Source organism: Cohnella hongkongensis (assembly GCF_042654645.1).
Taxonomy (GTDB): Bacteria; Bacillota; Bacilli; order Paenibacillales; family Paenibacillaceae; genus Cohnella; species Cohnella hongkongensis.
Map to the genome: position 1 here is coordinate 1 of NZ_JBHSEP010000029.1, position 84137 is coordinate 84137.

The window sequence follows — 84137 nt, forward strand, 5'->3', positions numbered from 1 at the left end:
ATTACTATTACGAATACCGCTTCCGATGCAACAACGCCCACGCTCCCGTTCAGGCGCTCAGCAGCCTTATTCTTGGCGCTTGCACCACGATCTACACCCTGAACGAGTACGGCATGCTCCGGGAGAGGAAAAGACGAGACCATCGGAAAAACGCCCGCGTCTCCGCGAGCGTCCTCATATCGTGAACGATAAACATAAACTAAAAAAGATTAAAACAGATCCATGCTCATGTAGCGCTCGCCCGTATCCGGAGCGATGCAGAGTACGCGTTTGCCCGGACCCAGTCGCCGAGCGACTTGCAGCGCAGCCCATACGGAAGCGCCGGACGAGGGGCCCACGAGCAGGCCCTCAAGGCGAGCCAGGCGTCTGGTCGTCTCTAGAGCGTCGTCGTCCTTCACTTGGATGATCTCGTCATACACGGACGTATTCAGAATTTGCGGAACGAATCCGGGGCTTGTCCCAACGAGCTTATGCGGACCGGGTTGGCCGCCGGACAGGACGGGAGATCCTGCCGGCTCTACAACCGCAACATGAAGGCCGGGAAGCTTCTCCTTTAGAACTTCTCCCGTTCCGGTGATCGTTCCTCCCGTGCCCGAAGTTGCGACGAAGGCGTCCAATCGCCCCTCCGTCTGCTCTAGAATCTCCAAAGCAGTCGTTGTACGATGGACGTCTGGATTGGCGGCGTTTTCGAATTGGTTCGGCATATAGCTGCCGGGGTTCTGCTGAATTAACTCACGCGCCTTCTCGATTGCTCCGGGCATTCTCTCGGCTGCCGGCGTCAGCACGACTTCCGCGCCGTAAGCGCGAAGAAGCGAGATGCGCTCTGCCGTCATATTGTCGGGCATCACCAGAATAAGCCGATAACCTCGGGCAGCGGCGTACATGGCCAGCCCGATTCCCGTGTTGCCGCTCGTCGGCTCCACGATCAGACTTCCCGGGCCGATCAGACCCCGAGCTTCGGCGTCCTTCAGCAGGCCGGAAGCGGCACGATCTTTAACGCTGCCGCTTGGGTTCATTTTCTCCAGTTTGACGAATACTTGAGCGTCTTCCGGCCCGACCAGACGCTGCAGCTCTACAGCAGGGGTATTGCCGATCAGCTCGATGACGGAATTGACAATGCGGGTCATCCTAAGTTCTCCTATCGCTTCTGACTTAGTCGGCGTACCAGCTGTTGGCGTTCAGCTTCGCCAAGGAAAGAGTGCACCGTAAAGCAGGACGGGCACGCATAGGTGATCAACTTGAAGGGCGCCTCCAGCAAAGCCTCTCCTAGAAGAGCTGGCTCACGAGGCGTAAACCCGGAAGCGGCGATCGACTGTTCTCCGACTTCTACCATATATTCGCGGCAAAGCGGACATTCGGGTACGTGCTCCTGCTCATCGTACAGCTCCTCCAACGTTTGTTCGAATTGCTGCAGCTCTTCGCTGGATTCCAAATCCTCATCATCCATCCAGCTTAAATCTTCATCGTCGTCGATGGAGATCGAACGCTCTTCGTCCTCTTCGTCCTCTTCCTCCTCGTCTCCGATGTGGAGCTGCAGAGTGCGGTAGCCGTCGAGCTCGTTCTCGCATACCGGGCATATTTTCTCGGGCTCTTCGCCTTCTTCCTGGACGATCTCGCTTTGACACCACGGGCAGATCAGGACCGACATGTAGGCCTCAGGCCTCCTTCATCAAATAGAATACGCCAACCGCGATAAACAAAATCGCCAAGGCCAGCAAAGTCCCCCACAAATACTTCATAGCTCTTGTTCCCTCCGGGTTAGATGACGGCTGCGCCGATAATGTAGGATAGAGAGACAGACAACACGAGAGATAACAGCCCTACCGCCCGATTATCCTTGCTGATTTCCTCGTCGACCCTGAAAACCGGGGTAAAAAATTCGAACAGGAAATACGCCACAAGCAGCAGCAAAAAACCGACGGCCGACCACAAAATGCTCTGATAAATCGTATCGTTCGCTTCAATCGAAAAACGAAAGATGTTGCATATTCCGAAAATTTTACCCCCGGTCGCCATGGCTGCCGCCAAGTTGCCTCTGCCGATCTCCTTCCATCCATCGTACCTCGTCACCAACTCGAAGCAAGAGAGAAACACGATCAAGGACAAAATTCCTACGGAAAAATAAGCCAAAACCGCAAGAAACGGCTGAGACATAATGGAATCGACAACTTCCTGCATTCGAAAGACCTCCCGTTAATGAAGCTCGGCTACGGATACGCCCGCGCCGCCTTCCCCGAATTGGCCTAACCGGTAGTTTTTGACGTGCTTATGACGCCGCAGAAATTCCTGCACTCCACTGCGCAAGGCGCCGGTGCCTTTGCCGTGAATGATGTAGACCTGCCCCAGGTTGCCGAGGAAAGCTTCGTCCAGGAAACGGTCCACTTCTATAAGCGCCTCGTCCAGCGCCATTCCCCGCAAGTCAAGCTCCGTTCGGACGCTTTCGTCGCGAGAGCGTTTGACAGTCGTCGCTTGCGCCTGAGGCTTGCCGGCTGCCGGCGCGCGAACCGGCTCCAGATCGGCCAGAGCAACCTTCATCTTCAGAATGCCAAGCTGAACGACCGCCTCTCCGCTGCCGCTAAGCTCGACGACGTGCCCTTTCTGTCCGTTCAAGCTGTGAACCTTGACTTCGTCCCCCGGTTCGATCCTCGCCGGCTTCGCTCCCTTCTGGCGGACAGGCTTGGCAACCGGGTCCGGAACGGCCTCCTCCAACCGCCTTTTGGCTTCGATCAGCTTATGCTCCTTGACCGACGCGCCTTCTTCCAAGGCGAGCCGGCGAAGATCGGATATAATCTCCTCGGCTTCGCGCTTGGCTTTGGCCACTTGCTGGCGCGCTTCCTCCCGGGCCGCTTCCATCAGCTTCGCTCTTTGCTCCTGCAGCTTGAAACGCTCTTCCTGTATTTCTATACGCAGCTTCTCGGTCTCCAGTCGCAACATTTCGGCGGTTTGCCTTTCCGACTCGGCTTGCAGGCGATCCCGCTCCAGAGAAGCAATCATCGAATCGACTTTCAACTCGTCCTCGCTGACCTCGCCTCGCGCATGATCGATGATGCTTTTCGGAAGTCCGAGCCGCTCGGCGATCGCGAACGCGTTGCTCCGGCCCGGAACGCCGACGAGCAGCCGGTAAGTCGGCCGCAGCGTAGCTACGTCGAATTCCATACTCGCGTTAATGATGCCGTCCCGATTATATGCGTATGCCTTCAGCTCGCTATAATGCGTCGTGGCGATCAGCCGGCAGCCCAGCTTCTGCAGATGCTCCAAAATCGCAATGGCCAGCGCGGAGCCCTCCGCCGGATCCGTACCGGCGCCAAGCTCGTCAAGCAGAACGAGGCTGCGGTTCGTCACCTGTCCCAGCATCGAAATCAGGTTGGTCATATGGCTGGAGAACGTACTCAGACTCTGTTCGATGCTCTGCTCGTCCCCGATGTCCGCGAAGATGCCGTCGAACACGCATAGCTGACTGCCATCCTCCGCCGGCACGAACAAGCCGGACATCGCCATCAGGCTGAGCAGGCCGATCGTTTTGAGCGAGACGGTTTTGCCGCCGGTGTTCGGACCGGTGACGATGATCGACGAGTAGCTCTCCCCCAGTTCGATATCGATCGGCACGGCAGTCTTCATGTCCAGAAGAGGGTGCCTCGCCCTGCGGAGATGAAGCCTGCCTTCATCGTTCATCGCCGGCAGCGTGGCCGAAAGCGCGTGCGCCAGGGACGCCTTGGCGAAAATAAAATCGATCAGCCCCAATATCTCCGCGTCTCCGGCCAGCAAATCGGCGCGCTCTCCGACTTCGGCCGTCAGCTTGCGCAGGATGCGTTCGATCTCGTTCTGCTCCCTGATCTTCAGCTCCCGCAGCTTGTTATTCATCTGCACGACCGCCTCCGGCTCGATGAAGAGCGTTGCGCCGCTGCCCGATTGATCGTGCACGATGCCTCCGAAATGAGCCCGGTACTCCTGCTTCACCGGAATGACGTAACGGTCGTTGCGCATCGTAATTAACGTTTCCTGAAGCATCTTCTGAACCGTTCCGGAACGGATCAGGCTCTCCAGCTTCTCCCTGGCTCTGCCTTCGTTGGTTCGAATCTCCCTGCGCACGGCGGCCAGCTCAGGGCTTGCCGAGTCGAGCACTTCCCCCTGCTCGTCGACGCATCTGCGAATCTCGTCCTCCAGAGGCTTAAAATCGGTCAGCGGCTCGCACAGATCGGACAGCAGCGGAAGCGCCGTCTCCTCTCCTGCAACGGCAATATAACGGCTCAAGCGGCGCGAGCCCATGATGAACTGCGCGATCTCCATCAGTTCGGGAGGCTGCAGCATCCCCTGTAGCTTGGCGCGCTGAAGAGAGGAACGAATATCGGTAATCCCTCCGAAGGATGGGGCTCCCTTCAGAGTTACCGTTCTGACCGCTTCGTCCGTCGCGGCCAAGCGGCGGTTGACGATCTCCAGCTCCCGGCTTGGCGTCAGCCTTTCCGCCTCTTCCTTGCCCAGCGTAGTGGAAGCCAGTCCCGTCAGCCGGAAAATGATTTTGTCATACTCCAATGTATGTAAAGCCTTCTCGTTCACGGCAAGGTCATCTCCTTCGCCTTTTATTATAGCCGAATCGTTCATCCATGCGAAAGCATAGGGATCGCAACTCGGGACAAACTACATCCAGAGGAGGTCGAAAACATGAATGTAATCGGTACGATCGTTCGCTTTGTCGTCGCAGCCATCGTGTTGATGATCGTCGGCTGGCTCGTCCCTCAGTTTTCCGTGGGCGGATTCTGGAGCGCTCTAATGCTGGCGGTCGTCATCGCCGTGCTGGGGTGGATTATTGAAGGAATCTTCGGCAAAAAAGTGACCCCGTTCGGTCGGGGGATTGTCGGATTCCTAAGCAGCGCTCTTGTCATCTGGTTGGCCCAGTTCGTCGTCGGAAACGTCGAGGTGACCGTTATCGGCGCACTGCTTGCGGCTCTGATTATCGGGATTATCGATTTGTTTATTCCGATCGCGTCCCCATATGAGGCCGGAAGACAAAAGAGCTGACAAAACGAGCGCTTCAAGGCCTCTTTGCTCTCTGCGAAGAGGCCTTGCTCGCGTTTAAGGACGGAGACTCCGCTGCAAAGATGTCATGACTCCGCCATAGATTAAGGATAAGGGACGGCGGCGATTATGGTACAATATCCGGGGGGCGGAATATAGAAAGAGATCAACCGCCTATCCCTATTACGGGTACGGAGGATATTGCCATGCAAAGAAAAATCGGCTACTTATTGACCCTCGCGGCATTAACGCTGGCGTTGTCGGCATGCGGAGGAAACGATACAAAATCCTCAAGCGGTTCACCGGCAAGCGAAGAAGCCTACTCCCAGGAAGTCGTGATCAAAGCGAGCAACTGGGATTTCGATCAAGAGGAATACAGTTTGCCGAAGGACACTCCCGTGAAGCTGACGCTTGAAAACCTGAGCGGAGCGCACGGCATCGAGATTGTCGGACAGGATATTACGATCAGAGGCAACAAGTCCAAAGTCGTCACGCTGCCTGCAGGCACTTACGAAGTCCGCTGCAACATTATTTGCGGACAAGGCCATGCGAATATGATCACGAAGATCGTCGTTAGTTAGAGCCTATAGAACGGGTTCAGGGCGCTTCCTCCGGGCATATCCGGATGAAGCGCCCTTTTTGCGGGTGTCGCAAGCCGTTTATTCCTGCTCCAGCATATCGATCCATTCGTTATATTCGTCCTGAAGCTTTCTGTATTCGTCGGACAGCTTGGCATGTTCGGCGCGAAGCTGCTCGAATTCCGCACGCAGCTTCTCTCCTGACGCGGCCTGCTCTCGAAGCTGCTCCAAGACGGCGGGATCCGCTTCGCTGGAAGGAGCAGCGGCCGCTTCTGCCCTCGCCGCCTCCAGCTCCTGCTCCGCGCGCTCGACAGCCTCGCCCAGCTCGCGACGAGAACGATCCAGCTCTTCCCGCTCCTTCTCGAGCTCCCGAATCCGTTCGTCGGCAGTCTGACGCCCATGCTCGGAGGCGGAAAGACGATCCTGCAGCTGCCGGATCTTTTCTCTCCAGCTCTGCTCCCATTCCTCTCGACCGGACAGCTCCCGGGCCAGCTCCTCCTTCTCCTGTCGAGCTTCCTCCAGCGCCTCCTGTTGAGAGCGCAGCCGCTCGGCTGTCTGAACCTCGACTTCCTGCAGCATCTCCTGCTGCTCGAGCACGGTTTTTCTCTGGTCCTCCGCATCGGCCGCCCATCGCTCGACATCGCTCTCCAACCGCTGGCGCTCTTGCTGCCACTGCTTCTCTTTGGCTAACCATTGCGCTTGCTCGGAAGACAGCGTCTCCAGCTTGCTCTTCGCGGCTTCAAGCTCCTCCGAATAGAGCGTCTCCAGCTCTTGCAGTTCCGCGGCATGCGCCTGAGTCAGCCGAGCTTCCGCTTCCCGCTTTTCCTGGGCAAGCCGTTCCTCAAGTCTTGCCCGCTCAAGCGCGAGCTCCTCCTTCAGCCTCTGCTCCGCCTCGGATGCGGCTTTCGCCAACTCTTCCGCCGCTCTAGCCCTTTCAGCGGCCAACGCCTTCTCAAGTTCGGCTCGTTCGGCCGCCAGCCTGCGCTCCGCTTCCTCCTGGGCAGCCTCGAGCGCGTTCGCCTTCTCCAGCTTCGCCTGCTCCAGCTCGAGCTCCGCCGCCTGCTTTGCTTGCTCCCGTTCGGACGCCGCTTCTCGCTTCGCGGCCTCCAGTTCGGCTTCGGCTTGCTCCTTCGCCTTCCGCAGATCGGCATCCGCTTGACGCCGGGCTGCCGCCAACGCCTCCGCCGCCTGCTTCCGCGCGGCCTCCAGCTCGGAGACCGCCTGCTGCTTCTGCTGCTTCTGCCGCTCCAACTGCTCGGCGAAATCCGCCCTTAAGCCCGCCAACTTCCGCTCCGCCTCCGCCTCCGACTGCGCCAGCTTCTCGGCCGCTTGGGTCCGTGCGGCCTCAAGCTCCGCCTCGGCTTCTCTCTTGGCGGTCTCGAGAGCCGCTTCCGCGCGGGCCAGCTCCGCCTCATAGCTCTCCCTCAGCATCTCCTGCTCGGACGAGCAGCGAGCCTTGATCGCTTCCTGCTCGGCTGCGGCTTGCTCCCGTACCGCTTCCAATTGTTGAGCTGCCCGGTTCTGGACTTCCTCCAGCTCCGCGGCCGCCTGGGCTTTGACCGCCCCCAGCTCTTCGGCCGCCTGCGCCCGGAGCGATTGCAGCTCCGCAGCCGCCTGGCTTTGTGCCGACTCCAGCTCTTCGCCTGCACGTGCCCGTACCGCTTCCAGCTCTTCGGCCGCCTGCGCCCGGAATGATTGCAGCTCCGCAGCCGCCCGGCTTTGTGCCGACTCCAGCTCTTCGCCTGCACGTGCCTGTGCCGCTTCCAGCTCTTCGGCTGCACGTGCCTGTGCCGCTTCCAGCTCCTCGGCCGCACGAGCCTGTACCGCTTCCAGCTCCGCAGCCGCCTGCGTCCTCTCGGCCAGAAGCTCGGCCGAAGCCTGCTCCTTCAACGTCTCGAGCTCGCTGGCCAGCGCCTTCCCGGTTTTGTCCAGTTCGTCGATCCGAAGCTGCTGCTCGTGCTCTGTTTTCAACAGCTGCTCGTTCTCCCTGCGCAAGCGGAGAAGCTCGTCGGCGATGTTCACAGCGGAGAGCACGGCCAGCTTCGGCAGATCGAGCCTGGGCGAACCGACGTTCACCTTGTTCATCTGATCGTTCACCAGAGCGGCGACTCTTTTCATATATTCCGTGCTGGTATGTCCCGTTATCGTATATTGCGTTCCATATATGTCAACGGTGACCCGCGTCTTATCTTGATTGCTCATGGCGTGATCCTCCCATTGCATTCGTATTGATTTATCAAGCATAACGGCTTACGCCGTCCTTGGGACCAGCGGCATAACGTTTATGTCGGAGGTGATTCGGATCTAGATAGCGGATTTATACTTTCTCAATCACGTAACAAAAGCAGCGAACCATCCTCTGCCAACCGGCGTCTAGATGTATTCGCTGCCTCCCTTATCGTTTCCTGCCTATTTCCGAAGTTCCGCCCCGTAAGATTGTTCCAGCTGCGCCAGCACGCGGGCGTGCGCCTCTCCGACTTCCTCGTCCGTCAACGTCCGTTCCGAATGGCGATACACGAGCGCCAACGCCACGCTCTTCTTGTCGCTGCCGATCCGCTCTCCGGTATAGACGTCGAACACCTTCACCGATTCCAGCAGCTCGCCCGCGGACGCGGCAATCGTCTCCGTCAACGCTCCGCCGGCGACGCCGCGATCGACGACGACCGCGATATCGCGCTCGATCGCCGGATACCGCGGAAGGACGCGATATTCGATGCGCGCATCGGCATATTCGTAAACCGGCTGAAGCTCCAACTCCGCCACATACGTGTCGGGCAGATCGAATTCCCGCTGCGTCTCGGGATGCAGCTGGCCGACGTAACCGATCGTCTCGCTGCCGCGCTCCGTGCGGATAACGATCGCTGCGGTACGGCCCGGATGGAAGCCCTCCGGCCGGGCAGCCTCGTAGGAGACGAGGCCGGACAAGCCGAGGCGGTCGAACGCTTTCTCCAGAATGCCCTTGGCGTCGTAGAAATCGACAGACTCCGCGCTCCGGTTCCAGGAGGCTGCGCGGCGGTTGCCGGACAGCAGCAGAGCCGCTCTCGGCTTCTCGTTCGGCAGCCTGGTCAGCTTCTCTTCGTCCGTATGATAGACGTTGCCGATTTCGAACAACGCGATATCGTGATTTTTCCGATTCACGTTATAGACAGCGGCCTCGAGCAGGCTGGGAAGAAGCGTCGTGCGCAGAACGCTGCGCTCTTCGCTCATCGGCATCGCCAGCGCGATTGGCCTGGCGCCTGCAGACAGCTCGGCGAACAGCTCCGTTCTGGGAAGAGACGTCACGGAATAGCTGATCGCCTCGTGCAAGCCCGCTCCAGTCAGAATTTTTCTCAGCTCGCGGCGAATCGCCTGCGGCTTCGTCAGGCTGCCGGCCGTCGTCGGCCCTTCGATCAGCGTCGTCGGAATCGCATCGTAGCCGTGCAGTCGAGCGATCTCTTCGATCAGATCGACGTCCCGCGCAATATCTCCGCGACGGGACGGGACGGCGACCCGCCAAAGGTCGTCTCCGCTTGCTTCCACTTCGAACTGCAGCCTGGAGAGGATCGTCTTGATCTCCAGGGCGGACAGCTCCGTTCCGAGCATGCCGTTCACGCGGGACAGCGACAGGTCGATGACGACAGGCTGAGGCGACGACACCTCCGCCTCCGCAATCCCTTCGACGACATGGCCTTCCGCATAGCGGACCATCAGCCCCGCCGCCCGGTCCAGCGCCGCCCGAACGCGAGCCGGATCGACTTCCTTCTCGAATCGAGCAGACGCTTCCGAGCGCAAGCCGAGCTGGCGCGACGTACGCCGAATCGTGCTGCCGTCGAATTTCGCCGATTCCAGTATGATGTCCGTCGTGCCCTCGGACACCTCCGAGTTGGCGCCGCCCATGACGCCGGCCAAGCCGATCGCCTTCTCCGCATCGGCGATGACGAGCATTCGCGGCTCCAGCTTGCGCTCCTGGTCGTCAAGCGTAACCAGCGTTTCGCCGTTTCGCGCCAGGCGAACGTCAATACGGCCGCCGGCGACTCGGCCCGCGTCGAATGCGTGCAGAGGTTGGCCGTATTCCAGCATCACATAGTTCGTAATATCGACGATGTTGTTGATGGGGCGAACGCCGGCCGCGATCAGACGATTCTGCATCCATTGCGGAGACGGAGCGATTTTCACGCCTTTAATGTAACGGGCGGTATACAGCGAGCAGTGCTCGGGAGCGCTGATCGTCACTCGCACGTAATCCGAGACGACCTCCGCCGACGCATAGATGTCCTTCGACGGATCGGGAAGCTGAAGCGGCCGCCCGGTCAACGCCGCCACCTCGTACGCCACGCCGAGCATGCTCAAACAGTCGGAACGGTTCGGCGTCAGATCGAGCTCGAGGATGTGATCGTCCAGCGCAAGCACGTCGAGAATGTCCCGTCCGATGTCCGTCTCCGGCGGAAGCACGAGAATGCCCTCCTGCTGCTCCTTCGGAAGCAGCTTGTCGTTGATGCCAAGCTCGCGCGCCGAGCAGATCATTCCCTGGGACTCTACGCCGCGCAGCTTCGCGCGCTTGATGTTCAAGCCTCCCGGCAGCTTCGCGCCGACGAGGGCCACCGGCACCTTCATGTCCGCGCCGACGTTCGGCGCTCCGCAGACGATCTGCAAGTCTTCGCCCGTCCCGGCGTCGACCGTGCAGACGCTCAGCTTATCCGCGTCGGGATGCTTTTCTCTCTTCTTGACGTAGCCGACCACCACGCCGCTGACGCCCTCGTTGCGGGAGGGCACAGTATCGATCTCGATGCCTCCCCGAGTCATCATCTCCGCCAGCTCCCGGGCGGAAATGCCGCTCAAATCGATATAGTCCGATAACCACCGATAAGATACGTTCATGGGAAACTCCCCTCATTTTTATTGTGTATGGATGGGCCCTCTCGGCCTGGCCGTTGCGGCGGGCGATTCGTCACATTTTGGCGAACTGGCTCAAGAACTTCGTGTCGTTCGCGTAAAAATGGCGGATGTCGTCGATGCCGTACTTCAGCAGCGCGATCCGTTCCACGCCCATGCCGAACGCGAAGCCGGTCACTTCCTGCGGATCGTAGCCGCCGTATTCGAGCACCTTCGGGTGGACCATGCCGCAGCCGAGAATTTCGATCCAGCCGGTATGCTTGCACATCCGGCAGCCGCTTCCGCCGCATTGGACGCACGTCACGTCGACTTCCGCGCTCGGCTCCGTAAACGGGAAGAAGCTAGGGCGCAGACGAATCTCCATCTGCGAGCCGTACATCTCGCGCACGAACTGCAGCAGCGTTCCCTTCAGGTCGCTCATGCGGAGGTTCGGCCCGATGACGAGTCCTTCGATCTGATGGAACATGAACGAGTGCGTCGCGTCGTCGTCGTCGCGGCGGTACACCTTGCCCGGGCAGATGACCTTGACGGGTGTCTTGCCGTTCATCGCTCTCATCGTGCGGATCTGCACGGGCGACGTATGCGTACGCAGCAAAATCTCGTCCGTAATGTAGAAGGAGTCCTGCATATCGCGGGCCGGGTGGTTTTTCGGCAAGTTCAGCGCTTCGAAATTGAAGAAGTCCGTCTCGACCTCCGGTCCTTCCGCGATCGTGTAACCCATGCCGACGAAAATATCCTCAATTTCCTGCGCCACCTTGTTCAGCGGGTGGACGGCTCCCGCAGCAGCCGCATGACCCGGCAGCGTCACGTCGATCGTCTCCGCCCGGAGCCGGTGCTCGGTGGCGGCGCGGTCGAAGCTGGCCTGCTTCTCCGCGATGACTGCTTCGATCGCCGCGCGCACCTCGTTGCCGACCTGCCCGATCGCCGGGCGCTCTTCGGCGCTGAGCGAGCCCATGCCGCGCAAAATTTCAGTGAGCTGTCCCTTCTTGCCCAAGTAATGTACGCGGAGGTCGTTCAGCGCAGCGGCGTCCGCCACGCCTTGCAGCTTATCCAGCGCTTCGCTCCGCAAAGCTTCCAATCGTTCCTTCATCTCTATTCTCCTTTTGGCGACAAAATAAAAAGGCCTCTTCTCCCGTAAGGGACGAAAAGACCGTGGTACCACCCTTGTTGGAACGTCCTGCCCGCTTCCGAGCCGGCGGCGCCTGACGGCTCGCCTGGGACATTCCCGCTTCGCGCGGCGTAACGGGCCGCAGCCGGTATCTCCTACTGTTATCGGTTCGATCCGACCGTTCAGAGACCTGCTCCGGAGCGAACTTCGGCAGCCTGGTTTCTTAGGAACGCTCGCAATCTTCGGCGTCCCCTCCCTGTAAGAAGGCGCTGCTTACTTTTCTCCATCGTCGCATTTGTGCATGTACTGATTATTATAGGGGATCGAGAAGCCGCAAGCAAGCCGATTATCGCAAATGTCGCCACTTATCCCCCCGCTGGAACGCCGAAGAAGCCCGTGATGAAGCTACACGGGCTTCTCTTCGTCCGGCAAGGCGATCCGATCGAAATCGTCTGCCAGCCGGCGCAAGCTCTCGGACAGCTCCTGTCCTTCCATCGGCCGCCCATGGCCCGTCACGGCCGCCTCGGGCTTAAGCGCCTCCAGCTTCAGAACCGATTGCTTGGCCAGCTTCCAGTCCGATGTGAAGTATTTCGGCGGACCGCTGATCTCCGGCTCCTGCAGCAGCACTTTATACACGGACTCCTGCTTGACGGTGACGAAAGCGTCGCCGGCGATCAGGGCGCGGGAGCTTTCCTGATAGTAGGAAACGTGGCCCTCCGTATGTCCCGGAGTGTGAATCCATCTCCAGTCCGGCATTAAAGGCACCGATCCGTCCGCCGGAAGGCTTTTCACATGACTGCCGAGATCGATCGGCTCATTCGGAAACCAGGGCGACAGCTTGGCTATCCATCCCCGGTCGGCCGTCGGATCCGGGGGCGGGTACGCCTGCCTTCCCGTCAGATAAGGAAGCTCCTCTCGATGGGCGTATACGGGAACCTTCCAATGACGAGCCAATTCGATGATCGCGCCGACATGATCGAAGTGACCGTGCGTAAGCAGAATCGCTCCCGGCGGGCGACCCGATCCGAAGCGTTCCTCTGCGGCCGATACGATCGTATCGGCCGTTCCCGGCATTCCCGCGTCGACCAGCAGCCAATCTCCGTGTCCGGGCCGTCCGACGAACACGACATTCACGATCTGTACCGTCAGCGCGAACAGATCCGGCCGCATTTCTATCCCCGAACCGCTGGTCACGGAAGTGACGGGCAATCGATGATAGTCGCTTCCGTAGCCCCATTCCGTCTCCATCGCGGCAGCTCCCCTTCTTTCGAGTTACGTGCGCACGGCAAAGCTCGGACGAAACAGGTGCCGATGCAAAAACCATTCGGCTATGCCCAGAATCGCCGTAATGACGAGCGCTTCGCCTGCGCTAAGAGGCCAGTTCATCAAATAGGCGATTCCCCACAGCACGACGAACGCGAGAACGGCGTCCGAGAGGGTGGCAATCGTATTATTCGTCGCGCGCAAGATCATCTGGTCGCCCACGAAGTAGGCGATTAAGGTGAGGACGGTGGCCGTAACCGCCGCGCTAAAAAAAGAAACGTCCGCATAATACATCAGCAACGTCACGACGATAACCCCGTTAAGCAACCATTTCAGCACAAATTTCAATTTGCCACCTTCTCCGCTTTTTTTCGTATTATGTTCCCCCCGCTTTCCGTTTATTCCATATCCCGCCTGAATAATTCATTGCGCTTAAGGAAACCTAAATCCGGTTCACCAATCCAAAGGAGGGTTTCGCCTTGAACTATGCCAATCCGCAATGGAGCCAATCCCTGCACCAATGCGAGCAGATCATTCAACAGCTGATCCATCAAACGCAGCAGGCCAGCCAAAATTACCAGATGCTTCTTCAGCAGGAGCAGCAAAACGCGCAGCGTCTGGAAGAGATTGCCCAAAGGGAGCAAAGAGCCGCCCAAACGATTCAAACCGCGCTGCAGGGGCACCAAACCGCGATTCAGCAATTGAATCAGGTATCCAACCTGTGCAGGCAGATCGAGCAAATGGCGCAGACGCAGTTCAACGCTTCCTTCGCCCAGTCGAATGCGTCCCAGCCGGTTAATCAAGCCTTCTCGCAGCAGCAGTATGCCCCCTATTCCTCCTCCGGTTCGAATTCGAACTTCAGGTCGATGCAATAGAGACACCGGCGGAATAGCCGCAGCGCCGATCCCGCGCCGGATCGCGTCCGGCATCAAGGAAAATGGCTTAACCACTACAGAGGCAGCCGGATGGTCCATCCCCTGCCTCTTTAAGGAGTTCAACCGACATGTACTACTACAAGGAAGAATTGATCAACATCATTCAGCCGGACAAGCCCGACCCTGCGGCCGCCAAGGTCTTGCAGGAGACGCTGGGCGGACAATTCGGCGAGATGCGGACGATGATGCAGTATTTTTTTCAAAGCTCAAATTTTCGCGGCCCGGGAAAAGCGTTCCGCGATCTGCTGCGCGGCGTCTTCCTCGAAGAGATCGCGCACGTCGAGCTGGTGCAGAATACCATTAATCAGCTGCTGAACGACTCGGGTCTCTCGGCGCCGGGAAACGCCGGAACCGACGCGGCTCCGCTCGACGAAGCGATCAAGCACGCCAATCCGCATCACTATATTATGGGCGCCAAGAGCAGCCTTCCCGTCGACGCCGCCGGCAATCCCTGGAACGGCTCCTGGGTTTACAGCCACGGCAACCTGGTCGCCGACATGCTGAACAACGTCATTCTGGAGTCGACGGGCGTGCTTCAAAAAACGAGAATATATGAGATGAGCTCTAACCAAACGTTCCGGGAGACGCTCGGGTTCCTGATTGTGCGTGACAACGCGCATCAGAACGCCTTCGCCAAGGCGCTGGAGACGCTTGGCGTAAACTGGGCGAAAATCTTCCCCGTGCCGAATTACGATATTCACAAATACCCGGAGTGCCGGAAGTACGTCGACCTGGGCTACCATAACGCCCAATTTAATTTCCGGCTGGACGAGACGCGCATCGCGGAAATTTTCCAAGGGGAAAGTCCGAGCCGCAGCAGCGGACAGCTGTCGGTCACTCCGCCTCCCAAGGGATTTCCGGTGCCGCAGCTCCCGGAGATGCCGAACGAACATAGCCCGGGACTCAGCGATCTGTCCCGGTAAGACGCCGAAATAGACGCCAAGGGACCCTCGGCGAACGAAGGTCCCTGTTCTCGTTTATTCCTATTATCCCCGTTTGGGCTTGCGGGCGATCGCAACGATTAGCGCCAGCACGCCTGCGGCAAGCCCGGCAATCGCCAGCGTTAACGTCAGCGTGTCGCGGCCGCCGTCATCCTTGGCATCGCTGCCCGAGGCCGCTTCGCTCGGAACGCCGTGTCCGTCGTCATGCCCGTCGCCCGTCGCCGCCGTGACGGTCGTCACCGAAGCCGGCTTGTCGGCGTCCGGAGCGCCGATCCATTCCACGACTTCCCCGTCCGAGTAGGTCTGATAGGCTTTCCAGACCAGCTCCTTCGCGTCTTCCGCGATCTTGCCCTGCATGCGGAACTCGCCGAACTCGATCGCGCCCAGACCGCTTCCCGCCGCCTTCCAGGTGACGCTGACGATTCGGTCCTCAGCGCCCCTCTCGACCTCGTACGTCCAGTCCGGCTTCGGCTCGAACCGGCTTATCGTGACGCCGTCCGGAATGGCCACCTTCACCTCTGTCGTCGAGGCATCCTTCTCGGACGGCACGCGAACGGTGAACACCTGATAGGAGTTCGACGGCGCCTCCTTCGGTTGAACCGTTACGTGGGCGCCGGCCAAGCCGGCGAAGCCGAACGACAAGACGAACGCGAGCAGCAGTGTTACGCTTTTTTTCATCACCAATTTCCAACCTTTCTGATTCCAATAGTTCGAGATACTCCCAGTATAGCTCTTTTCCAAGACGGGCGCATGACCCGAAAGAGTCATATGGACAGAATTCGCGCGGCGAGTCTGCTGCAATGACGGATTCCCTATTCGGGTTCGACGATGCCATGCTCGAACGCATAACGGGTCAGTTGGACGCGGTTATCCAAATGAAGCTTCTGCAGGATGTTTTTCAGATGATTTTTGACCGTATGCTCGGACAGCCCGAGCGACAGGGCGATCTCGCGATTTTTTCGGCCTCGGGCGACCTCCAGCAGAATGTCCCGCTCCCTCGGCGTCAATCCGCCGTCGTCCGAGGAGCGATCCCTCTGTCCGTCGGCGGGCGCGGCGGATTTGCGCTCGGCGAACTCGCGGAGAATGGACATGGCCAGATCGGGATTGAGCGGGGCCTCGTCGAAGGCGACCGCCCGTAAATAATCCCTCCAGGCGGCGGGGTTCAAGTTTTTCAGCAAATAGCCCTGCGCGCCCTTCTTGAGCGCTTCGAACAGATGCGAGGCGTCGTCCGACACCGTCACCATAATGATTTTCACCGCCGGATAAGCCGCCTTGATCGCCTTAACCGCCTCCAGGCCGCCCATCCCCGGCATATGGATGTCCATCAGAATCATATCCGGCGCCAGCTCTCCGGCCATCCGCAGCGCTTCCTCCCCGCTGGCCGCTTCTCCGACGACGACGAATTCCTCGAGCGCGGACACGATGGTCCTCATGCCCTCTCTGGCGTGCCGATGATCGTCGGCCAGCATGATACGAACGATTCCGCTCATTCCTTATCCGCCTTCCTTCCGCTCTTCCTAAGCTCGACTACCGTCCGCTCCCTGCGGCGCTCGGCCAGGAACGACCAGCCCATCGAACGGGCCCGGTCCCGGACCATGCGGAGACCGAAGCGGCCTTGCGCCTGAAGCGGATCGCCTTCGAATCCGACGCCGTCGTCCTCGACCCGGCAGCGGAAGCCGCCCGCGCCGTCCGGCTCCCCGACGACGTATACGCGCGAAGCTTGCGCGTGCTTGCGAACGTTGACGAGCGCCTCCCGGACGCAAGCATGCAGCTCGACCTTCTCCTTGTCGGTCAGACTGTCGTCCGGGATCGTCCAGACGAATTCCGCCCGGGCTCCGGTCAGTTCCGCCGTCTCGCCGAGCATCTCCCGCAGCGGCACGACCCAGGCGGCGGAATCCGGCGTAGGCGGCTGGCGAAGATTGGCGATCGCCTGGCGCACGTCCTCGTGCATGACCCGCACCGTCTCCCGAAGCCCTTCGGCCAGCTCCCGAACCGGCCCTTCCCGGCTCAGCTCGTCCAATTGATCCAGCTTGACGGCCAGCAGAAACATCGACTGCGAGATGCCGTCGTGCAGCTCCCGAGCCAGACTCTCTCGCTCCTCCAGCGCCGCCTTCGCCTCCTTCTCCCGCTGCAGCGCCGTCTGGGACTGCTCCATACGCGCGAACAGGCTGCGGACAAGCGTTAGCGTTACGGCAAGCACGATAAACGGCGCCAGCAGATTGCCCAGTTCCATCGATATGTACGGCAGAAGGAAGGCGTGCCGCACATATTCCCACAGGCCGATCGTCAGCGTCGGAATGAGCAGAATCAACCATTTCAGCCTTCTGTCCTTGCTCCGGTTGTCCAACGGCACGCACGCGCCTTTCCCGTTAATCAGCCGACGGCGATGCCGGCTTCCCATCTAGTACATCCGATAAGTCGTTTCGACGACCCTCTCCGTATCTTCCGAATCGGTCACGCGAACCTGGGCTTTCCATTCCCCGGCGAACGGCAGATAAGGTCCCTTCGCCGTATACGTCGATTTCTTGAAATCCGGGAAGGCGTCCAGCTCTTCGTCCTCGTAAGGCTGGAGCGGAACGTCGATGGGACCTACTCCCTCCTGGCCGAGCGGAAGCAGACGAAGCTGAACGTTCTTCGGTTCGCCTTGGCCGACCCATTCGGGCAGCCATATTTTGACCGTAAACCGGTTGTCGCCCGGAGAATTGGGAGAGATCCGCAGCGTCACGTGCAGATCCGTGCCCATCTTGTGATAATTGAGCGGTTCATTGACCGGCAGCGGCGTCTGATAGGTCAGAACGCCGACGCACAGCACGATGCCGGCCAGCAGTCCGACGTCCGCCTTCAGCAGGCTTCCCCGGGGAAGATCTCCCTTCTTCAGCCGCAGCCGGATCAAGAACGCCGTGACCGCTACGAGCAAAGACAAGCCCGCCTTGGCGATCAGCCATTTGCCCCAGGCGGTATATTGCAAATAGTCCAGAGACGGCAAATATTTCAGCGTCGACAACGTTCCCGTCACCCAGAGCGCGAGGAAGGAGATCAGCGCCCACTTGGAGAAGACGAGCGCGAATCTGCCCGCCTCCGGCCGTTCCTTCAGCCAGACGGCCAGCAGCAGCAGCAATCCGCCGCTCCATAACGCCGCCGCCAGAAGATGCGCGTAGTCCAGACCTACCGTATAGGCGATCGGATCGAACGCCGCAGCGTGTCCCGACCAGGCTTCGACGAACAGAGCGATCGCCGCCCATGCCGCTCGCGGCACGGCACCTAGCGCAGGCAGCAGCGGTGCGGCGAACGCCAGCAGCAGCTCGGCGATGTAGAGTTTGCCGATCGTCGTCTCGGTCAGAATCCGTCCCCATTCCGCCAGCGGCTCTCCTTGAGCCAGATCGCGCAGGCTGAAGAAGACGTAAGCCAGCGTGGCGATCATCGCGAATTTGCCCGCCAGGCCGAGCGCGCGGGAATGGCTGTCCCGGACGACGGCGGACATGCTGCGCAGCAAGCTCCAGAGCGCCAGCCCGGCGGCTGCCATCAGGCCGGCGTAGTACATCATTCTCGCCGCATAGAGCAGGAAGGCGTTCGCTCCCAGCCCCGATCCTCCGTGATCGTGAGCGTGACCGACCTGCTGATGCGGATTCAGCTTGCTGGCGTCGAGCGGAGCCGGATTGCCGACCGTAAACACGTAAGCGCCGGAGACCGGGTGGCCGTCCGCCGAGATGACCGAATAAGATACGGTATAATGCCCTTCCCCGAGGCTCGGCAGGCCGACCCGGATGCCTTTGCCTTCCTCGATCCGCTCGACCTCGCCCTTCGCGACGTTGCGAGAAGACTCGCCGAGCACGAGCAGCTTCGCGCCGCCGCTGTCCAGCCGCTCGTTAAAGATGAGCTCGACCGCCTCAGGGCCGACCTCCATTTTCGAATCCGCCTGCGGACTCGCCTTCTCCAGCGAGGCGTGGGCTTGCGCCCGGCCGGCCATGCCGAGGACGGCGAACAGAACAAGTCCGGCCGCAAGCAGAATAGGCGCGTAAGCGATTCGGGACGATCTCCCTCTGGTTATCCTCTGTAAAAAAGACATCTATGAAACCTCCAATAAATCAGTCAAGTCGCGTCGCCATCAACGAAAAACGGTTCCGTTAGGCACCTCTATCGTACCCGAACCGTTCTGCCGCTTCAACCGGCAAAGCCCCGGAGAACGGATCGTTCGCCGCGATTGTCCCTTATTCGCCATAAAATGGGGGCGGAGGTTTTGGCCGCGATTCAGCAGAGCCCGGATCGGGCCCCCGGCGATCAACCCCGTCACATAGAAGAGAGGCTCTCCCTTGGTCATCGCAGCGCGACCAGGGAGGCCTCTCTCGATATTATTCGATCTTCCGGCGGCGCAGGACGTCCGGCCACTCCTCCGCTTCCGCGAAGGGGAAGCCTCTCGCCTCCGGCCAGATATACCCCCAGCCGGCCAGCGACGGACGATGCGCGTCCGTCAGCCACACCCGCTCGTAATCGTTAAGCTCCTCGATGCCGCGGAAATCCTCCAGCTCGTCCAGCGCCGTCAGCCCTTCCCGGGAGATCTCCAGCCACGCGCCCCGCACGATCCTGTCCGAGCCGTCCGGCAGCAGCGCCGGATAAGGCCCCGCATCGACGAGCCGGCCGCGAACCGCGCCGGGCGCGACCGAATGCAGATAGGGCTTGACGACGTCGTGATGGCATTGGCCCGGAAGCAGCGAGCCGTACACGAACACCCGGACCGTCTTCATTTGCTGCCTCCTTGCTGCGCTCCATGCATTAGCCCGCCGACCGCCTTTTTTCCATATCCAGCTCGTACAGCGCCTGAAACTGCTCGGGCGGCACCGGCTTAGAGAAGTAATAGCCCTGCGCCTCCTGGCATTTCAATCGCTTCAGGAAGGCGGCCTGCCCTTCGCTCTCCACCCCTTCGGCCGTCACCGTCAGCTCCAGATTGCGCGCCATCTCCGAGATGCCGGATACGATCGCCGCGTCATTGCGGTCCGTCAGCACGTCGCCCACGAACGCCCGGTCGATCTTCAGCTTGTCGATCGGGAACCGCTTCAAGTAGTAGAGCGAGCTGTAGCCGGTTCCGAAATCGTCGATGCTGATCCGTACCCCCAGCGACTTGAGCTGCTTCAGCATCTCGGTGGCATAGGCAACGTCGGCCATAATGCTCTCGGTAATCTCAAGCTCCAGCCATTGCGGAGCGAGTCCGGTATCGGCCAGCACCTTCTCGATGCGCGAGCAGAGATCGTGCTGGCGAAATTGACGGATGGACAGATTGACGGAAAGCGCGATCGGCGGCAGTCCCCTGTCGTGCCAGCGCTTCATCTGCTCGCAGGCGCTGCGCAGCACCCATTCTCCCAGCGGCAGGATAAAACCGTTCTCCTCGCAGAGCGGAATGAATTCCGAAGGAGGTATCTCTCCCTTCTGCGGATGCCGCCATCTGAGCAGCGCCTCCACCCCGACGAGATGCTCGCGCTCGAGATCGACGAGCGGCTGGTACGCGAGGTGAAACTGGCCAAGCTCCAGCGCGATGCGCAGATCGTTCTCTAGCAGCAGCCTCTCCTTCGCCTTCAGATTCATCCGGGTTTCGTACCTTCTCCAGCCGTTGCGGGCTTCCTTCGCGCCGTACATCGCCGTGTCGGCATTCTGCAGCAGCAGATCAAGCGTTCTCCCGTCTTCCGGATAGACCGCCACCCCGACGCTTCCTGTAATGTGGAAGGCGGACGGCCCCACGCGAATCGGCGTATCGAACAGATCGACGAGGCGCTGCGCCGCGTCCTCCGCTTCTCCCGCTTCGCGAATATCGCTCAGCAGCACGGTGAATTCGTCTCCGCCGAGCCGGAAGACGTTCTCCGGCTTATCCGCATATTCCGTCAGCCGCTTGGAGATCGCAACGAGCAGCCGGTCGCCGAACGCATGACCCATCGAATCGTTAATCGTCTTAAACCGATCGATATCCAGCCAAAGCAGGGCGAATCGGCCGCCTCCGTGAAGCGCCCTCGACATTTCGGCCTTCACCCGCTCGGAGAACAGTCTCCGGTTGGGCAACGAGGTCAGCTCGTCGTGGAACGCCATGTACTGGATGCGGGCTTCCGTCTTTTTCTGCCGCTTGTAGGGTTCCTCGATCAGGACGAAGTAGATTCCCTTCAGCAGAAAATAGTAGCCGATCAGCTTAAAGCCTTCGCCCAGCAGATCCTGCGGCGAGCCGATTCCGGCTCCCAGCGTTTTCTCCAGCTTGGCGAGCAGCAGCCAGAGGAGCGCCTGGACGATCGTCAGCACCGATTCGGGGCGCTCCAGCCGATGGCGGTAGAGAAGAACGCCGATCGCCGCCGCGTAGCAGAGCAGCGTCAGCGCCTGCTGATACGGCTCGACCGCCGCGATCGTCGAAGCGTTCCAGCTCTCCGCGCGGAATACGAAGATCGAAGCGACCGCCAGCGCCGCCGTCAAAGGAATAATCGCCACCGCCCGGGTGAACGGCTTGACGATCGGATTGCGCAGCGAGAAGATGACGAGCAGGCCAAGCGCTCCCATCCCCTCCGCGATCCATTCCAGCACGATGCTGGGCATATCGCCGACGGCGCCGTCGTACAAGGGCATGCTCGGCGCGCTGACGGCGTGAAGCAGGCCCAGCAGACCGACGGCCGAGAACAGCGCGGCGGTCATCAGCCTATGTCTGCACAAGGTGGGGACGAACACCATCCAGCCGAGAATGAGCAGAGCAAAGCAGATCGCGAAGGCTAGAGACTCCAGAATGAGATGAACGGCATACCGGTCCAGCGATTCGAAGGACGCTTGCAGCCAGCCGTCGCTCCATTGAATGCCGGCGAACGCCGCGACCGCCAGAACAACCGTACACACCGTTTTCATTTCCGTGCGATTAATCGACATACACCGCCTCCGACGAATGGCCAATGGCTCTAACTCCATCCTGCCTTTTATTTTTCCACGCGCTCGCATTTTTTTCCTGCCGCCGGAGCCTTTTTTCGACATGATTTCGACAATTTCGGCCTTCGCGGGGCGCTCAAGAGCTGGGACCAACTTTTATTTGCAACGCTTTCCGATCTCACGGTACAATTACCCTATTGGCAAGGAGGATTGACTGGCTATGGAATCGTACGACCTGGCGGAGCTGGCCGTCTCTCAGCACGCCCATAGATGGAACCTCGTCTTCTCGCGCGCCAGGCTGATGGTCGTGTCCGATCACGGCACCCGCCTCTGGTACGTCGACATCGACGGCATGGCCGACGGGGAACTGCTTCAACGGTTCGCCGATTCGGACTCCATCGAAGTTCAGATGACCGCGACGACTGTCGGCGGCAAGAAGCTGTCCGGCAGCGGCTTCTTCCATCCGAACCCGCGCCGCCTCGCAGCCGCCATACGGGGGGACGGGCCCCTGATCGGCTACGGAGCGCCTTAGGCCGCTGCAGTCGTGTCATGAAGCGAAAAGGCTGATCTTCGTCCTCTGCCGACGGGAATCAGCCTTTCTCGTGCCGCCGCGTGCGGCCGCGCAAGCCGGAACGCGGCCGCTGCAGCCGCTGCCCCAACCTGCCGAAGAAGGAGGAAGATGACGTTGGAAAAGTGGGTCCGAACGATCGCCAAGCTCCGATGGGCCGTGCTGGCGGCCTGGCTTGCGGGCGCGCTGCTTTCCTGGCTGGCGCTGCCGGATCTGCAGACGATATTAAGACATTCCGAGCAGCGCTTCCTTCCGGACGACGCCGACTCCGTGCAGGCTGCGCGCCTGCTGCAGCTGATCGATCCGGATCATCGCTCCCTCTCCAGTGCCGTCCTCGTCTTCTCCAGGGAAGAAGGCCTGCGGCCGTCCGACAACGACTGGATGGATCGGATGCTCCTGGAGCTCGACAGCCGCAAGACCGAGCTCGGCGTCGCCGGCGTCGTGTCTTCCCTCAGCCGGCCCGAGCTCTCCGATCGGCTGATCAGCGCGGACGGAACGACCCGGCTGGCGCTGATCAGCCTGCCGAGCGCCGACTTCGAGGACCGTACGCGGGAGACGCTCGGCCAGCTGAAGCGCATGCTCGGCTCCGCACCGGACGGCGCGCAAGCCGCCTTGACCGGCAGCGCTCCGCTGTCCCAGGACTTTCAAAGCTCGGCCGAGCAAGGACTGCGGCGAACCGAGTGGTTAACGATCGGACTCGTCCTGGCCATACTTCTGCTGCTGTTCCGCTCCCCGGTGACGCCGATTGTTCCGCTTATCACGATCGGCATCAGCTTCGTCGCTGCAGAGGGGCTGCTGGGAGCGTTCGCTCAGTGGGGCATTCCGGTGTCCCATTTCACCGAATCGTTCCTGATCGCGGTGTTATTCGGCGCAGGAACGGACTATTGCATTTTGCTGATTCAGCGCTTTCGGGAGGAGCTGCTTTCCGGGGACGGCGGCCGCGTCGAAGCGCTCGAGCGCGCGATGAGGGGCGTGGCCCCTACGATCGTCTACGCCGCCAGCACCGTATTCGCCGCCTTTCTGCTGATCGGTCTGTCCGAATTCGGCCTGTACCGCTCCGCCGTCGGCGTAGCGCTGGGCATGCTGATCACCGTCGCGGCCGCCTTGTCGCTGGCACCCGCTCTGCTGCTGATCTTCGGCCCGGCGGCGTTCTGGCCTGCTCGCCGCGCTGCTGCCGGCCGTCCGTCCCGGCTCTGGAGCAAGCTGGCCGAGCTTTCCGCCAGACGATCGGCGCTCGTGCTGATCGTCTCGGTCGTCTGCCTCGCGCCGATCGCTCTGCTGTTCCACGGTCAGCGGACGTTCGACGACCTGTCCGAGATCGACCCGAAGCTGGATTCGGTCGCCGGTTTCCGCCAAGCGGAAAAAGCGTTCAGCGCCGGAGAGGTGTTCCCGGTCACGATCGCGGTCACGGCCAAGCAGTCGATGCGGACGACGTCCGGCCTGGCTGCTCTGGAGCAGGTCAGCGCGGAGCTGGCCCGGCTGCCCTACGTAAGCGAAGTGCGCAGCGCCGTTCGTCCGCTCGGGCGGAAGCCGGGGGAGCTGACGGTCGCCGGCCAGCTGCGCGGTCCCGACGTCGGGACCGTCCTCCAGTCGCTGATCGGCGATCAGCAGACGATGATGGCCGGTCTCCGCCAGATCGCGCTTCATTCCGCTCCGCTCAGCCAGGGCATGCTCGGCATTCTGTCCTCCGTTCGTCAGGTGCAGGACGGACTCGGCCAGCTGCTGACGTCCCAGCTCGGAAGCTGGAACCGGCTGACGAAGTCGGCTTCGATCGGGGGAGCCTTCGCGAATAGCGAATCGGCCGAGCTGGCGCTGGATTACTATATCGCGCCGGACGGACGAACGGCGAAGTTCGAGCTGCTGCTCTCGCCGCATCCCTACTCCGACGAAGCGATGGACGCGATTCCCGAGCTCTCCGGATTCGTCCGCGCCAGCATGGACGCGACCTGGCTGGAGGAGCCGCAAGCGTTCGTCACCGGAGTGTCGGCCAAATACGGGGAGCTGCGCGACATCTCCTGGCGGGACTTCGCCCGCACCGGACTGCTCGTGCTTGCCGGGATCGCCGTCGTGCTGGCGCTGCTGCTGCGCTCGGCGCTTCAGCCGCTGTGCATTCTGATCTCTCTGGGCTTGAATTACTTGGCGACGATGGGGATTCTGGAATTTCTGTTCGTGAAGGGGCTCGGCTATGCCGGACTGTCGTGGAACGTATCCTTCTTCGTCTTCGTCATCATCGTGGCGCTGGGCGTCGACTACAGCATCTTCCTGATGGCCAGGTACAAGGAGGAATCCGCACGCGGGAGCTCTGCGGAGGCGATGAGCGCGGCCTTGTCGAAGACCGGAGGCATCATTCGGTCGGCCTCGGCCATTATGGCGGGCACGTTCGGCGCGCTGGCTTTCTCCGGTCTGGATACGCTAGTCCAGATCGGGGCCGGCGCCCTGATCGGCCTGCTGCTGTACGCGACGCTGTTCATGGGCCTGATCGTGCCCGCCATGATTCATCTGCTCTCCTCCAGACCGCGCAGACGGTAATCCGCACGCTCCCGGGCGAGCTTAGTCGTCGCGCAGCGCGCCGAGATGGCCCTCCAGAAAACGCATGACCGCTTCAAGCTCCAGCTGCTGCACGTATTCCAGTCTTTCGCGGGCCTCGTCGTCCCCGATGCGGTACGCTTGCATGGCCGCGGCCGTTACGAATAAATAAGGATTCCAGCTCCCCTGGGTCGCGATCTTCCCTGCAGCTTCGCGCGTCGGGCCGTTCGCGATCGGATGCCGCCCGAGGTACGCCGCCGCCCGCGCCTGCAGCCCATGGTAGGCGGGATGGCTGCCCGTCCGGCGAAACCAGTAGTTGGCGTTGTCGAAATCCCCCTCCCGCCGATGGATGATGCCGTGCAGCAGCATCGCCGTCGGCGTCCCAAGCCGCTCGACCAGATCGTGCGCCCTCGTTAAGCTGTCGTTCCACAGATGCAAGGCGGCCAAATACGCGGCGGCCTCCGGTACGGCGTCCGTCCGGCCTCCGGACAGCCATTCCAGCGACACTCGCCCCAGCTCCTCGTCGATACCGGGGTGCCATGCGCCGCCGTCCGGCATAAGCGCAGGCAGCCGGCTGCGGGTGCCCAGTCTGCGAATGACGTTCGCGAGGCGAATCGTCTGAGCGGACTCGTCCGCTTCCGCCGCATCGCGGCGGTGCTCCGTCGTTCCCATCGTAATCGCCCTCCATCCTTGCCATCTTTTGACAAGACAATAGCGCATTTAACGATTTTTGTCAAAAAAATCCGCATCTCGAGCCTTGGGGGCCCGCGATGCGGAGGATTTGAAAATGCTGTCGAGTTATTTGCCTTGGTACACTTCCGGAGTCGTCATCTTGTCGTAAAACTCCGTGAACAGGTCGCGCTTGTCCGAAGCTCTCCAGCCCATAGCGGATCTCGGGTGCTCGTCCAGCGTGCCGGTAATCATGTCGGGGATCAGGTAGCCCCATTCTTCCTTCTCGCGCAGCTTGATCATATGCTTCTCGATCATGCCGAGCACCGGGCGAAGATTGTACTCCGGACGGGTAAGCTTGGCGAGCAGCAGCTCGGTCGGCGTATTGCCGGCGGCGCGGCCCATGCCGAAGACGGAGGCGTCGAGCAGCTCGACGCCGAGCTGCGCTGCAGTCAGCGTGTTGGCGAACGCCAGCTGCAAATTGTTGTGCGTATGAACGCCCAGACGTTTGTTCTTCAGCGAACGGCTGAACTTCTCCACCAGGTAGCGGATGTCGTCGGGATCCAGGCTGCCGTAGGAATCGACGATGTAGACGACGTCGATCGGGCTGTCGTTGATCATCGCCAGCGACTCGTTTAACTCGTTGTCCATAACGCCGGACAGCGCCATAATGTTGATCGTCGTCTCGTAGCCGCGCTTATGGAAAAGCGTGCCGAGCTCGATCGCCTTCGCGGTGTCTCGGGCGTAGCAGGCGACGCGAATCAGATCGAGCATCGACTCGCTGCGCTCGAGCACGTCGTTCTCGTCCACGCGACCGACGTCGACAAGCGCGGACAGCTTCGTACGTTTCTTCTCTCCGATCACCTTGCGTAGAAAATCGTCGTCCAGAAATCTCCACGGCCCTTCCTTCCCTTCGCTCTTCAGCAGCTTGGGGGAATTTTTGTAGCCGATCTCCATATACTCCACGCCGGCGGCATTTAACGACTCGTACAGATCCTGCACGAACTCCACGCTGAAATCCCAGTTGTTGACCAGCCCTCCGTCGCGGACGGTGCAGTCCACGATCTTGCAGTGATTCGTCTTGCTATGTACCGTCATGATTCTGAATTCTCCTTTTCTCGGCCCGCGGTTACCTGTGTCTAAATATAATGATTATTAGTTTACATCAAACCGCGCGGGTTTGCTACCTTTAATCGATCGGCTTCAGGAGAATTGGAACACGATGTCTTCGCCATGGCAGTCGATGCGCAGGCTTCTGCCCTCCAGAAACCAGACGTCCTTGCTCTCCATGTAGAAGATCACCTTGTCGGCGACCGTCGTCACCGCGGCGTCGATCGGCGTATCTCTCGTGATGCCGAAGGCAAAAGGAAGCTCCCCTCCGCTGACATAACGCACGAACACTCTTACCGTTTCCCCGTCGGCGATTCCCCATTCCCCTTTGAAGCATGACAGCGCGGAAGGCGTAACGATCAGTTCCATATCCAACACCTCATTTTTCCGTTATGGGTACCTTTTCATTCTACATCCAACCGTCCGATAAAGAAATGAGCCGGATCACAGGGGATCCGGCCCACTCCAACAACGATCGTTCAAAACCTTGCCGAATATCCGAGCCGATTGGCGGGTGGGAGGCTTGGGAAGGAAGCTTCGCCGGAAGGGCGTCCGGTTCCGGAGCGAGCGCCCAACGAGCGGGTCAACTCCATGAACCACGGCTCGTCATGAGTCGCCAGCGCCAGATCGATCAGATTGTACAGAGAGCTCTCCTCCTCCAAGGCGTAGGACGGAAGCTCGCGAAGCCAATGCTCCAGCACGGAGGCCGATTTGCCGATCGACTCCTCGTTGTCGGAGCGGACGACGTACACCTTCGCCAACCCTTTTACGTGATCTATCGTTTCGATAAATCCGTGAATGAACTCTCCGTTTCTCGTCTTGGCTTGCACCCAGTCGCCGATTGCGAATTTCATGTTGCTCACCGCCGCTTCTGTAATGGAATATCAAACTGTAATAACATCATTTACACTTCGGAGAAAAAAATCGGCGATCCGCATGCTGCCTGCTCGCCGTCTATTTCGTCATCCGTTGTACTGTAATTATAAGTATTACAGTTAAAAATGTCAATCCGTCGGTCGACGGCTTCGCAGCCGCGCTGCCGACTTCTTTTGTATACTTTATGCATTTCGGCGAACCGAGGTATGGGCATCGGCCCGGCCAGACGCCGATCGGCTTCGGAACACGAACGGAGCGACCGTCAGCGCCAGCGCCATCAAGGCCGAACCGGTGAAGGCGGCGATGCCGTACGTCTGCAGCCATATCGGCCCCCCGGCCGCCTGGTCGTACAGCCAGCCGCCCGCGATCGGCCCGATGAAGCCGGCGATGCCGGTTAGGGCCGAGAAAACGGCGACATACATCGGCCTCTCCGATTTCGGAGAGTCTCCGATCAGAAAATTAAAGACGAGCAGATTGTAGCCGGCCAGACCGAAGCCCAACAGCACATGCACGGCGATCAGAATCAGCAGCGCCGGCAGGAGGACCATGCCCGCCCAGATCGCGCACGAGCCTGCGATGATCGGGAAGGTCCAGAACAGAAGCGCGTTCGTCGAGTACCGGCTGTTCAGCAGCCCCCAATAATAATAGCTGATCATCATAACCAGGTTCTGCAGCATGATGATCAAGGTGACCTGGCTCGCGCTGAGCAGCATCACTTCGAGCATCACGTACGAGAACAGCGGGATGGCGACATTCTGCAGCAAAATGAACAAAGCAATGAACAGCGTCGCCGCCAGAAACCGGCGATCCCTGAACGGACGAACGAACATGCGGAGCGATCTCCCACTCTCCGAAGGCTGAAAGGGCGGATTCGGGTATCGCGTCAGCGCCCAGCCGTTCCAGACGACGCAGGCGGCGCTGATTCCGAACAGCACGACGAATCCCCACGTCCCCGGCAGCCATTCCATAATCTGCCCGCCAAGCAGCAGCGTCATACAGACGACGGCCCAGTGCACCGTGTTGCGAATGCCGAAATATTTGCCTCTGACGCTCGGAGGAACGACGTCCGCCATCAGAGAGGTCCAGATGACGCCCCCGGCCTGGCCGGCAGTCATACAGACGAGCCATATGGCCAGGTAGACGGGTATCCAGCTGTTCTCGGGGAATACGAGCGGAATCAGCCCGGTCGCGACCCACATCGTCCGATGGACGATGCCGAACAGCGCGACGAAAAACCGGCGATTATGCCAGCTCTGCATCGCGAACGCGATCAGCACCTGAATGAGCAGGGCAAAGGGCGGAATGGCCAGAACGAGCCCGATATGAAACGCCGAAAACCCGAGATAGGTCAAATAAACGGTCTGCAGCGGACCGCCGAGCAGGTTGCCCACAATATTCGCGGGTATGCCTTCGATTATCGAAATTCGTAAACCTTTGCGATTCTCGGACTCGCTTCTGCGAATCGCGAACGCTCGCTTCATCCCCCTGAGCCAACCGCTCATCGATGCTCCCCCATGCTGTGCCGAATCTATGCTTTTACTCGCATTCTACTCCTTTTAATCCACGTATGGCAAATAAATAATAAACTCGGTTCCTTCGTGTATTTGGCTGTCGACCTGGATGGTCCCTCCATGGTTCGTAATAATCCGGTAGCTGACCGACAATCCCAGTCCCGTACCCGCTTCCTTCGTCGTGAAGAAGGGATCGAACAGCCGGTTCAGCGTCGCTCTCTCCATCCCCTTGCCGTTGTCCCTGATCGAGATGACGGCGAACGGGCCGTCCGTTCGGGCGGCAATATCGATGCGGCCCTTCCTCTCTCCGATCACGTCCTGAATCGCTTCCATCGCGTTTCTGATCATGTTCAGCAGCACCTGCTTGATCTGCTTGACGTCCACGGAGACCGTCATGGCGGGATCGAAGTTCTCGTAATGGATTTCGCAGTTTTTCATATGGGCTTCGCTCTCCGACAGCAGAATCGTCTCCCGGAGCAGCAGATCCACCAGCACCTTCTGCTTCATCGGAGCGGACGGCTTGGACGAATTCAGAAACTCGTAAATAATATCGTTCGCCCGGTCGATCTCCGACAAAATAATTCTTCCGTACTCCTGCTTGCCGATCTCCTGCAAATAGGGATTCAACAGCTGAATGAAGCCTCTGATGGAGGTCAGCGGATTGCGGATCTCGTGGGCGATCGCCGCCGCGATCTTGCCGAGCATCGCCAGCTTGTCGTTCTGGAAGGCCGCCTGCTCGATCAGCTTATACTCCGACACGTCCTTCACGCTGACCAGGTAATCCCCGTCCAGCTCCTCGGGCTGCGAGAGGCTCACCAGCAGATGACGGCCGCTGGCATCCTGGAACTCGTCGTGGCAGCGGCGATATCTCACCCACCCCCGATAAATTCTGAAAATATGCCTGCGGACGGTCAAGCTCAAATTTCCATGAAAAAAAAGCCGGTGCAGCGTGCTTCCGATCAGCGCTCTCCGGGAAGCCTTCAGCAATCTCGACATCTGCACGTTCACGAACCGAAGATTCCCCGCGGCATCGAATAACGCGATACCGCTGTCCATATGTTGGAGAACGGTTTCAAATTTGTTGGCGTTCGTTTGCTGCATCTGCTCCGAATGAATTTTGCCCGCATCGTATAGAAACTGGTCCGGATCGTACTCCTCCTCGGCGGCGGCCGCCTCCGACATTCGCAAGGAAACGAGCAGTTCGGTAATAAACAAAAGGGACCGGTGGACAATCGTCATCCGGTCCTCAGGCTCCGCGCAAGAGAGCAGAAACTTTACGCTTTCTTCATGATGTCTTAGAATAACGGATGCCGGCAGTCCGCTCAACTTTTCCCTTAGCTCCTCGACTTCCGAAAGAACGACATGTTTGCCGCACTGGACAAACTCAGCAAGAATCGGAAAATAACGCGCTTTCCAGCCGTTCATACGAGAATCCTCCATTGCCAGAGCAGTCTCAGAACCCTACCCGCTTCAAATTAACCAAATCATATCCATTAACGATCGCCGGTGTCAACCGAAGAAGTTGTCGACCTGTGACGAAAACCACAATTCGTCCAATCGCACGATTCTTGTCGAACTCGCTTAAAAAAAGGGGCGGTCCGGCCAAGTTCGTAAAACCTGTTCGGACAGCCCCTGCATTCGTTTCCTGTCATGAGATGGCTCGCATCAGACCGCTCCTCCCGGAGCCCGCTTCAGCTTCAGCTTGTGACGTCTTTGGCTGAGGACGATCAGCCGCTTCTTCAGCTGCTGCTGCCATTCCGCGTCCCCGATCTCCTTGGCGAAGGTGAGCAGATCCAAAGACATGTCGATCTGACTCTGCACGATGGCCATCGGATCTTCCTCTTCGTTATTCACGCAATTCTCGTGGAGCGCTTTGTCCGATTCGTCGACGTAGTCCTGGAAGTCGACTTCAGATGCTCCGTCGCCGTGCGCATATTCGGCCAGAATCTCATATTCGTTCTCTACCATATAATGGACTTCAACCCGATGGCACACGGGACAAAACAGAATCGGTACATTGTGAATTCTAGTCCGGTAATGTTTTAGCGTCCCTTTCGTGCCGATCATGCTGGCTCCGCAGCAAAAGCTCATCGTCTTCCCTCCCTGAATCGCGAAATCGGTTCCTTTATTCTTCTCACTATATTCTCTGCGCATGAACACAATTCCTGCCGGCCGGGCAACTACCCGGCAAAAACGTCTTCGGCTTTCTCCGGGGTACGGAGCCTCAGGCGACACGCCGTCATTGCCGGAGATCGGTATTTAAGGATAGCGAATTTTGCATTTTCTGAATCGTGGACGAAAAACTCCCCGGAGCTTGCTTCCGGGGAGCAGGGTAGGGCATGGCATGCAGGCGATTAACGAGCCAAGGCTGCGACAATCAGATCGCCCATCGCGCTCGTGCCGATCGCCTTGCTCTTGTCGACGGCGATGTCGCCTGTGCGGTGACCGGCGTCAAGCACGTTCTTAACGGCCGTCTCGATCGCGTTCGCCGCGTCTTCGTAGCCGAACGTCAGACGGAACATAAGCGCGACCGACAGAATCGTCGCGATCGGATTCGCGATGCCTTGTCCGGCGATGTCGGGCGCAGAGCCGTGCACCGGCTCGTACAGGCCGAAGCTGCCTTCGCCCAGCGAAGCCGAGGAGAGCATGCCGATCGAGCCGGTCAGCATCGCCGCCTCGTCGCTCAGAATATCTCCGAACATGTTCTCCGTCACGATCACGTCGAAGCTCGACGGACGGCGCAGCAGCTGCATCGCGCAGTTGTCGACGAGCACGTGCTCCAGCTCGACATCCGGATATTCCGGCGCGATGCGGTTCACCGTCTCTCTCCACAGGCGGGACGTCTCCAGCACGTTCGCTTTATCGACGGAGGCGAGACGCTTGCTGCGCTTGCGCGCCACTTCGAAAGCCTGGCGTACGATACGCCCGATCTCCGTCACGTTGTATACGCAAGTGTCGACGGCTTCCTGGCCTTGCGCGCCGTCGCGGCGGAATTTCTCGCCGAAGTAGATGCCGCCGGTCAGCTCGCGAACGACGATCAGGTCGGTGCCTTCCAGCACTTCCGGCTTCAGCGTCGACGCGTCCTTCAGGCAGTCGAACACGACCGCCGGACGAATGTTGGAGAACAGGCCGAGCGCCTTGCGAATGCCGAGCAATCCCGTCTCCGGGCGCAGCTCCTTCGGATTGTTGTCCCACTTCGGACCGCCGACCGCGCCGAGCAGCACGGCGTCGGAATTTTGGCAAATGTCCAGCGTCTCTTGCGGAAGAGGCGTCCCCTTCTCGTCGATCGCGATTCCGCCGAACAGCCCATGCTCGAACTCGAACTTGTAGCCGAACAGCTCTTCCGTCTTCTTCATGACTTTAATCGCTTCCGCAACGACTTCCGGACCAATTCCGTCGCCGGCGATGACGGCGATTTTCTTGACTTCTGACATGTTCCGTATCCACTCCACCTGTAGGTTATAGTTGTCCAATGAGACTTTCTCTCAATTGTAGCCTAGTTTGCTTCTGATTGAAAATATATAATAACTATCGTTTCTATAGGCAACGCCTATGCCCCTTCGCCAACCCCCGTAGAAGCCGCTCCTAGGCATCTTCTTGGCCTTCGCTCTCTCGCCAACGCCCCATCGATGCGCACTGTGGCACCCTATTGGCCTTCGCGCTCAACTGAGCGGACGGGATATCGGGAGAAGAGTTAAACCCAAGCAACAACGCCTTCGGCGTTCTCTAGACGCAGAATCGCGTTTTTGTCGGAGGGATTCAGAAAAGGATAGCGCATTTTATACTTGCTGAATCACGCACAAAGGGTTGAGCAAGGTTACCTCCTTGCTCAACCCCCTCCGTACGCTCTTCGCCGCCCGCCTTATTTCGCCAGAACGCTCAGGCACCGGCACCTTTTCTCACCAGAAAGCCTCATGCACCGTCTGCCTTATTTCACCAGAACGCTCATGCACCGTCTGCCTTTTCTCCCCAGTACGCTCATGCACGGCCTGCCTTATTTCACCAGAACGCTCTCCATCGCCTGGTTCAGACGCTGCATGCCGATGACGGTGCCTTCGGCATCGTTGTGCGTGAAGTTAAGCCGCATCGTGTTGGTGCCCGAGCCGTCCGCGAAGAAGGAAACGCCCGGCACGAACGCCACGCCCAGATCTACGGCCGTCTTCAGCAGCTCGGCGGTGTCCACCGACTCCGGAAGAGTCAGCCAGAAGAACATGCCGCCCTTCGGCTCGTTCCACGTCACGCCCGGCCACATCTGCTGCGACAGCAGCTCGGCCATCTGGCGCATGCGGGCCTCGTATTCCTTCCGTACGAATTCAATGTGCCCCGCCAGATCAAAGTGCTCGATCAGTTGATGGAGCGCCTGCTGATCAAGCGAGCTCGAGTGCAGATCCGCAGCCTGCTTGGCGCGGGCCAGGTGGCGGATCACCTCTGGATCGGCCATGACCCAGCCGGTGCGCAGCGCCGGAGCGACCGTCTTCGAGAACGTGCTCGTATAGACGACGCAGGAGCCTTGCGGATGTTGATCCAGAGAAAATAAAGAAGGATAAGCGACCGATGAGTCGCCGAACTTCAGCTCGCCGTACGGATCGTCCTCCAGGATCAGCGCATCGCTCGCCCGGCACAGCTCCAGCACGCCCTTGCGCCTCTCCAGGCTCCATGCCTTGCCGGTCGGATTGGAGAACGTCGGGATGACGTAGACGAGCTTGGGCCGATGCAGCTTTAGCTTGGCCGCCAGATCGTCCAGCACCATGCCGTCCTCGTCGGCTTCGACGGATACGAGCGTCGCTCCATAGGAGCGGAATACCTGCAGCGCCGACAGATAAGTCGGCTTCTCGACCAGGATGACGTCTCCCGGGTCGATGTAGATGCGCGTCAGCAGATCGATCGCCTGCTGGGAGCCGGTCGTGACGAGCAGATCGTCCGGGGTAATCGTCACGCCTTTAGGGGCCATCCACTTGCAGATGCTCTCGCGAAGCGGAAGGAAGCCCTCTGTCAAGCCGTATTGCAGCGCCTTGTTGCCCGCGGCCAGCACCCGATCGAACGCCTCCCCGATGGCCGCCACCGGAAAGTGCTCCTCCGCAGGCAAACCGCCCGCGAAGGAGATAATCGATTTTCTCTGCGTCAGCTTCAGAATCTCGCGAACCGCCGACGAGGAAAAGGAGTCCAGCCTTTTGGAATACCGATAGTTCATCCGAAGCTCCCCATTTCTGTTAGATCAGAGTGACGTTGTCGCGCTTGTTGCGCGCTGGCGCGTTGCGCTTGTCGACCAGCCGGTTCAGCGCGTCCACGTACGCCCGGGCGCTCGCCTCCAGGATGTCCGTGCTGACCCCTCGGCCTTGCGCCGAATTATCCCCTTGCTTCAGAACGACGTGAACTTCGCCCAGAGCGTCCGCGCCGTCCGTCACCGACTTGATCGTGTAGTCGTCCAGCTCTACTGCCTCGCCAGTCAGCGCGTTGATCGCCTGGTAGATCGCGTCGACGGAACCGTTGCCCTCGGACTCCTTCTTCGCGATGCCCTGCTGCGTCTTCAGCGTAACCACCGCCGTCGGAGTGGCGTGGCTGTCGAACGACACGACCAGCTTCTCCAGGGCGAACACCTCCGGCGTCTCGACCAGCTTCTCCTCCAGCAGCGCGCGAATGTCCTCGTCGCTGACGTTTTTCTTGCGGTCGGCCAGGTCCTTGAACTTGCCGAACGCGGCATTCACTTGATCCTCCGTCAGCTGTTCGTAGCCGAGATCGATCAGCTTCTCGCGGAACGCGTGGCGTCCGGAGTGCTTGCCCAGCACGAGCTTGCTGTCCCGCAGGCCGATCGTCTCCGGGGAGATGATCTCGTACGTCGTCTTCTCCTTCAGCACGCCGTCCTGGTGAATGCCGGATTCGTGCGCGAAGGCGTTCGCGCCAACGATCGCCTTGTTGCCCGGGACGACCATGCCGGTCAGCTTGCTGACGAGACGGCTCGTGCGCGCGATCTCCTTCAGGTTCAGCGTCGTCGTCGCCTGGAAGAACTCCGCCCGCGTCGCCAGCGTCAGCGCCACTTCCTCCAACGCGGTATTGCCGGCGCGTTCGCCGATGCCGTTAATCGTGCCTTCCACCTGGTCGGCTCCGTTCAGAATCGCCGCCAGCGCGTTCGCCGTCGCCATGCCGAGATCGTCATGGCAGTGGGCGGACAGCTGGATGCGCTCGATTCCCGGCACCTTCTCCTTCAGCACCTTAAAAATGTTGCCGAACTCCTGGGGCGTCATGTAGCCGACCGTATCCGGAATGTTCACGACAGTCGCTCCGGCATTGATCGCCATCTCCGTCACCTGGCACAGGTAGTCCAGCTCGGTTCGGCCCGCGTCCTCGGGGGAAAACTCGATTTTGTCGAAATACTGCTTGGCGTAGCGGATCGCCCGGTCCGCCGTCTCCAGCACCTGGTCCTTATCCATCCGCAGCTTGTGCTGGCGATGAATCGGCGAAGTCGCAAGAAACAGATGAATGCCGGGGTCCTCCGCGCCTTTAAGCGCTTCCTTCACCGCGTCGATGTCCTGCTCCCGGGAACGGGCCAGGCCGATGACGGTTGCGTTCTTGACCGCCTTGGCCACGGCGTTAACCGCCGCCAGGTCTCCCGGGGAAGCCGCCGGAAAACCGGCCTCGATGCGGTCCACGCCCAGCTTCTCCAGCTGCAGGGCGATCTCGACCTTCTCCTGGGTGTTCAAGTTAACGCCCGGCGATTGCTCTCCGTCGCGAAGCGTCGTGTCGAAAATATAAATTTTTCTCATGTCGGGGGGTTACCCGCACCTCCTGATGCAAATCTTGGCTATCTTCAAATTATAGCACACCGATTGTCGATGTTTAACAAAAACCCCGGCAGCGCTATGCCGGGGTTTCGTATCCGCGAGTGGCGGCTATTATTTTTGGATCCAGTGCATCAGGCCGCGCAGCTGCGAGCCGACGACTTCGATCGGATGCTCGGCTTCGTTGCGGCGGGTAGCCGTCAGGAACGCGCGTCCGGACTGATTCTCGAGGATGAAGTCGCGAGCGAACTTGCCTTGCTGGATGTCGGCCAGCACGCGCTTCATTTCCTTCTTCGTCTCCTCCGTCACGATGCGAGGGCCGGTAACGTAGTCGCCGTACTCCGCCGTGTTGGAGATCGAGTGGCGCATGGAGGCCAGGCCGCCTTCGTACATCAGGTCGACGATCAGCTTCAGCTCGTGCAGGCACTCGAAGTAAGCCATCTCAGGCGCGTAGCCCGCTTCGACAAGCGTCTCGAAGCCGGCTTTGACGAGCGCGGAAGCGCCGCCGCACAGAACGGCTTGTTCGCCGAACAGATCGGTCTCGGTCTCTTCCTTGAACGTCGTCTCGATGACCCCCGCGCGGGTACAGCCGATGCCCTTGGCATACGCCATGCCGATCTCGAACGCTTTGCCCGTGCCGTTCTGATGAATAGCGATCAGTCCGGGAACGCCGAAGCCTTCGACGTAGGTGCGGCGGACCATGTGGCCCGGCGACTTCGGAGCGACGAGCAGAACGTCGGCGTCCGCCGGAGCGACGATCTGGCCGAAGTGTACGTTAAAGCCGTGGGAGAACATAAGAGCTGCGCCCTTTTTCAAGTTCGGCTCGATTTCGTTCTTATATACGCTTGCTTGCGTTTCGTCCGGCATCAGAATTTGCACGACGTCCGCTTTGCGCGTAGCGTCTGCGACGGACAGAACCTCGAAGCCGTCGTTGCGCGCGCTCTCCGCGGATTTGCCTTCGCGAAGGCCGATAATGACGCTCACGCCGCTGTCGCGCAGGTTTTGCGCTTGCGCGTGGCCTTGGCTTCCGTAACCGATGACTGCGACCGTTTTGCCTTTAAGGGCGCCGAGATCGGCGTCTTTTTCGTGATACAAGTTAACTGCCATTGAACTGTGTTCCTCCTTAAAATAAGTCAATATTTGTCGACCCTCGAAGCGGGCGTTCCAAGAGAGACGGCTCCGGCGGCCCGGTTGCGAGCGCCGGGATTCTCTCCTCGAATACCCGCTCCGCGGGTACGATAAGCTTGTCCGGGCCGAAGGGCTCCTTATCGGGCGCCCCGGTTCATCGCCGTTACGCCCGTCCGCGACAGCTCGCGGATGCCGTACGGCTTCAGCAGCTCGATCATCGCGTCGATCTTGTCGGAATCGCCGACGACCTGAACGATCAGGGTCGACGGGCCGATGTCGACGACCGCCGCGCGGAACGTCTCCACGATGCCGAGAATTTCGGGGCGCATCGACGGCTCGGCGCCGATCTTGATCAGCGCGAGCTCGCGCCCGACCATCGGGTTGCCGCTGACGTCGACGACCTTAATCACGTCGATCAGCTTGTACAATTGCTTCTGAATCTGCTCCAGCGTATGGTCGTCGCCCGTCGTGACGATGACCATGCGGGACAGTCCCGGTTCTTCGGAAGCTCCGACGGTAATGCTTTCGATATTGAAGCCCCGGCGGCCGAACAGGCCGGAAACCCGCTGCAGCACGCCGGGCTGGTCGTTAACGAGTATCGCTATCGTATATTTACGGTTCATTCGGCATCCCCCATGATCATCTGGTCGATCGTACTCCCTTGGGTAACCATCGGATAGACGTTTTCGTTCCTGCGAACGACGAACTCCACGACCGCCGGACCCGGATGCTCGAGCGCTTCCTTCCATACGCGAAGGGCGTCGTCCTTGCTGGCGGCCCGATAGCCTTTCACACCGTACGCTTCGGCCAGCTTGACGAAATCCGGGCTGCCGGCCAGGTCGATATGGCTGAAACGGTTCTCGTGAACCAACTCCTGCCACTGGCGAACCATGCCGAGCACCTGGTTGTTGATAATGACGACCTTGACCGGAATGTTGTTGATCGCGCAGATCGCCAGCTCTTGGGCGCACATCTGCATGCCGCCGTCTCCGTTGATCGAGACGACCGTCCGGTCCGGGTTGCCCATCTGCGCGCCGATCGCGGACGGGAAGCCGAAGCCCATCGTTCCGAGACCGCCCGAGGTCACCCAGGAGCGAGGCTTGTTGAACGGATAATACTGCGCCGCCCACATCTGATGCTGGCCGACGTCCGTCGTGACGATCGCGTCGCCGCGCGTCGTCTCGTGAATCATCGAGATGACCCATTGCGGCTTCAATTCCGTATCGGAATCGACGTAGGAATAAGGCTTCTCCGCCTTCCATTCCTGAATCTGCTTGCGCCATGCGTCCGCCTTAGGCGCGGGTTTGGCAAGGGCGTTCGCCTGCTGCAGCACCGCCTTGACGTCGCCGACGATCGGAATGTCGGTCGGCACGTTCTTGCCGATCTCCGCCGGGTCGATGTCGATGTGGACGATCTTCGCGTTCGGCGCAAAGCCGGAAAGCTTGCCCGTGACGCGGTCGTCGAAGCGGGCGCCGATGTTGATCAGCAGATCCGCCGACTGGATCGCCGTGTTCGCCGTCCAGGTGCCGTGCATGCCCGGCATGCCCATGTGCAGCTCGTTCCCGCTCGGGAAGCCGCCGAGACCGAGCAGCGTCGTCGTCGTCGGAATGCCCGTCTTCGTAACGAACTCGTACAGCTCCTCGTGCGCCCCGGAGTAGACGACTCCGCCGCCCGCAAGAATGACCGGCTTCTCTGCGTTCTCGATCGCTCGAAGCATTTTGTCCAGCTGGTTTTTGTTCGGCTGGACCGTCGGATTGTAGCCGCGAAGCTGAACGCCCGATACCGGCTGGAACAGCGTCTTCTGCGCCGAGACGTCCTTCGGAATGTCGATGAGCACCGGGCCTTTGCGCCCGCTATTAGCGATATGGAAAGCTTCGTGAATGATGCGCGGCAGATCCTCCGCCTTGCGCACCAGATAGCTGTGCTTCGTAATCGGCATCGTGATGCCGACGATATCGGCCTCCTGGAAAGCGTCCGTCCCGATCAGATGCGTCGCGACGTTGCCCGTAATGACGACCAGCGGCACCGAATCCATATAAGCGGTCGCGATTCCCGTGACCAGATTCGTCGCTCCCGGCCCCGAAGTCGCGATGCAGACGCCGACTTTGCCGGTCGAGCGGGCGTAGCCGTCCGCCGCATGAATGGCCCCTTGCTCGTGTCTCGTCAGCAGATGGTGGAAATCGTCAAAGCCGTGCATGGCGTCGTAGATGTAGAGCACCGCGCCGCCCGGATAGCCGAAGACGCACTCCGCACCCTCCAATAACAGACTGCGAAGCAGCATTTCCGAGCCGGAGATCACTTCCGGCTTGCTCCATTTTGCGATCAATTCTTCCTTGGACTTGATGGTAGTTCCCTGTGCGCTCATCTTTTTTCCTCCTTTCAACGAATCAAGCAAAAACCCCTTCGGCGTCCTCTAGACGCGGAATCGCGTTTTTGTCGGAGGTGATTCAGATCAGGATAGCGAATTTGATCCTTTCTGAATCACCAAGCATAAACGGCTCACGTCGTCCTTGGGATCGGCGGGAACCTATTTATGTCAGAGGTGACTCAGATCAGAATACGAACTTTATTCTTCCTGAATCACCAAAAAAGCCCTTCGTCCCGACGTCAATACGACGTCTAGGGACGAAAGGCTAATAGCTTCCGCGGTACCACCCGAGTTTGCCGGTCACCTCGCGATGACGGCCTTATAAAGTACGAGGCAGTCCTGTGCCGCCTGTCATACTTCAAGCGCAATAACGAGCGCCAATCCGATTCTCCCTAATGAGCCTTGCGGCGGTTCAGGGGAACAGCTCCGAGGAGACTTCGCAAACAGGGATTAAGGCACCGGTCTCAGCTAATCCGACGCTCTCTGAGCATAAGAGCCCTATTGCTTTTTCCTCATCACAGCTATTGAATGTCGATTTAGCCTTAATTATATTCTCCGGCTGGACATTCGTCAATACACATTCTTCGCCGTTCCGTTCGGAACGACTTGTTCATACGTTATAAAACCTTGTGCCCGCTGCCCTTGCGTCCATATCGAACTTCGATCGATCGAGGAGGAACCGAAGTGATCCGATGGAGAAGAGCCCGCGACGACAAAACGATCGTCGAGCTCGTCCGCACTCAGCTCGTGCCGATCTCCCCCTGGCAGCACCCCGGAGACGGCAGGCTGCACACCGATATCGTCCGGCGTCTGCGCAGAGGAGCGACGCTGGTCGCCTCCAGCACGCTCAGAAGTCCGCCGCTCGGCTTTCTGCACATGGAGTTCCGGCATCCGAAGCTGTTCATCGATCTGCTGGCCGTCGATTCTCGGCATCAGGGCAGAAGGCTGGGAACGCAGCTGATGCATCGGGCCGAGAACTGCGGACGGAGCCGGGGCTGCACCGAATCCCGCGTATTCGTCGACGTCGGCAATGACCGCGCCCTGCATTTCTATCGCAGATTAGGCTACGATACGCTGGGCGTCATCTCCGCGCTGAAAGCCGTCGAGCTGGTCAAACCGTTGAATTAAGCTTCAGCAGCGGCAGCTTACCACCAGCCGCCCCCGAAGCCGCCGAAGCCTCCGAAGCCTCCCCAGCCGAAGCCGCCGGCCACCGTGCCCAGCGCCAGAACGTCGAACAGAACCAGCGGAAGGATCGCGCTTGTTCTCGCCTTCCGACCTCGAGGCTGCTGCAGAAACAGCTGGTTTCCGGCAACCCGGATCAGCTTGCCCGTCGCGATCGAGCCGTCCCGGCGAACCGCATAAACCTGCTTGCCAACCAGCTTCTGCGCTTGCGAACGGGTAACGTGCGCCATCTCGAATCCTCTCCCTTCTATGCTCGGACGATGGAGCCGCTCGCCGGCGCGCCAAGACGGCGAGAATGCGAGCTGCGGTTGTCCGTCATCCTGCAGCATATGATCGGAAGGCTTGTCGCGCTTGTACCTCTGTCCGCGTCCGGCAAAAACGGGGCTCCCCGCGGCAGAGCCGTCTAGGTTCGCCCGGATCCAAAAGCAAGCGCCGGGAGACGCCTCCACGGAGAGGGCTTGCGGCTCCGCGATCGGTGGCGTGCGATCGGTGGTAGGCATCTGTGGTGTGCATCCTGCTCGGCAACGTCTAACGGTTACAGTGGCGCTTAATCGATCGTTTTCCCGAAAAAGAAAAAGCTAACGGTTGCCACCACGCTTATTTTGAGGTTATCGAGCGAAACGGCGCGTGTTCAGCTGAAATAGCCGCTGCTGCAACCGTTACAATCTCCGTACTGCGAAAATGGCACAATTAGCGGCTCTGGCAACCGTTACGTTAGCGGGTTGGCGTAGGTTAGCGGATTGGCGTAGGTTGGTGGGCTGTCGGGGGGTGGTGGACTGGCGTAGGTTGGTGGATTGAGCGTAGGTTGGTGGGCTGCTAGCGTGGGTTGGTGGGGTGGCGCAAGTTAGCGAGAGTGGGCCTTTGTTCGCGATGACCGTCAGGACTCCGCCCGTATCGCCTATAGCCCCCGCCTCTTGTCTTCGTAAGTCACCGAGCAGATGGTCCCCCCGCATTGCCTTCCCGCCCGGGATCAGGCCGATAGCGTTCCGCGCCGCGCGACATTTCTATCGGCCGAGCAACTTTCAGTTAACCTTCCGTTCACATCCCGATAACATACCGACCGTATACTGAATGTTAAGCAACTCAATTTCACCTGGGAAGGACAAAGCCTATGGGAATTCATACGTATTTTCAGTCGTTGACCGACCTGGAGCGGATCATTCGATGTCCGGGAAAATTCAAGTTTCAGGAGCACAGCGTGTCGGCTCATTCCTGGAAAGTTGTGCAGTATGCGAAAACGCTGGCCGACATCGAGGAAAGCAACGGAGTCGCCATCGATTGGAAAAAGCTGTACGAGATTACGAGCAGTCACGACTACGGCGAAATCTTCATCGGAGACATCAAGACGCCCGTCAAGCATTCCTCGCTCGAGCTGCGGGCTATGCTGCAGCAGGTGGAGGAAGGGATGATCGCCCACTTTATCGACGAGCATATTCCCCCAGAGTTTCGGTCGATCTTTCGACGGCAGCTGCGGGAGGGCAAGGACGATTCGGTGGAGGGGCAGATTCTCGAGGTCGCCGACAAAATGGATCAGATTTACGAGGCGTTCGCGGAGCTGCAGCGAGGCAATACGGAAAAGGAGTTCGTTACGATGTACCGGAACGCCTTGATTAAAATCAAGCAAATCCAGCTGCATTGCGTCGATTATTTTCTGAGAAACATATTGCCCGATCTGGTCAGCGAAGGCTCGCGGTCGCCGATCGACATCGAGCGAATCACGAACGAAGCTTTGGCCTCCTAGCTCTTCCCGCCATTCGCGCATCGCGCCCCTCTCCCTCAATTTGCACTCTCTATCTGCATTCTCCATCTGCACTTTCCATCGCATTCCCCATCGCACTCTCCATCTGCACTCTTCACCGCACTCTCAATCTTCACTCTTCACCGCATTCTCCATCTGCCACTCTCCACCGCACTTTCCATCCGTACGATCCATCTTCACTCTCCACCGCACTTTCTATCCGCCCCCAACCGCACTCTCCATCTACACTCTTCACCCGCCATCTCTATCCGCACCCCAACCGCATTCTCCTCAGCACTCTCTATCCACATTCTCCATCCGCACTTAACCATTTCCGCAGCATACCGCTTTCTCTTTCCTTCGCGCCGTGGGCTTCTTTAAAAATTACAGTAAGTTGTTAAGTTCGCCGGGTAATGCCCGCTTCCGATCCCCGATATAATCAGCCTTAGGAAAGGAGGTTTTTTCGTTTTTCGTGTAAGCGCTTCACCGATTTGCCGCATTCATATTTGAAGGGGGAATGTCATTCATGCCCGGAAAATTCAAGCGAATCGCCTCCCTGGCGCTGGCTTTCGCGCTGCTTGCTCCGTCGCTCGGGGCCGGTCCCGCCGCGGACGCCGCCGAAGCGGAGGAGGCGACGATCTACCGTGAAACGTTCGCAAGCGGGACGGGTCTGGCCGCGCCGTCCGGCGGCGCCAGCCTGACGCAGGTAACAGACAAGGCGTTCGAAGGCAACGAAGACGGCGCGGCTCTCTATGTGAGCAGCAGAGCGAATAACTGGGACGCGGCCGATTTCGGGTTCGGGGCGATCGGCCTCGTGAACGGCCAGACCTATACGGTAACCGTCCGGGGATACGTCGACGAAGACGAAAGCGTGCCCGCCGGCGCTCAAGCCTATCTGCAGACCGTAGACAGCTACGGCTGGCTGGCCGGGGCGGATCTGGTCGCCGGAGAGCCCTTCACGCTAACCGGAGAACTCACTGTGGATACGGACAAGGACAGGGCGCTGCGCGTTCAGTCGAACGATACCGGAGCCGCGGTCCCTTTTTACATCGGAGAGATTTGGATTGCCGGTGAGACGGCCCCTGGCGAGGAGCCAAGGCCGCCCGCTCTGAATTTCGCCCCCATCACCTTCGAAGACCAGACGGCGGGCGGATTTACGGGCCGTGCGGGGACGGAGACGCTGACCGTCACCGACGAAGCCAATCATACCGAGGGCGGCTCTTACGCGCTGAAGGTGGAAAACAGGAGCGCCGCTTGGCACGGCCCGTCGCTGCGCGTGGAGAAGTACGTGGACAAGGGCTACGAGTACAACGTAACGGCTTGGGTCAAGCTGATCGAGCCCGCCAGCTCCCAGATTCAGCTGTCCACACAGGTCGGCGAAGGCAGCAGCGCCAATTACGTGCAGCTGTCGGCCAAGACGATAAGCGCCGACGACGGCTGGGTTCAATTCCAGGGCTCCTACCGTTACAATAACGTCAGCAGCGAATATTTGACGATTTATGTGGAGAGCTCGAGCAACGCCAACGCCTCCCTCTATATCGACGACATCCGCTTCGAGCGGACCGGCTCCGGCCCGGTCGTCATCCAGGAGGATCTCGTGCCGATTAAGGACGCTTACCGGAACGACTTCCTGATCGGCAACGCGATATCCGCGGAGGATCTCGAGGGCGTGCGGCTGAAGCTTCTGAGCCTGCATCACGGCGTCGCCACGGCCGCCATGAAGCCGGACGCTCTGCAGCCCGAGAAAGGCAGCTTCACCTTCGCCGCTGCGGACGCGATGGTCGACCGCGTATTGGCCGAGGGCATGCAGATGCACGGGCATGTGCTCGTCTGGCACCAGCAATCGCCTCCGTGGATGAACACCGCGGACGGCAGTCCCTTGGGGCGAGACGAGGCGCTCGACAATATGCGGACCCATATCCGGACCGTTCTGGAGCATTTCGGAGACAGAGTCATCTCCTGGGACGTCGTTAACGAAGCGATCAACGACAACCCGCCCGATCCGTCCGACTGGCAGGCGTCTCTCCGGCAGACGCCCTGGCATCGCGCCATCGGACCGGACTATGTGGAGCAGGCGTTCCTGGCCGCCAGAGAGGTGCTGGACGAACATCCGGAGTGGGACGTCAAGCTGTATTACAACGATTACAACGAGGACAATCAGAATAAGGCCCAGGCGATCTACCATATGGTGAAGGACATCAACGACCGGTATGCGCTGGCGCACCCCGGGAAGCGGCTGATCGACGGCATCGGCATGCAGGGGCATTACAACGTCAACACGAATCCGGAAAACGTAAAGCTGAGTCTGGAGAAGTTTATTTCGCTGGGCGTAGAGATCAGCATCACCGAGCTGGACATTCAGGCGGGAAGCAACTACGAGCTGCCCGAGCGGCTGGCCAACGCCCAAGGCTACTTGTACGCGCGGCTTTTCGATCTGTTCAGAACCTACGCCGCCCAGATCGAGCGGGTCACGTTCTGGGGTCTGGACGACAACACGAGCTGGCGCGCTTCCTCCAACCCGCTGCTGTTCGACAAGAATCTGCAGGCCAAGCCGGCCTACTACGGCGTCATCGACCCGGACAAATTCATGGCCGAGCATGAGCCCGAAACGACGGAAGCGAACCGGTCGAACGCCATGTTCGGCACGCCCTCGATCGACGGAACGGCGGAAGGAATCTGGAGCCGAACGCCCGCCATGCCGGTCGAACGGTACCAGACCGCCTGGCATGGAGCGGCCGGAACGGCCAAGGCGCTCTGGGACGACCGGAATCTGTACGTTCTGATCCAGGTCAGCGACGAGGAGCTCGACAAATCGAGCCCGAACGCGTGGGAGCAGGATTCCGTCGAAGTGTTCCTGGACGAGGACAACGGCAAAACGACGTTCTATCAGAGCGACGACGGGCAGTTCAGAGTCAATTTCGACAACGAAGCTTCGTTTAATCCGCCGGCGCTTGCCGACGGCTTCGAGTCGGCGGTTCGGGTGAGCGGGACGAACTATACGGTCGAGATGAAAATTCCGTTCCGCGCGATCGCGCCGGCCAACGGCCGGACGATCGGCTTTGACGCCCAGATCAACGACGCCCGAGGCGGCGCCCGTCAAAGCGTGGCCGCATGGAACGACACGACCGGCACCGGATATATGGACCCATCCGTCTTCGGCGTGCTGACGCTTCTCGGCAAGGGCGGCGGCGGGGGAAGCAGCGGAAGCGGAGGAAACGGCGGAAGCAGCGCTGACGACCCGTCCGCAGCCGTCGAGGACGGCGCGATTAAGCCCGGAGTCAAGACGGAAGACGGACGCGCGATCGGAGAGATCTCTAACGACGACTGGACGAAGGCGCTTGAGCAAGCGGCCTCCGATGCGGACGGGCGGAAGCAGATCGTCGTCGAGGTGGCCGCTCAGGAGGAGGTGGACGAATACGAGATTCGGCTGCCTGCCCGAGTGCTGGAAGACACCGAGAGCTTCCGGCTTACGATCATCACGCCTTACGCGACGCTCCGGATTCCCGGCAGCTTGCTGGCCCGATCGGCGGGCGGCGCGGAGCAGCTCTCCGTCCGAATCGTCGCCAGCTCCGGAGAAGCGCTGGACGACGGCGTTCGCGGCCGGATCGGCGACCGTCCGGTTATCGAGCTTCATCTGGAGGCCGACGGCAGCCTCGTCGCATGGAACGCGCCCGATGCGCCCGTCTCGGTATCCATTCCCTATAAGCCGACGGCGGAGGAGCTCCGCCGTCCGGAGCATCTCGTCGTATGGCACATCGGAGAAGACGGCTCCGCGACCCCGATATCGAACAGCCGCTATAACGCGGCCGGCGGTGCGATCGAGTTCGATACGGCTCATTTCAGCGCCTTCGCAGTCGGGTTCGCCCTCTCCACCTTCGAGGATGCGGGGAACGTGCCGTGGGCCAAGCCGGCGATCGACGTCATGGCCTCGCGTGGCGTCCTTCAAGCCGCCGAAGACGGCCGTTTCTCTCCCGGCGCCCCGATCTCCAGAGCGGAATTCGTCGCGCTTCTGGCGAAGGTGCTGGAGCTGCCCGACACGGACGGCTTCGACGACGGGCTGGCGCCGGCTGACGGCGGCCTCTCCCGCCAACAGATGCTGACGCTGACGAGCAGCGCCCTCGCGGCGGCGGGCAAGCCTCTCGAGACGGGCGGGACGCTGGACGCCTTCTCCGATGCCGAGAGCGTTCCAGGCGGCGTCAGAGACAGCGCGGCAGCGCTTGTAAAGGCCGGCATCATTAACGGCAAGAACGGCAAAATCGCCCCGAACGATCCGCTGACGCGGGCCGAAGCGGCCGTCATTCTGTACCGCGTCTGGAAGCTGTCTTAAGGCGAGCTTACACCAAAACAAGCCCCGGGCAGCCGGGGCTTGTTAACGTACGCGCGATTACGCGTTGATTTTCTCTTTGGCAGTGCCGGCCAGCGAGTTGAACGCGTTGATGTCGTTCACGGCCAGATCGGCAAGCATTTTGCGGTTTACTTCGATGCCGGCCAGCTTCAGGCCGTGCATCAGCTTGCTGTAGCTCAGTCCGTTCTGGCGAGCTGCGGCGTTGATGCGCACGATCCACAGTTTGCGGAAGTTCCGCTTCGTCTGGCGACGGTCGCGGTATGCGTACATCAAGGATTTCATGACTTGCTCTTTCGCCTTCTTGAACAGGCGATGTTTCGCGCCCCAGTAACCTTTCGCCAACTTCAACATTTTATTGCGACGACGGCGCGTGACGAATCCGCCTTTGACTCTTGCCATGATTCATTACCTCCCGGAAGTGTTCGATATGAGGGTCAAAAGTCCGATTTTGATCGCGATGCCCGATCCCCGAAGCGGATTCGACGTCGAATCTTGAATTCAGCCCGGCTGAAAACGAACTTTTGATCTTAGATTGAACGAGACCGTCCAATCTTAATATTATTTCAGGTTAGCGATTTGCTGCTGCATACGGCGCACGTCGCCCGGAGCGACCAGCGGCTGATTGGACAGAACGCGCTTCTGGCGTCCCGACTTGTGAGACAGCAAATGGTTTTTGTAAGCTTTGAAGCGTTTGACTTTGCCCGTTCCGGTCACTTTGAAACGGTCTTTCAAGCTGCTGTGCGTTTTCATCTTAGGCATGGATTTATATCCTCCTGTCAGTGGGGTTTCGGCGCCAGAATCATAATCATACTGCGGCCTTCCAGCTTAGGCATGCGTTCTACAACACAGATGTCGGCGACTTCGCTGGCCACTCGCTCCAGGATCTTCTGGCCGAGCCTGGCATGCGTAATTTCGCGACCGCGGAACCGCACGGAACATTTCACCTTGTCGCCGTCTTTCAAAAATTTCACAACGTTGCGAAACTTCGTCTGATAGTCGTGTTCCTCGATGTTCGCACGAAACCAGACTTCTTTGAGGTCGACGATTTTCTGATTCTTCCGAGCTTCCTTTTCCTTCTTCTGCTGCTCGTAACGGAATTTGCCGTAGTCCATAATGCGGCACACCGGCGGCTTCGCCTGCGGCGCCACGTTGACCAGGTCTAAATTCGCGTCAATGGCCATCTGCATCGCTTCACGAAAAGGCTTAATCCCGATCTGCTCGCCCTCGGGGCCGACCAGTCTGACTTCTTTCGCCCGGATTTCCTCATTGATTTGATGATCCTTGCTAATAACGTTCCACCTCCGAAATAGTCTGCCGAACTAAGGGTTGCACAAACAAAAAATGCGAGCCGCATTCGGCCCGCATTCCGATCCTAACGTTAACGGCCGTGGTCGAAAGCCGAAGCCTTCGCTGCACTTCCCGTTCGTCGTCGGCTACGCTGACCCGTCAGCCATAGCCGATCAGGTGAGAAGCGGGCGCTTCTGCTTGCGCGTGCTGATTAGTTTTCGTAAACAGTCACAATGACTACTCTATCACGCCTTGCGCGGAGTGTCAACCCGTAATCGCGCTCCGGCCGAAAGCCGATTCCCGCCGGCCCTTCGCCAGCGGCTCGCTACATCTGCTTGCCTTGCACCTCTTCCAGACGGATGACGCGCGTATGCTTCGTATGGCTCCATGTCTTGTTGTTCTGCGTGAAGAACGCGTAAAACGCGATCGGCCACCAGGACAGGAAAAAGACCGGGAAGAGCAGCAGCTTCAGGTACATTCTCCAGTTGACCTTCTCCATCAGCATGGCGATCGGACATTGCAGATAGCCGTAGAGCACAATTGTCAACGACAGCCCGAGCGGCATTTTCGAGTAGATCGAGGTCAGATTCGGATCTCCCGGAAGCATCATATCGAACCATAGAGCCAGCGTCACGAGAAACCCGATCAAGTAAATAAACGCGTTAAAAATGTAAAGCGCGGCGTCGATCTTGACGATGCTGCCCGTGCGAATGCCCTGCCACAGCAGCGGCAGCATGTAGCGGCGCGACACGTCGAAGTGTCCTTGCATCCAGCGCAGGCGCTGGCGGGCAGACGCCCGGAACGTAATCGGCTTCTCGTCGTACACCCGCGCGTCGTAGTTGAATTTCGGGTAGATGCCCCGCTGGATGCAGCGCACCGTAAACTCCAAGTCTTCGACGAGACTCGTCGCCCCCCAGCCCATCTCTCGCAGCAGCTTCGTCTCGAAGCACATGCCCGTGCCGCCCAGGAAGTTGGACAGCTTCAGGTTAAAGCGAGGCAGCTGCCAGAGCCGGTTGCAGAACCAGTAGGTAATGCCGTTGGCGGCGCTAATCCAGGAATCGTGCGGATTTTTCGTATCCAGGTAGCCCTGGATCACGCGGTGTCCGTTGCACAGATCCTCATTCATATATTGCAGAAAGTTCGTGGCGACCAGATTGTCGGCGTCGAACATGACGATCGCATCGTATTGGCGGGGATTTTTCCACAGCTCCTTCAGCATCCACTCGATGGCGAAGCCTTTGCCCCGTTCGTTCGGATTCGTTCTTTCGCAGGCGTATACGCCTTCGTAGCCGCGAACGATGTCCGCCGTGCCGTCCGTGCAGTTGTCGCAGATGACGAAAATATCGAACAGCTCGCGCGGATAGTCCATTTTCAGCAAATTTTCGATCAGCGCCCCGACGACGGTTTCCTCGTTATGAGCGGCGACGATCAGCGCGAACGTTTTGGTCGGCTTGTGCGTAATCCGCTCCTTCCTCCGGTACCAGCCGAAAAAAGACAGAACAATCTGATACACGCCAATGGCTGCGGCAATCGCCTGAATCACCAGCAGAACGTTGTTGAACATATTCGGTTGTACCCCCTAGATCCCTTTTTTCTTTTTCTCTTTTTTTCTCTTTGTTTGTGTGTGTAGGTTTTCAGTGAACGCTTTGTTGAGCCCGCTCCTCCTGTCCTCCTGATCTTTCCTCCATAGAGGCAATCTTGATTGTCTGGCCTTTGCTTCCTTTTGTCAAAACGGGAAGTCGGCCGTTTTGGCGGACTACGCCCAAGAAGCCGCAATGGCGACGAACGAGCCCCGTCCGCAATAGCATTTGCTTCGCCCCAGCTCCGCTTTTCGCCGGATTGCTCTTCTTTTCTATCCGAAGACCTACTCCTCCGGCATAAAAAGCTAACGATCGGGGAAACGGAAAGGTTGCTGCCAAAATAGAACAATTTTCGACGTCTTGGCGTTTCTCTCCATTGAAAGTTTACCCAACGGGCCCGATTGTAAAACGAAAAAAAGTTAATACTGCCGTGACAATCACATGGTATGATGAAACAGGAGAAGACATTCCGCGCATCGAAGGAGATGGAGTCCATGAGCCGGCTCTACCGCATGCTCCAGGAAGTTGAACGTCCTTTGTTTCTATACGTCAATACACGCTGGAACCGGGCCGCGCTGAACTGGTTGTTCTATACGCTGTCGCTGATCGCGGGCGCCACCTTCAGCCTAAGCTTCTCTCTGCTGGCCGCGCTGTTCGCTCCGGCGCCTTGGAGCGATGCCGGATGGCTCGCACTCGCTTCCGTCACCCTTAGCCATATTCCCGTCGCTATCGCCAAGAGAAGCGCTCCCCGGCTTCGTCCCTACCAGGTGTTTCCCCAAGCGAATACGAACCGGCGGCCGTTGAAGGATCCTTCCTTCCCGTCGGGACATACGACGGCGGCGTTCGCCATGCTGACCCCATGGATGATGGTCCAGCCGATGCTGATTCCGACGCTGCTTCCAATCGGGCTCGGCGTAGCAATTTCCCGCGTATACTTCGGCCTGCATTTCCCGAGCGATACGGCGGCCGGCGCGCTGCTGGGCGCCTCGACCGCCCTGCTCCTGTCCATCTGGATTTAAACATAGAGAAAGTCCCGAGACCGATCGTCTCGGGACTTTTCCTGTTCGTCCGGCTGGCGCTTATTCGCTCGCCGCATCCGGATTCTTCATCGTTCCCCGGCTGAGCTGCTTCTCCAACTCGTCGGCCACGCGTCGGCGATGCTCGTGCCGAACCTGGTCGCCAACGACCGCTTCGAGCCGGTAGATCGGCTTTCCTTGTCCGATGAATTTGGCCTCGTACTCCGTCAGCACCAAGTCTTCCCGGACGCCGCCGCGATGAAGATCAAGAGAAATATGGCGCATCTGCAGCTCGGCGTCCGAGAAGCTGTTCAAGGAAAACTCGAACAGGCTGAGCGAATCCGTCTTGAAGTGAATCTCTCCGACGTCGTTCAGCACGCGCTTGTACTTCATCAGGAAGCGGGGATGAGTCAGCCGACGCTTGCCGTGCTTCGACTTCGGCCACGGATCGCTGAAGTTCAGATAGATTCGCTCCAGCTCTCCTGCCTCGAACATGTCCTCCAGAAACTCGACATTTCCTCTCACGAGCGCCAAATTCGGCACCGTCTCGGAATTTCTTTCGTTTTTCCACAGCGCCCGCGCCTTTTCGCTCGCTCGGCTGAGCAGCTCGTCGTACATGTCCATGCCGATATAGTTAACGTTCGGGTTGTTCACGCTCCACCGGCTGATGAATTGGCCTTTGCCCATCCCGCACTCGATATGGATCGGACGGTCGTTGCCGAAAAACTCGCCCCACCGTCCCTTCAGCTTCTGTGGCTCGAATACGATCAAATCCGTCTGACGCTCCAAATCTTCCCTCATGCTTTTTCTGCCGCGAAGTCTCATCTGATCCGTTTCCTCCTGCGGCCCGCGGCCGCTTAGCGTTCAATGAATTCTATTGTGACCAAACCGCCTCCGGTTGTAAAGGGATCAAACGGGGCATATTAACGAAAAAGGATTCATGAAGGAGGCCAAGCGATTTCAATGAACAAGACCCGACGGTTGATCGCCCTTATCGGGCTTGCGGCTCTATTCGCGCTCGGAGCGTGCGGGGGCAACAACGCCAACAACGGCAATAACGGCAACAACGCCGCCTCTCCGTCCCCGACCGTCAGTCCGACGGCGCCGGCAGAGGGAGGCGGGACCGGCGCAGGAGCCGGAGGGGCCAATGAGGTGACGATTGAGGCCACCAACTGGAAATTCGAGCCGGCGGAAATCCGCGTTAGAGCCGGGGATACGCTTAAGCTCACGCTGCACAACACGCAGGGCGCTCACGGCATCGAAATCAGCGACTTGAACGTAAAGATCAAGAACAACGAAACGAAGGAACTGAAGCTTGACCAGCCCGGCAGCTACGAATTCCACTGCTCGATCCAGTGCGGGCAAGGACACGATGCGATGACCGGCTTCATCATCGTCGAATAGAGAAGAAGGAATGCGCGGCCTCCTCGGCCTGCGCATTCCTTCTTCTATCTCCGCTCCTTGCGGAGCCAGCCGCGGAACAGCTCGATCCCAAGGCCCAGCCAGACCAGGCTGGCCAAGTAGCCGGCCAACACGTCGCTCGGATAATGGACGCCGAGATAGATTCGGCTAAGTCCGATTGACAGGACGAGCACCGCGGCCGCCGCAATCAGCGCCGTTCTCCCCGCCCTGCTTGCGATATGCCTCCACAGCAGGTAAGCCATCGCGCCGTACAGCGCGAACGCGGCCATCGAATGCCCGCTCGGGAAGCTGTATCCGGTCTCCTCCGCCAGGCGATGCAAGGCGGGCCTTTCCCTTTGAAAGGCGTTTTTAAGCAGCGAATTGAGCCCGGCGGCTCCGCCCACCGAGAAGACGAGCAGAAGCAGCTCCTTGCGGTGTCCCAGCCCTGCGGCCAGTCCCGCCCCGAAGACGACGAGCAGGAGGATGACGCCTGCGGTCGAGCCGATCAGGCTGGCGAACTCGGCCGCCCGCGTCCATGCGGGCGTCTCCAGCCCCTGGATGAACCCGATCATGCGGGAGTCGAACGCCGCTGTCCTCTCGCTCGAAACAAGCCAACTGACGACGATAAATAAAATGACGGCCAACGAAGCCCACGAATACGCCCTGCGATAAAACTTCTCTGTCTCTTTTTCCTTCACAAGCATGCCCCTTCTGAAATTAAGCTTCGCGTATGTCGTATGTTATCACAAGTCGGCCCGAAAACGAAGGGGAAGACGAACGGCTCGCATCGTCTGGTCATCAGCAACAGGAACGGGGCCATCCGGACGATGAGTCCGGATGGCCCCGCTTCGGCTAAGTGGTCGCCTTGCGCAGAAGCGCGTAGGATAAAACAACGTAGAGCAAGGTTAGAACGAGCATACCGTTCGCCAGCTCCAGTACGGAAATCCCCTGCGCCCAGCTTAGGAGCGATCCCCACCGATCATAATGGGTGATCGCGTAGAACGCGACGGTAAGCGCCAGTCCCAGCACGATAAATACGGCGAACAAGCCGTTGCGCCCGAATTTGCGATAGACGGCGGCGATCGCGAAGCCAAGGAAGAACAGATGCAGCATCGCATTAAAGAAAATCCAGAACTGCTCGAACTGCTCGGCCAGCGGCCCGTCGGTCACATAGGGAACGTTAAAGAAGCGCAGATCGATCCCCCAGTAGCTCGTCGCCCGTTCCACATACCCGAGCAGCATCAGCACGACCGCCGATGCGGCGCTGATGAGCGAGATCGTCGCGGCCGTCCCGAGGAAGTAGTCTTTTCTGCGGGCCCCGAAGCCGATCAGGAACGGAAACGTCTGACCGAGGCTGACAATGCCCAACACCATCATGTAGATATAAATAGAGGTCAATCCTCCCGTGATGATCACCTCTTCGACCAGACTGCCGATCACCAGGTTGACCGCAAAGCTGAAGCCCAGAATCAACCAAGGCAGCATCGTCCAGGACCATAAGTCGGTCAAGTGAGCCTTTACGATTCCTTTTACTCGGTTCATTGCGCTGCCTCCTCTCTTTTGCCGGAACCGCCGGTCATATGAACGATCATCTGCTGCAGGGAGACCGGCCCGATCTCCAAGCCCTGCTCCGCCGCTTGCTCTCTTTCCTGCGAGGATAGGCGGCCGAGCACCGTGGCGGACAGCAGACCGCCGAACGGGGCGCGATGAATGATCCTCTTGCCGGCAAGGAACGATTCCACCTTCGCCACCGGTCCGACGACGGTCGACGCCTGGCCCCGAAGCGCTTCAGCCTCCTCGTCGAGAAGCAGCTTGCCTCCGTCGATGACCAGCACATGCTCCAGCAGCTGGCTGACTTCGTCGATCAAGTGCGTGGACAGGACAATCGTGCGCGGATGTTCGGCGTAATCCTCCAGAAGCTTCTCATAGAACAGATTTCTCGAGACTGCGTCCAAGCCGAGATAAGGCTCGTCGAAGATCGTCAGCGGCGCCCTGCTGGCCAGGCCGACGACGATGCCGACGGCGGAGAGCATGCCCCTGGACAGCTTCTTGACTCGGCGGTTAAGCGGAAGCTGAAAATCCTGAAGGAGCGCATGCGCGAATTCGCCGTCCCAATGGGGAAAAAACTGCGGGCACACGTTCATCACGTCCTTCACCCGGAACGTATCGGGGTATTTCTGGCTTTCCTTAATGAAGCAGATCCGGTTCAGCACGTTGACGTTCTCGTAAGGCTCCTCCCCGAACACCTTCAGCTCTCCGGAAGTCCGGAAAATCTGCGCGGTCAGAATATGCATGATCGTTGTCTTGCCCGCGCCGTTTCGGCCGAGCAGACCGTAAATTTTACCTTCCTCCAGCTTAAAGCTGACGTTATCCACCGCCTTCACCTGGCCGTAATGCTTGGACAGTCCCCTGACCTCAACGATCGTCGTCATTGCTCCTTCGCTCCCCTCTTAATCATGTCCGTCAACTGCTCCGTCGTGATGCCCAGCTTCTCCGCTTCCTTGATCATGGACACGACGAACTGCTCGTAAAATTGTTCCTTGCGTTTGCTAATAATGATCTCCCTGACTCCGCTAGCCACGAACATGCCGATCCCTCGCTTTTTGTACAGGATTCCTTGATCCACTAACAGATTGATCCCTTTCAGCACCGTCGCCGGATTAATCTGAAAGAAGGCCGCGAACTGATTGGTCGAAGGCACTTGAGATTCTTCGGGCAGTCTCCCCTCCAGAATGTCGTTCTCGACCCGTTCGGCGATTTGTACGAAGATAGGGCGGCTGTCGTCCATTGCAAATGACATGTTTTCACCACCACTTCATCGGTTAGTTACTCATGTAATTAACTATATGACTGAATAAGCGAGATGTCAACCGTTTCTTTCGATACTCCGAGCAGCAAGCCGCCGTCCTTGGGATCGGCGGGATACAACGTTCATGTCGGAGGCGGTTCAGTCAGGATATCTAAAAAAGGGCGAATTCCCAATTAACGGGAATTCGCCCTATGGTTGCGCATTCTTGACGTTCAGTGCGTCCGCTTGCTTTCCTCCAGATAGCGGTCCTGGATGACGTGATTCAGCTTCTTCCTGGCCGAGATCTCGATGTTAGGGTTATTGGGAAATTTAGCGCCTGCCAGCGCCAGCACTTCTTTCACCGTCAGCTCGACTTTCACCGTATCGTCCCCTTGAGGAATCCGAAAGCCTGTGTTCATTGCATTCACCTCTCCAATTCTGAATGAGTTTGCTTGTAGCTTGCCCGAGATAGGAAAACAACATGAATGGAGCTGCGAAAAGGATATGATGTCAGGTTTTTTTGTTGATTTGTCGCACTTTTAATATAACACACCATGTTAGGTATTGCAAGTTTAAAGACGCCGGTTTCCGCCCGATTATCGATGTTCGTTCGGAATGAAACCGCCAACGATCCATCCGATTCCGGGATGAATAGTCGCATCGACTAGGCGCCGCTCTCGCAATTTCACGCGATTTTCGCTACAATTAATACCGACTTCTGCAAAGGACGGATGCTGCGATGACCACAACCGGAACCGAACCAAAGGCTCCCCGGCTCTGGACGGACAAGAGATTCCATACGTGGAATTACGAGATGCGCGAGACGTTCGGAACGAAAATCTTCAAGGTAATGCTCGATGCCGGCTTTACTTGCCCGAACCGGGACGGAACTATTGCCGCGGGCGGCTGCACGTTCTGCAGCGCGAGAGGCTCCGGGGATTTCGCGGGCAGCCGGCGAGACGACCTCGTGTCCCAGTTCAATCAGATTCGCGCCCGCCAGCACCTGAAGTGGCCGCAGGCGAAATATATCGGCTACTTCCAGGCATATACGAACACTTATGCCCCGGTAGAGACGCTGCGGGAATATTACGAGGTCATTCTCGAGCAGCCGGGCGTCGTCGGCCTGTCGATCGCGACGCGGCCGGACTGCCTGCCGGACGAGGTCGTCGACTATTTGGCCGAGCTGAACGAACGCACGTATCTGTGGATCGAGATGGGACTGCAGACGATTCACGAGTCGACCTCGCAGCTCATTAATCGCGCCCACGATACGGAATGCTTCGTCGATGCCGTGAGACGGCTGAGGGAGCGAGGCATTCGCGTGTGCGCCCACATCATCCACGGGCTGCCGGGAGAGACGCGGGAGATGATGCTCGACACGGTGCGGGCCGTAGCCGGCATGGACGTGCAGGGCATCAAAATCCATCTGCTCCACCTCATGCGCAAGACGCCGATGGTTCGTCAATGGAAGGCGGGCTTGCTGCGTTTCCTCGATAGGGACGAGTACGTCTCCCTCGTCGTCGATTCGCTCGAGCTGCTGCCTCCGGAGATGGTCGTCCACCGGCTGACCGGCGATGCGCCGAGGGAGCTGCTGATCGGGCCGATGTGGAGCCTTCGCAAGTGGGAGGTTCTGAACGCCATCGACGACGAGCTTGCCCGCCGGAACAGCTGGCAGGGCCAAGCCTGGAAAGGAGAATAGCGCATGGGCTTTCTCTCCGTGCTCAGCCAGGCGCAGCAATGGGTGAAAAGCCGGACGGGGCCAGGCGATCTGGCGGTGGACGCGACGGCCGGCAACGGTTCGGATACGCTGTTTCTGGCCCGGACGGTCGGCCCGCGTGGGCGCGTGTACGCCTTCGACGTCCAGCCTGCGGCGCTGGAGAATACGCGCCGCAGGCTGGAGAGCGAGCCGGACGGCGGCGCGGCTCTGGCTCCGGCGGAGCTCGTGCTGGCCGGCCACGAAACGATGGAAGCCGCGCTTCCCGCCGAGCTTCGGGGCCGAGTCGCCGCCGTCATGTTCAACCTTGGGTACTTGCCCGGCGCGTCCTCGACGTTGATCACGCGGCCCGAGACGACGATCGCCGCGCTGGAGAGTGCCGTCAGGCTGCTTCGCGTTGGCGGAGCGTTGACCGTTGTCGCCTACCCCGGCCACGAGGGGGGCAAGGAAGAGGCCGAAGCGGTCGAGGCCTGGGCGGCGGGACTTCCGCAGACGCTCGCCCAGACGGTCGTCTACCGATTTCCCCAGAAGCCGGCTTCGCCTTATTTGATTGCGTTGAACAAGTATAAACGGCTTACGCCGTCCTTGGGACCGGCGAGATAACGTTTATGTCGGAGGTGATTCAGATAAGGATAGCGAATTTGATCCTTTCTGAATCATCAAGCATAAACGGCTTACGCCGTCCTTGGAACCGGCGAGATAACGTTTATGTCGGAGGTGATTCAGATAAGGATAGCGAATTTGATCCTTTCTGAATCACTAAGAAATCCCATCATCTATTAGGAGGTTATCATGCGATGAACGTACAACCTTATCCGCTGCATTTTAAACCGGAGTTCAAAGAAAGAGTCTGGGGCGGCCGCGCGCTGGAGAAATTCGGCTTCGACGTGCCCGCCGGCGCGATCGGCGAAGGCTGGATGATCGCCGATCACCCGAACGGCGTATCGCACGTGACGAACGGACCGTTCGCGGGCAAAGGGCTGGACGAAATCCGCGAGACGGTCGGAGAGGCATGGTTCGGGACGAAGGGCGGCGCTTCGGGCAACGGCCGCTTCCCCTTGCTGGTGAAGCTGCTCGACTGCAACGACGACCTGTCCATTCAAGTGCACCCGAACGACACCTATGCGGGGCTGCCGCAAGGCGAGCTGGGCAAGACCGAAATGTGGTACGTGCTGGACGCCAAGCCGGACGCGAAAATCATCTACGGCCTCCAGCCCGGGGTGAGCCGGGAAGCGATGGCCAAGGCGATCGCGGAAAACCGGATTATGGACTGCTTGCAGGAAGTCCCGGTCAGGGCGGGAGACGCGTTCTACATTCCGGCCGGAACGGTGCACGCCCTATGCGCGGGCGTTGTCGTGGCGGAAATTCAGCAGAACTCGGATACGACTTACCGGCTGTACGATTATAACCGGCCGGGACTGGACGGAAAGCCGCGCGAGCTGCACATCGAGGACTCGTTAAACGTCACCGCCTACGAAGGGGCGGGAGCCGAGCGGATGGACACGTCCGCCGCCGTCCCGGGAGAGTGGCTGACGCTGGCGAAATCCCCGTATTTCAAGACGGACAAGGGCATCGTGCGCGGGCCGTGGTCGCTGTCCACGACGCCGGACAGCTTCGTCATCGTCATCGTCTGCGAAGGAAGCGGCACGATCGGCTGGGAGAGCGGCCTGGTCGACGCCAAGGCCGGAGACTGCTTCCTGCTGCCGGCCAACCTGGGCGGCTATACGCTGGACGGCTCGATGACCGTGCTTCGCAGTCTGGTGCCTTAAGCAGGAGCGGATTCGCCATGCTGTCCGGAAGTCGCCTGCCTGCGAGTCAGTCAGCCAGCCTGCCGGACAGGAAGGGAACTGGCCCGGTGTTGTCGAATAAAGGCACGGAGCCAGATCATGCAATTAGGTAGGGAGAGATGACGATGCGGCAGGGACTGATCATTGCGGGACTGGGATTGGCGGTATGGGCCGCGCCTACCCTGTTCTTCCTATTGTTCGGGGATTGGGTGCTGCTCGAGGTGGGGGAGGCTTATTTCGGAACGTCGTTGTTCTTGCTTGAAACGCTGTCGCTCCTCCTGCTGGTCGGCCTGGCCTTGGTCGTCAGGCTGAGGCTGATTCGGGAGCGCGGCTCCGCTGCCAGGTTCGGCTATGCGGCAGCGGTGATCGGCCTGCTGCTGAACGCGTTCGTCGTCTGGCATCGGAGCTCGGTGTTCTCTTCGTTCACGGAAGGGCAGCATCACGCCTATGCGGTATGGATGACGTTCGCCTACGCTCTGACGCTGGTCGTGCCGGCCGTCGTGGATCGGCTCGTGAGAGAGCCTTCGCAGCCTGCAGAGAGCCTCGACGGCTCCGGATCCGCCCTTGAGGCAGCCGAACCGGAAGAGGAGCGCTCCCGGCAGGAACCGCAGTGACCGAAACTCGAAGAGGCTTCCCTCGCCGTCGCCGGACGGCCGGGAAGCCTCTTTTTGGAGGCGAGAGCGAGCTTCTTCCGGCTATGAATAGGAGCCGGGCGATCGCCTCGGTAAAGCGGGCAAGCCGTTCGGGGTCCGTCGCGACGGCTTGTCTCGATGCCGAAGATTTGATATTTTCTAGGAAACCGATTAGTGAAGGAGCCTGTAGCCATGACATCGAATTCGACCGAGCAGCACCGCCGGGAAGCTCCCTCCAGCGTCGCTTGCTCCATCCTGACCGTCTCCGACACTCGTACGCCGGAGACGGACAAGAGCGGGCAGCTCATTCGAGAGCTGCTGGAAGCGGCCGGCCACACGATGGCGAACTACGCGATCGTGAAGGACGACTACGACGGCATCTCCGCGCTGCTTCGGCAAGCGGCCGACGACGCGCGCGTGGAGGCCGTCCTGCTTAACGGCGGGACCGGCATCGCGGGCAGGGATACGACGTTCGAGGCCGTTCGCGATCAGCTGCACAAGGAAATGCCGGGCTTCGGGGAACTTTTCCGCTATCTCAGCTTCGCCGAGGATATCGGCTCAGCAGCTATTCTTTCCCGCGCCATTGCCGGCACGATCGGTTCGACCGCCGTCTTCTCGATGCCGGGCTCGACCGGCGCCGTGCGCCTGGCGATGACGCGCCTGATCGTGCCCGAGCTCGGCCATGTGATGCGTGAGCTGTACAAGGATCGATAACCGGACGCCGATTGCCATCCGTTCGCGCCTTGCGGCGACTTAGCCGCCCGTGCTGCCGTCAGTCTTCCGTTGGAGCTCGCGGCGGGCTGTCCGGCGACCCGCGCACCGTCAGTTTGCTCTCGGCAGGCGACCGCGGCCGGGGGTCCGGGATGGCAGCCGGATACCCGACGTGCAGCACGCCGACGACCTTCTCCCCATCCGCGACGCCGACGGCACGGCGGAAATAGGGCGAGTAGATATAGGTGTTCGTTTTCCATACGACGCCCAGCCCCCGCTCCCACGCCGCCAGTTGAAAGCTCTGAATCCAGGCGCATGCCGCCCCGAAATCCTCTTCCCGCTGCTTCTGTCTCGGATCCTCCTTCATGGCGACGATAAGATGGCAGGGAATGACTGCGTATTCCCCGATTCTCTGTTCCGCATACTTCGCCTTCTCTTCGGCGGACATGGAGCCAATGACCGCCTCCGTAAATTCGGAGCGCGCTTTCCCCTGGTACAAAATATACCTCCACGGCTCCCGGAGCCCATGATTGGGCGCCCAGTTGGCGATGTCGAGCAGCTCCAGCAGCAGGGGGTACGGAACCGGATCGGGCTTGAACTGCCGGATCGTCCTCCGCTTCCGCAAGACGTCCGCGACAGGATATTGTTCGCTCATCGTTCCCGCTCCTTTCGCCGGCTAAGAATTCCGCTTCCTGAACAACAGGTAAATCATGTATGGAGCGCCGATCAAAGCGATCAGGATGCCGCACGGAATTTCCAGCGGAGCCGCCACGGTCCTTCCGAGCAGATCGGCGACGTTGACGAGCAGGCCGCCCGTCAGCACGGCGACGGGAATCAGCCTTCGCGACATCGAGCCGACGATAAATCTGGCCAGATGCGGCGCCATCAAGCCGACGAAGCCGATCGTACCGGCCATCGCGACGGCAGCCCCCGCAGAAGCGACGGCCAGAAGCAGGAGCAGCGCCCGAATGCGCTCCAGGCGCGTTCCGAGCCCGGTCGCGATCGAATCGCCCAACTGCAGCGCATCAAGCCCTCGCGACAGCAGCAGAGCGGCCGGAACGCCGACCGCCAGCCACGGCAGCAGCGGCCAGAAGTGCTCCCAGCTTCGGCCGTAGACGCTTCCGGACATCCAGATCACCGCCTGCTTCGCCTGCGCCAGGTCGGTGAAGGTGAGCAGGAAGCTGACAACCGCTCCCGCCGAAGCGGAGATCCCGACGCCGACGAGTACGAGCCGGACCGGCGACAGTCCACGCCGCCACGCCAGCATATAAGACAGCAGCGCCGCCAGGAGCGCTCCGGCGAATGCCGCGAAGGGCAGCAGCGCCACCGGAAAATCGGGAACAAGAACCATGCAGCCTACCGCGAACAGCGCCGCGCCCGAGTTCAGCCCGAGAACGCCGGGAGAGGCGAGCGGATTGCGCGTAACGCCTTGCAGAATCGAACCGGAGAGCGCCAGTCCTGCGCCCGCGAGGAACGCGACCAGGGCGCGGGGAAACCGGAACCGGTTAACGACCAGCTCGAACCGCTCGCTTCCCGCGCCGAAGACCGCCCCCAGCGCTTCGCCTGCGGGAATCGGAAAATCTCCCAGCACGATCTGAAGAAGCAGCGCGAGCACGTTAAGCGCGCCCAGACCGAGCCATACAAGAAGCAGCGTTCTCTTGCCCGTTATGGTCATCATTGCCTTCACGCCCTCCTCTGCGCCAGATAGATCAGGAAGGGCGCTCCCAATACGGCCGTCACGACGCCGGCCGACACTTCCTGGGACGGCACGATAAACCTGGCCGCGATGTCCGCCAGAAGGAGCAGCGTCGCGCCCGCAAGCGCCGAGTAGGGCAGAATCCAGCGGTAGTCCTGCCCGACGACATAGCGGACGATATGCGGCACGGCGAGCCCTACGAAGCCGATCGGCCCCGCGATGGCCACGGAAGAGCCGGCCAGCAGAACCACTGCCGCCAGCGCCAGCGCCTTAACCCAGACGGCGCGCAGCCCGAGCCCCTGGGCCGTCTCCTCGCCGAGACTGAGCAGATTCATCTGCCTCCCCATGATCAGCGCCACAGCCATGCCGGCCAGCATGTAGGGGACGACCTCGAAGAACAGCGACGTGCTTCTGCCGGTGAGCGAGCCGGCCAGCCAGAACCTCATCGTATCGAGAGATCGCTCGTCGAATACGAGAATGCCCTGCGTCAACGCTCCCAGGAGCAGATTGATCGTCGCTCCGGCCAAAATGAGCTTCAGCGGAGTTAATCCGGCCGAGCCCATCGTGCCGAGCAAATAGACGGTCAGGCCGGCTGCCCCGGCCCCGACGAAAGCGTAGACGATCGCATCTATGCCCGACACGCCGCCCAGCAAGTAGAGATGGATGACGATCAGGAAAGCGGCTCCCTGATTGACGCCGAACAGCTCCGGTCCGGCCAGCGCGTTGCGGGTGACCGCCTGCATAATCGCTCCGGCCATGGCCAGGCAAGCCCCTACGAACATCGCGATCAGCGCTCTCGGCACGCGAACCGTCCGAACGATCAGATGCTCCCTCGACCCGTCGAAATCCGCGATGGACCGATAGACCTCGGGCAAGGAGATGGCCTGTTTGCCCAGCGCGATGCTGGCGCACAAGCAGAGGCCGACCAGAAGCAGGCCGAGCGCAATTCCCCCCAGACGCATCGCCATGCCGTGCCTCCTATTGCTCACCGAAGAAACGATAGAGGTCGTCCAGAATCAAGTTCGACGCCTGGATGCCCTGACCGCTGAGCCAGGTTTCCCAGTTCACCATGTAGACCCGGTCGTTCTGAACCGCGGACAGCGTTCCCCACAGCGGATTCGTCTGAATTTTCTCGTTAAAATACGCCGCTTCGCTCTCTCTTCCGAACGAAATAATGACATCCGCATCCATATCGCCGATCTGTTCCTCGGTAATCGCGATATGCTGGCCGGAGACGCCCTGCTGGTTGGCAGGACGAGCAAGTCCGGCCTCCTGGACGATCGCTCCGGAATAGGAGTTCTCGGTGTAGATGCGAACGTGGTCTTCGCGGGGACGAATGAGACTGACCGTCTCTCCCGTCCTCTTATCCGCCACATCCGTTTTGAACTGCGCGATGCGCGCCTCGAATTCGCCGATGAGCTTGTTCGCTTCCTCCAGCTTGTTGACAGCGTCCGCCTGATCCCGCAGCAGCCCCTTCCAATCGCCGGTCACCCTCTCGGTCATTACGACCGGCGCGATCCGGCTCAGATCCTCGCGTACAGCCTCGTGCGTATCCCTCTGCCCGATAATCAGATCGGGATTCAGCTTGGCGATCGACTCGAGATTCGGTTGATCCGTCGTACCGGTGTTCTCGATTCCGTCGGTCTGATCCGCCAGATGGGCGAAGAAATTCGCGTTGACCGAGACGCTGTACGGCGCGCCGATCGGCTTGACGCCTACGGCCAGCAGATTGTCCAGACCGGACGAGGCCAGGACGACAACCCGCTTGGGATGCGCCGGAACCTCCACCTCTCCGAAGGCATCCCGTACGATTCGGGTCTCCTCTCCGGCGCTCCCGGCGGGATCCGGAGATGCCGACGGCGAAGCAGATACGGAAGCCGAAGCCGGCGAGGACGACGGCGACGAGGCGCCCGAATCGCCGCTCTTTCCGCACGCGGACGCGGCGAGCGCGACGATCAGCAAGCTTATCATAGCAACGATAACCGATAGTTTTCTGGATTTGAACAGCATGACTGCAAGCTCCCCTTTAAAATATATGATGATAATGAGAATCTTTATCAATTATAATGAGAGGGGGCTCCCTTGTACATGTCCGATCCTATCCAGATTCGATGACCGATTTTATCTCCGACTCGCCAAGGAGGCGACTTATGCATTCCGTTATTGTCCGGCCTGAACCTTTTCCGCTGCTGCTGCTTTCTTCGATCTATCGCCGGCGTCTTCGCGACCCGGCCAGCGTCCGGCAGTTCAGGTCTCCCGCGCGCATGCTCGTCTATGTGACCGGCGGCGCCGGAACCGTATGGATCGAGGAAAAGCAGTATCCCGTCGCGTCCGGCGCGCTGTATCATCTGCCCCCGGGAGCTTCCGTCGAATGGATCGGCCGCGGCGGCTTTACGGAGCTTTATGTGCTGCTGATCGACGCGCGGTGTCTGGTCAAGCGCAAGGGTGTATGGGAGACATCCGTCCCGTCGAACGAGAAGATCGAACGGCTGCTGCCCCCCGGCCGGGCGCCGGCCGAAGACCCCGAGTCCGCGCTCAAGCGCTTCGAGGAGATGCACCGCTGCCGACGCGATCAGCCGCGCGACCCCGTCAAGCTCCAGCTCCTGTTTCAAGGGCTCGTTCACGAGCTGGCCGCGCAGCGGCCGCTTGGCGGCGAGAGCAAGGAGGTCGACGGCAGCATCGGACTAAGCGTAGACTACATGCACAGCCGCTACCGCGAGAAGATCAAGCTGGAGACTCTGAGCGACATTTCCGGGTTCACCCCGACTTCCTATTCGAGAGAGTTCAAAAAATGTTACGGACTGTCTCCGATCGATTACTTGAACCGCTACCGGATCGAACAGGCGAAGCAGATGCTCGCCGAGCGCAACCGGTCGATCAAGGACGTGTCTGCCGCCAGCGGATTCGGCAACGAATTTTATTTCAGCAGAATGTTCAAGCGGCATGTCGGCATCTCGCCGTCCCATTACGTAAAAAGAACCGATCTCCGCATTGCCGTAGCTTCGACGCTGCGATTCCAGGACATGCTGGACTCTCTCGGCGCGTCCCCCGTGTATTCGGCCAACTGTCACAAGAGCAAGACGATGGACCGGGCCACCCACCAGACGATCGTCGCCGGCAAAATCGCCGAGATGCGGCAAGCCGCCCCGGATCTGATTCTATGCGACGATTACCACAGACCGTTCCTCGAGCAGCTGAAGCAGATCGCGCCTACCGTCGTCATCAGCCTGAGCATGGACTGGCGGGTCAACAACCGGCGAATTGCCGAGATCATCGGCAGGGAAGCGGAAGCCGAGCGCAACTTCAAGCAGCTCGAGCGCAGAGTTGAGGAAGCCCGAGCGCCGCTCCGGGAACGCTACGGCAACGGGTCGGTGACGATCATGAGGGTGATCCACAAGCTGATCCGAATTCAAGGGTTGTCCAACCATCCGATCAACGAGCTGATCTACCGCGATCTGGGACTGAAGCCGGGCTTCTGCGTGCCGTCCAACGCGATGAACGTGGAATTTTCCCCCGATAATTATCCCGATATGGACACCGACCATCTCTTCGTGCAGACCTTGTTTTTTTATCCCGAGGACGAGACGATCTTCGCCGGCATGCAGAAAAGCCCGAGATGGCAAGCCATCCGGGCCGTTGCGAACGATTGCGTGCGCCAGACTCCCAACTGGGTCGGCATGAGCTGGTCGACAAGCGGAAGAATGCGGATTATCGAGGAATTATTGCAATAGCCTCGACGCGATATAGCGCAGCGCCTGACGCTGCATCCCTCCGCTTACCGAATGACCGGTAAACGGGAACGCCTCAATTCTTTTGTCGCTTTGGACGCGATTAAACGCCGCATAGATCGTCTCCGGCATCGTGACCGGATCCTTCAGGCCGACGGTGACGAAGATCGGAATGCGAATCCGGTGCGCCAGGTTCATGTTGTCAAAGTAGCTGAGCGTGCGGAGCACCGCCTCCAGATGCTCGGGGAACCGCTCCACGAAGGCGGCGGCTTCCGTCAGAGAGCTCGTCGAATTCAAAATGCCGAAGTCCATATGGCACATATTCGGAAGATGCGGGACGGCGATCGCGGGCTTGTCGGACAGCGCCGCGGCGATCATCGCCAGCCCGCCTCCCTGGCTGGCGCCCATCGCGCAGATGCGGCCCCGGTCGATCTCCGGCTGCTCGGCGACCCAATCCAGCGCCTTCAGCGCATCGATCGTGATCGCTTTGTAATAGCACGTATCCCGATCCAGAATGCCCTGCGTCAGCCAGCCTTTCGTCATGCCGTAATGCTGCGGCAGCAGATTGCCCGTCTCTCCGGCCTGGCCGCGAACGTCGATGGCGAACACCGCCAAGCCCATCAGCAGATACGAGGCGTAATCCTCCGGGTATCCTCGGCTGCCCGAGTACCCGTGATAAAGCACGACGCAGGGCAGCCGGCCTCCGTCTGCCCGCGGGAAGCGAGGCAGCAAGTACCAGCCGCGGATCGGCGTCTCGTCGAAGCCCTCGTAGGTTACGTCGTACGCCTCCATGAACGCCATCGGCGTCTCCGCCGGCGTCCGGACCGCGTTCAGCGGTTTGGCGGCGTAACGCTTCAGCTCCGTCTCCCAATATTCCTCCAGATCAGGCTGCGCCGTCAGCGGAGGAGCCCATCGCTCCAATTCTTCTATTCGTCTGGCTACCGCATGGCTCATCGATCACCGGCTCCTTCAGGCTCGTAATATCGTTTCGATCCGCGCCAGCTCTTCCTCGGAGAAGTCCAGCTTCTTCAACGCCGCGACGTTGTCGTCGATCTGGGACACCTTGCTCGCCCCGATCAGCACGCTCGTGACCCGCTCGCCTCGCAGCACCCACGCAAGGGCCATCTGCGCCAGCGACTGTCCGCGATCCGATGCGATATCGTTCAGCTTGCGCACCTTGTCCAGCTTGTCCTGCGTAATATTCCCTTCGTTCAGGAAGACGGACGCTCCGGCCACCCTCGAGTCCTGAGGAATGCCGTTCAAATAACGGTTGGTCAGCAGCCCCTGCTCCAGCGGAGAGTAGACGATGGAGCCGACGCCCCCCTCCTCGAGCACGTCCAGCAGCTCCTCCTCGATCCAACGGTCGAACATGCTGTAGCGGGGCTGATGGATAACCAGCGGCGTGCCAAGCTCCTTCAGAATGCGAATCGCCTCTCTCGCCTGCGGCGCCTTGTAGTTGGATATGCCGACGTAGAGCGCCTTGCCCGAACGGACGGCGTAGTCGAGCGCCGACATCGTCTCCTCCAGCGGCGTCTCGGGGTCCGGACGGTGGTGGTAGAAAATATCGACGTAATCCAGCCCCATCCTTCTCAGACTCTGATCGAGACTGGAAAGCAGATATTTGCGGGAGCCCCATTCCCCGTAAGGACCTTCCCACATGTAAAAGCCGGCTTTCGTCGAGACGACCAGCTCGTCCCGGTACGGCTTCAGATCGGACGCCAGCAGACGTCCGAACATCTCCTCCGCCGATCCCGGAGGCGGCCCATAGTTGTTCGCCAGGTCAAAATGGGTGATGCCGAGGTCGAAAGCCCTCCTGATCAGGGCGCGACCGTTCTCGAAGGAGTCGATTCCCCCGAAATTGTGCCACAGTCCGAGCGACACCGCCGGAATTTTCAATCCCGAGCGGCCTACGCGATTGTACTTCATCGATGCATAACGATCCTTGCTGGCCAGATAAACCATGAGTCGTTTCCACCTCTCGAATAAGTTAGTTGACGGCCGCAAGCCCTTCGGGCAGCGGTAGAGCGAGCAGCTGCGGCCCCGCCTGCTCCCCCGAATAGAGAAAGACGAGCAGCGACGGACGGGAGCGATCGACGCGGCCTTCCTGCAACCAAGCGCCGTAATCGAACGGCAGCCGGTCCAGCGCGCTCTTCTTCTGCAGCTCGCGCTCGTCCATGCCGAGCTTCTGCGCCGCGTACTTCAGCCCGTCCGACCACAGCCCCTTGTCCAGGCGGTCCTCCCACCAAAGCTTGCGGGGCTTGTACTTATGCTGCAAATAGTAATCGATGCGGAGCAGGCCGAAGGCGACGTCCCGGTCCAGCTCCGGCCGGGCGTCATGCTCGAGGAAGTCCCGCAGCCGCGCGAACAGGTCCTCGAGCTGGTGGCCGATCCGGCTCCAGCCCCGCTCCTCCCAGTAATCCCCGAACGCCTGAAAGAAGTCGAACGGCGACGGGTAGGCGCTGCCGATCAAATATTCGATCGTCCGGTCCATCCGGTGCGCGTTCCAGAATTTCTCCAGCACATCCTCCACCCGCTTGATCCGGACGATGTCGCCGAACGGCATCAGATCGTTGCCGAGCATCTCGTAAGGGGCGCGGTCCGAGTAGACGTAGCCGTACTTGTCCGCGTTGATGCGCAGTCCCGTTCCCCGCAGCATTTTCAGGAAGCCGAGCTGAAGCTCCTCCGGACGCAGAGCGAATACGTCGTTAAACGTCTTGCGGAACGTATTGTAATCCTCGTGCGGAAGCCCGGCGATCAGATCCAGATGCTGGTCGATCTTGCCGCTCTCCTTCACCTTGACGACGGTGCGCGTCAGCTTGGCGAAGTTCTGCCGACGCTGAACCGCCAGATTCGTCGGATCGTTCGTCGACTGGACGCCGATCTCGAAGCGGAAAATGCCCGGAGGCGCGTGCTCGGCCAGAAAGTCGAGCACCTCCGGACGCATGATGTCGGCGGTAATCTCGAACTGGAACACGCAGCCCCGGTGATTGTCGATGAGGAAACGGAAAATTTCCATCGCGTAGTCGCGCTTGATGTTAAACGTCCGGTCGACAAACTTGATCAGCTTGGCGCCGCTGTCGATCAGATAGGTCAAATCCGCCTTAACCCGCTCTATATCGAAATAGCGCACGCCTACCTCGATGCTGGACAAGCAAAACTGGCAGCTGAACGGACAGCCCCGGCTCGTCTCGAAGTAGACGACGCGATTGCGCAGCGACGGAACGTCCTCCTTGAACCTGTGCGGAGAAGGAATGGAGTTCAGATCCAGCTTCGGCCGCCCCGGCGTGACAACGACCTGACCGTCCTTGCGATAGGCCAGTCCGAAGACGAAGTGATACTTGCGCTCCCCGGCGATCTGGCGCAGCAGGTCGCGGAACGTCTCCTCGCCTTCCCCCATCACGATAAAGTCGACGGAAGAAAGCCGGTTCATCCAATCGTCCGTGTCGTAGGACACCTCGGGCCCTCCAAGAACGATGCGCGCCTCGGGCAGCACCTTGCGAAGCATGTCGATGACGACGATCGTCTCTTCAATGTTCCAGATATAACACGAAAACCCGATCACGTCGGGCTTCTTGGAGAACAGGTCGGCGGCGATGCCCATGGCCGGATCTTTAATCGTATATTCGGCGATGTCGATGTCGAACTCGTCCTGGGCGTAGGCTTTCAGGCACCTCAGGGCGAGCGAGGTGTGGATGTATTTGGCGTTCAGCGTCGCTAAGACGACTTTCATGGGCGGAATCCTCTTTCGGCATAAGGCTTTTCCTTATTGTAACGGATAACGGGCGCGGAGGAAAATGCTTTTGCATGGACGGCTTGTTCCATCAAGCTTCCGCTCGGAGGTGGACGGGGGCTAGCGGTCTGCGAGACCGTTATTCGATCGGATTCGGACGTTGGACGACGGTGAGCGGTCTGCGGGACCGGAATGAGGGCTTTCCCGAAGCCGGTATGAACCGTCGGAAAAGCCCCCTTCTATTAAAAAGCCGCTGCGCTTAAACCTCGAACCCGCCGTTCGCAATAACGTCCCGGATAAAATAGTAGCTGTCCTTCGGATGCCGCTCCAGCGTCTCGTAATTCGTATAGACGATGCCGAAGCGCTTGCGGTAGCCTTCCGCCCACTCGAAGTTGTCGAGCAGCGACCAGGCGAAGTAGCCCTTCAGCGGCACGCCCGACCCGATCAGACGGTGGCACTGGATAAAATGCTTCCTATAGTATTCGGTACGAAGGTCATCGTGAACGCGGTTGCCCTCGGTTAGCTCGTCGTCGTAGCAAGCCCCGTTCTCGGTAATATAGATCGGCGTGTCGCCGTACTCCTGATGCACCCAGCTCAGCACCTTGTACAGTCCGTCCGCGTAGACGTTCCAATCCATGTACGTCTTGTCGAAGCCGATCTGCACCTCCTCGCAGTCGAACAGTCCCTCGCCCTTCTTATAGCGTCCGAAGCCGCCGCTGTAATAGTTGACTCCGATGAAGTCGATCTTCTGCGCGATCGTCTCCATGTCGCCCGGCATGATCGGCACCGTCGCCCCCTTCTCCTTAAACCAATCGACCATGAACTGGGGGTAGCTTCCCTTGAACGTCGGGTCCATGAACCATTCGTTGTTGAACGCCCGATTGCGTCGTGCCGCCTCGACGTCTTCCGGAGAAGTCGTATACGGCTCGAACCAGTACAGATTGTGCGTTGTGCCGATCTCTCCCCGAATGCCAAGCTCGCGGAATTTCTTGACCGCTTCGCCGTGCGCGACCATGCAGTGATGGGCGACGTTGATCGCCAGCTGCAGGTCGGTGTTGCCCGGAGCGTGAGCCCCGATGTAGTTGGACAGGAACGAGACGCACCACGTCTCGTTAAACGTAATCCACTGGTTGATCTTGCCGTCGAACGCCTTGAACACGACTTCCGCATACTTCACGAACGCGTCGATCGTCTCGCGATTGTTCCAGCCGCCCCTGTCTTGAAGAGCCTGGGGCAGATCCCAATGATACAGCGTCACGCAGGGCTGAATGCCGGCGTCCAGCAAAGCGTCCACGACGTTCCGGTAATAATCCAGCCCCTTCTCGTTCACGTCTCCCGTCCCTTGCGGGAAAATGCGGGGCCAGGCGATCGAGAAACGGTACGCCTTCACCCCCAACTTTTTCAACAGGGCCACGTCTTCCTCATACCGATGATAGCTGTCGCATGCCACGTCGCCGTTATCGTTGTTATACACCTTGCCCGGCGTATGGGAGAACGTGTCCCAGATCGACAGCCCCCGGCCGTCCTCCTGATAAGCGCCTTCGATCTGGTAGGAGGCGGTTGCCGTTCCCCAGACGAAATCCTTCGGAAAATCTATTTTAGCCACAAATCATCCCTCCGCGAGTTTGGATGGAAAACGGTTTCTATCCATGGATTCGTCGAAGGGATGCGGAATTCCTGTATGCGATTTTGGCGTGTCTTTAGTTGTTTTTTGCGGCGGGCAGCTTGGCCAGCGCTTCGTCCTGCAGCTTGTCGAGAAATTGTCGTACGGCTGGAACATCCTTCTGCTCCCCGTTCTCTCCTTGAACGAACAGCTGCCCGTTCGACTCTTCCAGGATGGACAGAAACTCTTGCGCGAGTTGTCCGGCAATCGTTCCTCCGTGGGAAGAAGCCATTTGCTCATATTGGGTTTTCAGCTCCGGAAGGATGGCGAACGTCTCGTCATCGAAATTCGGCGTATTGCTCATGCCCATAAAATAGATGCTCAGATACCGCAGGAAGCTAATTTCGACCTGCTCCCTCTCCGGCGTATCCGGGAACGTCACGATATAGCTCTCGGCGGCAAGCACTCGGGAAGCCAGCTCATCCCAGGAGATGACCAGAGCGGCATCCTTGGCCGCAGGAACGTCGGATTCCCGGGCCATCAAGTCGAGGTAGGCCTTCATCGCGATTGTGACCTGATCGCCGTAGGCCAGCAGCCTGCCGTAATCGACCACCGGAAAATACTGTCCTTCCGCCGTCTCGACCTTGTAGCCTCCGGCAATCGTATCCTCTACGAGCTCGCGAACGTCTTCGTCGGCCAGCTTCGCGACTTCCTTCTCGGTGATCGGCCAGTCGAGCTCGTACAGCGCCTGCTGGACTTCGGACACTTCGAACGCTTTTTGGGTTTTCGGCAGGTCTTCCTCGTAATACTGCTTCAGCGTCCGGATCAGTTCGTCCGCTTGGGCCGGCTGCACCTGTTCGATCGACTTCTTCAGCTCGCCATACACTTCCTGCGCGGGGGCTCCCGCCAGCGTCATCTGCCGATAATGCTCGGCAATCAGCTCATCCGAACCCGGAGACGGAGTGGCCGAAGCCGATTCGGTCGGTTCCGGCGCCGTATCCGCAGGAGACGAGGTCGGAGACGGGGTGGATGGCGGCGCGTCGGGCCCGTTGTTCTTCGACCCGCATGCGGCAAGAGCAAGGGATAATACCAGTATGGACGCCGCTATCTTTGCTCGATGGTTTTTGGTCAATGCGATAACCTCCCAGTATTGCGCTTATGTCTATAGGTTACAACGATGGGGGCGAGCCGGAAGTTGCAGGAGTCGAATTTAAAATGGGGGGATCTTCTAGCGGGAATATTGACGCCGGAAGTACGCTATGCTATGCTCGTTTCAAAATAAAGGCAATGAAACCTTAAGGGTTCAACCTCGCGATGCGCGCCCGGTTGGATCCTTTTTCGTTTGCAGGTTTATTTTACGAGGAAACGAGGAGAAGCAATGGACAAGAAATTCGAATTGCTGCAAAGGTTGGACGAGATCGGTCGATCGCTGGAGAAACGAGACGGATCGTTAGCCTTAATCGGGCTGGGGTCCGTCGGAATCGAGACCGCTAGAATCGACGAATTTTCCGATCTCGATTTTTTTGTCATTGCGGAGCCGGGAAGAAAGCGATCGTTTATCGAAGATTTGGGCTGGCTCGATGAAGTGTGTCCGCTAGCCTATCGCTTCAAGAATAGCGAGCTTGGCCATAAGTTTCTGTTCGAAGACGGGATTTACGGGGAGTTTGCCGTGTTTGATCCTATCGAATTGAAAAGCGCAGCCTATAGGGGCGGACGGACGGTGTGGAAGCGCGCCGCGTTTGCGAACAATGATATCGGACAAGGAACATCCCCTATCCCGTCCATTCGCGAATCCTCCATCGACCATGCCGTAGGCGAAGCATTGACGAATCTGTATGTCGGATTGAACCGATACCTTCGAGGCGAAAAGCTATCCGCATTCCTGTTTGTACAACGATATCCGATCGACAGGCTGCTGTCTATCCTGCATCTGGTGGAGCCGGAAGTCGAGTATTTTCCCGACTCGTTCGGTAACGAGAGACGATTGGAGCAGCGCTATCCCCGATTCTCGGGCCGATTAGGCGGCATGCTTCAAGGCTACGACAAAACCCCAGAATCCGCCTTGAACCTTCTCGACTATCTGGAGCACATTTCTCCTGTCAATCCAAGAATGAGCATGGAAATTCGCGCGCTGGCCGAACGCTGCATTCCAAGTTGAGGACAGCATCGTACCCGGCGCCGTCGCTACTCCGCCCTAATCCGTCAGCAGCTTCAACAGATCGTAGCCTATCCGGTCGGGGGAATCTTGTATGAGCCGGTTGCGATAGTTGGATAGCACGACGACTCCTGTTCTCCCTTTGAATCCCATATAGCTGGAAAATCCGTTCGTGGCTCCATTGTGCATGATCCACTCCTGATCCAGTATCCAGCCCAGGCCGACCTTGAGACGCCCGTTCATTCTTGCCCGAGCGATGTGCGTCAAGGCCAGCGCCGAGCCGTCTTCTGCGATCATATGCGCTTGCAAGAAACGCAGCATGTCCGCCGCGGTGGAGCGAATCGCTCCGGCTCCCTGAAAATCGTTCATCACCAGCGGCGGAACCGGCTCCCCCTGAACCGAATGGCCCGGGAGTATTCTGTCTCGCCGAGAAGGCGAGATAGAGATAAAGGTATCGGACATGCCTAGCGGCTCCGTGATCCATCGCCGGAGCAGCTGCTCGAAGGTCGTCTTTTCGTGCCGAGCCATCAGCAAGCCGAGCATCCCCATGCCGACATTCGAATAGCGAAATTTGCTCCGACACCGGGAGACTTGAGCCTTTATCCGCTTTTCGAGCTCTTTGACCGTATATTGGCAGTAAGGATCTCTTTCGGCTTTGGGGGCAAAGATCAGTCTAGCGCCTCTTAGGATGCTGTAGGAGGGCAATCCGGACGTATGGGCAGCCAACTGCTCGATAGTTATAGGGTGCCCTTCCCCGATCTCCGGCCAATAGCGGGAAATCGAATGTCCAAGCGCCATCGCCCCGGCTTGCAGCAAGTGGGCCAAAATGCTGGTCGTGAATACTTTGGAGATCGAACCGATCTCATAGACGATCTCCCGAGGATCGACGTCCTTCCGAAGAGGATTATCGCCATAGGCAAAAATATGCTGCTGTTCTTTATGGATTATCCCGATGGTCAGAAGCGCGTCTTTTTTTGTCCGCACGTAAGACTCCGCAATGCCGCGCACTTGTTCCTCGAGCGAACTCATGTCCCCTCTCCCTCCTTCTCCTCTTCGTCCGATCGCTGAACGATTTCATTCAGCTTCGTCAGAATCGACTTCAGTTGGAGAAGCTCCTCCGGTGCAAGCTGAGAATAATACTTCTGAATGATGGCCCTCTCAACGGTTTCCATTTTTTCGAAATCGTTCTCCGCCTCCGGCGTCAGCTCCAGGCGAATCTCCCGCCGATTATCCGGATTGATGGTGCGTGTCAGCCGTTTTTTCTTCTCGAGCGCGTTCAAGATTTGGCTCACCGCGCTGGGCGTAATCCGCAGCCGTTGAGCGATCTCTCCGGCATGAATGGACGGGTTGGAGCGTATGAGCTCCAGCACGATCAATTGCTTGTCCGTCAACGTGTCGTCGATCAGCTGATCGAATTCGAACCGCAGCCTGGCGTTAATTTCGTATTCGATTTGATTGATTTCCTGAATGAGGCGCACCGCATCCTCCATTCGAAATCTCCTCTCTAAACAATTAAGTTAACTTAACTATAAGTGATTCTTAATTGTTTATCAAGACGTTCGACGGTGATTTCATAATTCGAGCAAGGAGGCGATCGCTAGCGAAAAGACGACGAACTACTTTGAAAGAAAATAAAGTCCCTATTTGTATAAGAGAGTGAATTAAGCCTATAACGTTTATCACAACGGAAACCTCCTTCGCTCTCGATACCCACTTATACGAACAAAAGAAAATAACCCGCCTAGGCTGGACGCCGCGGGTTATTTTCTGGCGCTGACTGGCGGTTTTCCGCCAATTATTCAGAAATTATCCTCGTCCTACTCAAATGAATCAACAATTTTATGCAATGTCACACCGTCCGGCATAGCTTCGTCAAAAATTGCTCTATAGTTTTTATACGACCTTGCGACCGTGTTATTATCCGAACGATGAATATCAATCTTCTCAAATAATTGACTTGATGGAGCATTGCCCAGATGGCTTGTATGAGCAAATTTCTGTTCCAGCGTAGAGACATCATTATGCTTATCGGTGCTACTATATTTGATCCGGCTGTTAGAAACTCGACAAGCATAAGTTCTTGGATTTCCTTGAAGCGAGGAAGGGACAAAAAAAGATTTGTCCGTAATCCTCCCGCTTAGTATCCAGAAATGCGTGCAGAGCTATGCCGTCAACTTGAGCGTACAACCGTTCGATCCCCAACCAGTTCCGGCCGCAGCGCTCCAGATACCTTCATGCTTCGAAGCATGCGTTCGAAAAGAGCCAGTATGTCGTCATGTTGAATGTCGTAGGAAGCGTCTCTTCTTCTGTAGTGGGCATTGAACGTGAACCACACCTCCATCTCGACCCGCTTGTCATTTTCAGTAGGCAACAGCTCCAGCAATATTCTCAGAGCCTCTGGAACATCAGTACAACCTTTTTGAGAATAACAGGAGTTTTCAAGAACCAAAATAAGCGTCGGTGAAAATACCACCTCACTTCCTTATTTCCCTAAGAAAAGCTTATAATAGAGTCAACTTCATAAAAGACTTGGTGCGAATCCCAAGCTCACATGATTTTCCTGGGGGATTCGCACCTCTTGCTGCACAAGGGCTCTCGGGTTTTCGGAGCATTTTTGAGCCTGTTTTCTCGCCCCAAAATGCCGATTCGCACTTTTGAGCCCCAAATCCCTTGCCCCGCAAGGTCTCAAATGGGGCGCTGTCGCTCCCCATACGGGAGCGTGGATTGAAACGCCACGCGTCTAGGGTCAATCGCCATCTTCGGCCAGGTCGCTCCCCATACGGGAGCGTGGATTGAAACTTCCTGTTTTCTTAATAAAACTACCCTTAGACATGTCGCTCCCCATACGGGAGCGTGGATTGAAACTAAGAAGCGATATCGAGTCCTCAAGGGCGGCCGCGCGTCGCTCCCCATACGGGAGCGTGGATTGAAACGAAAGCTTTTTCAAGGTTTGGATATTCTCCAGTCGCTCCCCATACGGGAGCGTGGATTGAAACATTACTACATTGGCAACCAGTGGATCGGCTGGAAGTCGCTCCCCATACGGGAGCGTGGATTGAAACGTTATGTCCTGTCCCTTTCCACCTCTTCAATATGTCGCTCCCCATACGGGAGCGTGGATTGAAACACTGAGTTAAAAAGTTTCTCGTAATGCCTGGCGGTCGCTCCCCATACGGGAGCGTGGATTGAAACATATAACCCTCCGAAGTACGACCGTCCAGCACGTCGCTCCCCATACGGGAGCGTGGATTGAAACTTTATCAAGCAGATCATCGGTCTGATCGGTGGCGTCGCTCCCCATACGGGAGCGTGGATTGAAACCCACACCGGACTAAATCGGTCTACGATGCGGTTGTCGCTCCCCATACGGGAGCGTGGATTGAAACCTCGGTATGCACGGGCGCACGCTGGTTGAGAAGGGTCGCTCCCCATACGGGAGCGTGGATTGAAACTCGTTGATTTGCGAAGCCTCTGCAACCGCCTTGAGTCGCTCCCCATACGGGAGCGTGGATTGAAACAATATCGATCTTGAGTTGATCGGACATCTATTATGTCGCTCCCCATACGGGAGCGTGGATTGAAACTAGGTGCGAAGGGTGCGAAGGAGGTGCGAAGGGGGTCGCTCCCCATACGGGAGCGTGGATTGAAACATATGGGTAATCTGAATGTGATCTTTCGGGCAAGTCGCTCCCCATACGGGAGCGTGGATTGAAACCTCTATTATCCTCTTAGATGTGGTATAATAGAGAGTCGCTCCCCATACGGGAGCGTGGATTGAAACTCGGCCGTCGCCACAAGTCCTCCACCGCGTCCCGGTCGCTCCCCATACGGGAGCGTGGATTGAAACGGTTTCGATCATCTCGTATTCGATCTTCCGCTCGGGTCGCTCCCCATACGGGAGCGTGGATTGAAACCTTGACGCGAACTCGGCTGTATCGGTCGAAGGTTGTCGCTCCCCATACGGGAGCGTGGATTGAAACCCTCGGCTGTATCTCCCATTGCCTTATTAAAGGGTCGCTCCCCATACGGGAGCGTGGATTGAAACACTTACGATCCAACGTCGCCGTCTTGGTTTGGTTGTCGCTCCCCATACGGGAGCGTGGATTGAAACTTCCCTTAGATAGGCTTGATGTTGTATGATCAGGTCGCTCCCCATACGGGAGCGTGGATTGAAACACTTACGATCCAACGTCGCCGTCTTGGTTTGGTTGTCGCTCCCCATACGGGAGCGTGGATTGAAACTTCCCTTAGATAGGCTTGATGTTGTATGATCAGGTCGCTCCCCATACGGGAGCGTGGATTGAAACCGCCCGGACACTCATTGCACGATCCTCTTTGGCGCGTCGCTCCCCATACGGGAGCGTGGATTGAAACTTTTGTAAGTTCGTGACCCTTAACTTTATTATCAGTCTCTCCCCATACGGGAGCGTGGATTGAAACCTCTTGCCGTACCCGTCGCTGGAGCGATTATGGGTCGCTCCCCATACGGGAGCGTGGATTGAAACAGGTGTGCGGCAACCGAGCTTTTTGATGCTGTCGGTCGCTCCCCATACGGGAGCGTGGATTGAAACCAGCTAATACGCACCGAATTGTGCGTAAGCGCCAGGTCGCTCCCCATACGGGAGCGTGGATTGAAACATCAACGCGGAAACGCTCAAGGCCCAAGCGCAGGTCGCTCCCCATACGGGAGCGTGGATTGAAACCGCAGTTTATCACTGGCTTGATCTTAGGCATCATGTCGCTCCCCATACGGGAGCGTGGATTGAAACTTGATGTATTCGACCGGGTGCTGCAGATCGTCCGGTCGCTCCCCATACGGGAGCGTGGATTGAAACCATTTGGCGAATGAGATGTTAGCGGACGTCATCGTCGCTGCCCATACGGGAGCGTGGATTGAAACCCCTCCTATGAAACAGACGGGCCGTATTCACCAGTCGCTCCCCATACGGGAGCGTGGATTGAAACCGGATCGCCGCCGCTGAATACATCCTAAAACACGAGTCGCTCCCCATACGGGAGCGTGGATTGAAACACAGCGACGGCAGTCGACGGCCAAGTCATAAGCGGTCGCTCCCCATACGGGAGCGTGGATTGAAACTTCTGGATAATACTTTGTTGCCCTGTAATGATCTGTCGCTCCCCGTGGATTGAAACGCCTATGTGGAGGAAAAGCTTCTAGGGCATATGGTGTCGCTCCCCATACGGGAGCGTGGATTGAAACATTCGGCGGCCGCCATCCGCGGCGTTCCGCCTCGTCGCTCCCCATACGGGAGCGTGGATTGAAACCGGGCGTATAGCCGATCAATAGAGTCCGCGCCAGTCGCTCCCCATACGGGAGCGTGGATTGAAACTTTGAAGAAGTCGGCGATATATGACACACCGCCCCGTCGCTCCCCATACGGGAGCGTGGATTGAAACTTTTTAATAAATTCCTTCTTTCGCAGAAGGTCGGGTCGCTCCCCATACGGGAGCGTGGATTGAAACAGATCGTTTACGCGGATACGCTGGACCAGCGACGTCGCTCCCCATACGGGAGCGTGGATTGAAACAGATCGTTTACGCGGATACGCTGGACCAGCGACGTCGCTCCCCATACGGGAGCGTGGATTGAAACTTAAGTGGGCAGCTCGTCGCCTAGGCGTTTATCGTCGCTCCCCATACGGGAGCGTGGATTGAAACACGCCGTTTTGAACTTTTGTTAGTTTTATCTCGGCGTCGCTCCCCATACGGGAGCGTGGATTGAAACCGAAGCCTAAACCGAAGCCGACCCCGGAAAAGCGTCGCTCCCCATACGGGAGCGTGGATTGAAACGCTTCGGGGCCGCATCCCTCAATGCAGCTCGCGGGGGTCGCTCCCCATACGGGAGCGTGGATTGAAACAACCAGCCCAACAATCTTCCCTCGGTATTCGTGGTCGCTCCCCATACGGGAGCGTGGATTGAAACTTTTAGCCTTGATAAGAACCTACGTTCGCATTATGTCGCTCCCCATACGGGAGCGTGGATTGAAACTATTCTACCCCTCGGACAAGGTAGTGGGGGCGGGTCGCTCCCCATACGGGAGCGTGGATTGAAACTTCCAGACAACTACAACGGTCGAGACGCTACACGTGTCGCTCCCCATACGGGAGCGTGGATTGAAACTCTTTGGTCTATAACAATCTTACCTGAGATTGGGTCGCTCCCCATACGGGAGCGTGGATTGAAACTTATAATTATACCCAAGTTTGTCATATGATAAAAGTCGCTCCCCATACGGGAGCGTGGATTGAAACCTCCTGCATCTCCTTGACCCAATACACCGCCGACCGTCGCTCCCCATACGGGAGCGTGGATTGAAACGTCCATTGTTTGCTTAAATGCGGGAACAACCGCCGTCGCTCCCCATACGGGAGCGTGGATTGAAACAAGAAAAACCGCTTCGGCTTGCGCCGGGGCAAGAGTCGCTCCCCATACGGGAGCGTGGATTGAAACAAAACGTTGTGGCGCGCGTTCCCACTCTTCCTTGGTCGCTCCCCATACGGGAGCGTGGATTGAAACCCCGCATCCCGGTCAAGGTGCCGTCGAAGCCGCTGGTCGCTCCCCATACGGGAGCGTGGATTGAAACCCGCAGTCGCCAACGCAGTTTTAGCTTTAAGAACGTCGCTCCCCATACGGGAGCGTGGATTGAAACTTTTTTTCTGGGCCAGTTTACGACGTAACCCTCGTCGCTCCCCATACGGGAGCGTGGATTGAAACGAGTTTGACGTACTGGGCGGCGCTAAAAAGTACCCGTCGCTCCCCATACGGGAGCGTGGATTGAAACGCGCGGTTATTCCGGCGAGCTGTACGACGGGGACGTCGCTCCCCATACGGGAGCGTGGATTGAAACTTAATTAGAATGACCCTCTGCGCCTGCTGACGGGTGTCGCCCCCCCCCATACGGGAGCGTGGTTTGAAACGACCTGGGCGATATGCACCGTAACTTTCCGGCCTTGTCGCTCCCTAAGCGGGAGAGCGGATTGACCCAACGATTGCGCGGTGCAGTCTCCGACCGGAATCGGCTACTCCCACACAGCAGCATAAAACAGACGAACCTGACAGCTTGTTGTCAGGTTCGTCTGTTTTTAGATGGAACGCCATCCGGCACTTATTGCAGAGAGACCGTATCGCCTTCCTTCAAGCCCTCCAGCACCTCGGTTTTATCCGTCGTTTCCAGGCCTGTCTGAATATCTCTGCGCTCGTATTGGCCCAGTCCGTTGTCCAGCATGACATAGGCAGAGTTCTCATCGCGCATGATGGCTATCGACGGCAGCGCCAATACATTTTCCTTGCGGCTGGTCTCGATATCGCCGGTCAGCGAAAGCCCGGCGATCAGATACTCGTTTGGCTCAAGGGAGATAATGACCTCAAACTGCGCCGCTTGATTCAGGCTGTCCTGGTCGGTTCCCGTCTTGGCAAATTTGGAGACATGCTTTACGGTTCCGGTCAGCGGCACATCCTTCATCGCGCTCATTGTCACCTTCACATTCATTTCCGGCTTAATCCGGAATACATCCTGCTCCCCGACGAGGGCGGTAAACTGCAGCTTGTCTAGATCGACAATTTTGCCAATATATTGATTATCGCTAAGCGCTTGCGGCTTCTTCGCTGCCGAATCGAACAGGAAGATGCCTGCGGTCGAAGCGCGGAATTCGGAATTCTGCAGCTTCAGTTTTTTCTGCTGCAGCTCCTGACGCCGAATCGATTTGCGCACGTCCTCCAGTTCCTTCGTCAGTCGCGAAATCTCCCGGTTGGCAAGCAGTTTCCTGCGGCTCTCCTCGGTTATTTCGCCTGCAACCGCTTCGGTGTCGAGCTCCATAATAAAAGACTGAAGTTGGGCTTCCAGTTCGGTTTTGCGAAGCTCCGCTTCTTCAAGTGCAATCTGGTTCTGCAGATCGGTCTGGTCCAGCCTGAACAGCACATCGCCTTTGTTAAGCTGCTGGCCGTCCTCGATCTTCCATTCCGTTACCTTGGAGCTGAACGGAGCATAGATCGGCGTTTCCTGCTCATACAGCGATTTTCCCTTGACCCTTATCGTGTGAACCAGTGTCTCTTTCGTGACCTGGAATGTGATGGCTTGGGATTCCACCCCCGGATCCGCGACCCGGGCGGGCTTCGACATGGAATACAACACGTAGCTGATCCCGGCAAGAATGATGGCGATAACGATCCACTTTATTTTTTTCTTCACTTTCTCTGCTCTCCTTCTCTCATACCGCTTTGAATTGGCAGTTGCGGAGTCTGCGTAACCTCTAAATGCAGCCCGTATCCTCAGTTGCCGTCCCGGCAGGGCGTCTTATGCTTTGCCGAAATGGATATCGATATCTCTAATCCCGCTTGATCGCGGTTAAAGCATCGGTCCGCGAAGCGCTGACCGCCGGATAGATGCCCGATATAATGCCTGTCATGATCGCAAAGGCTAGTCCGACCGGAATCGCTGTGTAAGGAATAAAAATCGCTATTTCCGACTCCCCGTTATTCAATGACAAAATAAGCGCGTTAATTGCCCATACAATCCAGTAGGAAAACATAATCCCCAGCAGCCCTCCCAGCAAACCGAGCAAGGCTGCCTCAACAATGAACATATTGCGGATCTGGGACAGATTGGCCCCCAGCACCTTCATAATGCCGATCTGCCGGCGGCGCTGATAAGTCGACATCGTCATGGCGACAATTATGGAGATCGAGGCGATGATCAAAATAAAGACGCCCGCACCGATCGCAATCGCCTTGAACACGGCAAATTGCTCCTCCAACTGCTCCTTCTGCAGCAGATTCGATTGCGTCGACACGGTAAGCCGCTGCAGTTGCTCCTCGACCTGCTTTACGTTTTGCTCCGCGTCCACCTTCACTTTAACCGAGTTATACGTAGTTGTGCTGTTATGTACCGAGGCTGGTATCAGCTCCTTGCGCAGCTGCTCGGCCGTTTCGATCGAGATGTAAACCTTGCGATCCTGGGCGATGGAAATATCGCTGCGGCCCTTGGGCTTCTTCAACACGCCAATTACCTGCAAGGGAGCGCTCGTAAGCAGTTTTCCATTTTCGTCATACTTCATCAGTTGAATCTGGGTCTGGTATAGCGCCGTCGGTATGACCATCATATTGCGGTATTGCTCCTGCGCGCTTCGATCATTTGCTGAACGTTCCATCGCTTCATAAAGCTTGTTTCTAGTCTCCTCGTCCATCAAGCCCATCGTGGCCCCGTAGCTGAGCACAACGGAATGGATATCGGAGCCGTCGGCCTTGCCTTGCGCGAAGCTCTCGCCGAAGTTCTCCAGCCGGGCCAGATCGGTAGCGACCACTTCGGCGAAGCCCTCTTTGCCGTCCGCTGTCGTCATTTCCAAATAATCAAATGTCTGATAGGGTGCAACAGCCGTGACATGCTTCATATTGCGCATAATCTCGAGCTTCTGATCCGTCAGCAGCCCGCGGTTTTTCGTCTCATCGCTGACCTGGTCGGACTCGCTCTGGCCCGGTATGGCGCCAGAATTAGGCATGACCGTAATCTCATCCATTTTCAGAAAGCTGTTCAGCTCAGATTCGACAATCTGCTGCGTCGATTCTCCGATGCTCATCGCCAATATAATTGCGGCACAGCCGATGGACAAACCGGCTGCGCACAGCATGGTCACGACCTTGCGCCGTCGCACCTGATCCCAAGACAGCCTTGTAAGGTCGCTGATTCTCAAGCTTGTACCTCCTCTGCTTCCGCTTGCGGCTCGACAGCCGGCTGGGTCGTCTCGAGTTGTCCGTCCCGCAGCGTAATGATCTTCTGCGTTTGCTGCGCCACCTCGCGCTCATGCGTGACAATAATAAAGGTGGTGTTCATCGACTTGTTAAGCCGCTTGAGGATCGCCAATATTTCTTCCTCCGTTTTCGTATCCAGGTTCCCGGTCGGCTCGTCGGCGAAGATGACCGAAGGCTCGGTAATCAGCGACCGGGCGATGCTGACCCGCTGCTGCTGTCCGCCCGACAGCTGGGACGGAAACAGCTCGGCCTTGTCCGGGATACCGACCTGCTCGAGCAGCTGAAGCGCCTTCTGCTTGCGAACCGAGGGACGGGTTGAATGAAAGACAAGCGGCATCTCGATATTTTCACGCACCGTCAAGTTCGGCAGCAGCTCATAGGCTTGAAATATAAAGCCGATATGCTCGCGGCGAAACTCGGCCAGCTTGTTCTCGTTCATCTTGACAATGTTATGACCGGCGATGTAAATGTCGCCTTCAGTTGGCTTCATCAGCCCCGCCATCAGATTGAGCAGGGTCGACTTTCCTGAGCCCGAGCTGCCCAGCAGCGCAATCATCTCGCCCTTGCGAACGTGAAAATCGATGTTCTGCAGAACAAGCGTGGTCTCGCTGCCATTCTTGAAAGCATGGGACAAGCCCTCTACACGAAGCAAGTTCTCCACTCCTTTATATATCTCTCTCAGTCCCTGCGTGTTATCCGATATAATTTCCGCAAGATACCAGACTTGTTGCCTCGCCGTCTATTTTACCAGAAAGAAACAACCCGTGGTTCGACAAATATCACTAAAAAAAGCAACTCATAAGCCTCTTCGCTTCAGGGCCGCTCTTTGAAATTCCCCAATAATCAATCTCCGCTCTGAACTTTCACTTGCATGCCTTGAAAGCATTGCCCAGCTTCACGGTGTCCGTGACGCCCGTTACCCGCAGCTCGGCATCGTATTGCTTAGGTTCAATCTGACGAAGAACCGAGACAACGGTTCAACCAGCGGCTCTTCTTCGTACCGATCGGTCTTCTTAAATAATTGTTCAATAGGATGCGTAGAAAAGGGAAGCAGCTTCTAATTGTTGGAGAATGATGCTATCTGAATTATACTAAAAGTATGTAGTGCGAACCTCAAGCTCACATGATTTTCCCGGGAGATTCGCACCTCTTGCTGCACAAGGGTTTTCGGGTTTTGGAGTCGTTTTTGAAGGCGATTTTCAAGTGAAAATTGACGATTCGCACTTTCGGACCTCAAATCCCTTGCCCTGTAAGGCCTCAAATGGGGCGCTGTCGCTCCCTGTACGGGAGTGTGGATTGAAACCCCGGGGGAGGGACGCCTTGGAAAACCCGCCTGAGGTCGCTCCCTGTACGGGAGTGTGGATTGAAACCTTCTCTTACGGCTTCCGCCGCCACTCTTCCCCCGTCGCTCCCTGTACGGGAGTGTGGATTGAAACGAAGTTTGGACCTCTGTCAAGATAGTAGACATAAATTTTAATGATTCACCGTATTAAAGTAATATTGTCGTTCAAAATCAGATGGGGTGAGATAGCCAATCGACGAATGAATACGTTCGTTGTTGTAGAAAACTTCGATGTACTCAAATATACTTTTCTCGGCTGCTTCACGGGTCGCATATTTGTTCAGATAGATGAGTTCCTTTTTGATGATGCTATGGAACGATTCAATGCACGCGTTATCGTAGCAGTTCCCTTTACGGCTCATGCTCCCGATCATGGAATAGACCTTGAGCTGCTTCTGGTAATCGTGGGAGGCGTACTGGCTGCCACGATCGGAATGATGCAGCACTTCTCCGCTGGGCTGTTGACGGCCGTGAGCCTGCCTCAGCGCCTGCAGCACTAATTCCTTCGTCATTCGGTCGCTCATGTGCCAGCCGACGATCTTGCGGGAGTACAAGTCCATTACACTGGCCAGGTACAGCCAACCTTCCTCCGTCCCAACGTAGGTCATGTCTGTCACCCATTTCTCATTGGGCTTGCTTGCCGTAAATTCCCGGTTCAATACATTTTCTTGCACCGGCAAGTTATGTTTGGCGTTCGTTGTGGCCTTATACTTTTTGACCGTTCTGGATCGCCACTGCTGCTTGTTCATGATCCTTGTCACCGTTCTCTCGGAGATCACGACGCCTTGCTGGCGGAGCTTACTGGCGATCTT

At 58.6% G+C, this 84137-nt stretch carries 73 protein-coding genes, 2 CRISPR repeat arrays and 1 other annotated feature; of the genes, 19 read left to right on the plus strand and 54 right to left on the minus strand.

The features are described from left to right. On the plus strand, positions 1–185 hold a 185-nt coding region (locus ACFO3S_RS25680; protein ID WP_378101991.1), incomplete at its 5' end, for a hypothetical protein. A gap of 24 nt (positions 186–209) precedes the next feature. Here the strand turns inward: ACFO3S_RS25680 and cysK are convergent. The 4 genes from cysK to ACFO3S_RS25700 form a co-directional block, all read right to left on the minus strand. After that, complete coding sequence (gene cysK, locus ACFO3S_RS25685; RefSeq protein ID WP_378101994.1) at positions 210–1127, minus strand: cysteine synthase A; 918 nt, start codon at positions 1125–1127, stop codon at positions 210–212. A gap of 11 nt (positions 1128–1138) precedes the next feature. After that, entirely contained in the window at positions 1139–1648 is a 510-nt protein-coding gene (locus tag ACFO3S_RS25690; RefSeq protein WP_378101995.1) for a hypothetical protein, read from the minus strand. A gap of 110 nt (positions 1649–1758) precedes the next feature. After that, positions 1759–2178: a DUF350 domain-containing protein gene (locus tag ACFO3S_RS25695; protein ID WP_378101998.1), complete on the minus strand. Its 420-nt coding sequence runs from the start codon at positions 2176–2178 to the stop codon at positions 1759–1761. A gap of 15 nt (positions 2179–2193) precedes the next feature. Beyond that, entirely contained in the window at positions 2194–4554 is a 2361-nt protein-coding gene (locus ACFO3S_RS25700) for an endonuclease MutS2 (RefSeq protein ID WP_378102001.1), read from the minus strand. Positions 4555–4659: 105 nt separating this feature from the next. Between ACFO3S_RS25700 and ACFO3S_RS25705 the strand changes: the two genes are divergently transcribed. Both ACFO3S_RS25705 and ACFO3S_RS25710 read left to right on the plus strand, forming a co-directional pair. Next, positions 4660–5016, plus strand: a complete 357-nt coding sequence (locus ACFO3S_RS25705) for a phage holin family protein (protein ID WP_378102003.1) — start codon at positions 4660–4662, stop codon at positions 5014–5016. Between the two features lie 203 nt (positions 5017–5219). Beyond that, a complete protein-coding gene (locus tag ACFO3S_RS25710) occupies positions 5220–5594 on the plus strand; it encodes a cupredoxin domain-containing protein (protein WP_378102005.1) in 375 nt (124 codons plus the stop codon). Positions 5595–5672: 78 nt separating this feature from the next. Here ACFO3S_RS25710 and zapA read toward each other — a convergent pair whose 3' ends face one another. The 5 genes from zapA to ACFO3S_RS25735 all read right to left on the minus strand — a co-directional run bounded on the left by zapA (position 5673) and on the right by ACFO3S_RS25735 (position 13173). After that, positions 5673–7793, minus strand: coding sequence for a cell division protein ZapA (zapA, locus tag ACFO3S_RS25715; protein WP_378102008.1), 2121 nt, complete (start codon positions 7791–7793; stop codon positions 5673–5675). Positions 7794–8000: 207 nt separating this feature from the next. After that, entirely contained in the window at positions 8001–10448 is a 2448-nt protein-coding gene (gene pheT / locus ACFO3S_RS25720) for a phenylalanine--tRNA ligase subunit beta (RefSeq protein WP_378102011.1), read from the minus strand. A gap of 70 nt (positions 10449–10518) precedes the next feature. Beyond that, positions 10519–11553 (minus strand): phenylalanine--tRNA ligase subunit alpha, encoded by a 1035-nt coding sequence (pheS, locus tag ACFO3S_RS25725; RefSeq protein WP_378102014.1) that lies wholly within the window; start codon positions 11551–11553, stop codon positions 10519–10521. Between the two features lie 44 nt (positions 11554–11597). Continuing rightward, positions 11598–11870 (minus strand) — a binding site (T-box leader). A gap of 106 nt (positions 11871–11976) precedes the next feature. Next, a complete protein-coding gene (locus tag ACFO3S_RS25730; RefSeq protein ID WP_378102017.1) occupies positions 11977–12819 on the minus strand; it encodes an MBL fold metallo-hydrolase in 843 nt (280 codons plus the stop codon). A 24-nt stretch (positions 12820–12843) separates the two neighbouring features. Then, positions 12844–13173, minus strand: coding sequence for a DUF2512 family protein (locus ACFO3S_RS25735; protein WP_378102173.1), 330 nt, complete (start codon positions 13171–13173; stop codon positions 12844–12846). A 140-nt stretch (positions 13174–13313) separates the two neighbouring features. Between ACFO3S_RS25735 and ACFO3S_RS25740 the strand changes: the two genes are divergently transcribed. Both ACFO3S_RS25740 and ACFO3S_RS25745 read left to right on the plus strand, forming a co-directional pair. Further along, positions 13314–13709 carry a hypothetical protein gene (locus ACFO3S_RS25740; protein WP_378102020.1) on the plus strand — a complete coding sequence of 132 codons (396 nt, stop codon included), beginning with the start codon at positions 13314–13316 and terminating at the stop codon, positions 13707–13709. A gap of 128 nt (positions 13710–13837) precedes the next feature. Further along, entirely contained in the window at positions 13838–14692 is an 855-nt protein-coding gene (locus tag ACFO3S_RS25745; protein ID WP_378102022.1) for a manganese catalase family protein, read from the plus strand. Positions 14693–14755: 63 nt separating this feature from the next. Here the strand turns inward: ACFO3S_RS25745 and ACFO3S_RS25750 are convergent, their stop codons facing one another. The 6 genes from ACFO3S_RS25750 to ACFO3S_RS25775 form a co-directional block, all read right to left on the minus strand. Then, positions 14756–15388 carry a YcnI family copper-binding membrane protein gene (locus ACFO3S_RS25750; protein WP_378102025.1) on the minus strand — a complete coding sequence of 211 codons (633 nt, stop codon included), beginning with the start codon at positions 15386–15388 and terminating at the stop codon, positions 14756–14758. A 134-nt stretch (positions 15389–15522) separates the two neighbouring features. Further along, positions 15523–16200 (minus strand): response regulator, encoded by a 678-nt coding sequence (locus tag ACFO3S_RS25755; protein ID WP_378102028.1) that lies wholly within the window; start codon positions 16198–16200, stop codon positions 15523–15525. After that, a complete protein-coding gene (locus ACFO3S_RS25760) occupies positions 16197–17111 on the minus strand; it encodes a sensor histidine kinase (protein ID WP_378102031.1) in 915 nt (304 codons plus the stop codon). The genes ACFO3S_RS25755 and ACFO3S_RS25760 overlap by 4 nt, the downstream gene beginning before the upstream one ends. Beyond that, on the minus strand, positions 17112–18776 hold the full coding sequence (locus tag ACFO3S_RS25765; protein WP_378102034.1) for a copper resistance CopC/CopD family protein: 1665 nt from the start codon (positions 18774–18776) through the stop codon (positions 17112–17114). Positions 18777–19059: 283 nt separating this feature from the next. Then, positions 19060–19452 (minus strand): gamma-glutamylcyclotransferase family protein, encoded by a 393-nt coding sequence (locus ACFO3S_RS25770; RefSeq protein WP_378102037.1) that lies wholly within the window; start codon positions 19450–19452, stop codon positions 19060–19062. Between the two features lie 28 nt (positions 19453–19480). Continuing rightward, positions 19481–21595 carry a putative bifunctional diguanylate cyclase/phosphodiesterase gene (locus tag ACFO3S_RS25775; RefSeq protein WP_378102039.1) on the minus strand — a complete coding sequence of 705 codons (2115 nt, stop codon included), beginning with the start codon at positions 21593–21595 and terminating at the stop codon, positions 19481–19483. Between the two features lie 217 nt (positions 21596–21812). Here ACFO3S_RS25775 and ACFO3S_RS25780 point away from each other — a divergent pair, with 217 nt between their 5' ends. Then, positions 21813–22124: a hypothetical protein gene (locus ACFO3S_RS25780; protein WP_378102041.1), complete on the plus strand. Its 312-nt coding sequence runs from the start codon at positions 21813–21815 to the stop codon at positions 22122–22124. A gap of 153 nt (positions 22125–22277) precedes the next feature. Then, positions 22278–24689, plus strand: a complete 2412-nt coding sequence (locus tag ACFO3S_RS25785) for an MMPL family transporter (protein ID WP_378102044.1) — start codon at positions 22278–22280, stop codon at positions 24687–24689. A gap of 21 nt (positions 24690–24710) precedes the next feature. On the opposite strand, the gene ACFO3S_RS25790 is transcribed toward ACFO3S_RS25785, so the two are convergent. The 13 genes from ACFO3S_RS25790 to ilvB form a co-directional block, all read right to left on the minus strand. Continuing rightward, on the minus strand, positions 24711–25358 hold the full coding sequence (locus ACFO3S_RS25790) for a hypothetical protein (RefSeq protein WP_378102047.1): 648 nt from the start codon (positions 25356–25358) through the stop codon (positions 24711–24713). Between the two features lie 126 nt (positions 25359–25484). Further along, on the minus strand, positions 25485–26453 hold the full coding sequence (locus ACFO3S_RS25795; RefSeq protein WP_378102049.1) for an aldolase catalytic domain-containing protein: 969 nt from the start codon (positions 26451–26453) through the stop codon (positions 25485–25487). Positions 26454–26558: 105 nt separating this feature from the next. After that, positions 26559–26834, minus strand: coding sequence for a Fe-S cluster assembly protein HesB (locus ACFO3S_RS25800; protein ID WP_378102052.1), 276 nt, complete (start codon positions 26832–26834; stop codon positions 26559–26561). Between the two features lie 110 nt (positions 26835–26944). Next, positions 26945–27319: an IDEAL domain-containing protein gene (locus ACFO3S_RS25805; RefSeq protein WP_378102055.1), complete on the minus strand. Its 375-nt coding sequence runs from the start codon at positions 27317–27319 to the stop codon at positions 26945–26947. 204 nt (positions 27320–27523) lie between these two features. Further along, a complete protein-coding gene (locus ACFO3S_RS25810; protein WP_378102058.1) occupies positions 27524–28843 on the minus strand; it encodes an MFS transporter in 1320 nt (439 codons plus the stop codon). A gap of 54 nt (positions 28844–28897) precedes the next feature. Continuing rightward, on the minus strand, positions 28898–30277 hold the full coding sequence (locus tag ACFO3S_RS25815; protein WP_378102060.1) for an ATP-binding protein: 1380 nt from the start codon (positions 30275–30277) through the stop codon (positions 28898–28900). A 240-nt stretch (positions 30278–30517) separates the two neighbouring features. After that, positions 30518–30943 carry a hypothetical protein gene (locus tag ACFO3S_RS25820; RefSeq protein ID WP_378102063.1) on the minus strand — a complete coding sequence of 142 codons (426 nt, stop codon included), beginning with the start codon at positions 30941–30943 and terminating at the stop codon, positions 30518–30520. 263 nt (positions 30944–31206) lie between these two features. Beyond that, positions 31207–32286: a 3-isopropylmalate dehydrogenase gene (leuB, locus tag ACFO3S_RS25825; protein ID WP_378102066.1), complete on the minus strand. Its 1080-nt coding sequence runs from the start codon at positions 32284–32286 to the stop codon at positions 31207–31209. A 560-nt stretch (positions 32287–32846) separates the two neighbouring features. Further along, entirely contained in the window at positions 32847–34043 is a 1197-nt protein-coding gene (locus ACFO3S_RS25830) for an aminotransferase-like domain-containing protein (protein WP_378102068.1), read from the minus strand. A 19-nt stretch (positions 34044–34062) separates the two neighbouring features. Further along, positions 34063–35613: a 2-isopropylmalate synthase gene (locus tag ACFO3S_RS25835; RefSeq protein ID WP_378102071.1), complete on the minus strand. Its 1551-nt coding sequence runs from the start codon at positions 35611–35613 to the stop codon at positions 34063–34065. A 129-nt stretch (positions 35614–35742) separates the two neighbouring features. Then, the gene (gene ilvC, locus ACFO3S_RS25840; protein ID WP_378102073.1) at positions 35743–36735 is read right to left on the minus strand and encodes a ketol-acid reductoisomerase; all 993 of its coding nucleotides are present in this window, start codon (positions 36733–36735) and stop codon (positions 35743–35745) included. 158 nt (positions 36736–36893) lie between these two features. Continuing rightward, positions 36894–37379 (minus strand): acetolactate synthase small subunit, encoded by a 486-nt coding sequence (gene ilvN, locus ACFO3S_RS25845; RefSeq protein WP_378102076.1) that lies wholly within the window; start codon positions 37377–37379, stop codon positions 36894–36896. Continuing rightward, entirely contained in the window at positions 37376–39121 is a 1746-nt protein-coding gene (gene ilvB / locus ACFO3S_RS25850) for a biosynthetic-type acetolactate synthase large subunit (protein ID WP_378102078.1), read from the minus strand. The genes ilvN and ilvB overlap by 4 nt, the downstream gene beginning before the upstream one ends. Positions 39122–39808: 687 nt before the next feature. Here ilvB and ACFO3S_RS25855 point away from each other — a divergent pair. Then, the gene (locus tag ACFO3S_RS25855) at positions 39809–40252 is read left to right on the plus strand and encodes a GNAT family N-acetyltransferase (RefSeq protein WP_378102081.1); all 444 of its coding nucleotides are present in this window, start codon (positions 39809–39811) and stop codon (positions 40250–40252) included. 17 nt (positions 40253–40269) lie between these two features. Here the strand turns inward: ACFO3S_RS25855 and ACFO3S_RS25860 are convergent, their stop codons facing one another. Next, complete coding sequence (locus ACFO3S_RS25860; protein ID WP_378102084.1) at positions 40270–40806, minus strand: hypothetical protein; 537 nt, start codon at positions 40804–40806, stop codon at positions 40270–40272. A 611-nt stretch (positions 40807–41417) separates the two neighbouring features. On the opposite strand from ACFO3S_RS25860, the gene ACFO3S_RS25865 reads away from it, so the two are divergent. Both ACFO3S_RS25865 and ACFO3S_RS25870 read left to right on the plus strand, forming a co-directional pair. After that, on the plus strand, positions 41418–42047 hold the full coding sequence (locus tag ACFO3S_RS25865; protein WP_378102087.1) for a YfbR-like 5'-deoxynucleotidase: 630 nt from the start codon (positions 41418–41420) through the stop codon (positions 42045–42047). A 523-nt stretch (positions 42048–42570) separates the two neighbouring features. Continuing rightward, positions 42571–46371, plus strand: a complete 3801-nt coding sequence (locus tag ACFO3S_RS25870) for a glycoside hydrolase family 10 protein (RefSeq protein WP_378102088.1) — start codon at positions 42571–42573, stop codon at positions 46369–46371. A gap of 57 nt (positions 46372–46428) precedes the next feature. On the opposite strand, the gene rplT is transcribed toward ACFO3S_RS25870, so the two are convergent. The 4 genes from rplT to ACFO3S_RS25890 form a co-directional block, all read right to left on the minus strand. Next, positions 46429–46788, minus strand: coding sequence for a 50S ribosomal protein L20 (rplT, locus tag ACFO3S_RS25875; RefSeq protein ID WP_378102091.1), 360 nt, complete (start codon positions 46786–46788; stop codon positions 46429–46431). 159 nt (positions 46789–46947) lie between these two features. Further along, positions 46948–47148: a 50S ribosomal protein L35 gene (rpmI, locus tag ACFO3S_RS25880; protein WP_378102094.1), complete on the minus strand. Its 201-nt coding sequence runs from the start codon at positions 47146–47148 to the stop codon at positions 46948–46950. 17 nt (positions 47149–47165) lie between these two features. Then, positions 47166–47660 carry a translation initiation factor IF-3 gene (gene infC / locus ACFO3S_RS25885; RefSeq protein WP_378102175.1) on the minus strand — a complete coding sequence of 165 codons (495 nt, stop codon included), beginning with the start codon at positions 47658–47660 and terminating at the stop codon, positions 47166–47168. A 341-nt stretch (positions 47661–48001) separates the two neighbouring features. After that, positions 48002–49240 (minus strand): glycosyltransferase family 2 protein, encoded by a 1239-nt coding sequence (locus ACFO3S_RS25890; protein ID WP_378102096.1) that lies wholly within the window; start codon positions 49238–49240, stop codon positions 48002–48004. 510 nt (positions 49241–49750) lie between these two features. Here ACFO3S_RS25890 and ACFO3S_RS25895 point away from each other — a divergent pair. Next, entirely contained in the window at positions 49751–50275 is a 525-nt protein-coding gene (locus tag ACFO3S_RS25895) for a phosphatase PAP2 family protein (protein ID WP_378102099.1), read from the plus strand. A 60-nt stretch (positions 50276–50335) separates the two neighbouring features. On the opposite strand, the gene trmB is transcribed toward ACFO3S_RS25895, so the two are convergent. Next, on the minus strand, positions 50336–51097 hold the full coding sequence (gene trmB, locus ACFO3S_RS25900) for a tRNA (guanosine(46)-N7)-methyltransferase TrmB (protein ID WP_378102101.1): 762 nt from the start codon (positions 51095–51097) through the stop codon (positions 50336–50338). A gap of 138 nt (positions 51098–51235) precedes the next feature. Here trmB and ACFO3S_RS25905 point away from each other — a divergent pair, with 138 nt between their 5' ends. Beyond that, entirely contained in the window at positions 51236–51676 is a 441-nt protein-coding gene (locus ACFO3S_RS25905; protein WP_378102103.1) for a cupredoxin domain-containing protein, read from the plus strand. Between the two features lie 44 nt (positions 51677–51720). Here the strand turns inward: ACFO3S_RS25905 and ACFO3S_RS25910 are convergent, their stop codons facing one another. The 5 genes from ACFO3S_RS25910 to ACFO3S_RS25930 all read right to left on the minus strand — a co-directional run bounded on the left by ACFO3S_RS25910 (position 51721) and on the right by ACFO3S_RS25930 (position 54880). Then, positions 51721–52371 carry a phosphatase PAP2 family protein gene (locus ACFO3S_RS25910; protein WP_378102105.1) on the minus strand — a complete coding sequence of 217 codons (651 nt, stop codon included), beginning with the start codon at positions 52369–52371 and terminating at the stop codon, positions 51721–51723. A gap of 154 nt (positions 52372–52525) precedes the next feature. Next, positions 52526–53215, minus strand: a complete 690-nt coding sequence (locus ACFO3S_RS25915) for a hypothetical protein (RefSeq protein WP_378102107.1) — start codon at positions 53213–53215, stop codon at positions 52526–52528. Next, positions 53212–54105, minus strand: a complete 894-nt coding sequence (locus ACFO3S_RS25920) for an ABC transporter ATP-binding protein (protein WP_378102110.1) — start codon at positions 54103–54105, stop codon at positions 53212–53214. Before ACFO3S_RS25920 ends, ACFO3S_RS25915 begins: the two co-directional genes overlap by 4 nt. Next, the gene (locus ACFO3S_RS25925; protein ID WP_378102113.1) at positions 54102–54473 is read right to left on the minus strand and encodes a GntR family transcriptional regulator; all 372 of its coding nucleotides are present in this window, start codon (positions 54471–54473) and stop codon (positions 54102–54104) included. Before ACFO3S_RS25925 ends, ACFO3S_RS25920 begins: the two co-directional genes overlap by 4 nt. Before the next feature lie 221 nt (positions 54474–54694). Beyond that, complete coding sequence (locus ACFO3S_RS25930; RefSeq protein ID WP_378102115.1) at positions 54695–54880, minus strand: hypothetical protein; 186 nt, start codon at positions 54878–54880, stop codon at positions 54695–54697. Between the two features lie 320 nt (positions 54881–55200). Between ACFO3S_RS25930 and mnmL the strand changes: the two genes are divergently transcribed. The 5 genes from mnmL to ACFO3S_RS25955 all read left to right on the plus strand — a co-directional run bounded on the left by mnmL (position 55201) and on the right by ACFO3S_RS25955 (position 59308). Next, positions 55201–56160, plus strand: coding sequence for a tRNA modification radical SAM protein MnmL/YtqA (gene mnmL, locus ACFO3S_RS25935; RefSeq protein WP_378102118.1), 960 nt, complete (start codon positions 55201–55203; stop codon positions 56158–56160). 3 nt (positions 56161–56163) lie between these two features. Further along, on the plus strand, positions 56164–56778 hold the full coding sequence (gene mnmM / locus ACFO3S_RS25940) for a tRNA 5-(aminomethyl)-2-thiouridylate-methyltransferase MnmM (protein ID WP_378102120.1): 615 nt from the start codon (positions 56164–56166) through the stop codon (positions 56776–56778). A gap of 194 nt (positions 56779–56972) precedes the next feature. Continuing rightward, complete coding sequence (locus ACFO3S_RS25945; protein ID WP_378102122.1) at positions 56973–57944, plus strand: type I phosphomannose isomerase catalytic subunit; 972 nt, start codon at positions 56973–56975, stop codon at positions 57942–57944. A gap of 143 nt (positions 57945–58087) precedes the next feature. Further along, positions 58088–58576 (plus strand): hypothetical protein, encoded by a 489-nt coding sequence (locus ACFO3S_RS25950; RefSeq protein WP_378102125.1) that lies wholly within the window; start codon positions 58088–58090, stop codon positions 58574–58576. Positions 58577–58786: 210 nt separating this feature from the next. Next, a complete protein-coding gene (locus ACFO3S_RS25955) occupies positions 58787–59308 on the plus strand; it encodes a MogA/MoaB family molybdenum cofactor biosynthesis protein (protein ID WP_378102127.1) in 522 nt (173 codons plus the stop codon). Between the two features lie 58 nt (positions 59309–59366). Here the strand turns inward: ACFO3S_RS25955 and ACFO3S_RS25960 are convergent, their stop codons facing one another. Genes ACFO3S_RS25960 through ACFO3S_RS25975 form a run of 4 tightly spaced genes read right to left on the minus strand, consistent with a single transcriptional unit; the run spans position 59367 to position 63011 of the window. Continuing rightward, the gene (locus ACFO3S_RS25960) at positions 59367–59960 is read right to left on the minus strand and encodes a nitroreductase family protein (RefSeq protein ID WP_378102130.1); all 594 of its coding nucleotides are present in this window, start codon (positions 59958–59960) and stop codon (positions 59367–59369) included. A gap of 21 nt (positions 59961–59981) precedes the next feature. Beyond that, positions 59982–60983 (minus strand): FecCD family ABC transporter permease, encoded by a 1002-nt coding sequence (locus tag ACFO3S_RS25965; protein WP_378102133.1) that lies wholly within the window; start codon positions 60981–60983, stop codon positions 59982–59984. Between the two features lie 5 nt (positions 60984–60988). Further along, the gene (locus ACFO3S_RS25970) at positions 60989–61969 is read right to left on the minus strand and encodes a FecCD family ABC transporter permease (protein WP_378102136.1); all 981 of its coding nucleotides are present in this window, start codon (positions 61967–61969) and stop codon (positions 60989–60991) included. Between the two features lie 10 nt (positions 61970–61979). Continuing rightward, positions 61980–63011, minus strand: coding sequence for an ABC transporter substrate-binding protein (locus ACFO3S_RS25975; protein ID WP_378102139.1), 1032 nt, complete (start codon positions 63009–63011; stop codon positions 61980–61982). Between the two features lie 140 nt (positions 63012–63151). On the opposite strand from ACFO3S_RS25975, the gene ACFO3S_RS25980 reads away from it, so the two are divergent. Beyond that, positions 63152–64732 (plus strand): helix-turn-helix domain-containing protein, encoded by a 1581-nt coding sequence (locus ACFO3S_RS25980; protein WP_378102142.1) that lies wholly within the window; start codon positions 63152–63154, stop codon positions 64730–64732. Here ACFO3S_RS25980 and ACFO3S_RS25985 read toward each other — a convergent pair. From ACFO3S_RS25985 to ACFO3S_RS26005, 5 genes are all read right to left on the minus strand, one after another. Then, the gene (locus tag ACFO3S_RS25985) at positions 64721–65683 is read right to left on the minus strand and encodes an acetylxylan esterase (RefSeq protein WP_378102145.1); all 963 of its coding nucleotides are present in this window, start codon (positions 65681–65683) and stop codon (positions 64721–64723) included. The two genes, ACFO3S_RS25980 and ACFO3S_RS25985, sit on opposite strands and share 12 nt — an antisense overlap. 15 nt (positions 65684–65698) lie before the next feature. Continuing rightward, positions 65699–66691: an L-glyceraldehyde 3-phosphate reductase gene (mgrA, locus tag ACFO3S_RS25990; RefSeq protein WP_378102148.1), complete on the minus strand. Its 993-nt coding sequence runs from the start codon at positions 66689–66691 to the stop codon at positions 65699–65701. 25 nt (positions 66692–66716) lie between these two features. Further along, positions 66717–68459, minus strand: coding sequence for a B12-binding domain-containing radical SAM protein (locus ACFO3S_RS25995; RefSeq protein WP_378102150.1), 1743 nt, complete (start codon positions 68457–68459; stop codon positions 66717–66719). Positions 68460–68718: 259 nt separating this feature from the next. After that, positions 68719–70065, minus strand: a complete 1347-nt coding sequence (locus tag ACFO3S_RS26000) for a GH1 family beta-glucosidase (protein ID WP_378102153.1) — start codon at positions 70063–70065, stop codon at positions 68719–68721. Positions 70066–70159: 94 nt separating this feature from the next. Continuing rightward, positions 70160–71194, minus strand: coding sequence for a hypothetical protein (locus ACFO3S_RS26005; protein WP_378102155.1), 1035 nt, complete (start codon positions 71192–71194; stop codon positions 70160–70162). 246 nt (positions 71195–71440) lie between these two features. Between ACFO3S_RS26005 and ACFO3S_RS26010 the strand changes: the two genes are divergently transcribed. Beyond that, positions 71441–72220, plus strand: a complete 780-nt coding sequence (locus tag ACFO3S_RS26010) for a hypothetical protein (protein ID WP_378102157.1) — start codon at positions 71441–71443, stop codon at positions 72218–72220. A gap of 36 nt (positions 72221–72256) precedes the next feature. Here ACFO3S_RS26010 and ACFO3S_RS26015 read toward each other — a convergent pair whose 3' ends face one another. The 6 genes from ACFO3S_RS26015 to ACFO3S_RS26040 form a co-directional block, all read right to left on the minus strand. After that, positions 72257–73246, minus strand: coding sequence for a serine hydrolase domain-containing protein (locus ACFO3S_RS26015; RefSeq protein ID WP_378102160.1), 990 nt, complete (start codon positions 73244–73246; stop codon positions 72257–72259). Beyond that, entirely contained in the window at positions 73243–73707 is a 465-nt protein-coding gene (locus tag ACFO3S_RS26020; protein WP_378102162.1) for a MarR family winged helix-turn-helix transcriptional regulator, read from the minus strand. The genes ACFO3S_RS26015 and ACFO3S_RS26020 overlap by 4 nt, the downstream gene beginning before the upstream one ends. Positions 73708–74916: 1209 nt before the next feature. Then, positions 74917–77316: a CRISPR direct-repeat array (repeat unit 32 nt; unit sequence GTCGCTCCCCATACGGGAGCGTGGATTGAAAC). Positions 77317–77406: 90 nt separating this feature from the next. After that, positions 77407–79156: a CRISPR direct-repeat array (repeat unit 32 nt; unit sequence GTCGCTCCCCATACGGGAGCGTGGATTGAAAC). Between the two features lie 188 nt (positions 79157–79344). Next, on the minus strand, positions 79345–80427 hold the full coding sequence (locus ACFO3S_RS26025; protein ID WP_378102164.1) for an efflux RND transporter periplasmic adaptor subunit: 1083 nt from the start codon (positions 80425–80427) through the stop codon (positions 79345–79347). Between the two features lie 136 nt (positions 80428–80563). Continuing rightward, positions 80564–81925 (minus strand): ABC transporter permease, encoded by a 1362-nt coding sequence (locus ACFO3S_RS26030; protein WP_378102166.1) that lies wholly within the window; start codon positions 81923–81925, stop codon positions 80564–80566. Beyond that, entirely contained in the window at positions 81922–82635 is a 714-nt protein-coding gene (locus ACFO3S_RS26035) for an ABC transporter ATP-binding protein (protein ID WP_378102168.1), read from the minus strand. The genes ACFO3S_RS26030 and ACFO3S_RS26035 overlap by 4 nt, the downstream gene beginning before the upstream one ends. Positions 82636–83456: 821 nt before the next feature. Further along, the coding region (locus ACFO3S_RS26040) for an IS3 family transposase (protein ID WP_378102170.1) at positions 83457–84137 on the minus strand (681 nt) is incomplete at its 5' end.

What these genes read in the sequence shown, in the direction of transcription:
- cysK (WP_378101994.1), bottom strand. Translation starts at nt 1,127, where the DNA reads ATGACCCGCATTGTCAATTCCGTCATCGAGCTGATCGGCAATACCCCT.
- ACFO3S_RS25690 (WP_378101995.1), bottom strand. Translation starts at nt 1,648, where the DNA reads ATGTCGGTCCTGATCTGCCCGTGGTGTCAAAGCGAGATCGTCCAGGAA.
- ACFO3S_RS25695 (WP_378101998.1), bottom strand. Translation starts at nt 2,178, where the DNA reads ATGCAGGAAGTTGTCGATTCCATTATGTCTCAGCCGTTTCTTGCGGTT.
- ACFO3S_RS25705 (WP_378102003.1), top strand. Translation starts at nt 4,660, where the DNA reads ATGAATGTAATCGGTACGATCGTTCGCTTTGTCGTCGCAGCCATCGTG.
- ACFO3S_RS25710 (WP_378102005.1), top strand. Translation starts at nt 5,220, where the DNA reads ATGCAAAGAAAAATCGGCTACTTATTGACCCTCGCGGCATTAACGCTG.
- zapA (WP_378102008.1), bottom strand. Translation starts at nt 7,793, where the DNA reads ATGAGCAATCAAGATAAGACGCGGGTCACCGTTGACATATATGGAACG.
- pheT (WP_378102011.1), bottom strand. Translation starts at nt 10,448, where the DNA reads ATGAACGTATCTTATCGGTGGTTATCGGACTATATCGATTTGAGCGGC.
- pheS (WP_378102014.1), bottom strand. Translation starts at nt 11,553, where the DNA reads ATGAAGGAACGATTGGAAGCTTTGCGGAGCGAAGCGCTGGATAAGCTG.
- ACFO3S_RS25730 (WP_378102017.1), bottom strand. Translation starts at nt 12,819, where the DNA reads ATGGAGACGGAATGGGGCTACGGAAGCGACTATCATCGATTGCCCGTC.
- ACFO3S_RS25745 (WP_378102022.1), top strand. Translation starts at nt 13,838, where the DNA reads ATGTACTACTACAAGGAAGAATTGATCAACATCATTCAGCCGGACAAG.
- ACFO3S_RS25750 (WP_378102025.1), bottom strand. Translation starts at nt 15,388, where the DNA reads ATGAAAAAAAGCGTAACACTGCTGCTCGCGTTCGTCTTGTCGTTCGGC.
- ACFO3S_RS25755 (WP_378102028.1), bottom strand. Translation starts at nt 16,200, where the DNA reads ATGAGCGGAATCGTTCGTATCATGCTGGCCGACGATCATCGGCACGCC.
- ACFO3S_RS25760 (WP_378102031.1), bottom strand. Translation starts at nt 17,111, where the DNA reads ATGGGAAGCCGGCATCGCCGTCGGCTGATTAACGGGAAAGGCGCGTGC.
- ACFO3S_RS25765 (WP_378102034.1), bottom strand. Translation starts at nt 18,776, where the DNA reads ATGTCTTTTTTACAGAGGATAACCAGAGGGAGATCGTCCCGAATCGCT.
- ACFO3S_RS25770 (WP_378102037.1), bottom strand. Translation starts at nt 19,452, where the DNA reads ATGAAGACGGTCCGGGTGTTCGTGTACGGCTCGCTGCTTCCGGGCCAA.
- ACFO3S_RS25775 (WP_378102039.1), bottom strand. Translation starts at nt 21,595, where the DNA reads ATGTCGATTAATCGCACGGAAATGAAAACGGTGTGTACGGTTGTTCTG.
- ACFO3S_RS25780 (WP_378102041.1), top strand. Translation starts at nt 21,813, where the DNA reads ATGGAATCGTACGACCTGGCGGAGCTGGCCGTCTCTCAGCACGCCCAT.
- ACFO3S_RS25790 (WP_378102047.1), bottom strand. Translation starts at nt 25,358, where the DNA reads ATGGGAACGACGGAGCACCGCCGCGATGCGGCGGAAGCGGACGAGTCC.
- ACFO3S_RS25795 (WP_378102049.1), bottom strand. Translation starts at nt 26,453, where the DNA reads ATGACGGTACATAGCAAGACGAATCACTGCAAGATCGTGGACTGCACC.
- ACFO3S_RS25800 (WP_378102052.1), bottom strand. Translation starts at nt 26,834, where the DNA reads ATGGAACTGATCGTTACGCCTTCCGCGCTGTCATGCTTCAAAGGGGAA.
- ACFO3S_RS25805 (WP_378102055.1), bottom strand. Translation starts at nt 27,319, where the DNA reads ATGAAATTCGCAATCGGCGACTGGGTGCAAGCCAAGACGAGAAACGGA.
- ACFO3S_RS25810 (WP_378102058.1), bottom strand. Translation starts at nt 28,843, where the DNA reads ATGAGCGGTTGGCTCAGGGGGATGAAGCGAGCGTTCGCGATTCGCAGA.
- ACFO3S_RS25815 (WP_378102060.1), bottom strand. Translation starts at nt 30,277, where the DNA reads ATGAACGGCTGGAAAGCGCGTTATTTTCCGATTCTTGCTGAGTTTGTC.
- ACFO3S_RS25820 (WP_378102063.1), bottom strand. Translation starts at nt 30,943, where the DNA reads ATGAGCTTTTGCTGCGGAGCCAGCATGATCGGCACGAAAGGGACGCTA.
- leuB (WP_378102066.1), bottom strand. Translation starts at nt 32,286, where the DNA reads ATGTCAGAAGTCAAGAAAATCGCCGTCATCGCCGGCGACGGAATTGGT.
- ACFO3S_RS25830 (WP_378102068.1), bottom strand. Translation starts at nt 34,043, where the DNA reads ATGAACTATCGGTATTCCAAAAGGCTGGACTCCTTTTCCTCGTCGGCG.
- ACFO3S_RS25835 (WP_378102071.1), bottom strand. Translation starts at nt 35,613, where the DNA reads ATGAGAAAAATTTATATTTTCGACACGACGCTTCGCGACGGAGAGCAA.
- ilvC (WP_378102073.1), bottom strand. Translation starts at nt 36,735, where the DNA reads ATGGCAGTTAACTTGTATCACGAAAAAGACGCCGATCTCGGCGCCCTT.
- ilvN (WP_378102076.1), bottom strand. Translation starts at nt 37,379, where the DNA reads ATGAACCGTAAATATACGATAGCGATACTCGTTAACGACCAGCCCGGC.
- ilvB (WP_378102078.1), bottom strand. Translation starts at nt 39,121, where the DNA reads ATGAGCGCACAGGGAACTACCATCAAGTCCAAGGAAGAATTGATCGCA.
- ACFO3S_RS25860 (WP_378102084.1), bottom strand. Translation starts at nt 40,806, where the DNA reads ATGCCTACCACCGATCGCACGCCACCGATCGCGGAGCCGCAAGCCCTC.
- ACFO3S_RS25865 (WP_378102087.1), top strand. Translation starts at nt 41,418, where the DNA reads ATGGGAATTCATACGTATTTTCAGTCGTTGACCGACCTGGAGCGGATC.
- ACFO3S_RS25870 (WP_378102088.1), top strand. Translation starts at nt 42,571, where the DNA reads ATGCCCGGAAAATTCAAGCGAATCGCCTCCCTGGCGCTGGCTTTCGCG.
- rplT (WP_378102091.1), bottom strand. Translation starts at nt 46,788, where the DNA reads ATGGCAAGAGTCAAAGGCGGATTCGTCACGCGCCGTCGTCGCAATAAA.
- rpmI (WP_378102094.1), bottom strand. Translation starts at nt 47,148, where the DNA reads ATGCCTAAGATGAAAACGCACAGCAGCTTGAAAGACCGTTTCAAAGTG.
- ACFO3S_RS25890 (WP_378102096.1), bottom strand. Translation starts at nt 49,240, where the DNA reads ATGTTCAACAACGTTCTGCTGGTGATTCAGGCGATTGCCGCAGCCATT.
- ACFO3S_RS25895 (WP_378102099.1), top strand. Translation starts at nt 49,751, where the DNA reads ATGAGCCGGCTCTACCGCATGCTCCAGGAAGTTGAACGTCCTTTGTTT.
- trmB (WP_378102101.1), bottom strand. Translation starts at nt 51,097, where the DNA reads ATGAGACTTCGCGGCAGAAAAAGCATGAGGGAAGATTTGGAGCGTCAG.
- ACFO3S_RS25905 (WP_378102103.1), top strand. Translation starts at nt 51,236, where the DNA reads ATGAACAAGACCCGACGGTTGATCGCCCTTATCGGGCTTGCGGCTCTA.
- ACFO3S_RS25915 (WP_378102107.1), bottom strand. Translation starts at nt 53,215, where the DNA reads ATGAACCGAGTAAAAGGAATCGTAAAGGCTCACTTGACCGACTTATGG.
- ACFO3S_RS25920 (WP_378102110.1), bottom strand. Translation starts at nt 54,105, where the DNA reads ATGACGACGATCGTTGAGGTCAGGGGACTGTCCAAGCATTACGGCCAG.
- ACFO3S_RS25925 (WP_378102113.1), bottom strand. Translation starts at nt 54,473, where the DNA reads ATGTCATTTGCAATGGACGACAGCCGCCCTATCTTCGTACAAATCGCC.
- ACFO3S_RS25930 (WP_378102115.1), bottom strand. Translation starts at nt 54,880, where the DNA reads ATGAACACAGGCTTTCGGATTCCTCAAGGGGACGATACGGTGAAAGTC.
- mnmL (WP_378102118.1), top strand. Translation starts at nt 55,201, where the DNA reads ATGACCACAACCGGAACCGAACCAAAGGCTCCCCGGCTCTGGACGGAC.
- mnmM (WP_378102120.1), top strand. Translation starts at nt 56,164, where the DNA reads ATGGGCTTTCTCTCCGTGCTCAGCCAGGCGCAGCAATGGGTGAAAAGC.
- ACFO3S_RS25945 (WP_378102122.1), top strand. Translation starts at nt 56,973, where the DNA reads ATGAACGTACAACCTTATCCGCTGCATTTTAAACCGGAGTTCAAAGAA.
- ACFO3S_RS25950 (WP_378102125.1), top strand. Translation starts at nt 58,088, where the DNA reads ATGCGGCAGGGACTGATCATTGCGGGACTGGGATTGGCGGTATGGGCC.
- ACFO3S_RS25955 (WP_378102127.1), top strand. Translation starts at nt 58,787, where the DNA reads ATGACATCGAATTCGACCGAGCAGCACCGCCGGGAAGCTCCCTCCAGC.
- ACFO3S_RS25960 (WP_378102130.1), bottom strand. Translation starts at nt 59,960, where the DNA reads ATGAGCGAACAATATCCTGTCGCGGACGTCTTGCGGAAGCGGAGGACG.
- ACFO3S_RS25965 (WP_378102133.1), bottom strand. Translation starts at nt 60,983, where the DNA reads ATGATGACCATAACGGGCAAGAGAACGCTGCTTCTTGTATGGCTCGGT.
- ACFO3S_RS25970 (WP_378102136.1), bottom strand. Translation starts at nt 61,969, where the DNA reads ATGGCGATGCGTCTGGGGGGAATTGCGCTCGGCCTGCTTCTGGTCGGC.
- ACFO3S_RS25975 (WP_378102139.1), bottom strand. Translation starts at nt 63,011, where the DNA reads ATGCTGTTCAAATCCAGAAAACTATCGGTTATCGTTGCTATGATAAGC.
- ACFO3S_RS25980 (WP_378102142.1), top strand. Translation starts at nt 63,152, where the DNA reads ATGCATTCCGTTATTGTCCGGCCTGAACCTTTTCCGCTGCTGCTGCTT.
- ACFO3S_RS25985 (WP_378102145.1), bottom strand. Translation starts at nt 65,683, where the DNA reads ATGAGCCATGCGGTAGCCAGACGAATAGAAGAATTGGAGCGATGGGCT.
- mgrA (WP_378102148.1), bottom strand. Translation starts at nt 66,691, where the DNA reads ATGGTTTATCTGGCCAGCAAGGATCGTTATGCATCGATGAAGTACAAT.
- ACFO3S_RS25995 (WP_378102150.1), bottom strand. Translation starts at nt 68,459, where the DNA reads ATGAAAGTCGTCTTAGCGACGCTGAACGCCAAATACATCCACACCTCG.
- ACFO3S_RS26010 (WP_378102157.1), top strand. Translation starts at nt 71,441, where the DNA reads ATGGACAAGAAATTCGAATTGCTGCAAAGGTTGGACGAGATCGGTCGA.
- ACFO3S_RS26015 (WP_378102160.1), bottom strand. Translation starts at nt 73,246, where the DNA reads ATGAGTTCGCTCGAGGAACAAGTGCGCGGCATTGCGGAGTCTTACGTG.
- ACFO3S_RS26020 (WP_378102162.1), bottom strand. Translation starts at nt 73,707, where the DNA reads ATGGAGGATGCGGTGCGCCTCATTCAGGAAATCAATCAAATCGAATAC.